75 protein-coding genes and 1 pseudogene are annotated in these 90254 nt (G+C 65.7%); 47 read left to right on the forward strand and 29 right to left on the reverse strand.

All coding sequences use genetic code 11. From position 1 onward, the window contains the following. Window positions 1-72: 72 nt before the first annotated feature. A pseudogene (gene soxX / locus ACFQU0_RS12885) lies at window positions 73-615 on the forward strand (sulfur oxidation c-type cytochrome SoxX); the annotation flags it as partial. Window positions 616-687: 72 nt separating this feature from the next. Continuing rightward, complete coding sequence (gene soxB, locus ACFQU0_RS12890) at window positions 688-2409, forward strand: thiosulfohydrolase SoxB (protein ID WP_382201406.1); 1722 nt, start codon at window positions 688-690, stop codon at window positions 2407-2409. 54 nt (window positions 2410-2463) lie between these two features. Here the strand turns inward: soxB and ACFQU0_RS12895 are convergent, their stop codons facing one another. Further along, window positions 2464-2934, reverse strand: coding sequence for a DUF192 domain-containing protein (locus tag ACFQU0_RS12895; protein WP_382201408.1), 471 nt, complete (start codon window positions 2932-2934; stop codon window positions 2464-2466). 76 nt (window positions 2935-3010) lie between these two features. Here ACFQU0_RS12895 and icd point away from each other — a divergent pair, with 76 nt between their 5' ends. From icd to ACFQU0_RS12915, 4 genes are all read left to right on the forward strand, one after another. After that, the gene (icd, locus tag ACFQU0_RS12900; protein ID WP_382201410.1) at window positions 3011-4264 is read left to right on the forward strand and encodes an NADP-dependent isocitrate dehydrogenase; all 1254 of its coding nucleotides are present in this window, start codon (window positions 3011-3013) and stop codon (window positions 4262-4264) included. A gap of 113 nt (window positions 4265-4377) precedes the next feature. After that, window positions 4378-6255, forward strand: a complete 1878-nt coding sequence (locus ACFQU0_RS12905; RefSeq protein ID WP_382201412.1) for a patatin-like phospholipase family protein — start codon at window positions 4378-4380, stop codon at window positions 6253-6255. 84 nt (window positions 6256-6339) lie between these two features. Further along, window positions 6340-6801: a FecR family protein gene (locus tag ACFQU0_RS12910; protein WP_382201414.1), complete on the forward strand. Its 462-nt coding sequence runs from the start codon at window positions 6340-6342 to the stop codon at window positions 6799-6801. After that, window positions 6798-8777, forward strand: coding sequence for a TolC family outer membrane protein (locus tag ACFQU0_RS12915; RefSeq protein WP_382201416.1), 1980 nt, complete (start codon window positions 6798-6800; stop codon window positions 8775-8777). Before ACFQU0_RS12910 ends, ACFQU0_RS12915 begins: the two co-directional genes overlap by 4 nt. 49 nt (window positions 8778-8826) lie before the next feature. Here the strand turns inward: ACFQU0_RS12915 and ACFQU0_RS12920 are convergent, their stop codons facing one another. Continuing rightward, entirely contained in the window at window positions 8827-10980 is a 2154-nt protein-coding gene (locus tag ACFQU0_RS12920) for a CHASE2 domain-containing protein (protein ID WP_382201418.1), read from the reverse strand. 154 nt (window positions 10981-11134) lie between these two features. On the opposite strand from ACFQU0_RS12920, the gene ACFQU0_RS12925 reads away from it, so the two are divergent. The 4 genes from ACFQU0_RS12925 (at window position 11135) to sbcB (ending at window position 17661) form a co-directional block, all read left to right on the forward strand. Continuing rightward, entirely contained in the window at window positions 11135-13321 is a 2187-nt protein-coding gene (locus ACFQU0_RS12925) for a cyclic nucleotide-binding domain-containing protein (RefSeq protein WP_382201420.1), read from the forward strand. A 64-nt stretch (window positions 13322-13385) separates the two neighbouring features. Continuing rightward, entirely contained in the window at window positions 13386-13742 is a 357-nt protein-coding gene (clpS, locus tag ACFQU0_RS12930) for an ATP-dependent Clp protease adapter ClpS (protein WP_382201422.1), read from the forward strand. A 53-nt stretch (window positions 13743-13795) separates the two neighbouring features. Next, complete coding sequence (clpA, locus tag ACFQU0_RS12935) at window positions 13796-16144, forward strand: ATP-dependent Clp protease ATP-binding subunit ClpA (RefSeq protein ID WP_382201424.1); 2349 nt, start codon at window positions 13796-13798, stop codon at window positions 16142-16144. A 68-nt stretch (window positions 16145-16212) separates the two neighbouring features. Continuing rightward, a complete protein-coding gene (gene sbcB, locus ACFQU0_RS12940; RefSeq protein WP_382201426.1) occupies window positions 16213-17661 on the forward strand; it encodes an exodeoxyribonuclease I in 1449 nt (482 codons plus the stop codon). 47 nt (window positions 17662-17708) lie between these two features. Here sbcB and ACFQU0_RS12945 read toward each other — a convergent pair whose 3' ends face one another. Then, window positions 17709-18155, reverse strand: a complete 447-nt coding sequence (locus tag ACFQU0_RS12945) for an EVE domain-containing protein (RefSeq protein ID WP_382201545.1) — start codon at window positions 18153-18155, stop codon at window positions 17709-17711. A gap of 49 nt (window positions 18156-18204) precedes the next feature. Beyond that, the gene (locus ACFQU0_RS12950; RefSeq protein ID WP_382201428.1) at window positions 18205-19761 is read right to left on the reverse strand and encodes a helicase HerA-like domain-containing protein; all 1557 of its coding nucleotides are present in this window, start codon (window positions 19759-19761) and stop codon (window positions 18205-18207) included. Window positions 19762-19895: 134 nt separating this feature from the next. Between ACFQU0_RS12950 and ACFQU0_RS12955 the strand changes: the two genes are divergently transcribed. The 8 genes from ACFQU0_RS12955 to rng all read left to right on the forward strand — a co-directional run bounded on the left by ACFQU0_RS12955 (window position 19896) and on the right by rng (window position 26957). Beyond that, window positions 19896-20615: a YebC/PmpR family DNA-binding transcriptional regulator gene (locus ACFQU0_RS12955; RefSeq protein WP_382201430.1), complete on the forward strand. Its 720-nt coding sequence runs from the start codon at window positions 19896-19898 to the stop codon at window positions 20613-20615. Between the two features lie 8 nt (window positions 20616-20623). Next, window positions 20624-21904: a phosphoribosylamine--glycine ligase gene (gene purD, locus ACFQU0_RS12960; RefSeq protein ID WP_382201432.1), complete on the forward strand. Its 1281-nt coding sequence runs from the start codon at window positions 20624-20626 to the stop codon at window positions 21902-21904. Further along, the gene (hemF, locus tag ACFQU0_RS12965; RefSeq protein ID WP_382201434.1) at window positions 21901-22821 is read left to right on the forward strand and encodes an oxygen-dependent coproporphyrinogen oxidase; all 921 of its coding nucleotides are present in this window, start codon (window positions 21901-21903) and stop codon (window positions 22819-22821) included. Before purD ends, hemF begins: the two co-directional genes overlap by 4 nt. A gap of 3 nt (window positions 22822-22824) precedes the next feature. Next, window positions 22825-23493: a nicotinate (nicotinamide) nucleotide adenylyltransferase gene (gene nadD, locus ACFQU0_RS12970; RefSeq protein WP_382201436.1), complete on the forward strand. Its 669-nt coding sequence runs from the start codon at window positions 22825-22827 to the stop codon at window positions 23491-23493. Beyond that, window positions 23490-24245 carry a ribosome silencing factor gene (gene rsfS, locus ACFQU0_RS12975; protein ID WP_382201438.1) on the forward strand — a complete coding sequence of 252 codons (756 nt, stop codon included), beginning with the start codon at window positions 23490-23492 and terminating at the stop codon, window positions 24243-24245. The genes nadD and rsfS overlap by 4 nt, the downstream gene beginning before the upstream one ends. Beyond that, complete coding sequence (rlmH, locus tag ACFQU0_RS12980) at window positions 24242-24709, forward strand: 23S rRNA (pseudouridine(1915)-N(3))-methyltransferase RlmH (RefSeq protein ID WP_382201440.1); 468 nt, start codon at window positions 24242-24244, stop codon at window positions 24707-24709. The genes rsfS and rlmH overlap by 4 nt, the downstream gene beginning before the upstream one ends. A gap of 107 nt (window positions 24710-24816) precedes the next feature. After that, window positions 24817-25422, forward strand: coding sequence for a Maf family protein (locus ACFQU0_RS12985; RefSeq protein ID WP_382201442.1), 606 nt, complete (start codon window positions 24817-24819; stop codon window positions 25420-25422). A gap of 23 nt (window positions 25423-25445) precedes the next feature. Then, complete coding sequence (rng, locus tag ACFQU0_RS12990) at window positions 25446-26957, forward strand: ribonuclease G (protein WP_382201444.1); 1512 nt, start codon at window positions 25446-25448, stop codon at window positions 26955-26957. 27 nt (window positions 26958-26984) lie between these two features. On the opposite strand, the gene ACFQU0_RS12995 is transcribed toward rng, so the two are convergent. The 11 genes from ACFQU0_RS12995 to ACFQU0_RS13045 form a co-directional block, all read right to left on the reverse strand. Continuing rightward, a complete protein-coding gene (locus ACFQU0_RS12995) occupies window positions 26985-27515 on the reverse strand; it encodes a MarR family winged helix-turn-helix transcriptional regulator (protein WP_382201446.1) in 531 nt (176 codons plus the stop codon). Window positions 27516-27534: 19 nt separating this feature from the next. After that, window positions 27535-27954 carry an acyl-CoA thioesterase gene (locus tag ACFQU0_RS13000; RefSeq protein WP_382201448.1) on the reverse strand — a complete coding sequence of 140 codons (420 nt, stop codon included), beginning with the start codon at window positions 27952-27954 and terminating at the stop codon, window positions 27535-27537. After that, window positions 27951-29657, reverse strand: coding sequence for an acyl-CoA dehydrogenase family protein (locus ACFQU0_RS13005; RefSeq protein WP_382201450.1), 1707 nt, complete (start codon window positions 29655-29657; stop codon window positions 27951-27953). Before ACFQU0_RS13005 ends, ACFQU0_RS13000 begins: the two co-directional genes overlap by 4 nt. Beyond that, the gene (locus ACFQU0_RS13010) at window positions 29654-30382 is read right to left on the reverse strand and encodes an ABC transporter ATP-binding protein (protein WP_382201452.1); all 729 of its coding nucleotides are present in this window, start codon (window positions 30380-30382) and stop codon (window positions 29654-29656) included. The genes ACFQU0_RS13005 and ACFQU0_RS13010 overlap by 4 nt, the downstream gene beginning before the upstream one ends. Before the next feature lies 1 nt (window position 30383). Continuing rightward, window positions 30384-32135: a branched-chain amino acid ABC transporter ATP-binding protein/permease gene (locus ACFQU0_RS13015; RefSeq protein ID WP_382201547.1), complete on the reverse strand. Its 1752-nt coding sequence runs from the start codon at window positions 32133-32135 to the stop codon at window positions 30384-30386. A gap of 162 nt (window positions 32136-32297) precedes the next feature. Then, entirely contained in the window at window positions 32298-33338 is a 1041-nt protein-coding gene (locus ACFQU0_RS13020) for a branched-chain amino acid ABC transporter permease (protein WP_382201454.1), read from the reverse strand. Window positions 33339-33407: 69 nt separating this feature from the next. Continuing rightward, entirely contained in the window at window positions 33408-34541 is a 1134-nt protein-coding gene (locus ACFQU0_RS13025) for an ABC transporter substrate-binding protein (protein WP_382201456.1), read from the reverse strand. Window positions 34542-34719: 178 nt separating this feature from the next. Beyond that, window positions 34720-35484: a 3-hydroxyacyl-CoA dehydrogenase gene (locus tag ACFQU0_RS13030; protein ID WP_382201458.1), complete on the reverse strand. Its 765-nt coding sequence runs from the start codon at window positions 35482-35484 to the stop codon at window positions 34720-34722. A 34-nt stretch (window positions 35485-35518) separates the two neighbouring features. After that, window positions 35519-36769, reverse strand: a complete 1251-nt coding sequence (locus ACFQU0_RS13035; protein ID WP_382201459.1) for a thiolase family protein — start codon at window positions 36767-36769, stop codon at window positions 35519-35521. A gap of 8 nt (window positions 36770-36777) precedes the next feature. Beyond that, on the reverse strand, window positions 36778-38655 hold the full coding sequence (locus ACFQU0_RS13040) for a feruloyl-CoA synthase (protein ID WP_382201460.1): 1878 nt from the start codon (window positions 38653-38655) through the stop codon (window positions 36778-36780). A gap of 38 nt (window positions 38656-38693) precedes the next feature. After that, window positions 38694-39476 carry a crotonase/enoyl-CoA hydratase family protein gene (locus ACFQU0_RS13045; RefSeq protein WP_382201462.1) on the reverse strand — a complete coding sequence of 261 codons (783 nt, stop codon included), beginning with the start codon at window positions 39474-39476 and terminating at the stop codon, window positions 38694-38696. 168 nt (window positions 39477-39644) lie between these two features. On the opposite strand from ACFQU0_RS13045, the gene ACFQU0_RS13050 reads away from it, so the two are divergent. The 7 genes from ACFQU0_RS13050 (at window position 39645) to ACFQU0_RS13080 (ending at window position 46752) form a co-directional block, all read left to right on the forward strand. Continuing rightward, a complete protein-coding gene (locus ACFQU0_RS13050; RefSeq protein WP_382201464.1) occupies window positions 39645-40430 on the forward strand; it encodes an enoyl-CoA hydratase/isomerase family protein in 786 nt (261 codons plus the stop codon). A gap of 29 nt (window positions 40431-40459) precedes the next feature. After that, entirely contained in the window at window positions 40460-41506 is a 1047-nt protein-coding gene (locus ACFQU0_RS13055) for an aromatic ring-hydroxylating dioxygenase subunit alpha (protein WP_382201466.1), read from the forward strand. Between the two features lie 134 nt (window positions 41507-41640). Beyond that, window positions 41641-42678 (forward strand): TRAP transporter substrate-binding protein, encoded by a 1038-nt coding sequence (locus tag ACFQU0_RS13060; protein WP_382201468.1) that lies wholly within the window; start codon window positions 41641-41643, stop codon window positions 42676-42678. A 99-nt stretch (window positions 42679-42777) separates the two neighbouring features. Then, window positions 42778-43254, forward strand: coding sequence for a TRAP transporter small permease (locus ACFQU0_RS13065; protein WP_382201469.1), 477 nt, complete (start codon window positions 42778-42780; stop codon window positions 43252-43254). Then, window positions 43251-44570: a TRAP transporter large permease gene (locus tag ACFQU0_RS13070; protein WP_382201471.1), complete on the forward strand. Its 1320-nt coding sequence runs from the start codon at window positions 43251-43253 to the stop codon at window positions 44568-44570. Before ACFQU0_RS13065 ends, ACFQU0_RS13070 begins: the two co-directional genes overlap by 4 nt. Before the next feature lie 4 nt (window positions 44571-44574). Continuing rightward, entirely contained in the window at window positions 44575-45555 is a 981-nt protein-coding gene (locus ACFQU0_RS13075; RefSeq protein WP_382201473.1) for a Bug family tripartite tricarboxylate transporter substrate binding protein, read from the forward strand. A gap of 36 nt (window positions 45556-45591) precedes the next feature. Continuing rightward, window positions 45592-46752 (forward strand): NAD(P)/FAD-dependent oxidoreductase, encoded by a 1161-nt coding sequence (locus tag ACFQU0_RS13080; protein WP_382201474.1) that lies wholly within the window; start codon window positions 45592-45594, stop codon window positions 46750-46752. A 33-nt stretch (window positions 46753-46785) separates the two neighbouring features. Here ACFQU0_RS13080 and ACFQU0_RS13085 read toward each other — a convergent pair whose 3' ends face one another. Further along, window positions 46786-49161, reverse strand: coding sequence for a polysaccharide deacetylase family protein (locus tag ACFQU0_RS13085; RefSeq protein ID WP_382201476.1), 2376 nt, complete (start codon window positions 49159-49161; stop codon window positions 46786-46788). A 204-nt stretch (window positions 49162-49365) separates the two neighbouring features. On the opposite strand from ACFQU0_RS13085, the gene ACFQU0_RS13090 reads away from it, so the two are divergent. After that, a complete protein-coding gene (locus tag ACFQU0_RS13090; protein WP_382201478.1) occupies window positions 49366-50343 on the forward strand; it encodes an NADPH:quinone reductase in 978 nt (325 codons plus the stop codon). 7 nt (window positions 50344-50350) lie between these two features. Here the strand turns inward: ACFQU0_RS13090 and ACFQU0_RS13095 are convergent, their stop codons facing one another. Then, a complete protein-coding gene (locus ACFQU0_RS13095) occupies window positions 50351-51394 on the reverse strand; it encodes a quinone-dependent dihydroorotate dehydrogenase (RefSeq protein WP_382201480.1) in 1044 nt (347 codons plus the stop codon). 37 nt (window positions 51395-51431) lie between these two features. Here ACFQU0_RS13095 and rpiA point away from each other — a divergent pair, with 37 nt between their 5' ends. After that, window positions 51432-52103 (forward strand): ribose-5-phosphate isomerase RpiA, encoded by a 672-nt coding sequence (gene rpiA / locus ACFQU0_RS13100; protein ID WP_382201482.1) that lies wholly within the window; start codon window positions 51432-51434, stop codon window positions 52101-52103. Between the two features lies 1 nt (window position 52104). Here rpiA and ACFQU0_RS13105 read toward each other — a convergent pair whose 3' ends face one another. The 3 genes from ACFQU0_RS13105 to ACFQU0_RS13115 form a co-directional block, all read right to left on the reverse strand. After that, a complete protein-coding gene (locus ACFQU0_RS13105) occupies window positions 52105-52716 on the reverse strand; it encodes a glutaredoxin family protein (protein ID WP_382201483.1) in 612 nt (203 codons plus the stop codon). 29 nt (window positions 52717-52745) lie between these two features. Beyond that, window positions 52746-54779, reverse strand: a complete 2034-nt coding sequence (locus tag ACFQU0_RS13110) for a M3 family metallopeptidase (protein WP_382201485.1) — start codon at window positions 54777-54779, stop codon at window positions 52746-52748. 69 nt (window positions 54780-54848) lie between these two features. Continuing rightward, window positions 54849-55319: a YhbY family RNA-binding protein gene (locus ACFQU0_RS13115; RefSeq protein WP_382201487.1), complete on the reverse strand. Its 471-nt coding sequence runs from the start codon at window positions 55317-55319 to the stop codon at window positions 54849-54851. 15 nt (window positions 55320-55334) lie between these two features. On the opposite strand from ACFQU0_RS13115, the gene ACFQU0_RS13120 reads away from it, so the two are divergent. From ACFQU0_RS13120 to ACFQU0_RS13140, 5 genes are all read left to right on the forward strand, one after another. Next, window positions 55335-55988, forward strand: a complete 654-nt coding sequence (locus tag ACFQU0_RS13120; protein WP_382201489.1) for an RlmE family RNA methyltransferase — start codon at window positions 55335-55337, stop codon at window positions 55986-55988. A gap of 118 nt (window positions 55989-56106) precedes the next feature. After that, complete coding sequence (gene ftsH / locus ACFQU0_RS13125) at window positions 56107-58023, forward strand: ATP-dependent zinc metalloprotease FtsH (RefSeq protein ID WP_382201491.1); 1917 nt, start codon at window positions 56107-56109, stop codon at window positions 58021-58023. A 94-nt stretch (window positions 58024-58117) separates the two neighbouring features. Further along, window positions 58118-58945: a dihydropteroate synthase gene (gene folP, locus ACFQU0_RS13130; RefSeq protein ID WP_382201493.1), complete on the forward strand. Its 828-nt coding sequence runs from the start codon at window positions 58118-58120 to the stop codon at window positions 58943-58945. A gap of 9 nt (window positions 58946-58954) precedes the next feature. Continuing rightward, a complete protein-coding gene (gene glmM, locus ACFQU0_RS13135; RefSeq protein WP_382201495.1) occupies window positions 58955-60286 on the forward strand; it encodes a phosphoglucosamine mutase in 1332 nt (443 codons plus the stop codon). Continuing rightward, window positions 60283-60771 carry a GNAT family N-acetyltransferase gene (locus tag ACFQU0_RS13140; RefSeq protein ID WP_382201497.1) on the forward strand — a complete coding sequence of 163 codons (489 nt, stop codon included), beginning with the start codon at window positions 60283-60285 and terminating at the stop codon, window positions 60769-60771. The genes glmM and ACFQU0_RS13140 overlap by 4 nt, the downstream gene beginning before the upstream one ends. A gap of 105 nt (window positions 60772-60876) precedes the next feature. Here ACFQU0_RS13140 and ACFQU0_RS13145 read toward each other — a convergent pair whose 3' ends face one another. Genes ACFQU0_RS13145 through ACFQU0_RS13155 form a run of 3 tightly spaced genes read right to left on the reverse strand, consistent with a single transcriptional unit; the run spans window position 60877 to window position 63961 of the window. Continuing rightward, window positions 60877-62091 carry an exo-beta-N-acetylmuramidase NamZ family protein gene (locus tag ACFQU0_RS13145; protein ID WP_382201499.1) on the reverse strand — a complete coding sequence of 405 codons (1215 nt, stop codon included), beginning with the start codon at window positions 62089-62091 and terminating at the stop codon, window positions 60877-60879. Beyond that, the gene (locus ACFQU0_RS13150; protein WP_382201500.1) at window positions 62088-62669 is read right to left on the reverse strand and encodes a DOMON-like domain-containing protein; all 582 of its coding nucleotides are present in this window, start codon (window positions 62667-62669) and stop codon (window positions 62088-62090) included. Before ACFQU0_RS13150 ends, ACFQU0_RS13145 begins: the two co-directional genes overlap by 4 nt. Window positions 62670-62683: 14 nt before the next feature. Next, window positions 62684-63961, reverse strand: coding sequence for a hypothetical protein (locus ACFQU0_RS13155; protein ID WP_382201502.1), 1278 nt, complete (start codon window positions 63959-63961; stop codon window positions 62684-62686). 68 nt (window positions 63962-64029) lie between these two features. Here ACFQU0_RS13155 and ACFQU0_RS13160 point away from each other — a divergent pair, with 68 nt between their 5' ends. The 5 genes from ACFQU0_RS13160 to ACFQU0_RS13180 all read left to right on the forward strand — a co-directional run bounded on the left by ACFQU0_RS13160 (window position 64030) and on the right by ACFQU0_RS13180 (window position 70038). Continuing rightward, window positions 64030-65514, forward strand: coding sequence for a CYTH and CHAD domain-containing protein (locus tag ACFQU0_RS13160; RefSeq protein ID WP_382201504.1), 1485 nt, complete (start codon window positions 64030-64032; stop codon window positions 65512-65514). Between the two features lie 86 nt (window positions 65515-65600). Next, window positions 65601-66449: a GNAT family N-acetyltransferase gene (locus ACFQU0_RS13165; protein WP_382201506.1), complete on the forward strand. Its 849-nt coding sequence runs from the start codon at window positions 65601-65603 to the stop codon at window positions 66447-66449. Then, on the forward strand, window positions 66449-67363 hold the full coding sequence (locus ACFQU0_RS13170; RefSeq protein WP_382201508.1) for a UDP-2,3-diacylglucosamine diphosphatase: 915 nt from the start codon (window positions 66449-66451) through the stop codon (window positions 67361-67363). The genes ACFQU0_RS13165 and ACFQU0_RS13170 overlap by 1 nt, the downstream gene beginning before the upstream one ends. 107 nt (window positions 67364-67470) lie before the next feature. Next, window positions 67471-69558, forward strand: coding sequence for a polyphosphate kinase 1 (gene ppk1, locus ACFQU0_RS13175; protein ID WP_382201510.1), 2088 nt, complete (start codon window positions 67471-67473; stop codon window positions 69556-69558). A gap of 18 nt (window positions 69559-69576) precedes the next feature. Next, window positions 69577-70038 carry a SixA phosphatase family protein gene (locus ACFQU0_RS13180; protein ID WP_382201512.1) on the forward strand — a complete coding sequence of 154 codons (462 nt, stop codon included), beginning with the start codon at window positions 69577-69579 and terminating at the stop codon, window positions 70036-70038. A gap of 12 nt (window positions 70039-70050) precedes the next feature. Here ACFQU0_RS13180 and ACFQU0_RS13185 read toward each other — a convergent pair whose 3' ends face one another. After that, window positions 70051-70452 carry a hypothetical protein gene (locus tag ACFQU0_RS13185; protein WP_382201514.1) on the reverse strand — a complete coding sequence of 134 codons (402 nt, stop codon included), beginning with the start codon at window positions 70450-70452 and terminating at the stop codon, window positions 70051-70053. A gap of 70 nt (window positions 70453-70522) precedes the next feature. Next, window positions 70523-72007 carry a Ppx/GppA phosphatase family protein gene (locus ACFQU0_RS13190; RefSeq protein WP_382201516.1) on the reverse strand — a complete coding sequence of 495 codons (1485 nt, stop codon included), beginning with the start codon at window positions 72005-72007 and terminating at the stop codon, window positions 70523-70525. Window positions 72008-72201: 194 nt separating this feature from the next. On the opposite strand from ACFQU0_RS13190, the gene pstS reads away from it, so the two are divergent. The 7 genes from pstS (at window position 72202) to phoR (ending at window position 78781) form a co-directional block, all read left to right on the forward strand. Beyond that, window positions 72202-73236 (forward strand): phosphate ABC transporter substrate-binding protein PstS, encoded by a 1035-nt coding sequence (pstS, locus tag ACFQU0_RS13195; RefSeq protein ID WP_382201518.1) that lies wholly within the window; start codon window positions 72202-72204, stop codon window positions 73234-73236. 99 nt (window positions 73237-73335) lie between these two features. Further along, window positions 73336-74316, forward strand: a complete 981-nt coding sequence (pstC, locus tag ACFQU0_RS13200; protein ID WP_382201520.1) for a phosphate ABC transporter permease subunit PstC — start codon at window positions 73336-73338, stop codon at window positions 74314-74316. Between the two features lies 1 nt (window position 74317). Continuing rightward, window positions 74318-75172, forward strand: a complete 855-nt coding sequence (gene pstA, locus ACFQU0_RS13205) for a phosphate ABC transporter permease PstA (protein WP_382201522.1) — start codon at window positions 74318-74320, stop codon at window positions 75170-75172. A 31-nt stretch (window positions 75173-75203) separates the two neighbouring features. Further along, window positions 75204-75980 (forward strand): phosphate ABC transporter ATP-binding protein PstB, encoded by a 777-nt coding sequence (gene pstB / locus ACFQU0_RS13210; protein WP_382201523.1) that lies wholly within the window; start codon window positions 75204-75206, stop codon window positions 75978-75980. Between the two features lie 26 nt (window positions 75981-76006). After that, the gene (phoU, locus tag ACFQU0_RS13215) at window positions 76007-76708 is read left to right on the forward strand and encodes a phosphate signaling complex protein PhoU (RefSeq protein ID WP_382201525.1); all 702 of its coding nucleotides are present in this window, start codon (window positions 76007-76009) and stop codon (window positions 76706-76708) included. Beyond that, a complete protein-coding gene (phoB, locus tag ACFQU0_RS13220) occupies window positions 76705-77448 on the forward strand; it encodes a phosphate regulon transcriptional regulator PhoB (RefSeq protein ID WP_382201527.1) in 744 nt (247 codons plus the stop codon). Before phoU ends, phoB begins: the two co-directional genes overlap by 4 nt. 10 nt (window positions 77449-77458) lie before the next feature. Continuing rightward, complete coding sequence (gene phoR, locus ACFQU0_RS13225; protein ID WP_382201529.1) at window positions 77459-78781, forward strand: phosphate regulon sensor histidine kinase PhoR; 1323 nt, start codon at window positions 77459-77461, stop codon at window positions 78779-78781. A gap of 3 nt (window positions 78782-78784) precedes the next feature. Here phoR and ACFQU0_RS13230 read toward each other — a convergent pair whose 3' ends face one another. The 4 genes from ACFQU0_RS13230 to trxA all read right to left on the reverse strand — a co-directional run bounded on the left by ACFQU0_RS13230 (window position 78785) and on the right by trxA (window position 82834). Beyond that, window positions 78785-80527 (reverse strand): hypothetical protein, encoded by a 1743-nt coding sequence (locus tag ACFQU0_RS13230; RefSeq protein ID WP_382201531.1) that lies wholly within the window; start codon window positions 80525-80527, stop codon window positions 78785-78787. An 83-nt stretch (window positions 80528-80610) separates the two neighbouring features. Then, window positions 80611-80874, reverse strand: coding sequence for a type B 50S ribosomal protein L31 (locus ACFQU0_RS13235; RefSeq protein WP_382201533.1), 264 nt, complete (start codon window positions 80872-80874; stop codon window positions 80611-80613). Between the two features lie 178 nt (window positions 80875-81052). After that, window positions 81053-82315, reverse strand: a complete 1263-nt coding sequence (rho, locus tag ACFQU0_RS13240; RefSeq protein WP_382201535.1) for a transcription termination factor Rho — start codon at window positions 82313-82315, stop codon at window positions 81053-81055. A 186-nt stretch (window positions 82316-82501) separates the two neighbouring features. Further along, on the reverse strand, window positions 82502-82834 hold the full coding sequence (trxA, locus tag ACFQU0_RS13245) for a thioredoxin TrxA (protein WP_382201537.1): 333 nt from the start codon (window positions 82832-82834) through the stop codon (window positions 82502-82504). 68 nt (window positions 82835-82902) lie between these two features. Here trxA and ACFQU0_RS13250 point away from each other — a divergent pair, with 68 nt between their 5' ends. From ACFQU0_RS13250 to ACFQU0_RS13260, 3 genes are read left to right on the forward strand one after another with little or no spacing between them, the layout of a single operon-like run. Continuing rightward, window positions 82903-85476 (forward strand): PD-(D/E)XK nuclease family protein, encoded by a 2574-nt coding sequence (locus tag ACFQU0_RS13250; protein ID WP_382201539.1) that lies wholly within the window; start codon window positions 82903-82905, stop codon window positions 85474-85476. Beyond that, window positions 85473-88868, forward strand: a complete 3396-nt coding sequence (locus tag ACFQU0_RS13255) for a UvrD-helicase domain-containing protein (protein WP_382201541.1) — start codon at window positions 85473-85475, stop codon at window positions 88866-88868. The genes ACFQU0_RS13250 and ACFQU0_RS13255 overlap by 4 nt, the downstream gene beginning before the upstream one ends. After that, window positions 88865-90169 (forward strand): TIGR03862 family flavoprotein, encoded by a 1305-nt coding sequence (locus ACFQU0_RS13260; RefSeq protein WP_382201543.1) that lies wholly within the window; start codon window positions 88865-88867, stop codon window positions 90167-90169. Before ACFQU0_RS13255 ends, ACFQU0_RS13260 begins: the two co-directional genes overlap by 4 nt. The last annotated feature ends 85 nt before the right edge of the window (window positions 90170-90254 follow it).

Genomic DNA, 90254 nt, shown 5'->3' on the forward strand with positions numbered 1-90254 from the left:
TGATACCTTCTGGGTGGACTGCTTTGCATCTGCTGACCTTACTCGGTGGCAGGTGTTGCACTTCAGATTTGAATCCGCCGCTCATTTCAGGACAAAGGCATCGCCAAGGTCAGCCGCCTGGACCAGGACGAGGCCAACCGTTTGTGCAGCGCGGCCGACACCGCAGGCAAGCCGCTGGACGAAAAAGTGGCCAAGGCCATCGAAGAAGCCAACCTCAAGTCCATCAAATGGCCCAGCGATGGCAAGTTTCTGGGCGACTGGAAACAGGGTGAAGCCCTGGCCCAGAGTGGCCGTGGCCTGACCTGGACCGATGACGCCAAAACCGCCAACGGTGGCAACTGCTACAACTGCCATCAGATCAGCAAAGCCGAAATTTCTTTCGGCACGCTGGGCCCCAGCCTGTACAACTACGGCAAGCTGCGTGGTGTGAGCGACCCCAACGCACCGGCGTCCAAGGCCATCGTGGACTACACCTGGGGCAAGTTGTGGAACGCGCGTGCCTACAACGCCTGCTCCCAAATGCCCCGGGCCGGCCACGCGGGCATCCTGAACGAACAGCAGATCAAACACATCATGGCCTTGCTGTTGGACCCCAAGTCGCCGGTCAACCAGTGAGCCACAGGCCTTGCGTGATGCAAGGCCTTTTTTCGCTTCTATCCATCAGTCGTTACTTATTGAGGAATATTCATGAGCTTCAGCCGACGTGAATTCATGCAGGTGCTGGCGGTGGCCAGTGCGGGGGGCATGGCCCTGGACCACGCCGATGTGCTGGCCGCCACGCCAGGTGCCGGCGAGCGGCTGTACGACGTGCCCAAGTTCGGCAACGTGAGCTTTCTGCACTTCACCGATTGCCACGCGCAGCTCAAGCCCATTTATTTCCGCGAACCCAGCGTCAACCTGGGCCTGAGCGAGGCACTGGGCCGCCCGCCGCACCTGGTGGGGGAGAAGCTGCTCAAACACTTCAACATCCAGCCTGGCACGGCGCAGGCCCACGCGTTCAGCTACCTCAACTTCGAGAAAGCGGCCAAGACGTACGGCAAGATTGGCGGCTTTTCGCACCTGGCCACGTTGGTCAAGCAGATGAAGGCCAGCCGCCCGCACGCGCTTTTGCTCGACGGCGGCGACACCTGGCAGGGCTCGGCCACCTCGCTGTGGACCAACGCACAAGACATGGTGGACGCCTGCAAGCTGCTGGGCGTCAACATCATGACACCACACTGGGAGTTCACTTTCGGCGCCAAGCGGGTGCAGGAGATCGTTGAAAACGACTTCAAAGGCAAGATCGATTTCCTGGCGCAGAACGTGACCACCTCCGACTTTGGCGATCAGGTGTTCGCGCCCTACGTCATCAAGGAGATGAACGGCGTGCCCGTGGCCATCATCGGCCAGGCCTTCCCCTACACGCCCATCGCCAACCCGCGCTACATGGTGCCCGACTGGACCTTTGGTATCCAGGACGAGAACATGCAGAAAATGGTGGACGAGGCGCGCGGCAAGGGCGCCCAGGTGGTGGTGGTGCTGTCGCACAACGGCATGGACGTGGACATCAAGATGGCCTCGCGCGTGCGCGGCATCGACGCCGTGCTGGGCGGCCACACCCACGACGGCATGCCCGCGCCGGTGATCGTCAAAAACCCCGGCGGCCAGACGCTGGTGACCAACGCCGGCTCCAACAGCAAGTTCCTGGGCGTGCTCGACTTTGACGTGCGTGGTGGCAAGGTGCAGGACTTCCGCTACAAGCTCATGCCCGTGTTCTCCAACCTGCTGCCCGCCGACAAAGAGATGGAGGCGCTCATCACCAAGGTGCGGGCGCCCTTTGAAGCCAAGCTGAACGAAAAGCTGGCGATCTCCGAAGGCGCGCTGTACCGCCGGGGCAATTTCAACGGCTCCTGGGACCAAGTCATCTGCGACGCGCTGATGGAAGTCAAGGGCGCCGATGCGGCCTTCTCGCCGGGTGTGCGCTGGGGCACCAGCCTGCTGCCGGGCGACACCATCACCTACGAGCTGATGATGGACCAGATGGCTGTGACCTACCCGGCCACCACGCTCAACGAGTTCACCGGCGCGCAGGTGAAAGAAATCATGGAAGACGTGGCCGACAACATTTTCAACCCCGACCCCTACTACCAGCAGGGTGGTGACATGGTGCGTGTGGGCGGTTTCCAGTACACCTGCGCGCCCACCGCGCCCATGGGCCAACGCATCCAGAACCTCACGCTCAAGGGCAAGCCGGTGGAAGCCGACAAGAAGTACAAGGTGGCCGGCTGGGCCTCGGTGCAAGAGGGTGTGCAGGGCGAGCCCATTTGGGACGTGGTAGCCGGCTACCTGCGCAACAAGAAGGTCGTCAAACAGGTCAAGATCAACCAGCCCAAGCTGGTGGGCGTGGACGGCAATCCCGGCATCGCCTGAGGCGCACCATCGCGCTCCGACAGTGGCCGCCTCGCGCGGCCTTTTTTTTGGAACTCAGGGTTTGGCGTTGCCGGGCGCTTGAGCAAAGGGCTGGCCGCGCAACCGCGCACCGGCCTGGATGTTGCGTTTGGCGAACCAGCCCTGGTTCATCTCCAGCACGTAGCGCACCGGCTTGGTCGAGCAGTGCGAGTCGGTGGTCTGCGGCTTCATGTCGGCCAGGTTGACGATGGTGCCGTCGTCGGCCACAAACGCGGCGGTCAGCGGCAGCAACGTGTTTTTCATCCAGAAACACTGCACGCCAGGCTGCTCGAACACAAACAGCATGCCTTCGTGGGTGGGCATCTCCTTGCGGTTCATCAGCCCCACGGCACGCTGCTGCGGCGTGAGCGCCACCTGGGCGTCGATCTGATGCATGCCCGCACTGAGCTTGACGCGTTGCAGGTTCAGCTGGGGGCCTTCCTGCGCATGAAGCGCGCCAGAGGCAGACAACACACAACAGAGGAGCAGACGGGGCAGGGCGTTCATGGCAGGCGGTGGCGTGTGAGCGAGAGCAACTAGAATTTTGAGGGTTCGTTGTGCATTCCTTCCGAGACCCTCCTACATGTACCAGCATATCAAGGTCCCTGCCCAGGGCCAGAAAATCACCGTCAACGCCGACATGTCGCTCAACGTGCCGGACCAGCCCATCGTCCCTTTCATCGAGGGTGACGGCACCGGGCTGGACATCACCCCGGTGATGCTCAAGGTGGTGGACGCGGCCGTCGCCAAGGCCTACGGTGGGCAGCGTCAGATCCAGTGGATGGAGGTGTACGCCGGTGAAAAAGCCACCCGCGTGTATGGTCCTGACGTGTGGCTGCCCGACGAGACACTCAGCGCGCTCAAGGATTATGTGGTCTCCATCAAAGGCCCGCTGACCACGCCGGTGGGTGGTGGCATCCGCAGCCTCAACGTGGCCTTGCGCCAGGAGCTGGACCTGTATGTGTGCCTGCGCCCCGTGCAGTATTTCAAGGGCGTGCCCTCGCCGCTGAAAGAGCCCGAGAAGACCAACATGGTCATCTTTCGCGAGAACTCGGAGGACATCTACGCCGGCATCGAATACGAGGCCCAATCGGCCAAGGCGCAAAAGCTCATCAAGTTCCTGCAGGACGAGATGGGCGTGACCAAAATCCGCTTCCCCGAGACGTCGGGCATCGGGGTCAAGCCGGTTTCCATCGAGGGCACGGAGCGGCTGGTGCGCAAAGCCATTCAGTACGCCATCGACAACAACAAGCCCAACGTCACCATCGTGCACAAGGGCAACATCATGAAGTACACCGAAGGTGGCTTCCGCGACTGGGCCTATGCGTTGGCGCAAAAGGAGTTCGGCGCCCAGCCCATCGACGGTGGGCCGTGGTGCAAGTTCAAGAACCCCAAGACCGGGCGTGACATCACCATCAAGGACAGCATCGCCGACGCCTTCCTGCAGCAAATCCTGCTGCGCCCGGCCGAGTACTCGGTGATCGCCACCCTCAACCTCAACGGCGACTACATCTCGGACGCGTTGGCCGCGCAGGTGGGTGGCATTGGCATTGCGCCCGGCGCCAACCTGAGCGATTCGGTGGCCTGCTTCGAGGCCACCCACGGCACGGCGCCCAAGTACGCCGGCAAAGACTACGTCAACCCTGGCTCCGAAATCCTCTCGGCCGAGATGATGTTGCGCCACATGGGCTGGAAAGAAGCCGCCGATCTCATCATCGCCAGCATGGAAAAAGCCATCCTGTCCAAGAAGGTCACCTACGACTTCGCCCGCCTCATGGACGGCGCCACGCAGGTGAGTTGCTCGGGCTTTGGGCAGGTGATGATCGAGCAGATGTGACGGCCTGCTCACGCGCAAACCGTCACATTCCTGCGAATGGATTTTGACGTTTTGTTGCAATTGTGGTTAAGCTCGTTTCTTGTGCAGTTTGACAACACAAGAAACGGCAATCCATGCAAGTCATTCACTCGACGCATCCCTACCAAGACGAATTGTTGCGCCGCCAGCTGACGGCATTTTTGGGGGATGCCGATCCGGCCGCCGTCGAGCTGTTGCGCGCCCACCTGGAGTGGATTGAGGTGGACAGCGGCGAGACCCTGATGGAGCAGGGCGAGGCGGGGGACTCGATGTTCCTTGTCATCAGCGGGCGGCTGCGGGCCTACATCCGCGACGAGAACGGACAGGAACGCGCGGTGCGCGAAATGTCGCGTGGTCAGGTGATCGGCGAGATGAGCCTGTACACCGGTGCGCCCCGCTCGGCCACCGTCGTGGCCATCCGCGAGTCGGTGTTGATCCGCCTCGACAAGCCGGCCTTCAACAAGCTGTTGGCCAGCAGCGCCCAGGCCTCGATCGGCCTGACCCAGCAGCTCATCCGCCGCCTGCAAACCGAACGTGACCGTGCGCCGGTGGAAAAGCCGGTGATCACGGCGCTGATCGCCATCACCGATGGTGTGGACCTGAACCCATTCAGCGAGCAACTCGCCGCCAGCATGGCGGCGGCGGGGCGGGTGCAACGGGTCGATTCGGCGTGGGTGTCCACCCGGCTGCAGGCCCTGGGCTTGCGGGCTGACGATGAACACAACCCCGAGGTTGGCCGCCAGATCAGCATGGTGCTCGACCAGGTCGAGGCCGAAAACGACTTTGTGCTGATGGTGGCCGATGCGCAGTCCACCGCTTGGACGCGGCGTTGCGCCCGCCATTGTGACGAGTTGCTGCTGCTGGCCGACGCCAGCGAGCCCGCGCGGCTACACCCCATCGAGACCGATTTCCTCATGCTGCGCCCGCCCCGTGCCGAAGCGGCCCAGGTATTGGTGCTGCAGCACGACGCCGACAAACGCACACCACTCAAAACCAAGGCCTGGCTGGACCGCCGGCCGGTGGCCGACCACGTGCACCTGCGACGGGGCTCGGCGCGCGACATGGCGCGCCTGGCCCGACTGCAGACCCGCACCGCCGTGGGCCTGGTGCTGGCTGGCGGCGGTGCGCGAGGCCTCTCGCAACTGGGCATTTACCGCGCCCTGCTGGAGCATGGCATCGACGTGGATTGTGTGGGCGGCACCAGCATCGGCGCGCTGATGGGCATGTTGGTCGCCTCGGATCAGCCGCTGGACCAGGTGCTCCAGGTGGCCCGCAAGGCGTTTGGCAGCAACCCCACCAGCGATTTCAACTGGCTCCCGCTGATTTCGCTCATCAAGGGCCAGCGGCTGCGCCACTTGGTGCGCGAGTCGATGTTGTCCCTGTTCGGTTCCGACCCGGATGCCGAGGACCTGTGGAAAAACTTTTATTGCATCGCCACCAACTACAGCACCGCCAGCGAGGTGGTGTTGCGCCGTGGCAACTTGGGCCGCGCGCTGCGGGCCAGCATCGCCATCCCCGGGGCGCTGCCGCCTGTCATATTTGATGGTGATTTGTTGTGCGACGGTGGTACTTTCAACAATTTTCCGGTCGATGTGATGCGGAAAATGCGTGGTGTGGGCACGGTGCTGGGGGTCGATCTCAGTTTCAAGAAACCCCGGAAAATCACCCACAGCGAGGTGCCCGGCACGTGGGCTTTGCTGCGTGACAAGCTGCGCCCCCGCGCGCAGCGGCGCTACAAAATGCCATCCATGGCCAGCTTGTTGATGAATGTGACCATTTTGTACAGCGTTTCGCGCCAGCGCGAAGTGCAAGCACTGACAGATGTGTACTTCAACCCACCCCTGGACCGGGTGGGCATGCTGGCTTGGAATAAACTTGATCAAATTGTCAAACAAGGTTACACACACGGTAACGAAGTGTTGCAGGCCCTGGGGCCTGGTGCGCTTGCCCAACTGGTGCGTATCCGGGGTTGAGTGTGGGTGGTGCGCCACCCACGTGTCGGGTTCGACAACGGTGTTTCGGGCGTGTGGGCACGTCCTGTGATTGGAGTCCAGACCATGTGGAACAAGAAGCTATCGCTGTTATTGAGCGCGTCCTTGCTCGCCTGGGGCGCACATGCCCAGAACCGGGCGCCGGCCACAGTGGGGGCCATCGGTTTTGTCAAAACGGCCAAAGGCGAGTCGTTTGTGGACTCCGGTGGCCAAGCGGTGCGCGCCGCTGAGGGCACGCCGCTGAAAGTGGGCGACGTGGTGCGCACCGGCGCCGACGGCGCGGTGGGCCTCACCTTGAAAGACAACACGGTCATGTCCTTCGGGCCATCCACCCGCTTCACCTTGGAAGAGTACCTGTTTGCGCCAGCCAAGGGCGACCTCAAACTGGGCGGGCGCCTGACCAGCGGCTCGCTGCACTACGTGTCGGGCCTGATCGCCAAGGCACGGCCTGAAGCGGTGGCCGTCAAGACGCCGACCGGCACCATCGGTGTGCGCGGCACCCGTTTTGTGGTGGTGGTGGCACCATGAGGGTCAGCGCTGTTTCGTTTGCCGTGGCGGCCCTGTTGGCGGGCGGGTTGGTGTCGGTGTCGGGCGGGGCGCTGGCGCAGGGGGCGGCTGTTTTGCCCGCGCCCATGTTGGAGGCGGTGACCCAGGCGATCAACACCCACCCGGGTGTGCAGGCCCAGTGGCACGCGCTGCTGGGGGCCGGTGCCCGGCAGGACGCCGAGCGGGGTCCGGGGCGGCCGCAGGTCGATTTGTTTGCCAGCGTGGGCCGCGAGTCACAGACCCGGCCTGGTTCGGCCACCGGCACCTACACCCACACCAACGGCACCTTGTCCGTCAGCCAGTTGCTGTTTGACGGCGGCGCGGTGAGTGCGGCCGTGCGGCAGGCCGGGCACGACAAGCTGTCGCGTTTCTACCGCCTGCTCGATGGCACCGAAAGCATGGCCTTCGACGCGGCCGTGGCCTACGCCGAATTGGCGCGTGCCAATGAGCTGGTGGATCTGGCCAAACGCAATTACGTCGAGCACAAGCTGATCCACAACCAACTGAGCGAACGCGAGAGCGGTGGCGTGTCGCGCCGTTCGGACGTGGAGCAGGCGCTGGGTCGGCTGGCGCTGGCCGAATCCAACCTGGCCGAGGAGCTGTCGGCCCACCACCGGGCCGCGCAGGTCTACCTGCAGGTCATGGGCGTGCTGCCGCCGGCGCAACTGGCCGCGCTGCCGCGACAGCTGGATTTGCCCGGCACACCAACGGACGCCGTGGCGGCCGTGTCGCAGGCGCTGCGCCAGAGCCCGCGCATGTGGACGTCGGTGGAGTCGGTGCGCGCCGGTCGCGCTGCCATGGACAGCTACCGCAGCGAAAACGCGCCGCGTGTGGACGTGCGGGCCAGCCAGTCGCTGGACCGCAACCTCGACGGCGTGCGTGGCCGCTCCCGCGATGCGGTGATCGAGCTGCTTGTGCGCTTCAACCTGTACCGGGGTGGGGCCTACGAGGCCCGCGTGGAGCAGGCGGCGCAGGCCCTGAACGAGGCCATGGAGCAGCAGGAGTCCACGTGCCGCGATCTGCGCCAGACTCTCACGGTGGCTCTCAACCAAGTCAACACCCAGCGGGAGCAGACCCAGTTGCTCGACCAGCAGCGCCTGGCCGCCGAAAAAGTGCAGGCCGCCTACCAGCAGCAGTTCGACATCGGTCAGCGCACCCTGCTCGATCTGCTGGACACCCACAACGAAGTGTTTGAGGCCAACCGGGCCTACACCCGCGCCCGCTACGCGTATTTCACGGCGCAGGCGCGCTCGCTGGCCACACTGGGGCAGCTCACCAGTGCCCTGGGCGTCACGCGCAACGGTTTGCCCAGTGCCGCCGATGTGGGGCAAGACCAGCCCGAGGTGGATCCCGCTTCGCTGTGTGCCCCCGAGACGGTCACCACCGTGGCGGTCAACACCACGCCACCCGCGCGTCCCGCCGCCTTGCCGCGTTCTTATGTGGTGTTGCTGCAGGGCGCCGATGGCAGCACCGGCAAGGTGGTGGTGGCAGGCGACAAAGGCACCATCGAGTTGCAGCGGGCCAGTGGCGCCGCTGCGCTGGACGGTTCCACCCGCGAGGCCTACGCGGTGCCGGCAGACATGTTGGCGCGCGACACTGGCGCGGCCATCGGCGCGTCACCTGCGGCGCCCACGGTCTTCAGGCTGAACTTTGAAAAAGGCAGCACGCGCCTGACCCCAGAGTCGCGGGCCATGGTCGAGCAGGTGTTTGGCGAGGTGCGCCAGCGCAGCGCGCCCGACGTGTCGGTGGTGGGGCACACCGACACCCTGGGGGGGGCGGCGGCCAACATGTCGTTGTCGCTGCGCCGTGCCGAAACCGTGGCCCGCCTGCTCAAGCCCGTGGCTTCGCGCATCATCGCCATGGACATCGGCGGCATGGGCGAGACCAGCTTGCTGGTGCCCACGCCGGACAACCGGTCGGAGCCACGCAACCGCCGTGTCGAGTTGACCGTGCGCTGAAACGCCCACGCGGCCATCCAGCCAAAACGGCGGCCCCTGGCCGCCGTTGTCATTTGTCGGTCATCACGATCACCTCGCCACTTTCGCCACGGCGCAGGCGTCGCAGGTGCAGTTGCACCAAGGGATCGTCCGGGCGTTCGTGCGCCAGGTGCTCAAACGCGTCCAGGGCGTCCGGGTTGCCGGCCGCCATCAGGTCGTAGGCGTGTTCGTAGGCGGGCAGGGCGGCGGCTTCGGCCTCGTCGGGGGCCAGGCCGTCGTTGAGGGGCTGCCACACCAGCAGGGCACGTGTTTTGCCCTTGAGCGTGAGCCGGCCCACGCGGCGGGCCAACACGCCGGGCACGCCGGCCACCACATCTTCCGACAGGCACACCCGGGTGCCCAGGTGTTTGTTCACGCTTTCCAGCCGCGCGGCGGTGTTCACTGGGTCGCCCAGGGCGCGGTAGTCGAAGATGGTGGAACCGCCAAAATTGCCCACGATGACCTCGCCGCAGTGCACCCCGATGCGCGTGTGGCCGAAGGGAATGCCCTTGGCCTGCAAGTCAAGCGCGTACTGGGTGGCGTAGCGTTGCATGGCCAGGGCGCAGTCGTACGCGCGTTTCTGGTGGTCGGGCTGGTGCACCGGTGCGGAGAACATGATGGCCACCGCGTCACCCACGATGCGGTCCAGTGTGCCTTCGTGCGCAAACGCGATGTGGATCATTTCGTCGAGGTAGCGGTTGAGCAGCGCCACCGCTTCGCCGGGGTCGATTTTTTCCATCAGGCTGGTGAAGCCCGCGAGGTCGGTGAACACGAAGCTGCAGGTCAGGCGCTGCCCGCCCAGCTCCAGGCTGTCCGGGTTGTCCACGATGTGTTTCACCAGGTTGGGCGAGACGTAGCGCGAGAACGCCTGCCGCACCCAACGCTGGCGGCGTTCGCTGGCAAAGTGATGCACCATGCTGCCCAGCAGGAAAGCGCTGAAGATGCCTATGGACGGCACGATGGAGTCGATCAGCAGGTGCTGCGAGGCAAAGGCGTACCAGCCACCCCAGACGGTGGCGCCCAGGGCCGCTGCCGTGGCGAGCGCCGACCACAACACGCCGGCGTACAGCGCGAGCAGCCCAATGCCCAGACCGGCCACCACCAGGGTGATGGCTTCCACCGCCACGGCCCAGCCGGGGCGGTAGAGGTAGCTGTCGGTCAGCGCCTGCTCCAGAATCTGGGCATGGGCTTCCACACCCGGTATCACGCCGCCCAGCGGGCTGAAGCGCAGGTCCATCAGGCCCTGTGCTGAACTGCCCACCAGCACCAGACGGCCTTGCACATCGGCGGGCGTCACTTCGCCTGCCAGCAGCTTCCAGGCCGGGATGAGGCGTTGCTGGCGTTCGGTGGCGTAGTGCACCCATGCTTCGCCGTTGCGGGTGGTGGGCACCACCACCTGTCCGATGCGGATTTCGGCGATACCCGGGTTGCTGCTGGGTCCCATGCGCACCAGGTAGTTGTCGGCCCCTTGGCCGATGCGCAGCAGCTCTGTCACCAGCGAGGGCACCAGCTGATCACCGACCCGCAGCACCAAGGGCACACGCCGCACCACACCGTCGTTGTCGGGCACAAAGGTGAGCGCGCCGGCTGCCGCCGCGCTGCTGCTGAGCACAGGCAGGGGCGCCACCACGCTGCCAAAGCGGTGTACAAAGGGCTGTGGTGCACCGCCCATTGCCACCGGCGTGACCAGCGGCATAAAAGGTGGCACGGTGCCGGGGCCCTCGCGCTCCAGTGAGAAACCCAGCACCACGTTGGCGGATTTGAGTTGCCGCGCCAGCAGGTCGTCGTTGTCCGGCAAGGCCGCGATCTGCTCGCGCACCGCTGCGGGCAGTGGCCAGTCCCGGCTGACGGCGGCCGGCGTGGTCCGGTCCGGTTCCGCAAACACCACGTCAAATCCAACCGCCGCCGCCTCCAGGCTGTGCAGGCGCTCGACCAACTGGGCGATCCGGTAGCGGGGCCAGGGCCATTGGCCGATTTTGGCCAGGCTCGCTTCGTCGATGTCCACCACCCGCACGGCGGTGTCCTGGTACACGCGGGGTTGCAGGCGCTGGTACTGGTCCCACAGCGCATGCCGCAGGGTGCGCACCAGCGGGGGGTCGGCCAACATCAGGCCACACACCAGCGCCACCGCCAGCAGCGGAGCAAAAAAATAGAGTCGGCGCAATTGGCGCAAGGCGTGTCGCATGGGGCGTCTGCCGTGATTTGGGCGGCGAAATGGGCTGGGTGCCGCGAGCGAGTTACATTAAATGACAATTTCGATGTGACCGGCTGCCGACCTGTGTTTTTTGGTGCGCCGGTGTGTGTTTGACCCCAACCTCCTTGAGCGACAAGGCCATCGCATGAGCGCTGACAAGACGACGGCATCGCCCCCGGGTCTGGTGGAGCCTGCCGTGCGCTGGCGGCCCTTGCACCTGCTCGGTGCGCTCGATGCGGTGGCCCTGGCCTTGCCCACCACCTTGGGGGCGGTGGTGTTGGTGTACGTCCACATCGGTGCGGATCACCTTGCGGCAGGCATCCTGGCGGCCATCGCCGGTCTGGTGCTGCTGCACCTCTTCAGCCTGGGCGCCACCCGGCCGGCCCTGTTTTCAGCCCGCTTGTTCGAGGCCACCACCCTCGCCGCCATGCTGGCCCAGTTGGGGCCGCACCTGGCCACCTGGGGGCTGCCCGACACGCCCGAGGTGCGGCTGGCCTTTTTGTGCCTGTTTGCGGCCGGCGCCGGTCTGGTCAAGGCCCTGTTGTACCTGCTGCGTGCCGACCGGCTCACCCGCTTCATTCCCGCACCGGTGTTTGGCGGTTTCTCCAACAGCATCGCGGCACTGCTGGTGATTTCGCAGTTGTCCACGCTGCAGCGCCTGCTGAAGGCGGGCGAGCCTGCGGCACTGCTGCTTCTGGTGGCGGGCCTGTCCGGCGGGGTGATGATGGCCTTGCGGTTTCGGGCCAGCAAATGGCCCGCAGCCGCCGTGGGGCTGGCCGTGGGTGCGACGGCAGCCGAGTTGCTGCGCCTCAACGGCGGGCAGTTCACCATGTTGTCCGAGGGCGGTTGGCCCAGCGCCTTGCCGGTCGTGTTGGCCGATTTTGACGCCTTGGCGGGGCCCCAGGTCGCCACCGGAGCGTTGTTCGTTCACGTGGCGGTGAATGCCCTGATCCTGGGCGTGATGGCCTTCATCAACACGACGGTCACCATGGAAGTCATCGGGCAACACGACGGCAAGCGCATGGTGGGCATGGGGCCACGCCTGATGCAGGCGGCCGCCGTGGCCATGGCGGGTGCGATGGGTTCGCTGGTGCTGACGGCCTCGCAGCAGGCCTCAGGTGCCGCCCAGCGCAGCGTGCAGCTCAAACCAATCACCGTGTTCTGGGCCGCGTTGCTGTTCGCGCTGGTGTACGCCACCGGCGTGGTGTTGTGGATGCCGGTGGCGGCGATTTGTGGCGTGATGCTGGCCGATGCCTGGTTTTTTGTGGACCGCACGTCGGCCCGCCATTTGGGCCAATGGCTCAAGCGCCAGGCACTCAGCACCAACGCCCGCGCGGATTTGGCCGTGGTGATGGCGGTCACGTTCACCGCCGTGGTGCTGAACATGGTGGCGGCGGTGGTGGTGGGTTTTTTTCTGGGCCTGTTGTTGTTTGCCATGCGCAACGCTCGGCAGCCTGTGCGCCACATCTGGACCGGGCGCCAGATGCGTTCCAATTGCGCGCGGCCACGCCACGAAATGGCCGCGCTGGACGGTGCTGCCCACCACATCCACGTGTTCGAACTGGAGGGCGATCTGTTTTTTGCCTCGGCCAGTGGACTGAGCGAGCTCATCGACGAGCGGACCGGCGAAGGGCAGTGGGCCTTGCTGGATTGGAGCCGCGTGCGCCATGTGGACAGCAGTGTGGTCACCGCCTTGTTGCGTTTGCATGATGTTTTGCCGGCGAAACGTGTGACCTTGCTGCACGCCGGTGTGCGCCCCGGCTCCTTGGTGGCCGAGGCGATTGGTGGGCCATTGCCCCAAGGCAGCCTCTACCCCGACCTCGACCACGCCATGGAGGCCGCTGAAAACGCTTTGCTCGCAGGCTTGGGGGCGTTCGAGGAAGACCGCGTTGTGCCCTTGGAGGGCAGCGGTTTTCTGCGTGGGCTCAGCGATGCCGACCGGGCGCTGGTGGTGGGCACCATGCGCCGTGTGCGCCTGCCCGCCGGGGCCACCGTGCTGCGGGCCGGCGACCCCAGCGATGAACTGATGTTGGTCTTGGCGGGGTCTGCCAATGTGGTGGTGCGCGACGCGCGGGGCGAGCAACTGCGCCTGTCCACCGTGTTGCCGGGCGCCACACTGGGCGAAATCGGGTTTCTGGACCAGGCGCCCCGTTCGGCCGACGTGGTGGCCAAAACCGATCTGCTGCTGGCTTGCATGGACCGCCGCATGTTCGACCGATGGGGGCAGACACATCCTCACATCGTTCAGCGCTTGCTGGCCAACATTGCGCTCGACATGGCGGCCCGGTTGCGCTCGGTCAGCGCCATGGTCTCCGCCCGAAACCGGAGTTGAGCTGAGGGCCGTTGCTGCGGCTTCAATGGCCCCGACCGACGGGGGCCTTCGGCGGCTGGCTAGAATGGTTTCCATGGTCACCAAACCCGTCAAACCCGCACCCACGCCGCCCCAGACCGGCGGGGACGATGCGGTCGTGCTCGAACGCCGCACCCAGCGCACCCAACCGCCGCAGATGTACCAGGTGGTGCTGCTCAACGACGATTTCACGCCGATGGAGTTTGTGGTCTTGGTGATCCAGGAGTTTTTCAACAAGGACCGCGAGACAGCCACCCAGATCATGCTCAAAATACACCTGCAAGGCAAAGGCGTGTGTGGTGTGTTTTCGCGTGATGTGGCGGCCACCAAGGTCGACCAGGTGCTGGACGCCGCCCGCAAGGCGGGGCATCCCCTGCAGTGTCTGAGCGAGCCGGTTGAATAAATCGGACCCGCCCCAAGCTGCGCAACGATAGATTTTTGTAAAGGAAGTGCCCCATGATTGCCCAGGAACTTGAAGTCAGCTTGCACATGGCCTTTGTCGAGGCCCGGCAACAACGGCACGAATTCATCACGGTGGAGCACCTGCTGCTGGCGCTGCTGGACAACCCCAGCGCGTCCGAAGTGCTCAAGGCCTGCTCGGCCAACATCGATGATCTGCGCAAATCCTTGACCCATTTCATCAAGGACAACACCCCCCAGGTGGCGGGTTCCGACGAGGTGGACACCCAGCCCACCTTGGGTTTCCAGCGCGTCATCCAGCGCGCCATCATGCATGTGCAGAGCACCGGCAACGGCAAGAAGGAAGTCACCGGCGCCAACGTGCTGGTGGCCATCTTCGGCGAGAAGGATTCGCACGCCGTGTATTACCTCCACCAGCAGGGCGTGACGCGCCTGGACGTGGTGAACTTCATCGCCCACGGCATCCGCAAGAGCGACCCGCCCGAGCCCACCAAGTCCAACGACGCGGCCCCCGAGAATGAGGAAGCGGCCGAAAGCAAGGGCAACGAAAAGCAGTCGCCGCTGGAGCAGTTCACGCTCAACCTCAACCAAGCCGCCAAGGACGGCAAGATCGATCCGCTGATCGGTCGTGAGTACGAGGTCGAGCGTGTGATCCAGATCCTGTGCCGCCGCCGCAAGAACAACCCGCTGCTGGTGGGCGAAGCCGGCGTGGGCAAAACGGCCATCGCCGAAGGCCTGGCCTGGCGCATCACCCAGAAGGACGTGCCCGAGATCCTGGCCGAATCCACCGTGTATTCGCTGGACATGGGCGCGTTGCTGGCTGGCACCAAGTACCGGGGCGACTTCGAGCAGCGCCTCAAGGGCGTGCTCAAGTCGCTCAAGGACAAACCCAACGCCATCCTGTTCATCGACGAGATCCACACCCTGATCGGTGCGGGCGCGGCGTCGGGTGGCACGCTGGACGCGTCCAACCTGCTCAAGCCGGCCCTGTCCAGCGGGAACCTCAAGTGCATCGGCGCCACCACCTTCACCGAATACCGGGGCATTTTCGAGAAGGACGCCGCGCTGAGCCGCCGTTTCCAGAAGGTGGATGTGGTCGAGCCGACGGTGGAGCAGACCGTGGAGATCTTGAAGGGTCTCAAGAGCCGCTTCGAGGAGCACCACAGCGTCAAGTACGCGGCTGCGGCGCTGCAGGCTGCGGCCGAACTGTCGGCCAAGTACATCAACGACCGCCACCTGCCCGACAAGGCCATTGACGTGATCGATGAGGCCGGTGCGGCCCAGCGCATCCTGGCGCCGTCCAAGCGCAAGAAGACCATCAGCAAGACGGAGATCGAAGAGATCGTCGCCAAGATCGCGCGCATCCCGCCGGCCAATGTGTCCAACGACGACCGCAGCAAGCTGCAGACCCTGGAGCGCGACCTCAAGAGCGTGGTGTTCGGCCAGGACAAGGCGCTGGAGGTATTGGCCGCCAGCGTGAAGATGGCGCGCTCGGGCCTGGGCAAGGGCGACAAGCCCATCGGCGCCTTCCTGTTCAGCGGCCCCACCGGTGTGGGCAAGACCGAAGCGGCCAAGCAGCTGGCCTACATCATGGGCATCGACTTGATCCGCTTCGACATGTCGGAGTACATGGAGCGCCACGCGGTCAGCCGCCTGATCGGCGCGCCTCCGGGTTATGTGGGTTTTGACCAGGGTGGGCTGCTGACCGAGGCCATCACCAAAAAGCCGCACGCGGTGTTGTTGCTCGACGAAATCGAGAAGGCTCACCCCGACATCTTTAACGTGCTGCTGCAGGTCATGGACCATGGCACGCTGACCGACAACAACGGGCGCAAGGCCGACTTCCGCAACGTCATCATCATCATGACGACCAACGCGGGCGCCGAGACCATGAACAAGGCCACCATCGGCTTCACCAACCCGCGCCAGGCGGGTGACGAAATGGGCGACATCAAGCGCCTGTTCACGCCCGAGTTCCGCAACCGGCTGGACGCCATCGTCAACTTCAAGGCGCTGGACGAGAACATCATCCTGCGAGTGGTCGACAAGTTCCTGCTGCAACTCGAAACCCAGTTGGCCGAGAAAAAGGTGGAGGTCACTTTCAGCGACAAGCTGCGCAAGCACCTGGCCAAAAAGGGCTTCGATCCGCTCATGGGCGCGCGCCCCATGCAGCGCCTTATCCAGGACACCATCCGCCGCGCCCTGGCCGACGAATTGCTGTTCGGTCGCTTGACCGACGGCGGCCGCCTGAGCGTGGACATTGGCGACGTGGCCGAGGGCAGCGATGCCACGCCCGAGGTGCTGCTGGACATCCATCCCCTGCCACCGAAAGGCAAGGCCAAGGCTGAGCCCGCCGAGCCGGAAGAAGCCGCTGCGGCGGACTGACCCACTGCTGCCCCGGTTACGATCCAAAGGCCGGCGTGTCGAACGCCGGCCTTTTTTCATGAGCCCGCATGACGCACACCTTCTTCTGGCACGACTACGAAACCTTTGGCACCAACGCCCGCGCGGACAGGCCAGCGCAGTTTGCCGGCATTCGCACCGACGCCGAACTCAACGAGATCGGCGAACCGTTGATGGTCTACTGCCGTCCCGCGCCGGACTACCTGCCCGATCCGGAATCCTGCCTGATCACCGGCATCACGCCGCAGTTGTGTCTGCAGCAGGGTGTGCCAGAAAACGTGTTTGCCGCTCACATCCACTCGGCGCTGGCCGAGCCGGGCACCATAGGCGTGGGCTACAACACGATACGCTTTGACGACGAGTTCACCCGCTTCCTGTTCTGGCGCAACCTGATCGATCCCTACGGGCGCGAGTGGCAAAACGGCTGCGGTCGCTGGGATCTGCTGGACGTTGTTCGCCTGACCTACGCGCTGCGACCCGAAGGCATTCAGTGGCCGACCAAAGCCGATGGCCGCCCCAGCTTCAAGCTGGAAGACCTGGCCCGCGCCAATGGCCTGGTCCACGAACAGGCGCACGATGCGCTGTCCGACGTGCGCGCCACCATCGCGTTGGCCCGGCTCATACGGCAGCACCAGCCCCGCCTGTTCGACTTTGCCCTGGGCCTGCACAAAAAGGACCGCGTGGCCGCCGAACTGGGCCTGCCCGCGACCGCAGACACCGCGCGGCCGTTTCTTCACGTCTCCGGCATGTTCCCGCCCGAGCGCGGTTGCCTGGCCGTGATGTGGCCGCTGGCCAGCCACCCAGTCAACAAAAACGAGGTGATTGCGTGGGACTTGGCGGCCGATCCGTCCGAGCTGGCGCAACTGGACGCCGACACCCTGCGACTGCGCATGTTCACCCGCGTGGCCGACCTGCCCGAGGGCGTCACGCGCCTGCCGGTCAAGACCGTGCACCTGAACAAATCGCCCATGGTGGTGGGCAACCTCAAGACCCTGCGCCCGGAAATGGCCGAACGCTGGGGCGTGGACCTGGCGCAAGCGATGCGCTACGCCGCCACGGCGCGCGACCTGCCCGACATGAGCGCCATCTGGGCGCAGGTTTTCAGGCGCACCCCAGACGCGACCCCGGTGGACCCCGAGCGGGACTTGTATGGCGGTTTTGTGGGGCAGGGCGACCGGCGCCGACTGGACGTGTTGCGTCAGTTGTCGCCGCAAGAGTTGGCCCTGGACCGCACCGGTTTTGACGACGAGCGGCTGGGCGAGCTGGTGTTTCGCTACCGCGCGCGCCTGTGGCCAGAGACCCTCAACGAAGTCGAGACCGAACGCTGGCAAACGCTGTGCAGCCGCCGCTTGTTGCACGGCGACGGGGGGGCGCTGACGCTGGAGCGCTTGGCGCAACGCATTGATGAACTGGCCGAGGCCGCCAGCGAGCGCGGCGATGACCGTGCTGAGCACATCCTCGGTCAACTCTACGACTATGCCGATGCCATCGCCCCCTGATTGTTTGGGCCCGCGGCTGATGGGTCAGGATCCGCTAGCGGAGTCCCTCAGTCGCTGAGCAACGCTCGGATGTGATGCCAATGTGCCGGCGCCACCGGCGTGATGGACAGGCGGTTGCCACGCTTGAGCAGCAACATGTCGGCCAGTTGGGAGTCTGCCCGCAGTTCGGGCAGGGTGAGGTTGCGGGTTTTTTGCAGCACCTGCACGTCAACCAGCAACCAGCGAGGCGATTCGGGCATGGCATTCGGGTCGTGGTAGGGCGAGGCCAGATCGAACTGCGTGGGGTCGGGGTAGGGGGTGGACGCCACCTGCGCCAAGCCCACGATGCCAGGCTCGGCGCAGCTGGAATGGTAGAACAGCACGCCGTCGCCCACCCGCATGGTGTCGCGCATGAAGTTGCGCGCCTGGTAGTTGCGCACGCCGGTCCAGGGCACGGTGGCATGGGGTGCGGCCAGGGCATCGTCCACCGAACATTCGGCGGGCTCTGCCTTCATGAGCCAGTAGCGCTCGGTCACAGCCGTTTCAGCGTTTGCCCGCGTTTTGTCAGCGTTTACCGCCAAGCAGGCCACCCAGGATGCCGCGCACGATCTGGCGGCCCAGGCCGGTGGCCACGCTGCGCGCGGCCGACTTGGCCATGCTTTGCACGATGCCGTCGTACTGGCCACCACGCGGCCCGGTGCGGCCAAACAAGGCCTCGTTCACCATCTGACCCAGGCCCCCCGATGCCGCACCGGCGCCGTTCTGGCCACTGGCGCCGGGAATGCGGGGCGTCTTCACGCTACCTGTTTCGGCTGGCGCTGCCTCCTCGCCACGCGCGCCGGCATGGGCGCGCAGCAGTTCATGGGCGCTTTCGCGGTCCACGGATTTTTCGTACACACCCGCCACCAGCGACTGGCTCAGCAGCGCCTGGCGTTGTGCCGGCGTGATGGGTCCGAGCTGGCTGCCCGGTGGCAACACAAACACCCGTTCGGTTTCGGTGGGTCGGCCTTTGGGGTCCAGCAGGCTCACCAGTGCCTCGCCCACCGCCAGCTCGGTGATGGCGGCCTCGATGTCCAGGCCAGCCTTGGGGCGCATGGTCTCTGCCGTGGCTTTGACGGCTTTTTGGTCACGCGGGGTGAAGGCGCGCAGCGCGTGCTGCACGCGGTTACCCAGTTGGCCCAGCACGCTGTCGGGAATGTCCAGCGGGTTTTGTGTGACGAAGTACACGCCCACGCCCTTGGAGCGCACCAGCCTCACCACCAGCTCGATGCGCTCGACCAGCACCTTGGGAGCCTCATTGAACAGCAAGTGGGCTTCGTCAAAGAAGAACACCAGCTTGGGTTTGTCCGGGTCGCCGATCTCGGGCAACTGCTCGAACAGTTCCGACAGCATCCACAACAAAAAGGTGGCGTACAGGCGGGGCGAGTTCATCAGCTTGTCAGCAGCCAGCACGTTCACCACGCCATGCCCGTCCACCGTCTGCATGAAGTCGTTGATGTCGAGCATGGGCTCGCCAAAGAACTTATCCCCGCCCTGTTGCTCGATCTGCAGCAGGCCACGCTGGATGGCGCCCACGCTGGCGGCGCTGATGTTGCCGTATTCGGTGGTGAACTGTTTGGCGTTGTCGCCCACGTGCTGCAGCATGGCGCGCAGGTCTTTCAGGTCCAGCAGCAGCAGGCCGTTGTCGTCGGCGATCTTGAACACCAGGTTGAGCACGCCGGCCTGGGTGTCGTTGAGGTTGAGCATGCGCGAGAGCAGCAGCGGGCCCATATCGCTCACGGTGGCGCGCACCGGGTGCCCCTGCTCGCCAAACACGTCCCACAGCGTGGTGGGGCAGGCCTGGGGTTCGGGTGGCGTGATGCCTCGGTCCTTCAGCACCGCGGCCAGCTTGTCGCCGATCTTGCCGGGCTGGCTGATGCCGGTCAGATCGCCTTTCACGTCGGCCATGAAGACAGGCACGCCGATGCGCGAGAACTGTTCGGCCAGTGTCTGAAGCGTCACTGTTTTCCCGGTGCCGGTGGCACCCGTGACGAGGCCGTGCCGGTTGGCCAGACCCGGCAGCAGGTGGCACTGCGCGTGGCTGTTCTGGGCGATGTGAAGCGGGGCAATGGCGCTGGACATGTTCAAACCTCTCCTGTGGGCGCCACCGGTGCAAAAGGGGTGTCGGCGGCCAAAAAGTAGAATATCAGGTTATCTTCAGCGGCCCATGTGCCGCGCCCAACCCGGCCAGACGCGCCGGAACAGACGAGGTTTTCATGGCAGGACATTCCAAGTGGGCCAACATCCAGCACCGCAAGGGCCGGCAGGACGAGAAGCGCGGCAAGATCTGGACGCGCATCATCCGTGAAATCACGGTGGCGGCTCGCACCGGCGGCGGCGATTTGAGCGCCAACCCGCGTCTGCGCCTGGCGGTGGACAAGGCCAAGGCCGCCAACATGCCGGCGGACCGCATCAAATACAACATCGACAAGGCCTCGGGCAACCTCGAAGGCATGAACTACGAGGAAATCCGCTACGAGGGCTACGGCATCGGCGGCGCGGCCATCATCGTCGACACCATGACCGACAACCGCGTGCGCACCGTGGCCGAGGTGCGCCACGCGTTCAGCAAACACGGTGGCAACCTGGGCACCGAGGGCTCGGTGGCTTTCCAGTTCAAGCACTGCGGCCAGATCGTTTTTGCCCCGGGCACGTCCGAAGACAAGGTCATGGAAGTGGCGCTGGAAGCCGGCGCCGACGATGTGCTGACCGACGACGACGGCGCTGTGGAGGTGCTGACACCCGTTGCCGATTTTGAGGCGGTGCGCGATGCCCTGGAGGCGGCCGGTCTCAAGCCAGAAGTGGCCGAGGTCACCATGCGACCCGAAAACACCATCGAGTTGGCTGGCGACGACGCGGCGCGCATGCAAAAACTGCTCGACGTGCTGGAAGACCTGGACGACGTTCAAGACATCTTTCACAACGCGGCGATCTGAAAGTCCCCATGAAAATTCTCGTCATTGGCGGCGGTGGCCGCGAACACGCGCTGGCCTGGAAGCTCAAGCAGTCGCCCAAGACCACCCAGGTGTTTGTGGCGCCGGGCAACGCCGGCACGGCGCGCGACCGCGACCTCATCAACGTGCCCATCACCGACGTGGTGGCACTGCGCGAATGGGCGCAGGGCAACGGCGTTGGCCTCACCGTGGTGGGCCCCGAGGCGCCGCTGGCCGCCGGTGTGGTGGACGAGTTCCGCGCCCATGGTCTGCGGGTGTTCGGCCCGACAAAGGCGGCCGCACAGCTGGAAAGCTCCAAAGCCTTTTCCAAGGCCTTCATGTTGCGCCATGGCATTCCCACGGCCGCGTATGAAAGTTTCACCGACCCCGCTGCTGCACACGCCTACATCGACCGCATGGGCGCGCCCATCGTGGTCAAGGCCGATGGCCTGGCCGCTGGCAAGGGTGTGGTGGTGGCCATGAGCCAGGCCGAAGCCCACGAGGCGGTGGACTTCATGCTGGTGGACAACACCCTGGGCGTGAGCCACAACGCCGGCGGCGCGCGGGTGGTGATCGAGGCGTTTCTGCAGGGCGAGGAAGCCAGCTTCATCGTCTTGTGCGACGGCAAAAACGTGTTGGCGCTGGCCACCTCACAAGACCACAAACGACTGCAGGATGGTGACCAGGGGCCCAACACCGGGGGTATGGGCGCCTATTCGCCCGCGCCCGTGGTCACGCCCGATGTGCACGCCCGCGCCATGCGCGAAATCATCTTGCCCACCATCCGTGGCATGGAAAAAGACGGCATCCCCTACACCGGCTTTTTGTACGCGGGCCTCATGATTTCGCCCGAAGGCGCGGTCAAGACGCTCGAGTTCAACTGCCGCATGGGCGACCCCGAAACCCAGCCCATCATGATGCGCCTGAAGTCCGACCTGGTAGACGTGATGATGGCCGCCACATCGGGTGAACTGGACAAGACGGAACTGGACTGGGACCGCCGCACCGCGCTGGGCGTGGTGCTGGCCGCCCACGGCTACCCGCTGAACCCCCGCAAGGGCGACGCCATCACGGGCCTGCCGGCGGATGCCGATGATGCGATGGTGTTCCACGCCGGCACGCAGCTGGACGGCGAGACCGTTCAGGTCAACGGTGGCCGCGTGTTGTGTGTGACCGTGCTGGCGGATTCGGTCAAGCTCGGGCAGCAGCGCGCCTACGACGTGATCCGGGGCATTCAGTTCGACGGCATGCAGTACCGACGCGACATTGGCAGCCGCGCGCTCAAGCCATGACCGAATCGTCCACCCAGGTGGTGCGCAACTACCTCACCTCGCTGCAGGAGCGCATCACCTCCGCCATCGCAGCGCTGGACGGCCAGGCCTTCGTCAGCGATGCGTGGGCCAAGCCGCCTGGTGAAGCCTTGCAAGGGCAGGGCGTCACCCGCATCCTGGAAAATGGTGTGGTGTTTGAGCGCGCAGGCTGTGGCTTCTCCCACGTCACTGGGCCGAAACTGCCGCCGTCGGCCACGCAGCACAGGCCCGAACTCGCTGGCGCGCCGTTTGAAGCCATGGGTGTGTCGCTGGTGTTCCACCCGCGCAACCCGTATGTGCCCACCGTGCACATGAACGTGCGCATGATCGCGGCCACGCCCGTGGGCGGTGGCGAGGTGGTGTGCTGGTTTGGTGGGGGCATGGACCTCACGCCCTATTACCCGTTCGAGGAAGACGCGGTGCACTTCCACCGCACCTGCGCCGACGCCCTGGCCCCCTTTGGGGACGACAAGTACCCGCGTTTCAAGGCCTGGTGCGACGACTACTTTTTCCTCAAGCACCGCAACGAAGCGCGTGGCATCGGCGGCGTGTTCTTTGATGACTTTTCCGAAGGTGGCTTCGACAACGCCTTCGCCATGACACGTGCCGTGGGTGATGCGTTTTTGAGCGCCTACCTGCCCATCGTGGAGCGCCGCCAGGCCATGCCCTGGGGCGAACGCGAACGCGACCACCAGTTGTACCGCCGGGGTCGCTACGTCGAGTTCAACCTGGTGTGGGACCGTGGCACCCACTTTGGCCTGCAATCGGGCGGGCGCAGCGAATCCATACTCATGTCCATGCCACCGCTGGTGCGCTGGGCCTACAACCACCAGCCCGAACCCGGCTCACCGGAGGACCGCCTCACCCGCGATTTCCTTGTGCGTCGCGACTGGATCTGAGCCATGAACGAGACACCCAACCCGCGAGCGGGACAGGCCAAACCCCCGCTGCGTGTGGGCATGTTCGGTGGCGCGTTTGATCCACCCCACTGGGCACACCGCGCGCTGGCCGAAACCGCCCTGGGCCAGTTGCGGCTGGACCACCTGCACATCCTGCCCACGGGCCACGCCTGGCACAAGCCGCGCCAGCTTTCGCCCGCCGAGCACCGCGTCGCCATGTGCAAGCTGGCCTTTGACGGGCTGCTCAACATCCACTTCGACGAACGCGAAATCCACCGCGAAGGCCCGTCGTACACGGCCGATACATTGCGCGAGTTGCGCACCGAGTACCCGGGGGCTGAGTTGTTCCTGGTGCTGGGCGCCGATCAGTTGCTGGCCTTCAAAACCTGGGTGCGCTGGGAAGACGTGCTCCAATACGCCACCATCGCAGTGGCCAACCGGGCCATCAACATCGGTGCCGACGCCCGCCTCGACCAGGAGGTCGAGATGGACTTGTCGGGTGTCGATGTGCCTTTCACACTCTTGCACATGCCCCTGCGCAACATCAGCGCCACCGCCGTGCGTGCCCAGGTGCGCGAGGCCGGCGACCAGCGGGGCGCACTCGACGTGCTGGTGCCCGAAAGCGTTGCGCGCTATATTTCCTCCCATCACCTTTACAACCACCATTCATGACCAGCGAAACCACGGCCAACAAAAACACCCAAAAACTGCAGCGCGCCATCGTCGACGGGCTGGAGGATGTGAAGGCCCAGGACATCGTGGTGTTCAACACGGAGCACCTCTCGCCGCTGTTTGAACGCGTGGTGGTGGCCAGTGGCACCTCCAACCGGCAGACCAAGGCTCTCGCGGCCAGCGTGCGCGATGCCGTGCGCGAAGCCGGTTTTCCCAAGCCACGCACCGAAGGCGAAGAAAACGGCGAGTGGATCATTGTGGATTGCGGCGCTGCCGTGGTGCACGTGATGCAGCCCGCCATCCGCCAGTACTACCGCCTCGAGGAAATTTGGGGCGAAAAACCTGTTCGGCTGAAACACGGTGCCGCCAAGCCGGTGGTGGTCGAGAAGCCGGCCACCAAGAAGCCGGCCGCCAAAAAGACCGCAGCCAAAGCGCCCGTGGCGGCTGTGCCGGCCAAGAAGGTGGCAGCCAAGGTGGCCAAGGCCGCAGCGGCGGCCAAAGCGCCGGCCAAGGCCCCGTCCAAGGCACCCAAAAACGCCACCGCCAAACCTGCAGCCAAAGCCCCCGCCAAGAAGTCCGCCGTGAAGCCCGCGACCAAGGGTGCGGTGACCAAGGCACCTGTGGCCAAGAAGCCCGCCACCAAGGCCCCGGTCAAGGTGGTCAAGGTGAACGCACCGGCCAAGAAGGCAGCGGCCAAAAAAGCCGCACCGGCCCGCAAGCCTGCAGCGAAGTCGACCAAAAAGTCCACATGAAGCTCGGCATCGTCGCGGTCGGGCAGCGCATGCCCGACTGGGCACAGACCGCCTACGACGATTACGCCAAGCGCTTTCCACCCGAACTGCGGGTGGACATCAAGACCGTCAAGACCGAACCACGCGGCTCCAAAACCCTGGAGACGCTGCTGGCGGCCGAGCGCGCGCGCATTGAGGCACAGATTCCGCGTGGCACCCGCATCGTGGTGCTCGACGAGCGTGGCACCAACCTCACCACCAAGGCGCTTGCCGAGCGCTTGAAGGCTTGGCAGCTCGAAGGCGACGATGTCGCCCTGGTCATCGGCGGGCCCGACGGCCTGGAGCCTGCATTTCGCCAGACTGCGCACGAGCGCATTCGCCTGTCTGACATGACCTTGCCCCACGCCCTGGCCCGGGTGCTGTTGATCGAGCAGCTGTACCGCGCCTGGTCCGTCAATGCCAACCACCCTTACCACCGTGAGTGATGTCACCCCCACGCTCCGCCGCTGCGCGGGTCACTGCCCCCCGAGGGGGCTGTTTCGCCTTGGGGCGGCCCGGCGGCGAAACGGCCGCTTGATGGGAGCGTTTTTGCATGCGTGACTTCATTTATCTGGCCTCTCAGAGCCCCCGCCGCAAGCAGCTGCTGGAGCAGTGGGGGGTGCGCTGTGAATTGCTCTTGCCCGATGCGGACGAAGACAGCGAAGCGCTGGAAGTGGTGAAACCCAACGAGCCACCGTCCCGCTACGTGCAACGCGTGACCCGGCTCAAGCTGGAGGCGGCAGTGGACAGGCTCAAGCGCAGAGGTCTCCCGCTGGCCCCCGTGTTGTGCGCCGACACGACCGTGGCCATGGGCCGCGACATTATGGGCAAACCAGAGAGCGCGGCCCATGCAAGGCGCATGCTGGCCCAATTGTCGGGCCACAAGCACCAGGTGCTGACCGCGGTCGCCGTCGCTCACAAGGGCCAGGTGTTCGCCGCACTCAGCCGCTCCAGCGTCGCGTTCACCGAGATGAAGCCCGCCGAGATCGCACGCTACGTGGCCAGCGGCGAGCCCATGGGCAAGGCCGGTGCGTACGCCATTCAGGGCAAGGCCGCCATGTGGGCGCGCCAGATATCGGGCAGCTACAGTGGCATCATGGGCCTGCCGGCCTTTGAGACCGCACAGGTGCTGCAGGCCGCTGGTCTGCGGCTGCTTTGACACCCTTTCAAGCCACACATCCGATGAGTCAGGACATTCTGATCAACTGGGCGCCCCAGGAAACGCGGGTTGCCGTGATCGAGCAGGGCGCGGTGCAGGAAGTGCACCTGGAACGCACCTTGGAGCGTGGCCTGGTGGGCAATGTGTACCTCGGCAAAGTGTCGCGGGTGTTGCCGGGCATGCAGTCGGCCTTCATCGATATCGGGCTGGAGCGTGCGGCCTTTTTGCATGTGGCCGACCTCATGCCCCAGATCAACGCCAAACACGGCCCCAAGGACCGCAACGCGACCGCCAGCGCGGCCAGCTCGGGTGGCGACGGTGTGTTGCCCATCGAGCGCCAGGTGTTCGAGGGCCAGGCCCTCATGGTGCAGGTGCTCAAGGACCCCATTGGCACCAAAGGTGCGAGGCTGACCGCCCAGATCAGCATCGCCGGCCGTTTGCTGGTGTTTTTGCCACAGGACAACCACATCGGTGTGTCGCAAAAAATCCCTGGCGATTTGCGCGAATCGCTGCGCCAGCGCTTGACGACGCTGACCGCCTTGCCCGGTGGCCAGGTCAGTGGCGGCTTCATCCTGCGCACCAATGCCGAGGATTCGACCGACGAGGAACTGGCCGAGGACATCGCCTACCTGCGCAAGACCTGGGACCGCATACGCGAAGCCGCCTCGCGCCAGCCACCGGCCAGCCTGCTGCACCAGGACTTGAACCTCATGCAACGGGTGCTGCGCGACTTGGTGGGCGCTCAGACCCAGTCCATTCGCATCGACTCGCGCGAGCAGTTTGGGCTGATGCAGCAATTCGCCACGGAATTCATGCCGGCCACCCTCAAACGCCTGCAGCACTACAGCGGTGAACGTCCCATCTTCGATCTCCACAACATCGACGAAGAGATTGCGCGCGCGTTGAGCCGGCGCGTGGACCTCAAGTCGGGGGGCTACCTGGTCATCGATCAGACCGAAGCCCTGACCACGGTGGACGTCAACACCGGCGGGTTTGTGGGTGCACGCAACTTCGACGAGACGGTGTTCAAAACCAACCTCGAAGCGGCGCAGGCCATTGCGCGCCAACTGCGCCTGCGCAACCTGGGTGGCATTGTCATTGTCGATTTCATCGACATGGTGCGCGATGAGCACCGCACCGCCGTGTTGGCCGAGTTTCGCAAACAGCTCGCGCGCGACCGCGTGAAAACCATGTTGGGCGATTTTTCACAGCTGGGCCTGCTGGAGATGACCCGCAAACGGACCCGAGAATCGCTGGCCCACATGCTCAGCGAACCCTGCCCGGCGTGTGAGGGCAAAGGTGTGGTGAAAACCGCGCGCAGCGTGTGTTACGACATCCTGCGAGAAATCTTGCGCGAAGCGCGGGCCTTCAGCCCGCGCGAGTTCCGCGTGGTGGCTTCGCCGCAGGTGGTGGAGTTGTTCCTCGATGAGGAAAGCCCACACCTCGCCGGTCTGTCGGACTTCATTGGCAAGCCGATTTCACTCACCAGCGAAAGCTCCATGACGCAGGAGCAGTACGACATCGTCCTGCTGTAAACGGGTGGGTGCGTCCCACCACCCCGCTCACATCGTCTGATCTGACGCGGCAGGGCCCCGCGTGGGCCGGTACACCCGCCGCAACAAGCTGTGCAAGGTCTCACGCTCCTGTGGGCTGAGGTCGCTCAGGGTGTCCAACTCCAATTGCGAGGCGGTGCGTTGTGCTTTGGTGTACAGCTTTTTGCCGGCGGCGCTCAGGTGCAAACCTTGGGCGCGGCGGTCGGTGGGGTGTTCGCGTTTTTCGATCACGCCTCGCGTTTCCAGAACGCGCAGCATGCCCACCAGGTTGGGCGGCAGGATGTCCAGCGCGCCACACAACTGGCGCGAGGTGATGCCGGGGTTGTGGGCGATGAGCGACAACACCGAAAAATCGACCGGGCGCAGTTCGTACTGCGCCATGCGCTCCAGAAACACCGAAATGATGGTCAGCGCCGCGCGGCGGGCGTTGTAGCCGGTGAGGGTTTCGAGGTAGCTGGTGTCGATGTCGCCCTCCACTGTCGCCGCCTTGCGGGGCGACGAACTGCGTTTGAGGCTGCGGGCGGTGCTGGGTTCGGCCATGTGTGTGCGTGGGGATGGCTCAGGCGCACAAAGCCTTGATGTCCTCGGGCACCGGGATGGCCTTGATGCGATCCGGGTTCTCGGGGGGGTGCACGACGAAAGCGCGGGTTTCCCGGCCCTCGCACAACACCGTGTCGCCACGTCGCACCACATGTTTCTGGATGAACACCTTCTCGCGCCATTCTTCCACGGTGGTTTCGATGCGCAGCGTTTCGCCGTAGGTGGCGGGCACCATGAAGCGGGTGTTGATCTCCAGCAGCGGTGTGCCGACGATGCCACGCGTCTTGATCAGCTCGCGCCAGGGTGGCACGCCGTTGGCCATGAAAAAATGCAGCGAGGCGGCGTCCATCCACTTGGAGAAGTTGGGAAAAAAGACGATGCCGGCGGGGTCGCAATCGCCGAACTGGACCTGGACGTCGTAGAAGGTGGACTTGCTCATGTGATGACGGTGTGAGGCTGTGATTGTGCACAACGCGCGAGCACCATGTGCTGGCGCATGGCCAATTCGGGCAAGACGCGCTGGCGCAGGGCCAGGGCCGGGCGGCTCCAGCGCTGGTCTTGCAGCGAGGCGGCGTTTTCGATCTGGCGCCAGGCCCAGTCCAGCAGCACCAGGGCGGTGGCGCGCAGGTAGTCGCCCGCCACCTCATGGGCCAGGGTTTCGTCGGTGGGCGCGGCCAACACCACGGCGGCGGTCATGTCACGCAGCGCTGCGATGCGTGGCTGGCTTTCGGGATGACCGTCGTCAAGTTCGTCGAGCAGGGCGTTCAGGGCCGCGCCTCCGTCGGGCAGCACCTTGCGGATCAGCAGGTCGATGGCCTGGATCTCGTTGGTGCCTTCGTAAATCATGCTCACCCGCGCGTCGCGCACGATTTGTTCGATGCCCCATTCCCGCACGTAGCCGTGGCCGCCAAACACCTGCAGGCATTCGCTGCCGCCGCTGAAGGCTTGTTCGGTGAAGGCGCTCTTGAGCACCGGGGTGGTCAGCGCGCACCAGCGCAACGCGGCGGCACGGCGTTGGGCGTCGGGGTGGTGTTTGGCCACGTCCAGCTCCAGCGCGGTGCGGTAGGCCAACACGCGGCCGGCGTCCAACCAGGCGCGCTGGGTGTCCAGCTTCTGGCGCATGGCGGGGTGGCGGTGGATGAGGTCGGCCGCTTCACCGTCCACACGCGGGCCGGGCGCGCGCATCTGGCGGCGCTCGGCAGCATAGGCGTTGGCCTTTTGCCAGGCGGCGTCCAGCAGCCCCACGCCTTGCAAGGCCACGTGCAGGCGCGCGGCGTTCATCATGACGAACATGGCGTTGAGCCCACGGCCCGGTTCGCCGACGATTTGTGCATGGGCTTCGTCGAAGCGCATCACGCAGGTGGGGCTGCCGTGCAGGCCCATTTTTTCCTCGATGCGTTCGCACACCACGGCACTGCGGCTGCCATCGGCGTAGAACTTGGGCACCAGGAAAAGTGACAGGCCCTTGGGGCCTGCCGGCGCGTCGGGCAGGCGGGCCAGCACCAGGTGCACGATGTTTTCGCTCAGGTCGTGTTCGCCGCCCGAGATGAAGATCTTGGTGCCGCTCAGCAGGTAACCGCCGTCAGGCTGCGGCACGGCCTTGGTGCGCACCAGCCCCAGGTCGCTGCCCGCGTGGGTTTCGGTCAGACACATGGTGGCCAACCATTCGCCGGTGGCCAGCTTCTCCAGGTACTGCGCCTTGAGGGCGTCGCTTGCGTGGTGTTTCACACACTCGTAGGCCCCATGCAGCAGGCCGGGCGCCATGGTCCAACCGTGGTTGGCCGCGCTCAGCCACTCGTACAGCACGGCTTCCAGCACGCTGGGCAGGCCCTGGCCACCGTCTTCGGGGGCCGTGGCGAGCGCGGGCCAGCCGGCTTGCCAGAAGGCGCGATAGGCGTCGGCAAAACCGGGTGGCGCGGTGACCGTGCCAGCCTCGAAGCGGCAGCCGATTTCATCGCCATCCCGGTTCAGCGGCGCCACCACCTCGCCCACAAATTTGCCAGCCTCTTCGAGCACCTGCTGCATCAGGGCGGGGTCGGCCACGTCGGCCAGGGCGGGGAGCTCGGCCAGTTGCTGCGGCAAGCGCAGCACATCGAACAGCAGAAAGGTGGTCTCTGCCGGGTTGGGGCGGTAGGCGTTCATTGTTTGGCGGCCCCGAGGTAGGTGTCGATCACGCGCGGGTCGCGCGCCAGCTCGGCTGCGGGGCCGTGCAGGCTCAGTTCGCCCATTTCCAGCACGTAGCCGTGGTCGGCCACGGCCAGCGCGGCGCGCGCGTTCTGCTCCACCAGCACGATGGTCACGCCGGTCTGGCGCAGGGTTTCGATGATGGAAAAGATCTCTTTCACGATCAGCGGCGCCAGGCCCAGGCTGGGTTCGTCCAGCATCAACACCTGCGGGCCCGACATGAGCGAGCGGCCCACCGCCAGCATCTGGCGCTCGCCGCCCGAGAGCGTGCCGGCCAGCTGGGTGCGACGTTCTTTCAGGCGCGGAAACAGGGCGTAGACGTCGTCCAGGCGCGAGCGCCACTGGGCGTTGCCCAGGCGCATCTGGCGGTAGCCGCCCAGCACCAGGTTGTCTTCCACCGGCATGGTGCCGAACAGCTCGCGTTTTTCGGGTACCAGAGCAATGCCACGCATCACGCGTTCTTCCAGGGTGAGGGTGCCGATGTCCTCGCCCTCGTACTCGACCAGGCCTTTGGACGGCAGCAAGCCCATCATGCTGTTGAGCAGGGTGGATTTGCCGGCGCCGTTGGGGCCGATCACGGTGATGACGCTGCCTTTGTCGGCGTGCAGGTCGATGCCATGCAGCACCTCGGCGCGGCCGTAGCCGGCGCGAAGCTGGTGGATGCGAAGAAGGGGGGTGCTCATGTCAATGTTCCGTGCCGAGGTAGGCCGCGCGGACCTTGGGATCTTGCTGAACCTGGGCGGGTGTGCCCTGGGTCAGCAGGGTGCCGAACTCCATCACCACCAGGTGGTCGCAGACCTGCATCACCAGGTCCATGTCGTGCTCCACCAGCAGGATGCTCACGCCTTCGCGCTGCAACTGGCGCAGCACATCGGCCAGGGCCTGCTTCTCTTTGTGGCGCAGGCCGGCGGCGGGTTCGTCCAGCAGCAGCAGGGCAGGGTCGGCGCACAGGGCGCGGGCGATTTCCATCAGGCGCTGAGGGCCCATGGCCAGGTTGCCGGCCTGTTCGTGCAGGTAGGCGCCCATGCCAATGCGCTCCAGTTGGCGTTGCGCTTCGCGGAACAGCCGTTGTTCTTCGGCGCGGTTGGTGCGCAACATGGCGGGGAGCACGCCCTTGTTGCCCCGGGTGTGGGCGCCCAGCGCCACGTTTTCCAGCACCGTCATGTCGGCAATCATCTTCACGTGCTGGAAGGTGCGGGCCATGCCCAGTCGCGAGATTTCGCGCGAGGGCTTGCCACCGACCGCCTGGCCCCGGAACACCACTTGCCCGCTGGTCATGCCCAGCACGCCGGTGATGAGGTTGAAGGTGGTGGACTTGCCCGCACCGTTGGGGCCGATCAAACCCACGATTTGCCCGGCCTGAATCTGGAAGCTGATGTCGTTCACCGCGGTGAGGCCACCGAACTGCTTGCGTATGGCTTGCACGTCCAGCACCACCTCGCCTGAGGCGGGTTTGCTGCGCTCGGGTAGGGCGGCGGCGTTGGCCCAATCCACCTTGCGCTGTTTGCGCGGCAGCTTGCGTTCCACCAGCGACCACAGGCCATCCGGCAGGTACTTGAGCACCAGCACCATGGCGATGCCGAACACGATGACCTCGTAGCTGCCGCTGGTGCCAATGAGCTTGGGCAGCAGCACCTGCAACTGGTCGTCCAGCAGCTTGATGAGCCCGGCACCGGCGATGGCGCCCCACACGTGGCCCACACCGCCCAGCACCGCCATGAACAGGTACTCGATGCCCATCTTGAGGCCGAAGGCCGAGGGGTTGACCGTGCGCTGGAAGTGCGCCAGCAGCCAGCCGGCCACCGAGGCGAACAAAGCGGCCAGCACGAAGATGGTGACCTTGTAGCGGAAGGTGCTGATGCCCATGGCTTCGGCCATTTGCGAGCCGCCCTTCATGGCGCGGATGGCGCGGCCGGCACGCGAGTCCAACAGGTGCAGCAGGGCAAAGGCCAGCAACAGCAGGATGGCCCAGGTCAGCACAAAAAAGGCGCGGCCTTGGCCGATGTCGAAGCCACCGATGGACAGGCTCTTGATGCCCAGCAGGCCGTCGTACTTGCCCAGCGCGTCCAGGTTGCCCATGGTGTAGTACAGCGACAGGCCCCAGGCGATGGTGGCCAGTGGCAGGTAGTGGCCCGACATGCGCAGCGTGATGACACCCACCACCAGCGCGCTGATGGCAGTGAACGCCAGCCCGATGAACAGCGTGACCCACGGCGAATAGCCCAGGTTGAGGGTGAACCAGGCGGTGGTGTAGGCGCCAATGCCCACAAATGCCGCCTGCCCGAAGGAGGTCAGGCCACCAATGCCGGTGAGCAGCACCAGGCCCAGCGAGGTGAGGCTGTACAGGCCGATGTAGTTGAGCTGCGTGATCCAGAAATCAGGCAGCGGCAGCACCGCGATCAGCGGCACGGCGGCGATGAGGGCAGCCAAGCCCATTTTCCTTATATCCATGGCGACTGTTCCGACGTGTGTTGCGCGTCAAGTGCGCTCAGGCGGGGGACACCGCCGGGCCGGCTTTGCCGGACGGCTGGTGTCGCCCCCTTGAGGGGGGATGCGGCCACGCGAAGCGGGCAAGCGACGGGGGTGGGCTTTTTCACTTCAGTGGTCCTCGTCGGAGTGGCCGCTGGTGATGGAGCGGATCAAGAGCACCGGCAGGATCAGCGTGAACACGATCACTTCCTTGAAAGCGCTGGCCCAGAAGGAGCCAAAAGATTCGACGACACCCACGAACATGGCCCCGATGAGGGCGCCCGGGTAACTGGACAGGCCTGCCACCACGGCGGCCACAAAGCCCTTCAGGCCGATGAGGAATCCCGAGTCGTAGAACACGGTGGTGGTGGGGCCGATCAGCAAGCCCGAGAGCGCGCCCAGCAGGGCCGCCATGGTGAAGGTGAGCTGGCCCGAGCTGTGGGTGGAAATGCCCATGAGGCGCGCGCCGGTGCGGTTGACGGCGGTGGCGCGCAAGGCCTTGCCCTTGAGCGAACGCTCGAAGTAGAGGTAGAACAACACGATCAGCGCCACCGTGCTCAGACCGATGATGATGGTTTGACCGCTGACGGTCAGTGGGCCGATCTGGCCCCGGTAGTCCCAGAAGCTGGGGTTGCGGAAACCCTCGGCGCCAAAGAACAACAGACCCAGGCCGGTCATGGCGAAGTGCACGCCCACCGAAACGATGAGCAGCACCAGCGGCGTGGCATCTTCCAGCGACTGGTAGGCCACGCGGTAGACCAGGGGGCCGAAGGCGGTCACCACGGCCACCGACAACAGCGCTTGTGCCACCAACGGCCACTGCTGAGGTGCCGCCCAGATGGTGAACAGCGACACGATCACCGGCGCCAACAGGGTTTTGAGTGCGGCCTGTGTGGCGCGGCCCGCGTGGCCGTGGTGGCGGAAACGGGCCACCCCTTCCATCACGGCGGCGATGCCGGCCAGGATGAGCAGCAGCCACACCGTGCCGGGTGTTTTGCCGGTCTGCAGCATGGCGAGGGTGAGGGCCCCGTAGGCGACAAACTCGCCCTGCGGGATGAAGATGATGCGGGTGACGGTGAACACAAGCACCGTGGCGAGGCCCAGCAGCGCGTAGATGGCGCCGTTGGTCACACCGTCCAGCAGCAGAATGCTGGCGATCGAGAAATCCATGGCCGGGTCCGGGTTGGGGAGGGAGAGGGTGGGGCGGCGCCACGCGGGCACACACCCCGGGGACGACGCTTATTCGACCTTGAACTTGCCGTCCACGACCTTGAGCATCACACCGGTTTCGTTGGTGTAGCCCCAGTGGTCGGCGGCGGTCCAGTTCATCACGCCGTGGGCGAAGATGGTGCGGCCCATGGTCTCCATGCCATCACGCAGCGCTGCACGGAACTCGGGCGTGCCGGGCTTGGCTTTCTTGAGTGCGGCAGGCACAATTTTTTCCAGCACCACCTGTGCGTCGTAGGCATGGCCGGCGAACTGGTTGCGCGAGTTGGCGCCGTAGGCTTTTTCGTACTTCTGCACGAAGTCGATGGCCTGTTTTTTGGACGGGTGGGTGTCGGGCAGTTGTTCGGCAATCACGGCCGGGCCGGACACCACAAACGAGCCCTCCACCGCCTTGCCGCCCACGCGCATCAGGTCTTGGGTCGCCGCAGCGTGGGTCTGGTAGATCTTGCCTTTGTAGCCACGGTCCACCACGGCCATGTGCGGCATGGCGGCACCCGAGCCCGAGGCCACGATCAGCATGGCGTCGGGGTTGGCCGAGGTCAGCTTGAGGGCTTGTGGGGTCACGCTGGTGTCGGTGCGGGCAAAACGCTCGGTCGCCACGATCTTGATACCGGCCTTGTCCAGCAGCGGGGTGATTTCCTTCAGCCACTGTTCGCCGTAGGCGTCGGTGTAGCCCAGGAAGCCCAGGGTTTTCACGCCCTGTTTTTTCATGTGTTCCACCACCGCGCTGCCCATCACGGTGTTGGACTGCGGCAGGCGGAACAGCCATTTGTCCTTGCCCGCAGGCACCCCCACGGGCGAACCGGCCAGTTGCACCGTGCCGGCTTCGCTGGCGATGTCGGTCATGGCGGCGGCCACAGCGGTGATGCACGAGCCGATGATGAGGTCCACCTTGTCTTCGGTCACGAAGCGGCGGGCGTTGGCCGCGCCCTTGCCGGGGTCGGTGGCGTCGTCCAGGATGATGAGGTTCACCTTCTCACCGCCAATGGTTTGCGGGAACAGCTTGAAGTAGTTCTGCATCGGGATGCCCAGGCCCGAACCCGGGCCGGTGAGCGATAGGCTCACGCCGACGTTGATGTCGGCTTGTGCAGCACCGGTGGCCAGCACGGCCACGGCGGTGGCGATCAGGGTCTTGATGTTTTTCATGGTGTGTCTCCTAGGGGTGGTTGGGGAACGGGGGAACAAAAAGGTCAGCAGGTCAACAAGCGGCAGCGCATGAACAGGTTCATCCGCGGGACACCGTCGGGCCGGCTCTGCCGGACGGCTGGTGTCGCCCCTTGAGGAGGATGCGGCCACGCGCAGCGGGCAAGCGACGGGGTGGGCTTCATCTCGGCGCCATGCGCAGGGCGCCATCCAAGCGAATGACTTCGCCGTTGAGGTGGGTGTTGGTGACGATGTGGCAGGCCAGTTCGGCGAACTCCGATGGCTTGCCCAGGCGCGGCGGGAAGGGGATGCTGGCGGCCAGCGAGGCCTGCACCGGCTCGGGCAGGCTTTTCATCAGCGGCGTGGCAAACAGGCCCGGGGCGATGGTGCACACGCGGATACCGTGTTGCGCCAGGTCGCGCGCCATCGGCAGTGTCATGCCCACCAGCCCACCCTTGGAGGCGCTGTAGGCTTGCTGGCCCACTTGGCCATCGAATGCCGCCACCGAGGCGGTGAACAACATCACGCCACGTTCGCCGTCTTCCAGTGGATCGAGCTTGGCGCAGGCCGCTGCAAACAGGCGGCTGGCGTTGTAGGTGCCCACCAGGTTGACGGTGATGACCTTGCTGAAATCGTCCAGCGGGGCGGCGCTGCCGTCTTTTTGCACCACACGTTTGGCGGTGCCGATGCCGGCGATGTTCATCAGAATGCGCGCCGGGCCCAGGGTCGAAGTGACCTTGTCGAACGCCGCTTGCAGGCTGTCGGTGCTGGTGATGTCGCAGGGGCAGGCCACGCCGCCGATGTCAGCGGCCACACGCTCGGCGTTGGCCAGGTTCACGTCGAGCACCGCCACCTTGGCGCCCAGGCGGGCCAGCTCGCGTGCGGTGGCTTCACCGAGGCCGGAACCGCCGCCAGTGACGAGGGCCACTTGTCCTTGAATCTGCATGGTCGAGTCCTTTGTGTTTTGTCGCTGTGAAAGATCAGGCCGCGTCGGGGTTTTCGACCAGCAGCGCAATGCCTTGCCCACCGCCCACGCAGGCGCTGGAGATGCCGTAGCGCAGCCCGCTGCATTGCAGCTCGCGCGCCAGGGTGATGGTCAGGCGCACGCCGGTGGCGGCCAGCGGGTGACCCAGTGCGATGGCGCCGCCGTTGACGTTGAGCTTGGCCAGGTCCAGGCCCAACTCGCGGCCCACGGCCAGGGTTTGGGCGCCTTGGGCTTCGTTGATTTCAAATCGGCCAATCTGGTCCAGCGTGAGGCCGGTGCGGGCCAGCAGCAGGCGGATGGCCGGTGCCGGGCCGATGCCCATGATTTCGGGCGGCACGCCCACCGCAGCGGCGGCGACGATGCGCGCCAGCGGCTTTTTGCCATGGGCTTTGGCGTAGGCGCCCGATGCGACCACGGCCGCCGCCGCCGCGTCCACCAGCGCCGAGCTGTTGCCACCGGTCTGCACACCACCTTCGTACACCGGCTTGAGCTTGGCCAACACCTCCACCGGGGAGATGCGGGCGTGGGTGTCGGTGGCCACCTCGGTGAGCTTGCCTTGCAGCTTGATCCCGCGAGGCTTGTAGCCGTCGAGTTCGAACTTTTCGGTGACGACCGGCACGATCTCGCCGGCGAGGAAGCCACTTTCCTGTGCTGCCACCGCTTTGGAGAAGGAACTGGAGGCAAAAGCGTCCACGTCTTCGCGGCTGATGGCGTACTGCTTGGCCAGGTTCTCGGCCGTCTGGATCATGTTGATGCCGGCAGCCGGGTCTTTCAGCGCCTCCCACATGTAGTCCTTGAAGCCGACGGGCGCGCCGAGTTTGAAACCGGTGCGGTGGTCGAAGGCGGCGATGGGGTTGCGCGTCATGCTCTCGGTGCCCACCACCAGCGCGGCCTCGCAGGCGCCGCCCTGGATGTGTTCACCGGCCTGGCGAAACAGCTCGAAGCCGGTGCCACAAATGCGCTGGGCCATGATGGCCGGCACTTCCACCGGCACACCGGCGTAGAGCCCGATGTGGCGGGGCAGGAAAAACTGGTCGAAGTCGCCGGGCGCCATGTTGCCCGTGACCACCGAGCCGATGTCGCTGCCGGGCACACCGGCCCGGGCCAGCGCGGCACGGGCCGCCTTGATGCCCAGATCCGTGGGCGAGATGTGGCCCAGTGCGCCGCAGTAATCGACCATGGGCGTGCGCACACCGTCCAGCATCCAGACGTCGTCGAAGGAGGAGAAAAAACCGGGGTTTGCCATGGTGCTTGTCACTGCGGAAGGAGGATGTGGTGCAGGCGGCCGCCGTGCAGGGCGTCCACCGTGTCGGCACGGTGGGCCAGCACGGCGCGCTGGTTGATGGAGCCTTTGTCGGTGACCTCGCCCCGGTCGATGGTGGGTGGTTCGGCCAGCAGGCACAGGCGGGCGATGCGGTTGGCGCTGCCGGTCGCGTTTGCTGCCAGTGTGTTCACCACCGACTGGAAGTGGGCCAGCACCGGGGCACTGGCCAGCACATCGGCCATCGCGGCGTCGGCCGGCAAGCCAGCCAGTTGGCGCACGGCCTGGGTGGGGAAGACCATGGCACCCACCTCTTTGAGGTTGAGGCCGGTCAGCACCACATCCTGGATGTAGGGCGCGCCGGCCGCGATGACCTTGGCACGCAGCGGCCCCACGCTCACGAAGGTGCCCGTGGCGAGCTTGAAGTCTTCGGCAATGCGGCCGTCGAACTTCAGGCCCAGGTGCACGTCGGTTTCGTCGATCCACTTCACCGCGTCGCCGGTGCAGAAAAAGCCTTCCTCGTCAAAGGCCTCGGCGGTTTCTTTGGGTGCGCGCCAGTAGCCGGGGGTGATGTTGGGGCCCTTGTAGCGCACCTCGGTTTTGCCGTCGGTGTCCACCAGCTTGAGTTCCAGGCCGGGTGTGGGCACACCCAGATCGCCTGCGGTGACGAAGGGGTTGGTCACGAAGATGCCAAACGGGCCGGATTCGGTCATGCCCAGCCCGGTGCCCATGACGATGCGTTCGCCGATTTCCCGCTCTTCGCTTTCGTACAGGCTGTCCCAGATCGGCTGGGCCAGGGCGGCGCCAGCGTAGAAGAACATCTTGACGCGCGAGAGCAGGTTCTTGCGCAAGGCGTCGTCGGTTTTCATGGCGTTGGCGATGGCCTCGAACCCGGTGGGCACGTTGAAGTACACCGTGGGGGCGATCTCGCGCAGGTTGCGCAGCGTCTCGTGCATCAACGCGGGCGTGGGTTTGCCGTCGTCGATGTACATCGTGCCGCCGTGGAAGATCACCATGCCAACGTTGTGGTTGCCACCGAAGGTGTGGTTCCAGGGCAGCCAGTCGCACAGCACCAGGGGCTGCTCGGCCAGCACCGGCATGGACTGCGCCATTTGCTGCTGGTTGGCGCACCACAGGCGCTGTGTGTTGATGACAGCCTTGGGCAGCTTGGTGGAGCCGCTGGTGAAGAGGAACTTCACGATGGTGTCAGGCCCCGTGGCGGCCATCGCGGCGTCCACGGCGCTGGTGGCGTCGGTCAGGGTGATCTGTTCAAAAGACGTGACCTGGCGATCCGCCACACCGCCGTGGGACAGCACCACCTCCACATCGGCCGGCACCGCCGCGGCAATGGCTTTGGCGTAGCGTGCGCCGTCGGTGGCAAACACCAGGCCCGGCGTCACGGTGCGCAGCACGTGTTTGAGTTTGTCGTAGTCCTGGCTGATGAGCGAGTAGGCCGGCGAGGTGGGCACATAAGGGACCCCCGCCACCATGCAGCCCAGGCCCATCAAGGCGTGGTCCAGGCTGTTTTCGCTCAGGATGACCACCGGGCGCTCGGCGCTCAGGCCGCGGTTGATCAGCGACTGGGCGATGCGCCGCGCGGTGTCCCAGGCTTCGCGGTAGCTGACGTGTCGCCAGTCGCCGAGGGTGGTTTTACCTTGCGCATCGGTGGTGGGCTGGCGTTGCGCCATGAAGCTGCGCTCGGGCGCGGTCTCGGCCCAATGGCGCAACCGGTCGGTCAGGCGCTCGGGGTAGGGCAGCAGGTCTTGCTCGGCGCGCAGGTAGTGGGTGCCGGGCGCGCCGTCGCGCAGGTGCACGCGGGTCACGCCAAAGCGCATGGGGCGGAACCGCGGGGAAGTGTGGGGGGTGCTCATCTTGTCTCCGTTGTTCTTTTTTCTTCTTCTTCGAGGCGTCAGGCTTTTTTCACCTTGGCCGCCTTGCCTTCAAGAAAGGCGCGCACCCTCTCTTTGGCTTCTGGGGCGGCCTGGGCAATCGCGGCCATCATGGCTTCGGTCATGAAACCGTGGTCGGCCGGCTGCTCGGCAATCCGGGGCAGGGCATGCATCAACGCGTAGTTGGTCAGCGGCGCGTTGGTGGCGATCTGGGTGGCGAGGGCCAACGCCTTGTCCAGCGCGGTGCCGGCAGGCACCAGGTACTGCGCCAGGCCCACGCGCTCGCCGTCTGCGGCGTTGTAGACGCGGCCCGTCAGCATCATGTCGGTCATGCGGGCCACGCCGATCAGCTTCGGAATGCGCACCGAACCACCACCGCCCACGAAGATGCCGCGGGTGCCTTCGGGCAAGGCGAAGAACGTGGTTTCGTCGGCCACACGGATGTGGCAGGCGCTGGCCAGCTCCAGACCGCCGCCCACCACGGCGCCGTGCAAGGCGGCCACCACCGGCACCGGGCCGTTCTGCACACACTCCAGTGCCGCGTGCCACATGCGCGAGTGATGCAGGCCTTGGCCGGCGTCGCGCTCCTGCAGTTCCGACAAATCCAGGCCGGCGCAGAAGTGGTCGCCCTCGCCGTCAATGACGGCCGCGCGCACGCTGCTGGGCAGGTTCTGGAAGGTGTCGCGCAAGGCCAGGATCAGCGCATCGTTCAGCGCGTTGCGCTTGGCGGCGCGGGTCAGTTTGATGACGGCGATCTGTTGCTGATCGCCGTGCAGGGTGAGGGTCAGGTCGGTGCTTGCCATGGTGTCTGAATGTCGGTATGGTGGGCGATTATGGTTATAAAAAATAACTAATTCAATGGGTCAGGCATGCCCAATTGACTGGTGTTTACCCTGATGTGGTGTGCGCCATCCCACCCGCTGCAAGCCGCCGCGGCATGTTGAACAATGGCTTCTTTTTTTCGCCTCCTCATGAGCCCTCAGACCGCTTCCTCGTCGCCCGCGCTGCACATCGCGCAGGGTGTGGCCACCCTCACGCTGAACCGCCCCCAGCACCGCAACCGGCTGGAAGACGGCGACCTGTTGCTGCTGCTGGAACACATCGCGGCGGTCAACGCCGATGTGTCGGTGCGTGCGCTGGTGCTGACCGCCCAACCCAACCAGCCGCGACCGGTGTTCAGCGCCGGCTACCACCTCGGGGCGTTTCGCGATGACGGCGAAACCGGCCCCATGCCCTTTGAAACCGTGCCCGACGCCCTGGCCACGGCGCGCCCGCTGACCCTGTGCGCCTTGCCTGGCAGCGTCTACGGCGGCGCCACCGACCTGGCCCTGGCCTGCGACTTTCGGTTTGGTGTGGAGGGCATGGAGCTACGCATGCCGGCCGGCGCCTTGGGCCTGCACTACTACCCCAGTGGCATGCAGCGCTACGTGGCCCGGCTGGGCTTGGGTGTGGCGCGCAAGTTGTTTTTGCTGGCCGAGACCGTGCCCGACCGCGATCTGCTGCAGCTGGGTTTTCTGGACAAGCTGCTGCCCGCGAGCGAGTTGCAGGCCGCTGTGCAGGCCTGGTGTGCCCAGGTGTTGGCCATGGGGCCGCTGGCGGTGCAAGGCATGAAGCAGTCGCTCAATGAAATGGCCCTGGGCTGGGGCCAGCCCACACTGTGGCGCGAACGCGAAGCCGCCACCAAGGCCAGCGCCGATTTCGCCGAAGGGCGGCAGGCCTTTGCCGAGCGCCGAGCGCCGAAATTCGTGGGCCTTTGAAAACCCTTTTCTTGTTCTGGACACAAAACATGACCTTCCCCAAAAACGCCTGGTATGTGGCCGCCACAGCCGATGAAGTGGCCGACAAACCCCTGGGCCGCATGGTCTGTGGCGAACGCATCGTTTTCTACCGCAGCGATGCCGCCCAGGTGGCCGCGCTGCAGGACTTCTGTCCCCACCGGGGCGCCCCGCTGTCGCTGGGCCGGGTGTGCGCGGGCAAGCTGGTGTGTGGCTACCACGGGCTTGAAATGGGTTGCGACGGCAAGACCGTGGCCATGCCTGGTCAGCGTGTGGGTGGGTTCCCGCCCATACGGGCCTACCGGGCGGTGGAACGTTATGGTTTTGTGTGGGTGTGGCCGGGCGACGCCTCGTTGGCCAACGCAGACGATATCCCCGTGCAGCCCTGGCACAAGCACCCCGACTGGGCCTACGGCGGTGGCTTGTTCCACATCCGCTGCGACTACCGCCTGATGGTGGACAACCTGATGGACCTCACGCACGAAACCTATGTGCACGCCGGCACCATCGGCCAAAAGGAAATCGACGAGACCCCGTGCAAGACAACGGTGAACGGCGACGAGGTGGTGACCAGCCGCTTCATGCACGGCATCGAGGCACCGCCGTTCTGGAAGATGGCCTTGCGTGGCCACGGCCTGGCCGACGATGTGCCTGTAGATCGCTGGCAGATCTGCCGCTTCACCCCGCCCAGCCACGTGATGATCGAAGTGGGCGTGGCCCACGCCGGCCACGGCGGTGTGGAGGCGCCCCCCGAACACAAGGTCTACAGCATCGTGGTGGACTTCATCACCCCCGAAACCGAGACCACCATCCACTACTTCTGGGGCATGGCGCGCAAGTTCCAGCCGCAGGATGGTGCACTGACCGACGCCATCCGAGCCGGCCAGCACAAGATTTTTTCGGAAGATCTGGAGATGCTCGAACGCCAGCAACTCAACCTGCTGACCTGGCCGGAGCGGCCTTTGCTCAAACTCAACATCGATGCCGGTGGGGTGCAGGCGCGCAAGGTGATCGATCGCTGGCTGGCGCAGGAGCAGAGCGCCCGCTCACCCACGTGATGGCGTGGCTGGGTCATATCAAAGCGGTATATCTACATGAGTGAAATTGCGCTTGCGTTTGAACGGTGGACATTGCAAAGTCAGCGCCTAGGCCCCTTGGTGGGCCCGCAACATCCACCGACAGGAGACAACACATGAGATTCGTGAACCGACGCGCTGCCTTGGCCGCCGTGGCTGCGCTGGCCGCCACGGCCACCTCCACCGCGATGGCACAACAAACCGTGACCCTGCGCCTGCACCAGTTTTTGCCGCCGCAGGCCGTCATTCCGGCCAAAGCCATCGTCCCCTGGGCGCAAAAGGTGGAGGCCGATTCGGGTGGACGCATCAAGATCCAGCTGTTTCATGCCATGCAACTGGGTGGTGCGCCGCCGCAGCTGTTTGACCAGGCCAAGGACGGCGTGGCCGACATCACCTGGACCGTGCTGGGCTACACGCCAGGGCGCTTCAACAAGTCCGAGGTGTTCGAGTTGCCCTTCATGAGTGGTGTGGCTGAACATTCATCGCGCGCGTTCTGGGAATACGTGCAAGCCAACGCTGCCGACGAATTCAAGGACGTCAAGCTGCTCGCGGTGCACACGCACGGCCCCGGGCTGTTCCACACCAAGGCACCTGTCACCGGCCTGGAAAGCTTGCGCGGGATGAAGATTCGCGGTGGCTCGCGCGTCATCAACAACATGCTGGTCAAGCTTGGTGCCACGCCGGTGGGCATGCCCGTGCCCGCCGTGACGGATGCCTTGTCCAAGGGCACCATCGACGGCACGACCATTCCTTGGGAGGTCACGCCGTCGCTCAAGGTCACCGAACTGGTGAAGAACCACACCACATTTGCCGGCAAGGAGGGCCTGTACACCCAGACCTTCGCGTTCTCGATGAACAAGGCCGCCTACGACAAGTTGCCAGCCGACCTCAAGGCCGTGATCGACAAGAACTCGGGCATCGAAACGGCGGCCATGTTTGGCCGCGCCATGGACGAAGGTGATCGCACCGGTCGCGAGATCGCGGTCAAGGCCAAGAACAACATCATCGAGCTGGATGTGGCCGAAACGCAGCGCTGGCGTCGCACCGCCGGGTCGGTGGAAACCGACTGGGTCAATGAAATGAAGGGCAAGAACATCGACGGCGCCAGGCTGGTGTCGGAGGCTCGGGCGCTGATCGCCAAGCATTCGCGATAATGCGCGCGTTCTGACGGTACCGGTGTGGGCCGGCCGTCGCCCCGCCGATGTTTCCCCTAGCCTGGGGGAACGTCGGCTTGTTTTTTGGACGGATATGTTTTGAAGACACTGTCGTTTCTTGCACAGGCCTGCGCGGTCATCGCGGGCCTGCTTCTCACCCTGGTCACGCTGGTGACCTGCGTGAGCCTGATTGGGCGCAACACCACCGGCTCTACCCTGCTGGGCGATTACGAGTTGACGGCGGTGGCGGCCGGCGCGGCCATCACCTTGTTTTTGCCGCTGTGCCAGTACCAGCAAGGCAACATCATTGTGGATTTTTTCACCAGCCGCATGCCGGCGCGCATCAACGCGCGCTTCGACCGGTTTGGTGCCCTGCTGTTGTCGCTCATGTTGTTTTTGCTGGCCTGGCGCACCGGGGTGGGTTGCATCAACGCTTTTCAATCGCAAACCACCACCATGATGCTGGGCTTTCCCGAGTGGATCGTGTACGCCGCCATGGTGCCACCGCTGGTGCTGACCGGCGTGATTGGCCTGGCCCAGTGCCTGTTTGGTTTTGATGCGAAGGATGGCGCATGAGCTCGTTGACCATCGCTTTGCTGATTTTTGGCGTCATGCTTGTGCTGATGGTGGTGCGGGTGCCCATCGCCGTGGCCATGTTCGCCGCCGGTGTCTGGGGTTACCTGTATCAGGTGGGGCTGCCGCCGTTCCTCAACAACCTCAATGGCCTGGCCTACGCCCGTTTTGCCAGCTACGACCTCTCGGTCATCCCGCTGTTCATCCTGATGGGCAACTTTGCCACGCAGGGTGGGATTTCCAAGGCCTTGTTCCAGTTTGCCAGCGTGCTCACCGCGCGTTTCAAGGGTGGGCTCGCCATGGCGGCGGTCATGGCCAGTGCCGGTTTTGGCGCCATCTGTGGCTCCTCCATCGCCACGGCGGCCACCATCACCTCGGTGGCACTCCCGGAGATGAAGCGCCACGGCTACTCTGGCCGGCTTTCCACGGGCACGCTGGCAGCAGGGGGCACCCTGGGCATCCTGATTCCCCCGTCGGTCCCGCTGGTGATCTACGCCATCTTGACCGAGCAGAACATCGCCAAGCTGTTTGCGGCGGCCACCGTGCCTGGCATCCTGGCCATGCTGGGTTACATGACCGCGATCGCCATCTACGTGCGCCTGGTGCCCGGCCATGCGCCCGACCAAGACAAGGACTTGCCCGCCATGTCGCTGGAGGCCCTAATGGGGGTGCTGCCCATTGCCATCGTGTTCCTGGTGGTGTTTGGCGGCATCTACGGGGGGCTGTTCACTCCCACCGAAGGGGCGGGCGTGGGCGCCGCCAGCACCTTTGTGGCGGCTTTGCTCAAGCGTGAGCTGACGCCGGCCAAGATCAAGGAGTGTTTCCTCTCCACGGCGGCCACCAGCGCCATGATCTTCATGATCTTCATTGGTGCCGACATGATGAACGTGGCGCTTGCGCTGACCCAGGTGCCGGCCCAACTGGCGGCGCTGATCAAGGACCTGGCCGTGCCTCCTTTGGCGGTGGTGGCCGGCATCCTGCTGTTTTATGTGGTGTTGGGGGCCGTGATGGACGAGCTGTCCATGATCCTGTTGACCATACCCATTTTCTTCCCGGTCATCATGGGCCTGGACTTCGGGATGTCGCAGGAGCACACCGCCATCTGGTTTGGCATCATGGTGTTGATGACCGTGGGCTTTGGCTTGCTGGCACCACCCGTGGGACTCAACGTGTACGTGGTCAACGGCATGTCCAAAGGCGTGCCCATTGCCGAGAGCTACAGAGGCGTGCTGCCCTTTCTGGCCAGCGACGTGGTCCGCACCACCTTGTTGCTGCTGTTCCCGCCCATCTCTTTGTGGCTTGTTCAATTTGTCGGGTGACCTCATGACGCAAACCCTTCTTCATCGCCGCCGTGTTGTCGCCGCTGCCCTGGGCGTGTTCGCGCTGCCCCTGGCGGCACAAACGCCCAGCTACCCCAGCAAAGCGGTTCGGGTGGTTGTGCCCTTTGGCGCCGGTGGCGTGGGTGACCTCACCGCCCGCGCCGTGTCGGCCGAACTGGCCAAGCGGCTGGGCCAGCCTTTTGTCATCGAGAACCGCCCGGGTGCGGGTGGGGTGGTGGCCGCCGAGACGGTGGCCAAGGCCGAACCCGATGGCCACACGGTGTTTTTGATGTCCAACGGAACGGCGGTCACGGCCGGCCTGTTCAAGTCGCTGCCTTACGACACGCTCAAAGACTTCACGCCCGTGTCCACCCTGGGCAACTTCGACATCGGCGTGTTGGTGCCGGCCGACTCGCCCCACAAAACACTGGGTGAACTCCTGGCCTGGGCGCGCGCCAACCCGGGCAAGCTCAACATCGGCAGCATCAACATTGGCAGCACGCAGCACCTGGCGGCCGAGTTGTTCAAGAGCACCGCCGCACTGCAGGCGCAGGTGGTGCCCTTCAACGGCACGCCGGCCCTGGTGACCGCGCTGCGCGGCAAACAAGTGGATGTGGCGGTGGAAATCCTCGGCCCGGTGATGCCGCAGATCACGGGCAACGCCGTGCGGGTTCTGGCCGTCACCGGCACACGGCGGTCGCCCTTGTTGCCCGCCGTGCCGACGGCGGAGGAGGGCGGCGTCAAGGGTTTTGTGGCTTCGTCGTGGAATGCCTTTGCCGTGCCCTCCAAGACACCGCGTGAGGTGGTGCAGCGCTTGCACGAAGCGATTGCCGCTGTGCTGGTCATGCCTGAGTTGCAGAAGCGTTTGCGCGACATGAACGTGGAGCCCGACCCGGCCACGCCGCAGGAAACCGCCGCCCTGCTGGCGTCCGACATCCGGCGCTGGAGCGAGGTGATCGACAAGGCCGGCATCCCGCGCCAATGACCCGCGGTCCGCTGGTCTGTGCGCCACAATGGGCGCATGACAACATCCTTTTCTGCTGAACAATTGGCCGCCGCCGAGGCGGTGGACGTGGTGGTGGTGGGCGCTGGCGCCGTGGGCCTGGCGGTGGCGCGGGCCTTGGCCCAGGCAGGGCGCGAGGTGCTGGTGCTGGAGCGCGAAACCGCCATCGGCACCGGCGTGAGTTCACGCAACAGCGAGGTGATCCACGCGGGCCTGTACTACGAACCCAGGTCGCTCAAGGCACGCTTGTGTGTGCGGGGCAAAGAGCTGCTCTACGCCTTTTGTGAAAGCCATGGCGTTGCGCACCGCCGCTGTGGCAAGCTGGTGGTGGCCACCGATGCGGCGCAACTTGACGCGTTGAAAAACATCGAGGCACGCGCACAGGCCAACGGCGTGCCGGTCGAGTGGCTGAGCGGCGCGCAAGCCCGTGCGCTGGAGCCGGCGCTCAGCGCCCAAGCGGCCTTGCTGTCGCCCAGCACCGGCATCGTGGACAGCCACGGCTTGATGCTCGCGTTGCAGGGTGACCTGGAAGCGGCGGGTGGCGCGGTGGCCCTGGCCTCGTGGTTGGTGCGTGGCGAGGTAGGGGGCGACGGCACCGTGCTGGAGGTGGTGGCCGATGGTGCACCCATGTGGCTCAAGGCCCGCACCGTGGTCAACGCTGCGGGGTTGTTCGCCTGCCCGGTGGCACGCGCTATTCGGGGCCTGGACCCACGCCATGTGCCCACCGAACGGTATGCCAAAGGCAGCTACTTTTCGCTCGCCGGTAAAGCGCCTTTCTCGCGCCTGGTGTACCCAGCGCCACAAGACGCCTGGCTGGGCGTGCACCTCACGCTGGACCTGGGTGGGCAGGCCAAGTTTGGCCCAGACCTGGAGTGGTTGCCCGCCGGCCAGGACCCGCTGGCCATCGACTACACGGTGGACGCCCGGCGCGCCGACGGTTTTTACGGCGAAGTGCGCCGCTACTGGCCAGCCCTCGCCGATGGTGCGCTCCAGCCCAGCTACAGCGGCGTTCGGCCCAAGCTGTACGGCCCGGGCCAACCCGCACCCGACTTCCGCATCGACGGCCCCGAGCAACACGGTGTGCCGGGTCTGGTCAACCTGTTTGGCATCGAGTCGCCGGGCCTGACCAGCGCGCTGGCCATTGGCGAGCACGTGGCCAGGCTGCTGCAGGTGGCATGAGCCGCCACTCGTCTGGCCGTGGCGCAGACCCGATCACGACGATGGCTGCGCCGTGAACACCAGCTGTGTGCCGGCACCGGCCTGCACCAGCCAGAAAGTGGGATCGGTGCCCGTGACCGTGGCATTGCCCGACACCAGTACCGGAGCGCTGGTGTAGCGGCTGCGCGGCAACCGCCAGGTGAACTCGTTCAGGCTGACCGGGTGCGCGGCGGTGAATTGGATGCTCCCTGTGGCGGCGTCGCGATTTTCGCTCCAGGTGACGCGGTCCCGGGTGGTCATGAAATCGGCGAGCCTGGGCATGGTGTACCAGGCGAGCCGGCCGGCCTGGCGCTGCGTGCGTGCGTAGCCCAGCATGTCGCTGAGCACGTCGAACCAAGCATCGGCACCCGGCGGGTGGGCGTAGACCATGCGTGAGGTGTTTTGGGCGATGTTGAAGTCCATCAGCTCTCGGTACCACTGGATGACGTTGGCCTTGGGCACCTGGTAGCCCTGAAATTCCTCGTAGGTCGCGTACAGGCCATTGGGTGTGACGGGGACCACCCAGATCGACGGATTGAGCAGGACGCCGTCGCGGTATTGCCGGGTGACACCCAGCCCCGTGTGACCACCGAAGTAGGTGGCGACCACGCCGCGGCGGGCCAGCCAGTCCATGGCCCACGGCGGGTTGTTGCCTTCCGGCGCCGAGTAGCTGCGGCTGGCGCGGTTGATGGTGTTGTCCACCGCCTTGTGGTTGAGCACCAGACACTGCTCGAAGTTGTCCACGCCCGTGGCCTTGTTGCGGCATGCCCCACCGGTGCTGACGAACTGGTTGAACTCGCTGACCTTGGGGCCGTAGAAGTTGTGTATCCAGCCACCATGGCTGCCCACGGCGTGGCCAAAGTTGTTGAAGTTGCGCAACATGGTCTTGCCGGCGGTGTTCGCAGGCAGGTTCCAGCCCAGCCCGTCCCCAGCGGTGAGCAGATCGGGCCCGGCGGTCATGTCGATGGAGAACAGTGTGCCCGCTTCGCGGAAGACGTTTTTCTGAATCAGCCGCTGGGTGGGGGCCTGGGCCACCTTGGCATCGAGGTGCCAGTCGAGTGTGATGCCGGCGACGCCGTTGGGCATCGCGGACAGGTGGGCCAGTCGCAGCAGTTGATGGCTGAAGTAGTGCAAGAAGCCGTGCATGGGCAGGGCGTCAGTGCGGCCCTTGAGGTAGGTCAGCGGCAGGTTGACGAACAGAACCTGGCCCAAGCCCACCGGGTTGATGCCCGCGACCAGACCGAACTGGGGCGAACTCACCAGCGCGGTTTGGCCGGGGTGGGCGCTGCCGCCAAAGTCACCCTGGGTCACGTAGCTCGGGTACATCAACGGTCCCAGCAGGTAGCCGGTGTAGGTGTCGGTGGGGTCGCCGCTGGTTTCGCGTGTGCGCAAGGTGCGCGCCAGCGCGGTGGTGGTGACGCCGGGCACGGGGGGGGCCTTGAAGGCTCGGCCGTAGTTGATCACGACCTCCCGCCGTGGCGGCTTGCCTGTGGTGGGCAGGCTGGAGTCGGCGTGGCGCAGCCCCAGGAACTGCTGCGGGTCAAAGCCCCGGGCGCCGCCTGGGTCGGCTGGCGACACCGGCAGGTACAGCGCGGTGGTGCGCGACACACCAGCCGCTTTCTGCAAGCCCGTGGTTTCGGTGGCAGCGCCCACCCGCAGCGGTGCGTTTGCCATGGGGGGCTCATAGGGCAAGGATTTGCCGGGCGGCACCTGCAGCGCCCGCAAGGTGCTGCGCAGTGCCATCACCGGTCCAAAGCCCGTGGTGCGGTCCCGCAGCGCGTCGTACAGCACGTAGTCCACACCGGCGAGTCCATTCAGACGCGAGCCGCCGGTGGTGGGATAGAAGCCATTGGGCAGCAACGCGCCAAAATCAAAGCTCAACAAGGTGTTGCCCCCGTTGCTGGTGTAGCGCGTGATCGCTTCGATCAGCGTGTCGGTGGCGCGTGTGTGCAAGCTGTCGGGCAGCACCAGGCCGGCGTAGGCGTTGGCGCCAGCACCGAGTTGCATGAACTCGGTGTCGGTGATGGGGGCCAGCCGGACACCCACTTCGGACGCAGCGTCCTGCCAGGACCTGACGCGTGGGTCGCTGACCGACTGCTCGTCGGGCAGCAACAGCAACAGCAGGCCAGGGTCACCTGTTGCCGGCAGCGCCATGGCGACCAGCTCGGTGCCAGTGTCCGTCGCGGCCTCGGGCGCTGTTGCGGCCGGCGTGGGTTTCGCCAACGTTGCCGGTTCATCTGGCACCGGTTGCAGTGCACGCAGGCTGGGCAACCCGTTGTCGTCGGCGGACGCCAGTCCTTCAGCGGCAGTGGTGTCGGTGCCACCCCCACATCCGGCCAGGGCCGTTAACACCAGGGCCGTGAAGACGGCCACCCCATGAACAACACGCATACAAGCTCCCTTGGAAGTTGTGCCCACTGCCGGACCGGAGGCCAGGTTCTTGGACGCTTGCAGTCTTGTCCCGGCAAGGCCTGGGTGTCTGTGTGATGTCGCACACTGATGCGAGGTGTTGATGCGCGGGTTGTGCCGTACCGCTTGGGAACCGATACCATGGCCGCCATGTGACCCGTGGCACATCTCAACCGGAGACAGACAATGAAAGTGGCCTGGTACAACCGCAACGGCGAAGCGCGCGAGGTGCTGCACCTGGATGAATGGCCGGACCCCCAGCCGGCAGCCGGCGAGGTGCGCGTGCGCCTGGTCACCTCGGGCGTCAACCCCTCCGACGTGAAAAGCCGCCGGGGCCGTGCGCCGGCCTGGGACCACATCGTGCCCCACAGCGATGGCGCGGGTGTGATCGATGCCGTGGGCGGTGGTGTGCCCGAAGCCCGTGTGGGCGAGCGGGTGTGGATCTGGAACGGCCAGTGGCAGCGCCCTTTTGGCACGGCAGCCGAGTACATCGTGCTGCCTCAGGCCCAGGCGGTGCCCTTGCCCGACGGCACGGACTTTGAGGCCGGCGCCTGTTTTGGCATCCCTGCGCTGACCGCGCTGCAGGCCTTGCGCATCGCTGGCGACGTGGCGGGGCGCGACGTGCTGGTCACCGGTGCGGGCAACGCGGTCGGCCACTACGTGACCCAACTGGCGGCACGCAAAGGTGCCCGGGTGATTGCCACCGCTGGCCACGAGCTGCGCCAGTCGCACGCCTGGGCGGCCGGCGCCCACGAGGTGCTCGACTACAAACACGGTGGTGTGGCCGAGCAGGTTCGTGCGCTGACCAAGGGCCAGGGCGTGGACGTGATCATCGACATGGACTTGTCGGGCACCGCCGGGCTGCTGGCCCGTGGCGCGCTCAAGGCACACGGTCACCTGGTCTGCTACGGCAGCAACCAGCCGCTGCAGGTGCCGCTCGACTTCCGAAGTCTGTTGTGGGGCTCGCTCAATCTGAGCTTTTTCCTGGTGTACGACCTGCTGCCGCGCGACCGGGAGGCCACCATCGCCGAACTGGAGGCGCTCTTGCGTGCGGGGTGCCTCAAACACGCCATCGGCGCGCGTTTTCCGCTGGCACAGATCGCTGCCGCCCACGAGGCCGTCGAAAACGGCAAGGTGGTGGGCAACGTGGTGCTGACGATCTGAGGGGTGTTCAGCGGCGGGCGGCCTTCAGCGCGGCGGCGGCTTCCTGCACCAGGCCCGGCCCCTTGTAGATGAGGCCGGTGTAGATCTGCACCACGTCCGCCCCGGCCTCGATTTTTTTCACGGCGTCGGCACCGCTCAAAATGCCACCCACGCCGATGATGGGGAAGGCCTTCCCCAACTTGGCGCGCAGCTGGCGGATGACGGCGTTGCTGGCTTCAAACACGGGTGCGCCCGACAGGCCACCGGCCTCGTCGCAATGAGGCAGGCCTTTGACGGCCTCTCGCGAGAGTGTGGTGTTGGTGGCCACCACACCGTCCATGCCGTGGCGTTGCAGGGTGGCGGCAATCACGTCGATCTGCGCTGCGTCCAGATCGGGCGCGATTTTCACGAACACTGGCACGCGGCGTCCATGCTGCTGGGCGAGTTGTTCGCGGCGCGCGGCCACGGCCGAGAGCAGGCCATCGAGCGCCTCGTCGCTTTGCAGGGCGCGCAGGTTTTTGGTGTTGGGGCTGGAGATGTTGACGGTGACGTAGTCGGCGTGCGGGTACACGCCGTCCAGGCACTTGAGGTAGTCGTCGGTGGCGTTCTCGATGGGCGTGGCCGCGTTTTTGCCGATGTTCAGACCCAGCAGGCCACCCTTCTGACGAAAGCGCGCCTGCTGCACGTTGGCGATGAAGCTGTCCAGGCCTTCGTTGTTGAAGCCCAGGCGGTTGATCAGCGCGTTGGCCTGGGGTAGGCGGAACATGCGCGGCTTGGGGTTGCCGGCCTGGCCCAGTGGCGTGACGGTGCCGACCTCAACAAAACCGAAGCCCATGGCGCCCAGGGCGTCGATGACGCGGGCGTTTTTGTCCAGCCCGGCGGCCATGCCCACGCGGTTGGGAAAGTTCAAGCCGGCCAGGGTGATGGGGTCGCTCACGCGGCTGCTGCCGAACAGGCAGGTCAGCGGCGTACGCTGGGTGCGCGCCAGCGATTCCATGGTCAGTTCGTGGGCGGCTTCGGGGTCGAGGCCAAAGAGAAAGGGCCGGGCCAGGCCGTAGGGCAGAAGGGGCATTGGATAATCCGCGAATCAATTGTTGCGATTGTCTCAAATGACCCAAAACGAACTCAAAACCCTGGTCGGCCAGGCCGCGCTGCAGTATGTGGTGCCGGGCGAAATCATCGGTGTGGGCACCGGCTCCACCGTCAACAAGTTCATCGACGCGCTGGCGACTATGAAGGACCAGATCAAGGGCGCGGTGTCCAGCTCGGTGGCCTCCACCGAGCGCCTGCTGGCCCTGGGCATCCCGGTGTTCGACGCCAACGAGGTGGGCGAACTGGCCGTGTATGTGGATGGCGCCGACGAGATCGACGGCCGGGGCCACATGGTCAAGGGCGGTGGGGCGGCGCTCACGCGCGAGAAGATCGTGGCCGCGCAGTCGCGCCAGTTTGTTTGCATCGCCGACGCCTCCAAGAAGGTGGAGGCGCTGGGCGCCTTCCCGCTGCCGGTGGAGGTGATTCCCATGGCCAGCGCGCGCATCACGCGGCAGTTTGCGGCGATGGGCGGCACGGCTACGCTGCGCCTGAAGGACGGCGCGCCGCTGGTGACCGACAACGGTCAGCACATCCTGGACGTGCGTGGCCTGCACATCACCGACCCGTTGGCCTTCGAGAGCGAGGTCAACCAGTGGCCAGGTGTGGTGACGGTGGGCGTGTTTGCCCACCAGAAAGCCCAGGTCTGCCTGCTGGGCACCGAGCAGGGCGTGCTGACGCTGACCTACTGACTCAGAAGCGGATGCCGGCCGGGTTAGAGGGCGGCGCTGCCACCGGCGCCGAAGGGGCGGCGGGCGGTGGCGGGGCATCGGGCTTGGGCGCTTCGGGCGCGGGTGATGCCGTGGGTGCCAGGGCCTGTGGCACCGGTTTGCGGTAGGTGCGCGGCAGTTGCGACTGGGCAGGGTAGCCGGCTGCGTCAAGGTAGCGGTTGAGGTCGCTGGCCAGAAAGCCGCTGATGCGCTGTGTGCCGATGGTGGTCAAAGGCAGCGCGTTGTCGGCACCCAGCGCCGCAAACGCCTGCCCGTCTTCCGCTGTGGTGATGGTTTTTTCGGTGAACGGCACGCCACGTTTCAGCAGCAGCTCGCGCGCGCTGTTGCACGGGTTGCATTTGTCGCTGGTGTAAAGCGTGACCGGGTAACGTTGCACCGCCTGGCGCAGGGCGAAGGGCAGGGCCCCCGCCTCGCTGGGTGTAGCGGCGGGTGTGCTGGCCGAGGCCGGCGCGGCGCGGTCGGTGTAGGTGACCTTGCCATCCGGCCCCACGATGCGCTGTACACCCTGGGCCTGCGCAGTCAACGCGCAGCACAGTATCAGGGCACCGGTGGAGAGAGCGTGAACCGCTTTCATGTGAACTCCTGCATGCTGTACAAGGGATGTCAGGCCGCCATGCCCTGGTGGCGCAGCAGCGCGTCGATCTGTGGTTCGCGCCCCCGGAAAGCTTTGAACGATTCCACCGCCGGACGGCTGCCACCGGCCTCCAGTATGGCCTCCAGGTAGCGCCGACCCATGGCCGGGTCCAGTGGGTTGCCCGCTTCTTCGAAGGCGGCGTAGGCGTCGGCGCTCAGCACCTCGGCCCATTTGTAGCTGTAGTAGCCGGCCGCATAGCCACCGGCAAAAATGTGGCTGAAAGTGTGGGGCATGCGGTGGTAGGCCGGTGGCTGCAGCAGCGATACCTCGTTGCGCACTTGGCGCAGCAGGGCCATCACGTCGTTGCCGGGCATCTGGCCCTGGTGCAGCAACATGTCGAACAGTGAGAATTCGATCTGGCGCAGGGTTTGCAGGCCGCTCTGGAAGTTTTTGGCCGCCAGCATCTTCTCAAACAGCGCACGGGGCAGGGGCTCACCGGTGTCCACATGGGCGGTCATGTGTTTGAGCACCTCCCATTCCCAGCAGAAGTTTTCCATGAACTGGCTGGGCAGTTCCACCGCATCCCACTCCACGCCGCTGATGCCGGACACGTCACGCTCGTTCACTTGGGTGAGCAGGTGGTGCAGGCCGTGGCCGAACTCGTGAAACAGCGTGATGACGTCGTCGTGGGTCAGCAGCGGTGGCTGGCCGTTCACACCTTCGGCAAAATTGCACACCAAGTGGGCCACGGGCGTTTGCAGGGCGCCGGTGTCGGGGCGCAGCCAGCGGGTGCGGACGTCGTCCATCCAGGCGCCGCCGCGTTTGCCGGTGCGGGCACCCAGGTCAAGGTAGAACTGACCCACCAGTTGGCCACCGCGTTCGAGGCGAAAGAATTCGACCTTGGGGTGCCACACCGGCGCGCTGTCGGCGCGTATGGCCACGTCGAACAGGGTCTCGATGATCTTGAACAGGCCGGCGAGCACCTTGGGTGCGGTGAAGTAGGGCTTGACTTCCTGCTCGCTGAAGGCGTAGCGGGCTTCCTTGAGCTTCTCGGCGATGTAAGGCCAGTCCCAGGCCTGCGGATCGCTCAGGCCCAGCTCGCTGGCGGCGAAGGCGCGCATGTCGGCCAGGTCTTGTTCGGCATAAGGGCGGGCACGGGCGGCCAGGTCGCGCAGGAAGGCGATGACCTGTGCCGGCGAGTCGGCCATCTTGGGCACCAGCGACAAGGTGGCGAAGTCGGGTTTGTCGAGCAGGCGGGCTTCATCCTGGCGCAGAGCCAGGAGTTCCTGCATCAACGGCGTGTTGTCATACTTCACTGCATCGCCGTCGGCCTGATCGCTGGCGCGGGTGACGTAGGCGCGGTAGAGGCGCTCGCGCAGCGCGCTGCTGTGGGCGAATTGCAGCACCGGCAGGTAGCAGGGCAGCTTGAGGGTGAGTTTGTGGCCGGTTTTGCCCTCTGCCTCGGCGGCGGCTCGGGTGGCGGCTTTCACGTCATCGGGCACACCATCGAGTTCGTCGGACTGCGCGTAGTAGGCAAAAGCGTCGGTGGCGTCCAGCGCGTTTTCGCTGTATTTCTGGCCCAGTTCGGCTTGCCGCTCCTGGATGGCCGCGAAGCGGGCCTTGGCATCGCCTTGCAGCTCGGCACCGCCCAGCACAAAACCGCGCATGGCGTTTTTGTGGGCCTGGCGCTGCTCGGGCGTGAGCTGGGACGGGTCCATCTGTTTGTACTTGGCGTAGAGACGCTCGTCGGCACCCAGACGGGTCCAGAACTCGGTGACCGCGGGCAGGGCCGCGTTGTAGGCGGCGCGCAGCTCGGGCGTGTCGGCCACGCTGTTGAGGTGGCTGACCGTGCCCCAGGCGCTGCCCAGGCGCTCGGTGGCCACATCCAACACCTTGGCCATGGCCGACCACTGGGCGGGGAATTCAGCCGCCGTGGCGGCTTCCAGCGCGGTGTTGGCCTCGGCCAGCAGCGCTTCAATGGCGGGCGTCACGTGTTCGGGGCGGACGGCATCGAACAGGGGCAGGTTGGAAAAATCGAGCAGGGGGTTGGCGGACGTGGTCATGCGCAAAGCGTGTGGGGCAAAAGCCGAAATTTCAAGCCGGGTGGAGCCTGGCTGGGTGTTCAGCGGCGGTCAGGGCTGCGATTTTTTCAAACTTTTCTGCTTGGGCTGGATGCGCTTGATGTTGCCGCCAGCGGTCAGGCGCTCATTGCCCAGCACGCGCACCGTTTTCACTTCGGGGCGCTGGCCGCCTTTTTTGCTGTACTTCAGCACCTTCACGTCGCGCGGCGCCGGCATGCGCTCGGTATCAAACGCTTTTTCCTTCTCGGGCAAAGGGCGCCACAACACGAGCAGCTTGCCGATGTGCTGGATGGGGGCTGCGTCCAGGGCGTCGGCCAGGGTGGTGAACATGGCTTCGCGGGCAGCGCGGTCGTCGTTGAAGACGCGCACCTTGATGAGGCCGTGTGCCTTGAGCGCGGCGTCCACTTCCTTCTGGACGGCGGCGGTCAGGCCGTCGCCACCAACCATGACCACGGGGTCGAGGTGGTGGGCTTCTGCCCGGTGGACTTTGCGCTGGGCGGGGGTGAGTTGTATCTGAGGCATGGGACAATTATCCCCGTGAAAGTCAAAACAAACAGCAAGAAGGTCAACAAGGCTTGGCTCAACGACCACGTCAACGATCCTTACGTCAAATTGGCGAAGAAGGACGGCTACCGGGCGCGGGCGGCTTACAAGCTCATGGAGATCGATGAATCGCTGCACCTGATCCGCCCGGGTGACACCGTGGTGGACCTGGGTTCGGCGCCCGGCGCCTGGAGCCAGTACCTGCGGCGGCGGCTGTCACCCCAGGGGGCCGCCGTGGGCGCGCTCAACGGTCGCATCATCGCGCTCGATCTCTTGCCCATGGAGGCCATCGAAGGCGTGCACTTCATCCAGGGTGATTTTCGCGAGGACGGCCCGCTGGCACAACTGACGCAGCTGTTGGGGGACAAGCCGGTGGACCTGGTGGTGTCGGACATGGCGCCCAACCTCTCAGGCATTGCCCAGACGGACGGGGCGCGCATCACCCACCTGATCGAGCTCGCGGTGGACTTTGCCAAGGCCCACCTCAAACGTGATGGCGCGCTGGTGGTCAAACTGTTTCATGGCCCGGGCTACGAAGAATTGGTCAAGCTTTTCAAGGACACCTTCCGCGTCGTCAAACCGGTCAAACCCAAGGCCAGCCGCGACAAATCGTCGGAAACCTTTCTGGTGGGCTTGGGTCTGAAATAAAAGTTATGGCGGTGATAGCCCGCCCCCAGTCGGGTATTTCGCCGGGCCGCCCCTTGAAAAGCCTAAAATCACCTCATCTGTCAAGTGTCTTGGCACGTTTTCGCCTCAGGAGCCTTTCTTGAACAACCCCTGGTTCTCCAAAATCGCCGTGTGGATGGTCATCGCCATGGTGCTCTTCACGGTCTTCAAGCAGTTCGACGGCCGCGCCACGGCCGGCGCGGGCTACATGGGGTATTCCGAATTCCTCGATGAGGTCAAAGCCCAGCGCATCAAAAGCGCCACCATCCAGGAAGGGCAGGGCGGCACCGAAATTGTGGCCGTCACAATCGATGACCGCCGTGTGCGCACCACCGCCACCTACCTCGACCGTGGGCTGGTGGGCGACCTGATCGCCAACGACGTCAAGTTCGATGTGCGTCCTCGCGAAGAAGGCTCGCTGCTCATGACCTTGCTGGTCAGCTGGGGCCCCATGCTGCTGCTGATTGGCGTGTGGGTGTACTTCATGCGCCAGATGCAGGGTGGTGGCAAGGGCGGTGCCTTCAGCTTCGGCAAGAGCAAAGCCCGCATGCTCGACGAGAACAACAACACCGTGACCTTTGCCGACGTGGCCGGTTGCGACGAGGCCAAGGAAGAGGTCAAGGAAGTGGTGGACTTCCTGAAAGACCCGCAAAAGTTCCAGAAGCTGGGCGGACGTATTCCGCGCGGCCTGCTGCTGGTGGGCCCTCCGGGCACCGGTAAAACGCTGTTGGCCAAGTCGATTGCCGGTGAAGCCAAGGTGCCATTCTTCAGCATCTCGGGCTCCGACTTCGTGGAAATGTTCGTTGGCGTGGGCGCGGCCCGCGTGCGCGACATGTTCGAAAACGCCAAGAAGAACGCGCCCTGCATCATCTTCATCGATGAAATCGACGCCGTGGGCCGCCAACGTGGCGCCGGCCTGGGCGGTGGCAACGACGAACGCGAACAGACCTTGAACCAGATGCTGGTCGAGATGGACGGCTTCGAGACCAACCTGGGCGTGATTGTGGTGGCCGCCACCAACCGCCCCGACATTCTGGACGCAGCGCTGCTGCGCCCGGGCCGTTTCGACCGCCAGGTGTATGTCACGTTGCCCGACATCCGTGGCCGCGAACAAATCCTGAACGTGCACATGCGCAAGGTGCCGCTGGGCACCGACGTCAACGCCTCGGTGATCGCCCGTGGCACGCCTGGCATGAGCGGTGCCGACCTCGCCAACCTGTGCAACGAGGCCGCCCTGATGGCCGCGCGCCGCAACGGCCGCACGGTGGAAATGCAGGACTTCGAGAAGGCCAAGGACAAGATCCTCATGGGCCCTGAGCGCAAGAGCATGGTCATGCCCGAGGAAGAGCGCCGCAACACGGCCTACCACGAGGCCGGCCACGCACTCATCGGCAAACTGTTGCCCAAGTGCGACCCGGTGCACAAGGTCACCATCATCCCGCGTGGTCGTGCCCTGGGCGTGACCATGAGCCTGCCAGCGCAGGACCGGTACAGCTACGACCGCGACTACATGCTCAACCAGATCAGCATGTTGTTCGGTGGCCGCATCGCCGAAGAGGTGTTCATGCACCAGATGACCACCGGCGCCAGCAACGACTTTGAACGCGCCACCCACATCGCCCGCGACATGGTGATGCGCTACGGCATGACCGATGCGCTGGGCCCCATGGTGTACGCAGAGAACGAGGGCGAGATCTTCCTGGGTCGCTCGGTCACCAAAACCACCAACATCAGCGAATCGACCATGCAGAAGGTCGATGCCGAGGTGCGCCGCATCATCGACGAGCAGTACAAGCTGGCCCGCGACCTGATCGAGGAACACAGCGACAAAATGCACGCCATGGCCAAGGCCTTGCTGGAGTGGGAAACCATCGACACCGACCAGCTCGACGACATCATGGCCGGCAAGCCGCCACGTGCGCCCAAAGACTGGACGCCACGCAACCCCAGCGTGGGTGGCGGCAGCAGTGGCGGCGGCGGCGCCGTGGCGACCGACCCGGCGCCCAACGCCGCATGACCCCATGACGCGCCGCTGCCCGGCTTGGTGACACAATGACCGACCCGCCCGCGCAAGCCGGCGGGTCTTTTCATTTGGTCATTTGTCATTCCTCATGTTCTGGCAAACCTCGCGTTTCAACATCGACCTGGCACAGCCGCAGGTCATGGGCATCGTCAATGTCACGCCCGATTCTTTTTCCGATGGCGGCCGACACGACACCACCGCCACTGCGTTGGCGCACTGCGAGCAGCTGCTCAAAGACGGGGCTCACCTGCTGGACATCGGTGGCGAATCAACCCGGCCCGGCGCACCGCCGGTGGGGCTGGAGGACGAGCTGGCCCGTGTCCTGCCGGTCGTAAAGGGCGCCGTCGAACTGGGTGTGCCCGTGTCGGTCGATACCTACAAACCCGAGGTCATGCGGGCCGTGTTGGATGCCGGCGCCGACATCATCAACGACGTGTGGGCCTTGCGGCGGGGCGATGGCGTCTCAGCCGTGGCGGCCCACCCGCATTGCGGCGTCTGTCTGATGCACATGCACCTGGAGCCCCAGACCATGCAGGTCGCCCCCATGAGTGGTGACGTGGTGGCCCAGGTGCGCCATTTTCTGCGTGAGCGTGTACAGACGCTGCAGGCCGCTGGTGTGGCGCGCGAGCGCATTGCGCTGGACGTGGGCATCGGGTTTGGCAAAACGGTGGCGCAGAACTTCGCGCTGCTGGCGGCCCAGACCGAGCTGCTGGAGGAGGCGATGCCCTGGCTGGTGGGCTGGTCGCGCAAGTCCTCGCTGGGCGCCGTCACGGGGCGCAGCGTGCCCGGCGAACGTGTGGCCGCGAGCGTGGCTGCCGCGCTGCTGGCGGTGGACCGTGGCGCACACATCGTGCGGGTGCACGACGTGCGTGAGACGGTGGATGCGCTCAAGGTGTGGGCGGCCGTGCGAGGATAATTGCGGGATATGACAAGAAGATATTTTGGTACCGACGGGATTCGCGGGACGGTTGGTCAAGCCCCCATCACCCCCGACTTTGTGCTCAAGCTCGCCCACGCCGTGGGCCGCGTGCTCAAACGTGGCGAGAGCCGGCCCACCGTGCTGATCGGCAAGGACACCCGCATTTCGGGCTACATGCTCGAATCGGCCATGGAGGCCGGCTTCAACTCGGCCGGTGTGGACGTGCTGCTGCTGGGCCCGGTACCCACCCCCGCTGTGGCCTACCTCACCCGCGCCCAGCGCGCCAGCCTGGGGGTCGTCATTTCGGCCAGCCACAACCCCTTTGCCGACAACGGCATCAAGTTCTTCAACGCCCAGGGCGCCAAACTGCCCGACGAGTGGGAGCGCGCGGTGGAGGCCGCCTTGGATGAGCCCCCCGTCTGGGCCGAATCCGCCGCCTTGGGCAAGGCGCGCCGTTTGGACGACGCGGCTGGCCGGTACATCGAATTCTGCAAAAGCACCTTCGACAAAGAACTCAGTCTCAAGGGCATGAAGCTGGTTGTGGACGCCGCCCACGGCGCGGCCTACCAGATCGCGCCCAAGGTGTTCCACGAACTGGGTGCCGAGGTGATTGCCATCGGCTGCGCGCCCGATGGCCTGAACATCAACCAAGGTGTCGGCGCCACCCACCCGCAAGCGCTGGTGGACGCGGTCAAGGCCCACGGTGCCAACCTGGGCATTGCCCTCGACGGCGACGCCGACCGTTTGCAGATCGTAGACCCCCAAGGTCGCCTGTTCAACGGCGATGAACTGCTGTATCTGCTGGCCGACGAACGCCTGGGCCGCGACGAGCACGTGCCCGGCGTGGTGGGCACGCTGATGACCAACATGGCCGTGGAGGTGGCGCTCAAGGCCAAGGGCGTGCCCTTGGTGCGCGCCAAGGTGGGTGACCGCTACGTGCTCGAAGAGTTGGTGCAGCGCCGTTGGCTGCTGGGGGGTGAAGGCTCGGGCCACCTGTTGGTGCTCGACCAGCACACCACGGGCGACGGCCTGGTGTCGGCCTTGCAGGTGTTGCAGGCCTGTGTGCGCAGCGGCAAGTCGGTGAGCGAGCTGTTGTCGGGCTTGACCCTGTTCCCGCAAACCCTGCTCAACGTCCGCATCGCGCCCGGTTCCGACTGGAAAAACAACGCCCGTCTGGTGGCCACCCAGCGCGAGGTGGAAGCCGAGCTGGGTGACAACGGCCGGGTGCTGATCCGCGCCAGTGGCACGGAGCCGCTGTTGCGCGTGATGGTGGAGGCACGCGACGCCGCCCAGGCCTTGGCGTGTGCGCAGCGTTTGGTGACGGCGGTGTCGGCATGAGCGCGATCACGGTTCGGCGTGCCGACTACGCCAACGCCTCCGATGCGGCTGCGGTGGTGATGCTGCTGGACGCCTACGCCAGCGACCCCGCAGGCGGTGGCGAGCCACTGAGCGATTTCGCCAAGGCCCATCTGGTGTCCTCGCTTGCTGCGCGCCCGACGGCCTTCAGCATCCTGGCCTTCGATGGCGAGCAGCCGGTGGGCCTGGTCAACTGCATCGAAGGTTTCTCCACCTTTGCCTGCAAGCCCTTGGTCAACGTGCACGATGTGGCGGTGCTGGCCAGCCACCGTGGCCAGCGCATTGGCGAACAGATGCTGGCCCTGGCCGAGCAGATCGCCCGCGAACGTGGCGCTTGCAAGCTCACGTTGGAGGTGTTGTCGGGCAACACCGGGGCCTGCCGGCTTTACGAGCGCATCGGTTTTGAGAACTACCAGCTCGACCCCGCCATGGGCCACGCGCAGTTCATGCAGAAATGGTTGGAATAAGCCACCCCCACGCCGCCATCGGCGTCACCCCCTGAAAGGGGGCGATGCCAGCCGTCCGGCAGAGTCGGCCCGGCGGCATCCCCGGTTGAATTCACGTCTTTGCGGTCAGTAGAGCAGGTAAGGGCGGCGGGCTTCGGCCCAGGCCGCCTCGTCGGCCGCCGCCGCTTGCTCCAGCACCTCGGGCGCGGCGGTCACGTTGTCCACCCACTCGCGCAGCAGCGGCCCGCCGTTGATGAGGTCGATGGCAAGACGGTCGTGTTCGTACTCGTAGGCGAAGTCGCGCCAAAGTGGGTAGTCGGGTGCTTGTAGGCGCACTGCGCGGAAGGCCAAGGCTTGTAATCGCCACGGCTGGAATGTGGTGTGGTGGTAGTGGGTCGGGTCTTCCACGTGGATTTGCACCCCGGCGCACAGCGCGCCCTTGTGTTTGTGGAAGGTGGGCTCGAAGAAGCACGGGCGCAGCACGCAGCCGCGCAGCCATTCCGGTGCGAGTGCGCGCATGTCTGCCAGCAGGCGTGGCACGTCCAGGTCGGGCGCGCCGAACAGTTCCAGCGGACGGGTGGTGCCGCGCCCTTCCGACAGCGTGGTGCCTTCCAGCATCACCGTGCCGGCGTAGGCGCGGGCCATGCTGAGGTTGGCGGCGTTGGGGCTGGGGTTGACCCAGCTTCTCTCCGTGGGCCACCCAAAGCCAGGCGCGGCATCGGGTGCCCAGCCTTGCATGGCGACCACGCGGTAGTCCACCTTCAAGCCCAGCGTGGCAACGAACCAGTGGCCCAATTCGCCCATGGTCATGCCGTGGCGCATGGGCATGGCGCCGGCGCCCACAAAACTTTCCCAGCCCGCGCGCAGCGTGAGGCCCTCGATGGGGCGACCGGCGGGGTTGGGGCGGTCGAGTACCCAGACCGATTTGCCGTGTGCGGCCGCAGCCTCCAGCACGTAGCGCAGCGTGGTGATGAAGGTGTAGATGCGGCAGCCCAGGTCCTGCAGGTCCACCAGCAGCACGTCAAAGCTGTCCATCATGGCCGGCGTGGGGCGGCGCACCTCGCCGTACAAACTGAACACCGGGATGCCCAGGCGGGGATCAAGGAAGTCGGGCGACTCGACCATGTTGTCCTGCTTGTCGCCGCGCAGGCCGTGCTGCGGGCCGAAGGCGGCTGTCAGCTTGATGTCGGGCAGGGCCGCCAACGCGTCCAGCGCGTGGGTGAGGTCGCGGGTGACCGAGGCCGGGTGGGCCAGCAGGGCCACGCGCTTGCCCTTCAGAGGCGCGCGCAACGTGGGGTCTTCGATCAGGCGCTCTATGCCAAATGTCGTGCCGAATTTCATGCGGTGGCTGTGGGTGGGTTGGGGGCGACGCTGGGCATCTCGCGCCAGCCACCCCGGTGGTGAAAGTCGGGCCGGTCCGGGCGCGGGTGTTGTAGCGCCCAATAGCTCCGGTGCCCGTCGCGGGTTTCGATCACGGCGCTGAGGCCCAGGCACAGGCTGGATGCCGGGGGCAGGGCGGTCGCGGGCAGTGCGGCCCAGAGGTCAAACTGTTCCGACGTGTGTTCCATCCTAAGGGTCGGCTGGATGGGGCGGCGCGCTTCGGTGTCGGTATCGCGCTGGCGTTCGGCACTGAAGCAGTAGGCGGCCCACTGCCCCGAGGGCGAAAAATTGAACTCCCGGTAGTGCGCGGCCCACACGGGCGAGACAAAAGCTTCCATGCACGTGTGCTGCCACAAACCGTCGGCGGCGCCCGGCGTGGCGGCGGGGGGCAGTTGGATGTCCGCCACTTGGCCGGACACCCGGTAGCGCAACAGCAGGCCGCTGGCCTGCCAGTGCAGCGTGGCCGATACCTGGAGCGCCAGCGGGCAGGGGGTGGCCGGGTGGCACAGCAGGTTCAAAGCGGGCGGAACAGAGGTCACGGCAAAGGATTCTCTCAGGCCGGCAACACGGCCACGGGCGAAAAACCGCCGCTCGGGGTGCGGAAGTTGGTGGTCTGGCCCGCGTACAGGCGCGCGGCCAGCAACTGAATCTGGCTTTGGTAGGTGTAGGCGCGCAAATCCATCTTGAGGTGTTTCTCCTCACCGTCCACGGTCACCAGCCGTTCGCTGGGGGGCACCAGGGCCTGGGCCACATAGCTGCCGTTGGCCAGGATCTCGTCCCACACCCGGTGGGTGAGTTTGTCACCCCGGTACGCCGCTTTGCCGCCGTGGCCGGAGCCAGGCTTGAAGAACAGTTGCCGGCGCCGCGTCCACAAGGCCTCGGCCTGGTCCGCGGTCACCGTTTCGGTGAGGGGCACCACCTGTTGCAACAAGGCGCGGTCGGCTTCGTTCGCGCCCCACTGGGCCAGGCGGTCGGGGTCTCTCAAGGCGATGAGGTTGTGTTTGTGCGCCAGCAGTGCGTGGGCACGCGGGTGCGGTGTCAGCACCACCGCACCGGCCTCGTAGGCCTGGCGCAGCGCGGCGTGGCCAGGCTCGCTGAGATCGAAATCGGTGAGCCGGTTGTAGACCAGGTCCACCGGGTGGTCGGCTGGCAGCGCCGGGTGCCAGAGTGCACCGTCGCGCCAGACCAGCTCGCCCGGGTCGGCCACCTCGGCCAGCAGGCCTTGTGCGCGGAACCAGGCACGCGCCATGGCGAATTCGGGCGCCAGGTACTGGGCTTGCGGGGCGTCGTCCACGATGAGCACCGTGCGCCAGGTCGCGTCGCCTCGCTGCAAGCGCCATTCGGCGCGGAACATGCCGGAAAAGCTGGCGTCCAGATCGGGTGCCTGTGGGCCGAGTTTCAGCGCTTCGTCCATGGCCGCGCAGCAGCTTCGGTGGGCACGGGCCAGGGCGGCATTGAGAAAGGCGCCGCCCGCGTTGGTGTTGATCTCGATGAGGCGGGGGCCGTGCTCGCCGAGGTGGAAGTCGTATCCCATGAACACGCCCAAGGGGCCCAGGTTGTGCTGCGCGATGGCCGGTGCGTGTGCCAGCGCCTCGGCCTGGTAGCCAGGCAGGGCCGCCACCCGTTCGATGGCGGCCACGGCACGTGCCAACGTGTCGCAGGTGCCGGCGTCGATGAAAACCGTGGTGTTGGCAAACAGGTGGGGGTGGCTGTCCTGCAGGCCCGCCCCCAGGCCCGACAGACCCGGGTTGCGTTCAAGCTCCCGACGCAACCGAATCGCGTCCAGTGTTTTGCAGGCGCAGCCCAGGTTGAGGGAGTCGGACAGATTCATGCGTCGGAACTATAACGAAGCGCATCGCGTCATTCGGCGTGTCACCGAATGGTGCTTCAATGCGGGCCATGTCTGAAACCGAACTCAAGCTGTTGCTGCCCGGCGCCGACGCTGCGCGCATCGCCGAGCAGCTCGCGCGCCATCCCGCCTTGCGCCGCCGGCCCCGGCAGGTGCAGCAACTGCACAACGTGTACTACGACACGCCCGACCAGGCCTTGCGGCGGCAGAAGGTGGCCTTGCGGGTGCGCCGCCAGACCACCGGCGAGCCACCCAGCGAGTTGTGGATTCTCACCCTCAAAACCGCCGGCACGTCCGTGGGCGGCCTGAGCCAGCGCGGCGAGTGGGAGGCCACGTTGCGCAGCGCCACACCGCGTCTGTCGGCGCTGCAAGGCACGCCTTGGTCCACACTGGATCCCGACGGCACGCTGTGGCCGCAGCTGGCCCCCACTTTTGTGACATCGTGCACCCGCACGCTGTGGTGGCTGCGCTTGCGCGGTGGCAGTGTGATCGAGGTGGCCTTGGACGTGGGCGAGATCGTGGCCGGCGGACGGCGTGCGCCCATTTGTGAGCTGGAGCTGGAACTCAAATCCGGCCCGCCCGAGGCCTTGCACGCGCTGGCCCACCGGCTCGCCGCAGCGGTGGCGGTGTTGCCGGGTCAGGCCAGCAAGGCCGAGCGTGGCTACGCGTTGGCCCGCGATGAGGCCGCGTTGCCCACCCGCGCGCGTCCAGCAGCGTTGTCGGGACAGATGCGCTTGCCGGCGGTCCTGACGGGCGTGCTCGCCGAGATGTGGGACCAGACCCTGCGCAACGCCGCCTTGTTGACGCACAGCGATGAACCCGAGCCGTTGCACCAGGCGCGGGTGGGTTGGCGGCGGCTGCGCAGCACCACGCGCTTGCTCAGGCCGCTGTTGGGCGCGGCGCCTGCCACGCCAGCGTTGCGCGCCTTCTGGCAGGCCACCGGTCCGGTGCGCGAGCTTGATGTGATGCTCACCGACACCTTGCCCGCTGTGGCCCAGGCCTACGTGGACGGCGACCCGCAACGCCAGGCCGAATGGGACACCGTGCTTGAGGCGGTGCGTGTGGCCCGCGCACAGGTGGCCGCCGCGATGCGATTGCGTTTGGCCGATCCGGCCACCGGCCAGGGCTGGTTGGTGTGGGGCGAATGGCTGGCCGCTGTGGCCCCGTTGCCCGCACATGCTGAGGGCCAGGAAACCAAGGCCACCGATGCCGACCACTGGCCCGCTTGGGTGGCCCAGCGCCTGCGCCGGCAACACAAGCGCCTGACGCAGTTGGGCAAGACGGCCCACAGCGATGCCGAACGGCACGCCCTGCGCCTGCGCGCCAAGCGCTTGCGTTACGGTGCCGAGGCGTTTGCCAGCGTTTTGCCCAAGCGGCGAGCGCTTCGCTGGCAGCAGGACGCCGGTAGGGCCCAGCTGGACGAAGGCCGCCAGCGCGATCTGCGCCAGTGTGTGCTGTGGCTGAGTCAGCTTGCAGTGCCGGCGGGGCCGCTGGCCTTCATGCGCGGCGTGTGTGCGGGGCTGCTGTCACGCTGATGTCATGCAATTGCCATGTGTGGGTCATGGCGGCTTTGAAGAATGTGTGAAGACAAAAGACAACACACATCGACCAGGAGCCTGCGATGAAAGAGCTGCCCACCCCCACCATGGATTTTTCACCCCTGCAACTGCCACGGGGGTCACTTCATCCGTTTCAAGCGCTGGTCCCCGGTGCTCAGCCCGTCCGTGCCGCCGCAGGGATTGAGGTCTCGTGGGCGCGCCATCTGGATGAAGTTCGTGAGGCGCAGCGTCTGAGGTACAGCATTTTTGCCGACGAGATGGGCGCCCGCCTGCCCAAGACCGTGCCTGGCCACGATGTGGACCTGTTTGACGACTACTGCGAACACCTGTTGGTGCGCGAAACCACCCACGGCCAGGTCGTGGGCACCTACCGCGTGCTCACCCCGGCCCAGGCCCAGCGCGTGGGCAGCACCTACAGCGACACCGAGTTCGATCTCACCCGCCTGCGCGCCCTGCGCGAGCGCATGGTGGAGCTGGGCCGCAGTTGTGTGCACAAGGACCACCGCCATGGCGGCGTCATCATGGCCTTGTGGGGCGCGCTGGCCGAGTTCATGGTGCGCAACCAGCTTGACACCATGATCGGCTGCGCCAGCATCCCCATGCAGCACGAGGGCCCCCACGGCATGGTGGGCGGCGGCCACGCGGCGGCCAGCATCTGGCGCCAGTTGCGCAGCACCCACCTGGCGTCGATCGAATACCACGTGCGCCCGCGCCTGCCGCTGCCGGTGGAACAGCTCGACGACACACTGGACGTGGAGCCGCCAGCGCTCATCAAGGGCTATTTGCGCCTGGGCGCCAAGGTGCTGGGCGCGCCCGCCTGGGACCCCGACTTCAACGCCGCCGACCTGCCCATGATGATGCGTATCCAGGATTTGCCGGCCCGCTACCGCAAGCACTTTCTGGGCGTCTGATGCGTGTCGGCCCACACGCCTTCGAGGCCATGTCGCGCACCTGGGCAGATACTGGCCGTGGGGGCGCCAAAGCGGCTTCGCCCCGCAGCCCCGGAGTGGCCCAGGGAGAAGATGCGGCAGAGGGCGAGGAACCGTCCCAGCCACTCCTGCGCGCGGTGTTCATTTCCGACCTGCACCTGGGCACGCCGGGCTGCCAGGCCGGGCCGCTGCTGGAGTTCCTGAAGCACCACCCGAGCGAAACCCTGTACCTGGTTGGCGACATCATTGACGGCTGGCAGTTGCGTCGCCGCTGGTACTGGCCCCAGAGCCACAACGACGTGGTGCAAAAGCTGCTCAAACGCGCCCGCAAGGGTTGTCGCGTGGTGTTTGTGCCGGGCAACCACGACGAATTTGCCCGCCACTTCACCGGCCACCACTTTGGTGGCGTGGAGGTGGTGCACGAGGCGGTGCACACCACCGCCGACGGCAAGCGCCTGTGGGTGGTGCACGGCGACCATTTCGATGGTGTCATCCAGTGCGCCAAATGGCTGGCCTACCTGGGCGACAACCTCTACGAACTCACCTTGCGCCTGAACCGCCACCTCAATTCGTTGCGGGCGCGGCTGGGTTTGCCCTATTGGTCGCTGTCGCAATACCTCAAGCACAAGGTCAAACAGGCGCTCAACTACGTCACACAGTTTGAAAAGGCGGTGGCAGCCGAGGCCCGTCGCCGGGGCCTGGACGGCGTGGTGTGTGGCCACATCCACCGGCCCGAAATGCGCCACATCGACGGCACGCTGTACTGCAACGACGGCGACTGGGTGGAAAGCCTGAGCGCGCTGGTGGAGCATGCGGATGGCCGGCTGGAGCTGCGGTACTGGGCGCCCCAAGGGCTGGCGCCCCGTGTGGCACCGGCCCACGCCGCCGCCACATGACAGTGGGGTATCGGCTGCGTGACTGTTTGTCGTGGCGATGTCACATAAACGTCATGTGACCGTTAAATAATGAAAGCAACACCCGTTGCTCCGGTTCACGCCAGCCCATGACCACCTCCGCCCCGACGTCACACCACAAGATCCCGTTCCTGGACCGCGACCACAGCATTCTGGCGTTCAATCTGCGGGTGCTGGACTGGGCGCGGCGTTCGGAGATCCCTCTGCTTGAGCGGCTGCGCTACCTGTGCATCGTCTCGTCCAACCTGGATGAGTTTTTCGAGGTGCGGGCCGCCCCCCACCTGAGCGCCTACCAGATCAACGAACAGCGTGGCCCGGCCACCGCCTCGACCTACCTGGCCATCACCGAGCGGGTGAAACAGCTGGTGGCCGAGCAGTACGCCATCTACAACAACGAGGTGCTGCCGCTGCTGGAAAAACGCGGCATCAAACTCGTGTCGTACAGCGAACGCAACCCGCGCCAGCGCCGTTGGGTGCGCGATCTGTTTGTGCGCGAGGTGCAGCCCTTGCTGGTACCGGTGGGGCTGGACCCCTCACACCCGTTTCCGCAGGTGGCCAACAAGTCGCTCAACTTCATCGTGCGGCTGTCGGGGCGCGATGCGTTTGGCCGCGAGAACGAGATCGCCATCGTCAAGGTGCCGCGTGTGCTGGCGCGGTTCTTTCGCATGCCCAGCGTCAAGGGCTCCAAACAAAGCCACTTTGTTTCGATCTCCAGCGTGGTGCGCGCCCACCTGTCCGATCTGTTTCCGGGCCGTCAAGTCACGGAATTTGCGCAGTTCCGCGTCACCCGCCACTCTGACCTGGCGGTGGACGAGGAAGAGGTGAAAAACCTGCGCACCGCCTTGCGCAAAGGCCTGCAGCAACGCCACTACGGCCAGGCACTGCGCCTGGAGGTGTCGGCAGGTTGCTCAGAGTTTTTGTCGGACTTTTTGTTGCAGCAGTTCGAGCTGCCGCCGCAGGCGCTGTACCGCGTGCATGGCCCCATCAACCTGGTGCGCATGACGCAGCTCATCGACCTGGTGGACGCACCCGCCTTGCGCTTCGAGCGCTACAACCCCGGCTGGCCGGTGCAACTGGTGCCTGGCCAGTCGTTTTTTGACCGATTGCAGCAGGGCGATGTCCTGATTCATCAGCCCTTTGAGAGCTTTGATGCCGTGCTGGCCATGCTGCGTGAGGCGGTGCACGACCCCGATGTGCTGGCCATCAAGCAGACCATTTACCGCACCGGCTCCAACTCCGAGCTGATGGAGCTGCTGCGCGAAGCCGTGCGCCGGGGCAAGGAAGTGACCGCCGTGGTGGAACTCAAGGCCCGCTTCGACGAAGAGGCCAACATCAACTACGCCGAGCGTCTGGAATCGGTGGGCGCGCAGGTGGTGTATGGGGTGGTGGGCCTCAAGACCCACGCGAAGATGATGTTGATCACACGGCGCGAGGCGGGCGGGCTCAAGCGCTACGCCCACCTGTCCACCGGCAACTACAACCCGGGCACCGCCCGCCTCTACACCGACCTGAGCTACCTCACCGCCGACGAGGCCCTGACCCACGATCTGGACCAGGTGTTTTTACACCTCGCCAGCCAGAACCGACTGCCCAAACTGAACAAGGTGCTGATCGCGCCATTTCATTTGCACAAGGCCATGATCGATGCCATCGAATCGGCGGCCCAGCAGGCCGCCAAAGGGGTCCCGGCCCGCATCATCGTCAAGATGAACGCGTTGACCGATGAGCCGCTGGCGCGCGCCTTGGCCCACGCCTCGCAGCAGGGCGTGGAGATCGATCTGATTGTGCGCGGCGCTTGCATCCTGCCGGCCCAGCTGCCCGGTGTGAGCGACAGGGTGCGGGTGCGTTCGGTCATTGGGCGTTTTCTGGAGCATTCGCGGGTGTTCTATTTCCGCGTCGGTGACCACGAGGCCCTTTGGCTGTCGAGCGCCGACTGGATGAACCGCAACATGCTGCGCCGGGTGGAGCTGGCCTGGCCGGTGTCCGATCCGACATTGCGCCAGCGCATCATGGACGAGTGCCTCAGCGCCTACCTGCACGACACCCGCGATGCCTGGTTGCTGCAGCCTGACGGCCAGTATGTGCGCGCGCAGGCGGGCACCACGGCCAAGGGCAGGGCGGCGGCACACCATTCGGCCCAGGTGTCGCTGATGCAACGCTACGGCAGCAAGGGCTGACCGCGGACGGAGATCGATATGGACCTGATTCTGTGGCGCCACGCCGAAGCCGAAGACGAGCTGGAGCTGGGTGGCGATCTGGCGCGCCGCCTCACACCCAAGGGCGAAAAGCAGGCCAGCCGCATGGCCAGCTGGCTCGATCGGCAGTTGCCTGATGGCGCACGCATTTACGCCAGCCCGGCGGTGCGCACCGAGCAAACCGTGGTGGCCCTGGGCCGCAAATACCGCCTGCGCGATGAACTGTCGCCGGATGGCACGCCCGAGCAACTGCTGCAACTGGTGCAGTGGCCCCACATCAAGGGGGCCACCCTGGTGGTGGGCCACCAGCCCGCGCTGGGCCGGGTGATTGCACAGCTGCTGGGCCTTCAGGAGCCCGATTGTGCGGTGCGCAAGGGCGCGGTGTGGTGGCTGCGCCAACGCGAGCGCGAGGGCGTCAAGCAGACCGTGGTGGTGACGGTTCAGACACCCGAATTGCAGTAAGCCAGCGCCGGCTTATTTGCCCTTTTTGGCCGCCGGCCGTCCGGTTTTCAGGGTGGGCACGTCGGCCAAGGCCTTGGCAAAAGCGGCGTCGGGCATGAAGGCCAGCGTCATCAGGCCAGCACGCAACAGCTCGCTTTTTTTGATGCTCACGCCTTGCTTCAAGGCGCGCTCCTTGAGCGAGGCGATGGCTTCGTATTCGTTTTTGGGGATAGTGAAGCTGTCGCGCACCAGCTTGGGCTTTTTGGCCTTGACCGGTGCCTCAACCGCAACAAGCACCTGGGCGGCTTTGACCACAGGCTTGGGCGCGGGCACGGCTTTGGCCAGGGCTTTGCGGGCGGCAGGCGGTGTGGCCACTTTTTTGGCAGCGGTAGGGGTGGCGGCCTTTTTGGCTGGCGCTTGAGGCGTGGTGGTCATGGGCAGATGGTTCTGGAACAAATGAAAGCGGTAAACAGTGTAAACCGTATATACGGTTTATGTGTGCCGGTCACTTCAATTCCAGCGAGAACTTCCAACGGGTTTTTTGCCATGCGGCTTCTTCCTCCTGCAGCAGCCAGGCCGATTGCGGGAAACGTTTGGCCCAGTCGCTGCTGGCGGTCAGGCGGAAATGGCCGCCTTTGTAGGCCAGTTTGAGCGTGCTGGTGTCGGGTGTTTTGCGCGCGTGGCACAACAGCACCGCCAAGCGCAGGCACAGCAGCTGTTTGGCAAACAACTCGTCGTCCAGGGCCTGTTCCATCTTGCGCAGCTTGCCGCGCTGGCCCAGCACCAGCTGGCTCATGCGGTGGAGCTCGGGCAGGGAGAAGCCAGGGGCATCCACGTGGTCGAGGATGTAGGCGCCGTGGTGGTGGGCGTCGCTGTGCGAGATGTGGGTGCCGATCTCATGCAGGCGCGCGGCCCAGGCCAGCTTGGCCGAAAACCGGCCGGCCAGCGGGTCGGGCGAAGCGATTTGCTCAAACAAAGTCACGCTGAGCGCGCACACCCGTTCGGCCTGGTCCACGTCCACCGAGAAGCGGCTTGCCAGCCAGCCCACCGTGCGTTCGCGCACGTCGGTGTCATCGGCCTCGCGGGCAATCAGGTCGTAGAGGGCGCCTTGGCGCAGTGCGCCTTGGGCGGGCAGCAGCTGGTCCAGTTCGAACAGGTCGAAGATGGCGCGCAGCACGCTGACGCCGCCGCCGATGACGGCCTTGCGGTCATCGCGCAGGCCTTCGAGCTTGAGCTGGTCGGCATGGCCGGCGCGCAACAGGCGGGTTTGTAGCCAATCCAGCCCGGCACGCCCCACCACACCGGCCGGCCAGCCGTTGTTGGCCAGCAGCTCGGCCACGGCCCCCACGGTGCCCGAGGAGCCGTAGGCCACGCTCCACAAGTCCTTGGCAAAGGTGTGGACCGCCTCATCGAGCACGGCTTTGGCCGCCACCTCTGCGGTGCGAAAGCCTTCGGCCGTGAACTCACCACCGGGGAAATACCGCAGCGACCACGAGCCGCTGCCCAGCCGGAACGACTCCATGCGCAGGGCATTGAAGCCCTGGCCGAGGATCATCTCGGTGGAGCGCCCGCCGATGTCGATGACCAGGCGGTGTTCGTCGGACTGCGGCAGCAGGCGCGACACGCCCTGGTAGATCAGCCGGGCTTCTTCGTGGCCCGACACGACCTCGATGCGGAAACCCAACAGTTCCTGGGCGCGCCCCAGAAATTCGTCGCGGTTGCGGGCTTCGCGCAGGGTTTGGGTGGCCACGGCGCGCACCTGGTGTTTGCCAAACCCCTGAAGGCGCTCGCCAAAACGGGCCAGGCAGTCCCAGCCGCGCTGCATGGCGGCGGGGGTGAGGGCGCGGGTTTCGTCGAGCCCGCTGCCCTGGCGTATGGCTTCCTTGAGGTATTCGACGCGTTCGATGTGGCCCGAGTGAAAGCGGCCAATTTCAAGTCGAAAGCTGTTCGAGCCCAGGTCGACAGCGGCCAATAAGGTTCCGTTTTGCATGCTGTGGCGAAGCGCAGCGCTCCGCGTTCCCTGAAAAGAAGGGCATTGTGACGCATGGCCGTGGCGTCGGGCTGACGGCTGTGGCTGTCAAACAGCTGTTTTCTGGCGGCCACGAACTTGTCACAATGTCGTCACAATGCGTCCCTAGAGTCTCGGTTGTCGCCAGTTTTTCATCCGCAACCCTGAGGATTCTCATGAACACGAAACGCACCCTGCTCAAGTCTGCCGCTGCCGCCGCTCTGGCCACCCTGGCCATGGGCTCCGCCATCGCGGCCGACATCACCGGCGCTGGCGCCACCTTCCCCTTCCCGATTTACGCCAAGTGGGCTGAGGCCTACAAAGCCGCCACCGGCACCGGCCTGAACTACCAGTCCATCGGCTCGTCGGGTGGCATCCGCCAGATCCGCGCCAAGACCGTGGCTTTTGGTGCATCTGACGCCCCCGTCAAGGGTGAAGACCTGGACAAGGACGCCATGGTGCAGTTCCCCGCCATCATCGGCGGTACCGTGCCGGTGTTCAACCTGGAAGGTTTTGGCAAGGGTGAGCTGAACGTGACCGGCCCCGTGCTGGCCGAAATGTTCATGGGCAAGATCAGCAAGTGGAACGACCCCAAGCTGGCCGCACTCAACCCGGGCAAGAAACTGCCCGACACCACCATCACCGTGGTGCACCGCGCCGACGGTTCGGGCACCACCTTCAACTGGACCGACTACCTCAGCAGCGTCAGCAAGGACTGGGCTGATTCCGTGGGCAAGGGCGCTGCCGTCAAGTGGCCTGCCCCGACCTCGGTGGGTGGCAAGGGCAACGAAGGTGTGGCCGCCAACGTGTCGCGCGTCAAGGGTTCGCTGGGCTACGTGGAATACGCCTACGCCAAAAAGAACAACATTCCGGTGATGGCGCTGCAGAACAAAAACGGCAAGTTCGTCATGCCCGATGACGCCACCTTTGCAGCCGCTGCCGCTGGTGCCGATTGGTCCAAGGCGCCTGGCATGGGCATCTCGCTGGTGAACCAGCCGGGCGATGCCGCTTACCCGGTGGTGACCGCGTCTTTCATCCTCATGTACAAGGAGCCGACCAACAAAGCCGAAAGCGCTGAAGTGCTCAAGTTCTTTGACTGGGCCTTCAAGAACGGCAAGCAGCACGCCATCGACCTCGACTACGTGCCGCTGCCCGACAAGCTGACCAACGAGATCCGCACCAAGGTGTGGTCTCAGATCAACAACAAGTAAGTCTCCGTCCGGAACGGCGCCCGTTGGCCTGAATCAGTGGCCGGCGGGCGTTGGTGTTGTGAGTCTCTGAACGGAGCTGGAATGAGCCTGGAAACCACCATGAGCGCACCCCCGGTGCTGGCCGACAACGGCAGCGAACGCATGCAGCAGATTGCCCGGCGGCAACGCTTGCAGGACTTCTTTTTTCACCGCATCACGCAGCTGTTCTCGCTGGTGGTGCTGCTGGCGTTGCTGGGCATCATCGTCTCGCTGCTGATCAACGCCTGGCCCACTTTCCACAAGTTCGGTGCGCGCTTCATCTGGTATGTCGAATGGGACATCGTTAACGAGGAGTTTGGTGCGGCCATCGCCATCGTGGGCACGCTGGTGAGCGCTGGCATCGCTTTGCTGATCGCGGTGCCGCTGGCGTTTGGCATCGCGCTGTTCCTGACCGAAACCTGCCCCACCTGGCTGCGCCGCCCGCTGGGCACCGCCATCGAGCTGCTGGCGGCGGTGCCGTCCATCATCTACGGCATGTTCGGCCTGTTCGTGTTTGCGCCGCTGTTCGCCGATTACATCCAGATGCCGGCCCAGGAACTGCTGGGTGGCATGCCCTTGGTGGGCTGGCTGGTGGGCGGTGCGCCCACGGGCCTGGGCATCATGGCTGCCGGCATCATCCTGGCCTTCATGGTGCTGCCCTTCATTGCGGCCGTGATGCGCGACGTGTTTGAAATCGTCCCGCCCATCCTGCGCGAGTCCGCCTATGGCCTGGGCTGCACCACGTGGGAGGTGGTGCGCCGCATCGTCCTGCCCTACACCCAAAAGGGCGTCATCGGCGGCATCATGCTCGGCCTGGGCCGCGCTTTAGGTGAAACCATGGCCGTGACCTTTGTCATTGGCAACGCCAACCGGCTGCCCACCTCGCTGTTCTCGCCCGGCACCTCCATCGCGTCCACCCTGGCGAACGAATTTGCCGAGGCGGCCGATTTCCACCTCTCCACCCTGTTCGCGCTGGGCTTTCTGCTGTTTGTCATCACCTTTGTGGTGCTCAGCTTGGCCAAGATCATGATTTCGCGCGCCGAAAAGGCCAAAGGTCTCTGACATGGACTTCAATCCAGCCCTCTACAACAAGCGTCGCCGTGCCAACGCGGTGGGTTTGACCCTGTCCATGGGCGCCATGGGCCTGGGCCTCGTCGTGCTGCTGTGGATTCTTTTTATCCTCTTCAGCAACGGCTTTGCCGCGCTCGACTGGGCGATGTTCACCCAGGACACACCGGCACCCGGCACCGAAGGCGGCGGCTTGCGCAACGCCATCGTGGGCAGCCTCATGATGCTGGGCCTGACCGTGCTGGTGTCCACCCCCATCGGCATCCTGGCCGGTGTCTACCTGGCGGAATACGGCGACACCAGCAAAACCGCTGAGCTGACGCGATTTGTGACCGACATCATGCTGTCGGCGCCCTCCATCGTGCTTGGGCTGTTCGTGTATGCGATTGCGGTGGCCACGGTGGGCAACTTCTCGGGTTACGCCGGCAGCCTCGCGCTGTCGCTGATCGCCATTCCGGTGGTCGTGCGCACCACCGAAAACATGCTGCGCCTGGTGCCCGGCAGCCTGCGCGAAGCGGCGTTTGCCCTGGGTGCGCCGCGCTGGAAGGTGGCGACCCTCGTGACCTTGCGCGCGGCCAAGAGCGGGGTCATCACCGGCCTGCTGCTGGCCGTGGCCCGCATCAGCGGCGAAACCGCGCCGTTGCTGTTCACCGCGCTGAACAACCAATTCTTCAGCACCGACATGGGCAAACCCATGGCCAACCTGCCGGTGGTGATCTTCCAGTTCGCGATGAGTCCCTACGACAACTGGATCCGCCTGGCCTGGGGTGGTGCGCTGCTGATCACCCTGGCCGTGCTTTTGCTCAACATCCTGGCGCGGGTCTTCTTCCGCGACCGCGCTCCCCGCTGAGCGCCCAACCCACAACGCTCAAGGCCCACTCATGACCGCCACCACTGTTGAAACCCGCAACGCACTGGAAGTGCGCAACCTGAACTTTTTCTACGGCAAGTTCCAGGGGCTGCGCAATGTCAGCATGGACATCGCCGAGCGCAAGGTCACGGCCTTCATTGGCCCGTCCGGCTGCGGCAAGTCCACCTTGCTGCGCACGCTCAACCGCATGTACAGCCTCTACCCCGGCCAGCGTGCCGAAGGCGAGATCAACTTCTACGGCCAAAACATCCTCGACGCCAAGCAGGACTTGAACCTGCTGCGGGCCCGCATTGGCATGGTGTTCCAGAAGCCTACGCCTTTCCCCATGTCCATCTACGACAACATCGCCTTCGGCGTGCGCCTGTACGAAAACCTCAGCCGCAGCGAAATGGATGAGCGTGTGGAATGGGCGCTGACCAAGGCCGCGCTCTGGAACGAGGTCAAGGACAAGCTCAACCAAAGCGGCCTGTCGCTCTCTGGTGGCCAGCAGCAGCGCCTGTGCATCGCGCGCAGCGTGGCGGTCAAACCCTCGGTGTTGCTGCTCGACGAGCCGACCTCCGCGCTGGACCCCATCTCCACCGGCAAGGTGGAGGAGCTGGTGCACGAACTCAAGGCCGACTACACCATCGCCATCGTGACCCACAACATGCAGCAGGCCGCCCGCTGCAGCGATTTCACCGCCTACATGTACCTGGGCGAGCTGATCGAGTTCGGTGACACCGAGCAGATCTTCTTCAAGCCCAAGCGCACCGAAACCGAAGACTACATCACCGGCCGCTTCGGCTGAACCCCGCCACACGAGGAGCCTGCAGCATGTCCGACAAACACCTTTCCAGCCAGTTCGACGCCGACCTCAACACCGTCTCCACCCGCGTGCTGGAGATGGGGGGGCTGGTCGAGTCGCAGCTGCACCAGGCACTCTATGCGCTGGTGCACCTGAGCCTGGAGACCGCCAACCAAGTGATCGAGAACGAAGCCCGCGTGAACCAGATGGAGCGCGAGATCGACCACGACATCACCTCCACCATCGCCCGGCGCCAACCCACGGCGCGCGACCTGCGGTTCCTCATGGCCATCTCGCGCACCACCTCCAACCTGGAGCGTGCTGGTGACGAGGTGACCAAGGTCGCCCGCATGGTCAAGTCCATCATCGAGAACGGCTCGCCGCGCTCCTTGCCCATCTCTGAACTGCGCCTGGCGGCCGACCTGGCCGCTGCGCTCATGCGCAAGTCGCTGGATGCTTTTGCCCGCCTGGACACCGCCATGGCCATCGAAATCATCAAAGGCGACGACGCGGTGGATGTGGAGTACGACGGCTTTCTGCGCAAGCTCATCACCTACATGATGGAAGACCCGCGCAAGATCACCCCCAGCCTGGACCTGCTGTTTCTGGCCAAGGCGATTGAGCGTGTGGGCGACCACGCCAAAAACATCGCCGAGTCCATCATCTACATCGTCAAGGGCGAGGACGTGCGCCACACCTCCATGGAAACGCTGGAGAGGCTGGCCCAATGAGAAAGCTGCCCCGTGTGCTGGTGGTGGAGGACGAGCCGGCCATCGCCGAACTGATCGCCGTCAACCTGCGCCACAACGGCTTTGCACCCACCGTGGTGTTTGACGGCCAGGCCGCCCAGCGCGAGGTCGATGCCGTGTTGCCCGATGTCATCCTGCTCGACTGGATGTTGCCCGGCGAAAGTGGTGCCAGCCTGGCCCGCCAGTGGCGCCGCCACGAGCGGACCAAAACCGTGCCTATCCTCATGCTCACCGCACGCAGTGATGAGTCGGACAAGGTGCAGGGCCTGGACGCCGGGGCCGACGACTACATCACCAAGCCGTTTTCGACCCAAGAGCTGCTTGCGCGCATCCGCGCCGTGTTGCGCCGGCGCGCGCCGCAAATCGTCAACGACTCGGTCCAGGTGGGCCCGCTGGTGCTGGATGCCGCGACCTACCGCGTCAGCTACGACGGCCAGGAACTCAAGGTCGGCCCGACCGAGTTCAAGCTGCTGCACTACCTCATGAAACACGCCGAGCGCGTGCACACCCGCGCCAGCCTGCTCGACAAAATCTGGGGCGACCACGTTTACATCGAGGAGCGCACGGTGGATGTGCACATCAAGCGCCTGCGCGAATCGCTGGGTGAAGGTGGCGCGCTGATCGAGACCGTGCGCGGTGCCGGTTACCGCCTCAGTGTGCAGTCCGTGCGAGCCAAGGTGGCTGCGTCCGACAGCCCGCAGGCGGCGGCATCGCCCACATGACCAGGCTCGCATGATCCGTCGCACGCTGGAGTTGGTGGCGCTGGTGTCGGTGGGCGCCGGCTGGGGTGTCTACACGGGTTCGCTGATGCTGGCTGTCAGTGGTGCGGTGGCGGGCGCGCTGCTCTGGGTCGCGCTGGACAACCTGCGCGCGGGGCTGGTGCTGCGCTGGCTCAGCCGTGGCGAACCCAGCACACCACCCGCAGTGGGTGCCGTCTGGGCCGAGGTGGGGGAGCGGGCTCGCAAAGCCTTGCTCAAGCTCACGCGGCAGGCGGCCGACAGCGAAGCCAAGCTGGCGAAGTTTCTGGAGGCCATGCAGGCATCACCCAACGGGGTGGTGCTGCTGGATGCCGGCTGGCACATCGTCTGGTGCAATCTCACCGCCGCACAACATCTGGGCATCGATGGCAAACGCGATGTGCAGCAAATCATCAAGAATCTCGTGCGCGATCCCGGCTTCACCGCCTACCTGGGCGCAGGCGATTTTTCCGGTCCGGTCGAGATTCCCGGACGCGATTACCTGCAAGAGCCGCCGCAACGCATTTCCGTTCAGGTTCACCCTTATGCCGATGGCCGCATGTTGCTGCTGTCGCGCGATGTGACGGCGTTGCAGCAGGCCGAGACCATGCGACGCGACTTCGTGGCCAATGTGTCGCACGAAATCCGCACGCCGCTGACGGTGCTCAGCGGCTTTGTGGAGACCATGCAGCACCTGCCCCTGGACGAAACCGACCGCGCGCGGTATCTGGGCTTGATGGCGCAGCAGGCCGAACGCATGCAGACGCTGGTGAACGATCTGCTCACGCTGTCACGCCTGGAGGGCAGCCCGGTGCCGGGCACGGGCGAGAGTTTTGATGCCGGCGAGCTGCTCGACACCGCCATGGACGAGGCGCGTGCCTTGTCGCAGGTGTTGGCGCAGGGTTCGCACGTGCTGGTGCGGGTATTTGGGCCGGCCCCACGTTTGGTGGGCAGCCGCAACGAGTGGCACAGCGCCGTCTCCAACTTGCTCAGCAACGCCGTGCGCTACACGCCAGCGGGGGGGCAGGTGTCGGCCGGTTGGCGCCTGTTGCCAGACGGTGGCGCCGAACTGGCGGTGGCAGATACCGGGCCGGGCATTGCGGCCGAACACCTGCCGCGCCTGACCGAGCGTTTCTACCGCGTGGACCGCAGCCGTTCGCGTGAAACGGGTGGCACGGGCCTGGGCCTGGCCATCGTCAAACATGTGGTGCAACGGCACGGCGCCCAATTGCGCATAGACAGCAGGCTGGGCAAGGGCTCGGTGTTCACGATTGCCGTGCCCGCTCAGCGGGTGCGCGTGAACGGTACGGCCGACTGAGTCTCAGGGCTCAGAGGACGCGTCGTTGCGCCGGTAGATCAGCAGGGTTTCCTTGCGGTCGTTCAAGCGGGGCACGGCTTGGTCAAAGTCCCAGTCGGCCAGGCTCACGTGCTGGCTCAGGCCCGTCAAGGCCTGCGGCGACACCACCAGCGCATTGCAGCCATTGGCCGAGGTGCTGAGCCGCTGCAGGGCAAGGCCACCGTGGTGTTGCAGCGCCACGATCTGGCCTTGCGTGAGGCCGTGCACCAACACACACCCTTTGTCTTCTTTCAGCGCTTGTGCCATGCGGTGCGCCATCGGGCCGTAGCTGCGGCCGTGATCGAGCAAGGGCAGCCACAGTGTCATGAGGAGCAGCCAGCACAGGGTGCTGCCGGCTGCGGGCAGCACCAGGCTTTTCCAGAGCGCCGCGCGGTGCCGGCCCACGCGCCAGGCCAGCAGCCACACCCAGGCGGCGGTGGCCAACAGCGCAGGGACCAGCAGGACGAATGAGAAGCTGGGTTCAAATCCGGGTGCCAAGCGGGCCACGTTGGCGGCGGGTTTGGCAGGGGTGCCCGTCATCATGGCCAGCCAGATGACCCAGATGACGGCCGCACAGCTGGTGAAAAACAGCAGGGCAAACCAGTCGATCAGCGCCGAAACACTGCGCTTGAGCGTGGGCAAAGCAAACGCCGCCAGGCAGGCCAGGCCGGGCAGGGCGGCCAGCAGCGCCCGTTCGTTGCCGTTCTGCAAGGTGCTCGACACCAGCGGGGCGATCACCGACCACAACGGCAGCGCCACGTGGGGGCTGCGCAGCTGCCGGCGCCAGCGCCACAAGGTCCACAGTGCCAGTGGCCAGGCGGGCCAGGTGAACCAGGCCAGCAGCCGTGCCAGGCTTTGCCAGTCCGCCAGACTGTCGGGGGGACCCCAGTAGCGGCCGAAGGGGTCAACGCTCACCACCGTGAGGCCTGTCCACGCCGCCACCATGGTCGAGAAGGTCAGACCGATGACCAGACCTGTGGACGGAGGCGCGTTCTCCGCACGGTCCGCTTGGGCGGGTGACACCTGGCGGGCCAGCAGCATGAGCAGGCCCAGGTGGCCCAGGCCCAGCGCGGCAGCCAGCATGGGCGTGCCGGAAAAGGCCATGCCCCAGGTGGCCAGCACCCACATCAGCGCGGCGTTGCGCCGCTGCCGGGCATCACCTGCGACCAGGCGAGCGCTTGAATAGGCCAACAATGCGGCACACGCCAGGCCGGCGAGGGCCGGTGTGGTTTCATGCGACAGCTGGGCCAAACCCAGGCAGGCGATCAGCGCCAGCAAAGCCGCGTCGGCCAGGGTGCGGGCGTAGTCGGTGGGGCTGGCTTCGCCGCCGAAGGCAAAGGACACCGGCTGCGCCTGTGGCTGGCGCGCCAGTTGGTAGGCCGCGTACCAGGTGCCCACCAGCGTCAAGGCCAGCAACGCCAGGAAAGGCAGGCGGCTCGCGGTTTCTGCCGACAAGAAGGGAAGGGCCTGGATGGACCACGCGCCCAACCAGTAGGGCAGCAGGGCCGGTGTTTCCAGCGCCCGACCCAAAATCTGCGGCTCCCACCACGACATCTGACCCTGCGCCATGCCCGACATCACGCCAAAAGCAGCCACGTCGTCGTTTTTCCAGGGCGCTCTGCCGAAGAAGCCGGGCAGCAGATAGGCCAGACAGAACAACAGCAGGGCCAAGCGTGGCAATCGGCGCACGGCGGCCTGGGCGACGATGGCGGGGGAGGGTTGGTTCACGGCGTCAATATACCGGTGAGAGCGGGCACAAAAAAAGCCGGACGCATCCGGCTTTTTTGGTGTTCGGCCCGGTGGGGCAGAAATTACTTGGCAGCGGCGCCGCCACGGGCGAAGCGGTTGCGGAACTTCTCGACGCGGCCACCCATGGTGTCCACGCTCTTTTGCGTGCCGGTGTAGAAGGGGTGCGACTCGCTGGAGGTGTCCAGCTTGTACAGCGGCAGTTCGCGGCCATCTTCCATCTTGATCATCTCTTTCGTGTTGGCGCAGGAGCGGGTCACGAATTTGAAGCCGTTGGACAGGTCCACGAAGCAGACTTCGCGGTAGTTGGGGTGAATGCCTTCTTTCATGGCGGTTCTTTCTGTTCAGGTGCGACAGCCGCGACGAAAACCGTTTCCGCCGTACTTGCCGCTAAGCAAAGCGTTGGATTATATGACGTTTTGGCCGCCGCGCCGGGCCGCCCCAAGCAAGGCCCAGCCCCTTGGGGGCAGCGACCCGCGTAGCGGCGGAGCGTGGGGCACTGATTTTTCAGCCGCCGCGGCGCATCATTTCGAAGAACTCCGAGTTGTTCTTGGTCTGCTTCATGCTCTTCAAGACCATTTCCATCGCCTCGATCTCGTCCATGTTGTACATGAACTGGCGCAGAATGCGGGTCTTCTGCAGGATCTCGGGCTGCAGCAGCAACTCTTCGCGACGCGTGCCGCTGCGGTTGAGCTGGATGGAGGGGAACACGCGTTTTTCGTACAGGCGGCGGTCCAGGTGGACTTCGGAGTTGCCGGTGCCCTTGAACTCTTCAAAAATCACTTCATCCATGCGGCTGCCGGTGTCCACCAGGGCGGTGGCGATGATGGTCAGCGAGCCGCCTTCTTCTACGTTGCGGGCGGCGCCGAAGAAGCGCTTGGGGCGCTGCAGGGCGTTGGCGTCCACGCCACCGGTCAGCACCTTGCCGGAAGAGGGCAGCACGTTGTTGTATGCACGGGCCAGGCGGGTGATGGAGTCCAGCAGGATGACCACGTCCTTCTTCAGTTCGACCAAGCGCTTGGCGCGTTCGATCACCATCTCGGCCACGTGCACGTGGCGGGCCGCCGGTTCGTCGAAGGTGGAGGCGATCACGTCACCGCGCACGGTGCGCTGCATCTCAGTCACTTCCTCGGGGCGCTCGTCCACCAGCAGCACCATCAGCGTCACTTCCGGGTGGTTGGCAGCGATGGCGTGGGCCATGTGCTGCATCATCACCGTCTTGCCACTTTTGGGCGGTGCCACCAACAAAGCGCGCTGACCCTTGCCTATGGGGGCAATGATGTCGATCACACGGCCGGTGATGTTCTCGTCGGTCTTGATGTCACGCTCCAGCTTCATCTGTTCCTTGGGGAACAGCGGCGTGAGGTTTTCGAACATCACCTTGTGCTTGTTGTGCTCGGGCGAGAGGCCGTTGATGGCGTCCAGCTTGTTGAGCGCAAAGTAACGCTCGCCGTCCTTGGGCGTGCGCACTTCACCTTCGATCATGTCGCCGGTGTGCAGGTTGAAGCGGCGGATCTGGCTGGGCGAGATGTAGATGTCGTCGGTGGACGCCGTGAAGCTGGTGTCCATGTTGCGCAGGAAGCCAAAGCCATCGGGCAGCACTTCGAGCACGCCATCGGCAAAAACCTGCTCACCGGCCTTGGCGCGCTTCTTGATGATGGCAAACATCAGCTCTTGCTTGCGCATGCGGCCGGTGTTCTCGATTTCGAGTGCTTCGGCTTGCTTGAGCACTTCAGACACGTGCAGTGCCTTGAGTTCGTTCAGGTGCATGGAGTGGACTCCGAGAGGGAGTGCAGAAAAAAACGGGGGAGTGGTGTGAGGCAGCGGGGTTGTCCCGACTCACGGCACGGTGGCTGGCAGCGACGAGGCTTGGATGTGCTGGCCGGCGATGTCGAAATTATGACAGGAAAAATGCGCCCGGCAGCAGCGGCCGGGCGGGGTGACGCAGAAGGGCGCTCAGGCCAGTTGCTGGTCGATGAAGGCGGTCAGTTGTGCCTTGCTCAAGGCGCCCACTTTGGTGGCGGCTGGTTGGCCGTCCTTGAAGAGGATCAGCGTGGGGATGCCGCGGATGCCAAACTGGGCCGGCACGGCGCGGTTGTCGTCCACGTTGACCTTGGCGATCTGCAGTTTGCCGTTGTAGCTGCCGGCCACCTCGTCGAGGATGGGGGCGATCATCTTGCAGGGGCCGCACCACTCGGCCCAGAAGTCCACCAGCACCGGGCCGCTGGCCTGAAGCACATCGGTCTGGAAGCTGTCGTCGGTCACGTGTTTGATCAGGTCGCTGGCCATGGTTTTGCCTCTGGGGAGCAGGTGTCTAGCAGTTAAAGTGGCGTCATTGTGACAGAAAGCGTATTTCCATGACGGCACCCTTGGCGGGCCCCTCCAACCGCCTTGTGGGCCACTGGGTCGATCAGGTGTCGGCCATGCGGCAGCACCTGCGGCGCTTCGATGCCCACGCCGGGCGCAGCCTGGTGCTGGTGCCCTACGCGCAACTGATGGCCCAGGCCCGCCAGGCCTGGCGCGAGCACGTGGGTGCCCAGGGTGGTTTTGTGCCCCGTTTCGAGACCACCCGCAACTGGGCGCAGCAACTGGGGCCCCATGAGCCCGGCGAACTCGACCACACCGCCGACGCGGCGCGCAACCGCGTGTTGGCCCAGCGCCTGCTGGAGCAGCCCGCCGGTGGGCGCCTGCCACCCGACTTGGCGCCGGCCCTGGTCGAACAGCTGCTGGATGCGGCCGCCCAGCTCGCCCCGCTGGCGAGTGCCGTGCCCCCCGAATCTCGTGCCGACTGGGCCAGCCAGCAGCGGGACGGGCTCGCCCGTTTGTTGCCTGGTGGTGTGGCGGCCTGGGAGGGCCTGGTGCAGGCGGTGGCCCTGGAGTGGGTGGGGCACAGCAGCTTTGCCACCGACGTGGTGTGGCAACACGCTCTGCCAGGGCAGGGCCTGGACGCGCTGGTGCTGCTGCAGGGCATGTTGCCCGACCCCCTTGGGCAGGCCTTGGTGTCGGCCTGGGGCGAGCGGGGCCTGAGCCTGCCCCTGGCTATGGTCGCAGACCAGGCGGTCGACCACGTCGCGCTTCACAGCTGCGCCGACGCCCAGGACGAAGCCCAGCGTGCCGCCGCCTGTGTGCTGGCCGAGATCGCCGCGGGGCACACGCCTGTGGCGCTGGCCGCACAGGACCGTATGCTCACCCGCCGCATCAGCGCCTACCTGCAAGGCGCCGGCCTGCCCGTGCGCGACGAAACTGGCTGGCGCTTGTCCACCAGCCACGCGGCGGCCCGGCTGGTGGCGGTGCTGCGGGCCTGCTCACCCCGCGCCAGTACCGACGAGGTGCTGGACGCCTTCAAGCACATGCCCTGCTGGCGGGGCGCCCAGGTGGACCGCTTAGAACGCCGGTGGCGCCGCGACGAAATGGCCAGCTGGGCTGCGGTGTGTGCCAGCGAAGCGCAGCTGGCGGCTCTACCGGAAGGCATGGCAACTTGTTTCGAGGCCTTGCAGGCGCCACGTGGGCTGGCCGATTGGCTGCGCGACCTCGCGGCCCAACTGCGCCATTGGGGCCTGTGGGACGCGCTGGCCACCGACCGCGCTGGGCAGGCGGTGCTCAAAGCGCTTTGGCTGCCCCAAGACGGCGCGGCGGTGCACGCCGATTGGCTGCTGGCCGCCACCCGCAAGCTGAGTCTGTCGGCATTCACCAGTTGGGTGCGCGACGTGCTGGAGGCCGCCAACTTTGTGCCCTTGTCGCCGCCGGGTGCGCCCGTGGTGGTGTTGCCCACGGCGCAGATGTTGGCGCGCCCGTTTGGCGCGGTGGTGGCCGCCGGCTGCGACGACCTTCACCTGAGCGCCGCTCCGGAGCCACCCGGCCAATGGACGCCAGACCAGCGCAGCCTGCTGGGCCTGCCCGGGCGCGAGGCACTCGCCACCTCGGCCCGCGCCGCCTGGGACCAGCTGTTGTGCCAACCCCGCGTGCATGTGTTGTGGCGCGAACACGAAGGTGACGAACCCGTGTTGCCCAGCCCGTGGGTGGTGCAGGTGCAGCAGGCGCAACAAACGCTGGGCCACCAGAACGCGGCCGACCCACGTGTGCCCCGTGCGTTGACCGGCACGGTGTTGACGCCCCCACAGCCCAGCGCACCGAGTCTGTTGCCCGCCAGCCTCTCGGCCAGCGCCTACAGCGACTTGCGCGAGTGCCCCTACCGCTTTTTTGCCCTGCGCCAGTTGGGCTTGGGCGAACTGCCCGAGTTGGACGACGCGCCCGACAAACGCGACATGGGCAACTGGCTGCACCGCGTGCTCAAGGCCTTTCACGAACAACGGCCCGAGCCGCGTGAGGTGGACGGCGACCGCGCCGCCATCGACGCGCTGGCCACACAGGTGGCCACCGAGATGGGGTTGGACGCAGCCGCCTTTTTGCCCTTCCGAGCCGCCTGGCCCAGCATGCGCGACGGCTACCTGGGCTGGCTCCACGGCTACGAGGAACGACCGGGCCAGGCCGGTCCGCGTTTTGATGTGGCCGAGGTGGACCGCGAGGCCACCTTGGGGCGCTGGCGCATCCGCGGCCAGCTCGACCGCATCGACCGCCAGCCCAGCCCCGAAGGCGCGATGGCCGTGGTCATCGACTACAAGACCGAGACCCGCGCCAGCACCGAAGAGCGCATCAAGCACCCCATGGAAGACACGCAGCTCGCCTTCTACGCCGCGCTGCTGCCCGAAGAAACGCTGCGCGCCGCCTACCTGTCGCTGGGCGAAGGCGCGGCCGGCGCCGCGTGGCTGGAACAAACCGAAGTATTGGCCGCCCGCGACGCCTTGCGTGAAGGCCTGCCCCACGACATGGACCGCGTGGCCGCCGGCGCCCCCATGCCCGCACTGGGCGAGGGCCGCGCCTGCGACTTCTGCGCCGCCCGTGGCCTGTGCCGCAAAGACTTCTGGACATGAACCCAAGCCCCCACGCTCCACCGTTGCACGGGTCGCTGCCCCCCGAGGGGGCTGACCTCGCCTTGGGGCGGCCCGGCGGCGAGGTCGCCACGACGGCCACCGAACCCGCGTACCGCATCAACGGCGTGCTCAGCGACGCCACTGCCTTCTACCGCGTGGCCTGCGACCCCGCGCGCAGCGTGGCGGTGGAAGCCTGCGCCGGCGCCGGCAAGACCTGGATGCTGGTGTCGCGCATCCTGCGCGCCTTGCTCGCGGGTTGTGAGCCGCAAGACATCCTGGCGATCACCTTCACCAAAAAAGCCGCCGGCGAAATGCGGCAGCGTCTGCTGGCCTGGCTGCGCGAATTTGCTGACCTGTCCGACGCCGAACTGGCGCAGCAACTGGTGTGGCGCGGGCTCACGCCCGAACAGGCCGCCGCCAGCGTGCCAGCGCTGCGCGCCTTGCAACAACGCCTGCAACAGGGTGGCCGCCCGGTGCAGGTGCGAACCTTCCACAGCTGGTTCGCCTCGTTGCTGCGGGCCGCACCGCTGGGGGTGTTGGCCGAACTGCAACTGCCGGCCCAGTACGAACTGCTGGAAGACGACAGCCAGGCCGTGCGCCTGGTGTGGCCACGTTTTTTTGCCACCGTGGCCGGCGACGAGGCCTTGTCGCAGGCCTTCCACGAGGCCGTGGCCACCCACGGCCGCAGCCAGACGCTCAAGGCGTTGACCACCGCCTTGAACAAGCGGGTCGAGTTCGAGCTGGCCGATGCCTTGGGCCGAGTGAACGCTTCGGTGGTGCCTTTTGGCGAACGCTTCCCTGAATTTGCCTCCTATGCCGATCCGGCGCACGCCTTGTTGGACGCTGCCGCCCACACACGCTGGCACGCGTGGTCCACGGCGCTGGGGGCCGAGAAGAACAAGACGCCGCAAAAGGCCGCCCAGGCGGTGGTCGATGCCTTCTTGTTGCCCGACGACGAGGCCCACGCGCGCCAGCGCCTGGCCCTGTTGCGCAAGGCCTTTTTTGTGGCCACCGACGACCGGCTCAACAACAACCTGCTCAAGTTCGATGCCGCCCAGGCGGCCGGCGATGAACTCGCCCGCCTGCTGGCCGCCAGCCGCCAGCACGAGGGGTGGCAACACCAACGGCGCATGGCCCTGCTGTCGCGCGCGCTGCTGCAAAGCTACGCCGCACTCAAGCGCGAGCGGGGCTGGGTGGACATGAACAACATCGAACAGGCAGCCCTGCGCCTGCTGTCCGACCCCAGCCTGGCGCCCTGGATGCAGCAGCGCCTGGACGCCCGGGTGCGCCACCTGCTGATCGACGAGTTCCAGGACACCAACCCGCTGCAATGGCAGGCCTTGTACGCGTGGTTGTCATCCTATGCCGGGGCCGGCTCGGGCGATGCGCCCAGCGTGTTCCTGGTGGGCGATCCCAAACAGTCGATCTACCGCTTCCGGCGTGCCGAGCCCCAGGTGTTCCGCGCGGCCCAGCGTTTTGTGGTCGAGGCCCTGGGCGGTGCCCTGCTCAGCTGCGACCACACCCGGCGTTGTGCGCCCGCCGTGGTGGGTGCGCTCAACACTGTGATGGGCGCCGCCGAAGCAGCGGGCGAGTACAGCGGGTTCCGTGCCCACAGCACCGACAGCAGCGCGCAGGGCCAGGTGCTGGGCCTGCCGGTGGTGCCCCGGCCCGAGCGCGGCAGCGACAGCGTGGACGGCAACGCCTGGCGCGACAGCTTGCTCACAGCCAAACGCAGCGCCGAAGACAGCCTGAGCGCCCACGAGGCCCGGCAAGCGGCCGACTGGATTGCCCACACGCTGGCCACCGAGCCGCTGGACCCCAGCGAGATCATGGTGATGGCGCGCAAGCGCGAGCGCCTGGGCTGGTTGCACGACGCATTGCGTGAGCGCGGCATTCCCAGCGAGGAGCCCGAAAAGCGCGACCTCAGCGAAGTCCCAGCGGTGCAAGACGTGGTGGCCCTGTTGGACGTGCTGGTGTCGCCCACACAAGACCTGGCGCTGGCACGCGCGCTCAAGTCACCGTTGTTTGGCTGGGGCGACAACGACCTCGTGCAACTGGCTCAGCGCGTGCGCGGCAGCGATGGCCGCCCGCACGGTTCTTGGTGGCAGGCCCTGTGCGACGCGGCGCCTGCCGAGCTGCCCGAGCCCATGCGTCTGGCCGCCGAACGCCTGCCGCGCTGGCGTGACTGGCTCTGGCAACTGCCACCCCACGACGCCCTGGCCGCCATCTACCGCGACGGCGATGTGCTGGCCGCGTTCGCTCGCCAGACACCCGCCGCTTTGCGCCCGACGCTGCTGGCCCAGTTGCAAGCCTTGCTCACCCAGGCGCTGGCGGTGGATGGTGGGCGGTGCCTCACCCCTTATCGGTTGGTGCGCGCCCTCAAGGCCCCGGGCCTCAAAGCGCCGGTGCTCAAACACGCAGGCGCCGTGCGCTTGCTCACCGTGCACGGCGCCAAGGGGCTGGAGGCACACACCGTGCTGCTGCTCGACACCGATGCCCGGCCACCCAAGGGCGAAGCCATGGGCGTGCTGGTGGATTGGCCGGGCGAAGACGCCGCGCCGCGCCGCCTGGTGTTTCTTGTCAGCGAAAAACGGCCGCCGCCGTGTGCGGCCGATTTGTTGGGCAGTGAGCAAACGGCGCGTGCTTTGGAAGAGCTCAACGCGCTGTATGTGGCCTGCACACGCGCTGAAACGCGCCTGGTGGTGTCAGCCACCGCACCACACGGCGACAGCGGCAACAGTTGGTTCAAGCGTCTCTTGCCGGTGTGCGAGCCGGCCGCAGTGTCAGCCGCTACCCCGCAGGCAGAAACGCACGCGGGCACAGACACCTTCACACTGCCCGAACTGCCGCCCCACCATTGGACGCCGCCGCCCGCCGAGCCGCTGGACGACAACCCGGTGAGCGCTCGCCTGGGGCAGGCCATGCACCGCCTGTTGCAGTGGCGTCCCACGCCCGCCCAGGGTTTTGACTGGACCGAGGCCCACGTGGCATCGGTCGCGCGCGAGTTCGATCTGGACCTGGCCCAGGCCCGGCAGGCACTGGAGCAAGCGCGTGCCGTGGTGGCCGGCGAGGGCGCCTGGGCCTGGGACGCCCAGCACCTGGACTGGTGGGACAACGAGGTGGAGTTGCTGGACGCCCAAGGCCAGGTCATGCGCCTGGACCGTCTGGTGCGCGAGCGCGCCAGCGGCCACTGGTGGGTACTGGACCACAAGTCCGCCGCGCACCCCGAGCGGCAGGCCGCGTTGCGCGAACAGCTGGCCCGTTATGCTCAGGCGGTCGCACTGGCCCAGCCTGGTGCCAACGTGCGCACCGCTTTCCTCACCGCCGACGGGCGTTGTATCGAGGTGGCCGTGCCCTCAAATGAATCCCTGAACCCGTATTCCCCCGCATGAATGAAGAAGTGAACAGCCTGCCCGTTGTGGTGGTGGGCGGTGGCCCGGCCGGGCTGATGGCGGCCGAGGTCTTGAGCGCCGCCGGTGTGGCGGTGCACCTGTTCGACGCCAAACCCACCGTGGGCCGCAAGTTTTTGCTGGCCGGCATCGGTGGCCTCAACCTCACCCATGCCGAAGATTTGCCCGCTTTTGTGGGGCGTTATGGCGAGCGCGCACCCGAATGCGGGCGATGGTTGGCGGCCTTTGGCCCGCAGGCCATCCGCGATTGGGCGCAAAGCCTGGGCATAGACACTTTTGTGGGCAGCTCGCAGCGCGTGTTTCCTACCGACATGAAGGCTGCGCCGCTGTTGCGCGCCTGGCTGCACCGCCTGCGCCACCCCGCCAGCGGCGTGCCGGTGCGGTTGTTCATGCGCCACCATTGGGACGGGCAGCTGCAACCGGTCAACAACGGCGCCTGGGACCTCTGTTTTCAAAGTCCTGGGGGCGAAGTGACCGTGCGCGCACGTGCGGTGCTGCTCGCCGTGGGTGGCGGCAGTTGGGCCAAGCTGGGTTCAGACGGCCGCTGGGCCGAGCCACTGCGGGCTCAAGGTGTGGACGTGGCCCCGCTGCGGCCCGCCAATTGCGGTTTCGACGCCGCCGTCCGCGGGCGCGCTGGTTGGAGTGCCCATTTGAGCGAGCGGTTTGCCGGCCAGCCCTTGAAATCGGTGGGTTTGTTGGTGGACGACGGGGCAGGGCGGCACTTCAGCCGCAAGGGCGAGTTCGTGTTGACCGCCACCGGCATCGAAGGCAGCCTGGTCTACGCGGCTTCTGCTTTGATTCGCGACACCATCGCGCGCGATGGCCACGCCACCGTGTTTCTCAACCTGCGCCCCGATTTGGATGCTGAGCGGGTGCGCCGCGAAGTGGCCCACCCGCGCGGCTCACGCTCGCTGTCCAGCCACCTCAAAAGCCGCCTCAACCTGAGCGCTGTGCACACGGCGTTGTTGCACGAAGTGCTGTCGGCCGACGAACTGCACGACAACCAAAAGCTCGCGGCGGCCATCCAGCACCTGCCCATCACCCTGGTGGCCACGCGGCCCATCGACGAGGCCATCAGCACGGCCGGTGGCGTGCGGCTGGAGGCGCTGGACGAGGGTTTGATGCTCAGCACCCATCCGGGCGTGTGCTGTGCCGGTGAAATGCTGGATTGGGAAGCGCCCACGGGAGGCTACCTGCTGAGCGCCTGCCTGGCCAGTGGCCGGGTGGCGGGCGAGGCCTTGCTGCGGTGGTGCAAAAAATCGCGCGATGAAGCTGCGCGTTGAATGAATAAGGTGACGAGCCTTGACCCCGGCACTGACTCCACAGTTAGGGCTGCTTGGTTCCCCACCTGACCCGGTTGGCCGCTTT

The organism is Hydrogenophaga defluvii, from assembly GCF_042665235.1.
GTDB classification, from domain to species: Bacteria; Pseudomonadota; Gammaproteobacteria; order Burkholderiales; family Burkholderiaceae_C; genus Hydrogenophaga; species Hydrogenophaga defluvii_A.

What these genes read in the sequence shown, in the direction of transcription:
- soxB (WP_382201406.1), top strand. Translation starts at nt 688, where the DNA reads ATGAGCTTCAGCCGACGTGAATTCATGCAGGTGCTGGCGGTGGCCAGT.
- ACFQU0_RS12895 (WP_382201408.1), bottom strand. Translation starts at nt 2,934, where the DNA reads ATGAACGCCCTGCCCCGTCTGCTCCTCTGTTGTGTGTTGTCTGCCTCT.
- icd (WP_382201410.1), top strand. Translation starts at nt 3,011, where the DNA reads ATGTACCAGCATATCAAGGTCCCTGCCCAGGGCCAGAAAATCACCGTC.
- ACFQU0_RS12905 (WP_382201412.1), top strand. Translation starts at nt 4,378, where the DNA reads ATGCAAGTCATTCACTCGACGCATCCCTACCAAGACGAATTGTTGCGC.
- ACFQU0_RS12910 (WP_382201414.1), top strand. Translation starts at nt 6,340, where the DNA reads ATGTGGAACAAGAAGCTATCGCTGTTATTGAGCGCGTCCTTGCTCGCC.
- ACFQU0_RS12915 (WP_382201416.1), top strand. Translation starts at nt 6,798, where the DNA reads ATGAGGGTCAGCGCTGTTTCGTTTGCCGTGGCGGCCCTGTTGGCGGGC.
- ACFQU0_RS12920 (WP_382201418.1), bottom strand. Translation starts at nt 10,980, where the DNA reads ATGCGACACGCCTTGCGCCAATTGCGCCGACTCTATTTTTTTGCTCCG.
- ACFQU0_RS12925 (WP_382201420.1), top strand. Translation starts at nt 11,135, where the DNA reads ATGAGCGCTGACAAGACGACGGCATCGCCCCCGGGTCTGGTGGAGCCT.
- clpS (WP_382201422.1), top strand. Translation starts at nt 13,386, where the DNA reads ATGGTTTCCATGGTCACCAAACCCGTCAAACCCGCACCCACGCCGCCC.
- clpA (WP_382201424.1), top strand. Translation starts at nt 13,796, where the DNA reads ATGATTGCCCAGGAACTTGAAGTCAGCTTGCACATGGCCTTTGTCGAG.
- sbcB (WP_382201426.1), top strand. Translation starts at nt 16,213, where the DNA reads ATGACGCACACCTTCTTCTGGCACGACTACGAAACCTTTGGCACCAAC.
- ACFQU0_RS12945 (WP_382201545.1), bottom strand. Translation starts at nt 18,155, where the DNA reads ATGAAGGCAGAGCCCGCCGAATGTTCGGTGGACGATGCCCTGGCCGCA.
- ACFQU0_RS12950 (WP_382201428.1), bottom strand. Translation starts at nt 19,761, where the DNA reads ATGTCCAGCGCCATTGCCCCGCTTCACATCGCCCAGAACAGCCACGCG.
- ACFQU0_RS12955 (WP_382201430.1), top strand. Translation starts at nt 19,896, where the DNA reads ATGGCAGGACATTCCAAGTGGGCCAACATCCAGCACCGCAAGGGCCGG.
- purD (WP_382201432.1), top strand. Translation starts at nt 20,624, where the DNA reads ATGAAAATTCTCGTCATTGGCGGCGGTGGCCGCGAACACGCGCTGGCC.
- hemF (WP_382201434.1), top strand. Translation starts at nt 21,901, where the DNA reads ATGACCGAATCGTCCACCCAGGTGGTGCGCAACTACCTCACCTCGCTG.
- nadD (WP_382201436.1), top strand. Translation starts at nt 22,825, where the DNA reads ATGAACGAGACACCCAACCCGCGAGCGGGACAGGCCAAACCCCCGCTG.
- rsfS (WP_382201438.1), top strand. Translation starts at nt 23,490, where the DNA reads ATGACCAGCGAAACCACGGCCAACAAAAACACCCAAAAACTGCAGCGC.
- rlmH (WP_382201440.1), top strand. Translation starts at nt 24,242, where the DNA reads ATGAAGCTCGGCATCGTCGCGGTCGGGCAGCGCATGCCCGACTGGGCA.
- ACFQU0_RS12985 (WP_382201442.1), top strand. Translation starts at nt 24,817, where the DNA reads ATGCGTGACTTCATTTATCTGGCCTCTCAGAGCCCCCGCCGCAAGCAG.
- rng (WP_382201444.1), top strand. Translation starts at nt 25,446, where the DNA reads ATGAGTCAGGACATTCTGATCAACTGGGCGCCCCAGGAAACGCGGGTT.
- ACFQU0_RS12995 (WP_382201446.1), bottom strand. Translation starts at nt 27,515, where the DNA reads ATGGCCGAACCCAGCACCGCCCGCAGCCTCAAACGCAGTTCGTCGCCC.
- ACFQU0_RS13000 (WP_382201448.1), bottom strand. Translation starts at nt 27,954, where the DNA reads ATGAGCAAGTCCACCTTCTACGACGTCCAGGTCCAGTTCGGCGATTGC.
- ACFQU0_RS13005 (WP_382201450.1), bottom strand. Translation starts at nt 29,657, where the DNA reads ATGAACGCCTACCGCCCCAACCCGGCAGAGACCACCTTTCTGCTGTTC.
- ACFQU0_RS13010 (WP_382201452.1), bottom strand. Translation starts at nt 30,382, where the DNA reads ATGAGCACCCCCCTTCTTCGCATCCACCAGCTTCGCGCCGGCTACGGC.
- ACFQU0_RS13015 (WP_382201547.1), bottom strand. Translation starts at nt 32,135, where the DNA reads ATGGGCTTGGCTGCCCTCATCGCCGCCGTGCCGCTGATCGCGGTGCTG.
- ACFQU0_RS13020 (WP_382201454.1), bottom strand. Translation starts at nt 33,338, where the DNA reads ATGGATTTCTCGATCGCCAGCATTCTGCTGCTGGACGGTGTGACCAAC.
- ACFQU0_RS13025 (WP_382201456.1), bottom strand. Translation starts at nt 34,541, where the DNA reads ATGAAAAACATCAAGACCCTGATCGCCACCGCCGTGGCCGTGCTGGCC.
- ACFQU0_RS13030 (WP_382201458.1), bottom strand. Translation starts at nt 35,484, where the DNA reads ATGCAGATTCAAGGACAAGTGGCCCTCGTCACTGGCGGCGGTTCCGGC.
- ACFQU0_RS13035 (WP_382201459.1), bottom strand. Translation starts at nt 36,769, where the DNA reads ATGGCAAACCCCGGTTTTTTCTCCTCCTTCGACGACGTCTGGATGCTG.
- ACFQU0_RS13040 (WP_382201460.1), bottom strand. Translation starts at nt 38,655, where the DNA reads ATGAGCACCCCCCACACTTCCCCGCGGTTCCGCCCCATGCGCTTTGGC.
- ACFQU0_RS13045 (WP_382201462.1), bottom strand. Translation starts at nt 39,476, where the DNA reads ATGGCAAGCACCGACCTGACCCTCACCCTGCACGGCGATCAGCAACAG.
- ACFQU0_RS13050 (WP_382201464.1), top strand. Translation starts at nt 39,645, where the DNA reads ATGAGCCCTCAGACCGCTTCCTCGTCGCCCGCGCTGCACATCGCGCAG.
- ACFQU0_RS13055 (WP_382201466.1), top strand. Translation starts at nt 40,460, where the DNA reads ATGACCTTCCCCAAAAACGCCTGGTATGTGGCCGCCACAGCCGATGAA.
- ACFQU0_RS13060 (WP_382201468.1), top strand. Translation starts at nt 41,641, where the DNA reads ATGAGATTCGTGAACCGACGCGCTGCCTTGGCCGCCGTGGCTGCGCTG.
- ACFQU0_RS13070 (WP_382201471.1), top strand. Translation starts at nt 43,251, where the DNA reads ATGAGCTCGTTGACCATCGCTTTGCTGATTTTTGGCGTCATGCTTGTG.
- ACFQU0_RS13075 (WP_382201473.1), top strand. Translation starts at nt 44,575, where the DNA reads ATGACGCAAACCCTTCTTCATCGCCGCCGTGTTGTCGCCGCTGCCCTG.
- ACFQU0_RS13080 (WP_382201474.1), top strand. Translation starts at nt 45,592, where the DNA reads ATGACAACATCCTTTTCTGCTGAACAATTGGCCGCCGCCGAGGCGGTG.
- ACFQU0_RS13085 (WP_382201476.1), bottom strand. Translation starts at nt 49,161, where the DNA reads ATGCGTGTTGTTCATGGGGTGGCCGTCTTCACGGCCCTGGTGTTAACG.
- ACFQU0_RS13090 (WP_382201478.1), top strand. Translation starts at nt 49,366, where the DNA reads ATGAAAGTGGCCTGGTACAACCGCAACGGCGAAGCGCGCGAGGTGCTG.
- ACFQU0_RS13095 (WP_382201480.1), bottom strand. Translation starts at nt 51,394, where the DNA reads ATGCCCCTTCTGCCCTACGGCCTGGCCCGGCCCTTTCTCTTTGGCCTC.
- rpiA (WP_382201482.1), top strand. Translation starts at nt 51,432, where the DNA reads ATGACCCAAAACGAACTCAAAACCCTGGTCGGCCAGGCCGCGCTGCAG.
- ACFQU0_RS13105 (WP_382201483.1), bottom strand. Translation starts at nt 52,716, where the DNA reads ATGAAAGCGGTTCACGCTCTCTCCACCGGTGCCCTGATACTGTGCTGC.
- ACFQU0_RS13110 (WP_382201485.1), bottom strand. Translation starts at nt 54,779, where the DNA reads ATGACCACGTCCGCCAACCCCCTGCTCGATTTTTCCAACCTGCCCCTG.
- ACFQU0_RS13115 (WP_382201487.1), bottom strand. Translation starts at nt 55,319, where the DNA reads ATGCCTCAGATACAACTCACCCCCGCCCAGCGCAAAGTCCACCGGGCA.
- folP (WP_382201493.1), top strand. Translation starts at nt 58,118, where the DNA reads ATGTTCTGGCAAACCTCGCGTTTCAACATCGACCTGGCACAGCCGCAG.
- glmM (WP_382201495.1), top strand. Translation starts at nt 58,955, where the DNA reads ATGACAAGAAGATATTTTGGTACCGACGGGATTCGCGGGACGGTTGGT.
- ACFQU0_RS13140 (WP_382201497.1), top strand. Translation starts at nt 60,283, where the DNA reads ATGAGCGCGATCACGGTTCGGCGTGCCGACTACGCCAACGCCTCCGAT.
- ACFQU0_RS13145 (WP_382201499.1), bottom strand. Translation starts at nt 62,091, where the DNA reads ATGAAATTCGGCACGACATTTGGCATAGAGCGCCTGATCGAAGACCCC.
- ACFQU0_RS13155 (WP_382201502.1), bottom strand. Translation starts at nt 63,961, where the DNA reads ATGAATCTGTCCGACTCCCTCAACCTGGGCTGCGCCTGCAAAACACTG.
- ACFQU0_RS13160 (WP_382201504.1), top strand. Translation starts at nt 64,030, where the DNA reads ATGTCTGAAACCGAACTCAAGCTGTTGCTGCCCGGCGCCGACGCTGCG.
- ACFQU0_RS13165 (WP_382201506.1), top strand. Translation starts at nt 65,601, where the DNA reads ATGAAAGAGCTGCCCACCCCCACCATGGATTTTTCACCCCTGCAACTG.
- ACFQU0_RS13170 (WP_382201508.1), top strand. Translation starts at nt 66,449, where the DNA reads ATGCGTGTCGGCCCACACGCCTTCGAGGCCATGTCGCGCACCTGGGCA.
- ppk1 (WP_382201510.1), top strand. Translation starts at nt 67,471, where the DNA reads ATGACCACCTCCGCCCCGACGTCACACCACAAGATCCCGTTCCTGGAC.
- ACFQU0_RS13180 (WP_382201512.1), top strand. Translation starts at nt 69,577, where the DNA reads ATGGACCTGATTCTGTGGCGCCACGCCGAAGCCGAAGACGAGCTGGAG.
- ACFQU0_RS13185 (WP_382201514.1), bottom strand. Translation starts at nt 70,452, where the DNA reads ATGACCACCACGCCTCAAGCGCCAGCCAAAAAGGCCGCCACCCCTACC.
- ACFQU0_RS13190 (WP_382201516.1), bottom strand. Translation starts at nt 72,007, where the DNA reads ATGCAAAACGGAACCTTATTGGCCGCTGTCGACCTGGGCTCGAACAGC.
- pstS (WP_382201518.1), top strand. Translation starts at nt 72,202, where the DNA reads ATGAACACGAAACGCACCCTGCTCAAGTCTGCCGCTGCCGCCGCTCTG.
- pstC (WP_382201520.1), top strand. Translation starts at nt 73,336, where the DNA reads ATGAGCGCACCCCCGGTGCTGGCCGACAACGGCAGCGAACGCATGCAG.
- pstA (WP_382201522.1), top strand. Translation starts at nt 74,318, where the DNA reads ATGGACTTCAATCCAGCCCTCTACAACAAGCGTCGCCGTGCCAACGCG.
- pstB (WP_382201523.1), top strand. Translation starts at nt 75,204, where the DNA reads ATGACCGCCACCACTGTTGAAACCCGCAACGCACTGGAAGTGCGCAAC.
- phoU (WP_382201525.1), top strand. Translation starts at nt 76,007, where the DNA reads ATGTCCGACAAACACCTTTCCAGCCAGTTCGACGCCGACCTCAACACC.
- phoB (WP_382201527.1), top strand. Translation starts at nt 76,705, where the DNA reads ATGAGAAAGCTGCCCCGTGTGCTGGTGGTGGAGGACGAGCCGGCCATC.
- phoR (WP_382201529.1), top strand. Translation starts at nt 77,459, where the DNA reads ATGATCCGTCGCACGCTGGAGTTGGTGGCGCTGGTGTCGGTGGGCGCC.
- ACFQU0_RS13235 (WP_382201533.1), bottom strand. Translation starts at nt 80,874, where the DNA reads ATGAAAGAAGGCATTCACCCCAACTACCGCGAAGTCTGCTTCGTGGAC.
- rho (WP_382201535.1), bottom strand. Translation starts at nt 82,315, where the DNA reads ATGCACCTGAACGAACTCAAGGCACTGCACGTGTCTGAAGTGCTCAAG.
- trxA (WP_382201537.1), bottom strand. Translation starts at nt 82,834, where the DNA reads ATGGCCAGCGACCTGATCAAACACGTGACCGACGACAGCTTCCAGACC.
- ACFQU0_RS13250 (WP_382201539.1), top strand. Translation starts at nt 82,903, where the DNA reads ATGACGGCACCCTTGGCGGGCCCCTCCAACCGCCTTGTGGGCCACTGG.
- ACFQU0_RS13255 (WP_382201541.1), top strand. Translation starts at nt 85,473, where the DNA reads ATGAACCCAAGCCCCCACGCTCCACCGTTGCACGGGTCGCTGCCCCCC.
- ACFQU0_RS13260 (WP_382201543.1), top strand. Translation starts at nt 88,865, where the DNA reads ATGAATGAAGAAGTGAACAGCCTGCCCGTTGTGGTGGTGGGCGGTGGC.